This window comes from Bradyrhizobium sp. Mp19, from assembly GCF_029952935.1.
GTDB classification, from domain to species: Bacteria; Pseudomonadota; Alphaproteobacteria; order Rhizobiales; family Xanthobacteraceae; genus Bradyrhizobium; species Bradyrhizobium elkanii.
In genome coordinates, this window is record NZ_JASAUT010000004.1 from 57,672 (window position 1) to 172,519 (window position 114,848).

100 protein-coding genes (1 of these 100 only partly in view) are annotated in these 114,848 nt (G+C 65.0%); 38 read left to right on the forward strand and 62 right to left on the reverse strand.

Annotated features, from left to right (window positions below; all coding sequences use genetic code 11):
- The 3 genes from eutC to QJT82_RS06870 all read right to left on the reverse strand — a co-directional run.
- Positions 1-558, reverse strand: partial view of an ethanolamine ammonia-lyase subunit EutC gene (eutC, locus tag QJT82_RS06860; protein WP_028338699.1) — the 5' portion only. The gene continues 237 nt to the left of window position 1, outside the view; 558 of the gene's 795 nt are visible here — the first part of the coding sequence; the start codon lies at positions 556-558; its stop codon lies beyond the left edge, outside the window.
- Between the two features lie 4 nt (positions 559-562).
- Positions 563-2,149, reverse strand: a complete 1,587-nt coding sequence (locus tag QJT82_RS06865) for a B12-binding domain-containing radical SAM protein (RefSeq protein ID WP_028338700.1) — start codon at positions 2,147-2,149, stop codon at positions 563-565.
- 129 nt (positions 2,150-2,278) lie between these two features.
- Entirely contained in the window at positions 2,279-3,661 is a 1,383-nt protein-coding gene (locus QJT82_RS06870) for an ethanolamine ammonia-lyase subunit EutB (protein ID WP_028338701.1), read from the reverse strand.
- 338 nt (positions 3,662-3,999) lie between these two features.
- Between QJT82_RS06870 and QJT82_RS06875 the strand changes: the two genes are divergently transcribed.
- The gene (locus QJT82_RS06875; protein WP_028338702.1) at positions 4,000-5,706 is read left to right on the forward strand and encodes a methyl-accepting chemotaxis protein; all 1,707 of its coding nucleotides are present in this window, start codon (positions 4,000-4,002) and stop codon (positions 5,704-5,706) included.
- Between the two features lie 163 nt (positions 5,707-5,869).
- On the forward strand, positions 5,870-7,372 hold the full coding sequence (locus QJT82_RS06880) for a sensor domain-containing diguanylate cyclase (RefSeq protein WP_028338703.1): 1,503 nt from the start codon (positions 5,870-5,872) through the stop codon (positions 7,370-7,372).
- 47 nt (positions 7,373-7,419) lie between these two features.
- On the opposite strand, the gene QJT82_RS06885 is transcribed toward QJT82_RS06880, so the two are convergent.
- From QJT82_RS06885 to QJT82_RS06935, 11 genes are all read right to left on the reverse strand, one after another.
- Positions 7,420-8,298 carry a transglutaminase family protein gene (locus tag QJT82_RS06885; protein WP_028338704.1) on the reverse strand — a complete coding sequence of 293 codons (879 nt, stop codon included), beginning with the start codon at positions 8,296-8,298 and terminating at the stop codon, positions 7,420-7,422.
- Positions 8,295-10,838: a circularly permuted type 2 ATP-grasp protein gene (locus tag QJT82_RS06890; RefSeq protein ID WP_028338705.1), complete on the reverse strand. Its 2,544-nt coding sequence runs from the start codon at positions 10,836-10,838 to the stop codon at positions 8,295-8,297. The genes QJT82_RS06885 and QJT82_RS06890 overlap by 4 nt, the downstream gene beginning before the upstream one ends.
- Before the next feature lie 20 nt (positions 10,839-10,858).
- Positions 10,859-14,116 (reverse strand): transglutaminase family protein, encoded by a 3,258-nt coding sequence (locus QJT82_RS06895; protein WP_028338706.1) that lies wholly within the window; start codon positions 14,114-14,116, stop codon positions 10,859-10,861.
- 225 nt (positions 14,117-14,341) lie between these two features.
- Positions 14,342-14,845: a GDSL-type esterase/lipase family protein gene (locus QJT82_RS06900; RefSeq protein WP_028338707.1), complete on the reverse strand. Its 504-nt coding sequence runs from the start codon at positions 14,843-14,845 to the stop codon at positions 14,342-14,344.
- Positions 14,846-15,307: 462 nt separating this feature from the next.
- A complete protein-coding gene (locus QJT82_RS06905) occupies positions 15,308-16,831 on the reverse strand; it encodes an altronate dehydratase family protein (RefSeq protein WP_028338708.1) in 1,524 nt (507 codons plus the stop codon).
- A 205-nt stretch (positions 16,832-17,036) separates the two neighbouring features.
- A complete protein-coding gene (locus QJT82_RS06910; protein ID WP_028338709.1) occupies positions 17,037-17,813 on the reverse strand; it encodes an aldolase/citrate lyase family protein in 777 nt (258 codons plus the stop codon).
- Positions 17,814-17,853: 40 nt separating this feature from the next.
- Positions 17,854-18,939, reverse strand: coding sequence for a malate/lactate/ureidoglycolate dehydrogenase (locus QJT82_RS06915; RefSeq protein ID WP_028338710.1), 1,086 nt, complete (start codon positions 18,937-18,939; stop codon positions 17,854-17,856).
- Positions 18,940-18,975: 36 nt separating this feature from the next.
- Positions 18,976-19,704 carry an ABC transporter ATP-binding protein gene (locus QJT82_RS06920; protein ID WP_028338711.1) on the reverse strand — a complete coding sequence of 243 codons (729 nt, stop codon included), beginning with the start codon at positions 19,702-19,704 and terminating at the stop codon, positions 18,976-18,978.
- Complete coding sequence (locus QJT82_RS06925; protein ID WP_028338712.1) at positions 19,704-21,476, reverse strand: branched-chain amino acid ABC transporter ATP-binding protein/permease; 1,773 nt, start codon at positions 21,474-21,476, stop codon at positions 19,704-19,706. Before QJT82_RS06925 ends, QJT82_RS06920 begins: the two co-directional genes overlap by 1 nt.
- Entirely contained in the window at positions 21,473-22,348 is an 876-nt protein-coding gene (locus QJT82_RS06930; protein WP_028338713.1) for a branched-chain amino acid ABC transporter permease, read from the reverse strand. Before QJT82_RS06930 ends, QJT82_RS06925 begins: the two co-directional genes overlap by 4 nt.
- A gap of 75 nt (positions 22,349-22,423) precedes the next feature.
- Positions 22,424-23,569, reverse strand: a complete 1,146-nt coding sequence (locus tag QJT82_RS06935; protein WP_028338714.1) for an ABC transporter substrate-binding protein — start codon at positions 23,567-23,569, stop codon at positions 22,424-22,426.
- A gap of 289 nt (positions 23,570-23,858) precedes the next feature.
- On the opposite strand from QJT82_RS06935, the gene QJT82_RS06940 reads away from it, so the two are divergent.
- On the forward strand, positions 23,859-24,854 hold the full coding sequence (locus QJT82_RS06940; protein WP_028338715.1) for a GntR family transcriptional regulator: 996 nt from the start codon (positions 23,859-23,861) through the stop codon (positions 24,852-24,854).
- 25 nt (positions 24,855-24,879) lie between these two features.
- Here the strand turns inward: QJT82_RS06940 and hpaR are convergent, their stop codons facing one another.
- Complete coding sequence (gene hpaR, locus QJT82_RS06945) at positions 24,880-25,413, reverse strand: homoprotocatechuate degradation operon regulator HpaR (RefSeq protein WP_028338716.1); 534 nt, start codon at positions 25,411-25,413, stop codon at positions 24,880-24,882.
- Positions 25,414-25,523: 110 nt separating this feature from the next.
- Between hpaR and hpaH the strand changes: the two genes are divergently transcribed.
- From hpaH to QJT82_RS06975, 6 genes are all read left to right on the forward strand, one after another.
- Complete coding sequence (gene hpaH, locus QJT82_RS06950; RefSeq protein ID WP_212054377.1) at positions 25,524-26,330, forward strand: 2-oxo-hept-4-ene-1,7-dioate hydratase; 807 nt, start codon at positions 25,524-25,526, stop codon at positions 26,328-26,330.
- 21 nt (positions 26,331-26,351) lie between these two features.
- A complete protein-coding gene (locus QJT82_RS06955; RefSeq protein ID WP_028338718.1) occupies positions 26,352-26,750 on the forward strand; it encodes a 5-carboxymethyl-2-hydroxymuconate Delta-isomerase in 399 nt (132 codons plus the stop codon).
- Entirely contained in the window at positions 26,743-28,287 is a 1,545-nt protein-coding gene (gene hpaE, locus QJT82_RS06960) for a 5-carboxymethyl-2-hydroxymuconate semialdehyde dehydrogenase (RefSeq protein ID WP_028338719.1), read from the forward strand. Before QJT82_RS06955 ends, hpaE begins: the two co-directional genes overlap by 8 nt.
- 107 nt (positions 28,288-28,394) lie before the next feature.
- Positions 28,395-29,378: a 3,4-dihydroxyphenylacetate 2,3-dioxygenase gene (hpaD, locus tag QJT82_RS06965; RefSeq protein WP_028338720.1), complete on the forward strand. Its 984-nt coding sequence runs from the start codon at positions 28,395-28,397 to the stop codon at positions 29,376-29,378.
- A 176-nt stretch (positions 29,379-29,554) separates the two neighbouring features.
- Positions 29,555-30,424 (forward strand): fumarylacetoacetate hydrolase family protein, encoded by an 870-nt coding sequence (locus QJT82_RS06970; RefSeq protein WP_259244364.1) that lies wholly within the window; start codon positions 29,555-29,557, stop codon positions 30,422-30,424.
- Positions 30,425-30,449: 25 nt separating this feature from the next.
- Entirely contained in the window at positions 30,450-32,078 is a 1,629-nt protein-coding gene (locus QJT82_RS06975; RefSeq protein ID WP_028338722.1) for a thiamine pyrophosphate-dependent enzyme, read from the forward strand.
- Between the two features lie 5 nt (positions 32,079-32,083).
- On the opposite strand, the gene QJT82_RS06980 is transcribed toward QJT82_RS06975, so the two are convergent.
- The 10 genes from QJT82_RS06980 to QJT82_RS07025 form a co-directional block, all read right to left on the reverse strand.
- Positions 32,084-33,298, reverse strand: a complete 1,215-nt coding sequence (locus tag QJT82_RS06980) for an MFS transporter (RefSeq protein WP_028338723.1) — start codon at positions 33,296-33,298, stop codon at positions 32,084-32,086.
- 41 nt (positions 33,299-33,339) lie between these two features.
- Positions 33,340-33,993, reverse strand: coding sequence for a DNA oxidative demethylase AlkB (gene alkB / locus QJT82_RS06985; protein ID WP_028338724.1), 654 nt, complete (start codon positions 33,991-33,993; stop codon positions 33,340-33,342).
- A gap of 13 nt (positions 33,994-34,006) precedes the next feature.
- Positions 34,007-34,750, reverse strand: coding sequence for a 2OG-Fe(II) oxygenase (locus QJT82_RS06990; RefSeq protein WP_028338725.1), 744 nt, complete (start codon positions 34,748-34,750; stop codon positions 34,007-34,009).
- A gap of 249 nt (positions 34,751-34,999) precedes the next feature.
- On the reverse strand, positions 35,000-35,686 hold the full coding sequence (locus QJT82_RS06995; RefSeq protein WP_028338726.1) for a DUF2848 domain-containing protein: 687 nt from the start codon (positions 35,684-35,686) through the stop codon (positions 35,000-35,002).
- A complete protein-coding gene (locus tag QJT82_RS07000) occupies positions 35,679-37,028 on the reverse strand; it encodes an amidase (protein WP_028338727.1) in 1,350 nt (449 codons plus the stop codon). Before QJT82_RS07000 ends, QJT82_RS06995 begins: the two co-directional genes overlap by 8 nt.
- Before the next feature lie 93 nt (positions 37,029-37,121).
- Entirely contained in the window at positions 37,122-37,841 is a 720-nt protein-coding gene (locus tag QJT82_RS07005; RefSeq protein ID WP_051447711.1) for an ABC transporter ATP-binding protein, read from the reverse strand.
- Complete coding sequence (locus QJT82_RS07010) at positions 37,831-38,559, reverse strand: ABC transporter ATP-binding protein (RefSeq protein ID WP_028338729.1); 729 nt, start codon at positions 38,557-38,559, stop codon at positions 37,831-37,833. The genes QJT82_RS07005 and QJT82_RS07010 overlap by 11 nt, the downstream gene beginning before the upstream one ends.
- Positions 38,549-39,469, reverse strand: a complete 921-nt coding sequence (locus QJT82_RS07015) for a branched-chain amino acid ABC transporter permease (RefSeq protein WP_028338730.1) — start codon at positions 39,467-39,469, stop codon at positions 38,549-38,551. Before QJT82_RS07015 ends, QJT82_RS07010 begins: the two co-directional genes overlap by 11 nt.
- A complete protein-coding gene (locus QJT82_RS07020) occupies positions 39,462-40,385 on the reverse strand; it encodes a branched-chain amino acid ABC transporter permease (RefSeq protein ID WP_028338731.1) in 924 nt (307 codons plus the stop codon). Before QJT82_RS07020 ends, QJT82_RS07015 begins: the two co-directional genes overlap by 8 nt.
- 45 nt (positions 40,386-40,430) lie before the next feature.
- Positions 40,431-41,678, reverse strand: coding sequence for an amino acid ABC transporter substrate-binding protein (locus tag QJT82_RS07025; RefSeq protein ID WP_028338732.1), 1,248 nt, complete (start codon positions 41,676-41,678; stop codon positions 40,431-40,433).
- Positions 41,679-41,908: 230 nt separating this feature from the next.
- Between QJT82_RS07025 and QJT82_RS07030 the strand changes: the two genes are divergently transcribed.
- The 4 genes from QJT82_RS07030 to QJT82_RS07045 all read left to right on the forward strand — a co-directional run bounded on the left by QJT82_RS07030 (position 41,909) and on the right by QJT82_RS07045 (position 45,773).
- On the forward strand, positions 41,909-42,322 hold the full coding sequence (locus tag QJT82_RS07030) for a Zn-ribbon domain-containing OB-fold protein (RefSeq protein ID WP_016841161.1): 414 nt from the start codon (positions 41,909-41,911) through the stop codon (positions 42,320-42,322).
- A gap of 4 nt (positions 42,323-42,326) precedes the next feature.
- Positions 42,327-43,466: a thiolase gene (locus tag QJT82_RS07035; protein ID WP_028338733.1), complete on the forward strand. Its 1,140-nt coding sequence runs from the start codon at positions 42,327-42,329 to the stop codon at positions 43,464-43,466.
- A 109-nt stretch (positions 43,467-43,575) separates the two neighbouring features.
- The gene (locus QJT82_RS07040; protein ID WP_028338734.1) at positions 43,576-44,490 is read left to right on the forward strand and encodes an SDR family oxidoreductase; all 915 of its coding nucleotides are present in this window, start codon (positions 43,576-43,578) and stop codon (positions 44,488-44,490) included.
- A gap of 170 nt (positions 44,491-44,660) precedes the next feature.
- Positions 44,661-45,773, forward strand: a complete 1,113-nt coding sequence (locus QJT82_RS07045; RefSeq protein ID WP_155258338.1) for an SMP-30/gluconolactonase/LRE family protein — start codon at positions 44,661-44,663, stop codon at positions 45,771-45,773.
- Between the two features lie 134 nt (positions 45,774-45,907).
- Here QJT82_RS07045 and ppc read toward each other — a convergent pair whose 3' ends face one another.
- From ppc to QJT82_RS07060, 3 genes are all read right to left on the reverse strand, one after another.
- Entirely contained in the window at positions 45,908-48,715 is a 2,808-nt protein-coding gene (gene ppc / locus QJT82_RS07050; protein ID WP_028338736.1) for a phosphoenolpyruvate carboxylase, read from the reverse strand.
- Positions 48,716-49,003: 288 nt separating this feature from the next.
- Entirely contained in the window at positions 49,004-50,548 is a 1,545-nt protein-coding gene (locus QJT82_RS07055; protein WP_028338737.1) for an acyl-CoA synthetase, read from the reverse strand.
- Positions 50,549-50,685: 137 nt separating this feature from the next.
- The gene (locus tag QJT82_RS07060; RefSeq protein WP_028338738.1) at positions 50,686-51,498 is read right to left on the reverse strand and encodes a crotonase/enoyl-CoA hydratase family protein; all 813 of its coding nucleotides are present in this window, start codon (positions 51,496-51,498) and stop codon (positions 50,686-50,688) included.
- Between the two features lie 100 nt (positions 51,499-51,598).
- Here QJT82_RS07060 and QJT82_RS07065 point away from each other — a divergent pair, with 100 nt between their 5' ends.
- A complete protein-coding gene (locus QJT82_RS07065; protein WP_018270548.1) occupies positions 51,599-52,474 on the forward strand; it encodes an SDR family oxidoreductase in 876 nt (291 codons plus the stop codon).
- A gap of 252 nt (positions 52,475-52,726) precedes the next feature.
- Entirely contained in the window at positions 52,727-54,307 is a 1,581-nt protein-coding gene (locus tag QJT82_RS07070; RefSeq protein ID WP_028338739.1) for a fatty acid--CoA ligase, read from the forward strand.
- A 193-nt stretch (positions 54,308-54,500) separates the two neighbouring features.
- Here QJT82_RS07070 and QJT82_RS07075 read toward each other — a convergent pair whose 3' ends face one another.
- Both QJT82_RS07075 and QJT82_RS07080 read right to left on the reverse strand, forming a co-directional pair.
- Positions 54,501-54,980 (reverse strand): GFA family protein, encoded by a 480-nt coding sequence (locus tag QJT82_RS07075; RefSeq protein WP_028338740.1) that lies wholly within the window; start codon positions 54,978-54,980, stop codon positions 54,501-54,503.
- Positions 54,981-54,995: 15 nt separating this feature from the next.
- Complete coding sequence (locus tag QJT82_RS07080; RefSeq protein WP_028338741.1) at positions 54,996-56,270, reverse strand: acyl-CoA dehydrogenase family protein; 1,275 nt, start codon at positions 56,268-56,270, stop codon at positions 54,996-54,998.
- Between the two features lie 220 nt (positions 56,271-56,490).
- On the opposite strand from QJT82_RS07080, the gene QJT82_RS07085 reads away from it, so the two are divergent.
- A complete protein-coding gene (locus QJT82_RS07085; protein WP_028338742.1) occupies positions 56,491-57,270 on the forward strand; it encodes an enoyl-CoA hydratase-related protein in 780 nt (259 codons plus the stop codon).
- 274 nt (positions 57,271-57,544) lie between these two features.
- Here the strand turns inward: QJT82_RS07085 and QJT82_RS07090 are convergent, their stop codons facing one another.
- The 3 genes from QJT82_RS07090 to QJT82_RS07100 are packed head-to-tail and all read right to left on the reverse strand — an operon-like array spanning position 57,545 to position 59,692.
- Positions 57,545-57,916, reverse strand: coding sequence for a DUF6285 domain-containing protein (locus QJT82_RS07090; RefSeq protein ID WP_028338743.1), 372 nt, complete (start codon positions 57,914-57,916; stop codon positions 57,545-57,547).
- 1 nt (position 57,917) lies between these two features.
- Complete coding sequence (locus tag QJT82_RS07095) at positions 57,918-58,904, reverse strand: phosphotransferase family protein (RefSeq protein WP_028338744.1); 987 nt, start codon at positions 58,902-58,904, stop codon at positions 57,918-57,920.
- Entirely contained in the window at positions 58,901-59,692 is a 792-nt protein-coding gene (locus tag QJT82_RS07100) for an enoyl-CoA hydratase/isomerase (protein ID WP_028338745.1), read from the reverse strand. The genes QJT82_RS07095 and QJT82_RS07100 overlap by 4 nt, the downstream gene beginning before the upstream one ends.
- Positions 59,693-59,843: 151 nt before the next feature.
- Between QJT82_RS07100 and QJT82_RS07105 the strand changes: the two genes are divergently transcribed.
- The 5 genes from QJT82_RS07105 (at position 59,844) to QJT82_RS07125 (ending at position 64,093) form a co-directional block, all read left to right on the forward strand.
- Entirely contained in the window at positions 59,844-60,626 is a 783-nt protein-coding gene (locus QJT82_RS07105) for an SDR family oxidoreductase (protein ID WP_035630930.1), read from the forward strand.
- Between the two features lie 451 nt (positions 60,627-61,077).
- A complete protein-coding gene (locus QJT82_RS07110) occupies positions 61,078-61,455 on the forward strand; it encodes a VOC family protein (RefSeq protein WP_035630932.1) in 378 nt (125 codons plus the stop codon).
- Positions 61,456-61,615: 160 nt separating this feature from the next.
- Entirely contained in the window at positions 61,616-62,890 is a 1,275-nt protein-coding gene (locus QJT82_RS07115) for an acyl-CoA dehydrogenase family protein (protein ID WP_028338747.1), read from the forward strand.
- A gap of 296 nt (positions 62,891-63,186) precedes the next feature.
- Positions 63,187-63,804, forward strand: coding sequence for a flavin reductase family protein (locus QJT82_RS07120; protein WP_028338748.1), 618 nt, complete (start codon positions 63,187-63,189; stop codon positions 63,802-63,804).
- 13 nt (positions 63,805-63,817) lie between these two features.
- Entirely contained in the window at positions 63,818-64,093 is a 276-nt protein-coding gene (locus QJT82_RS07125) for a GNAT family N-acetyltransferase (RefSeq protein ID WP_028338749.1), read from the forward strand.
- Positions 64,094-64,161: 68 nt separating this feature from the next.
- Here QJT82_RS07125 and yghU read toward each other — a convergent pair whose 3' ends face one another.
- A complete protein-coding gene (yghU, locus tag QJT82_RS07130; protein ID WP_028338750.1) occupies positions 64,162-65,037 on the reverse strand; it encodes a glutathione-dependent disulfide-bond oxidoreductase in 876 nt (291 codons plus the stop codon).
- Positions 65,038-65,315: 278 nt separating this feature from the next.
- Here yghU and QJT82_RS07135 point away from each other — a divergent pair, with 278 nt between their 5' ends.
- Both QJT82_RS07135 and QJT82_RS07140 read left to right on the forward strand, forming a co-directional pair.
- Positions 65,316-66,449 carry a nitronate monooxygenase gene (locus QJT82_RS07135; RefSeq protein WP_028338751.1) on the forward strand — a complete coding sequence of 378 codons (1,134 nt, stop codon included), beginning with the start codon at positions 65,316-65,318 and terminating at the stop codon, positions 66,447-66,449.
- A 174-nt stretch (positions 66,450-66,623) separates the two neighbouring features.
- Positions 66,624-68,138, forward strand: coding sequence for an acetyl-CoA acetyltransferase (locus QJT82_RS07140; protein ID WP_028338752.1), 1,515 nt, complete (start codon positions 66,624-66,626; stop codon positions 68,136-68,138).
- A gap of 123 nt (positions 68,139-68,261) precedes the next feature.
- Here the strand turns inward: QJT82_RS07140 and QJT82_RS07145 are convergent, their stop codons facing one another.
- The 6 genes from QJT82_RS07145 to ltnD all read right to left on the reverse strand — a co-directional run bounded on the left by QJT82_RS07145 (position 68,262) and on the right by ltnD (position 77,883).
- Complete coding sequence (locus tag QJT82_RS07145; RefSeq protein WP_028338753.1) at positions 68,262-69,464, reverse strand: efflux RND transporter periplasmic adaptor subunit; 1,203 nt, start codon at positions 69,462-69,464, stop codon at positions 68,262-68,264.
- Positions 69,451-72,630, reverse strand: a complete 3,180-nt coding sequence (locus QJT82_RS07150) for an efflux RND transporter permease subunit (RefSeq protein WP_028338754.1) — start codon at positions 72,628-72,630, stop codon at positions 69,451-69,453. Before QJT82_RS07150 ends, QJT82_RS07145 begins: the two co-directional genes overlap by 14 nt.
- Positions 72,631-73,011: 381 nt before the next feature.
- On the reverse strand, positions 73,012-74,703 hold the full coding sequence (locus QJT82_RS07155; protein ID WP_028338756.1) for a methyl-accepting chemotaxis protein: 1,692 nt from the start codon (positions 74,701-74,703) through the stop codon (positions 73,012-73,014).
- 169 nt (positions 74,704-74,872) lie between these two features.
- Complete coding sequence (gene otnK, locus QJT82_RS07160) at positions 74,873-76,162, reverse strand: 3-oxo-tetronate kinase (RefSeq protein ID WP_028338757.1); 1,290 nt, start codon at positions 76,160-76,162, stop codon at positions 74,873-74,875.
- A complete protein-coding gene (gene otnI / locus QJT82_RS07165) occupies positions 76,159-76,941 on the reverse strand; it encodes a 2-oxo-tetronate isomerase (RefSeq protein ID WP_028338758.1) in 783 nt (260 codons plus the stop codon). The genes otnK and otnI overlap by 4 nt, the downstream gene beginning before the upstream one ends.
- A gap of 12 nt (positions 76,942-76,953) precedes the next feature.
- Complete coding sequence (ltnD, locus tag QJT82_RS07170; protein ID WP_080686641.1) at positions 76,954-77,883, reverse strand: L-threonate dehydrogenase; 930 nt, start codon at positions 77,881-77,883, stop codon at positions 76,954-76,956.
- Between the two features lie 178 nt (positions 77,884-78,061).
- Here ltnD and QJT82_RS07175 point away from each other — a divergent pair, with 178 nt between their 5' ends.
- Both QJT82_RS07175 and QJT82_RS07180 read left to right on the forward strand, forming a co-directional pair.
- Positions 78,062-78,718, forward strand: a complete 657-nt coding sequence (locus QJT82_RS07175; RefSeq protein ID WP_028338760.1) for an aldolase — start codon at positions 78,062-78,064, stop codon at positions 78,716-78,718.
- A gap of 33 nt (positions 78,719-78,751) precedes the next feature.
- Positions 78,752-79,033 carry a hypothetical protein gene (locus QJT82_RS07180; protein ID WP_051447712.1) on the forward strand — a complete coding sequence of 94 codons (282 nt, stop codon included), beginning with the start codon at positions 78,752-78,754 and terminating at the stop codon, positions 79,031-79,033.
- A 217-nt stretch (positions 79,034-79,250) separates the two neighbouring features.
- Here the strand turns inward: QJT82_RS07180 and QJT82_RS07185 are convergent, their stop codons facing one another.
- The 6 genes from QJT82_RS07185 to QJT82_RS07210 form a co-directional block, all read right to left on the reverse strand.
- Positions 79,251-79,955, reverse strand: coding sequence for an ABC transporter ATP-binding protein (locus QJT82_RS07185; RefSeq protein WP_018270525.1), 705 nt, complete (start codon positions 79,953-79,955; stop codon positions 79,251-79,253).
- A complete protein-coding gene (locus QJT82_RS07190) occupies positions 79,939-80,670 on the reverse strand; it encodes an ABC transporter ATP-binding protein (protein WP_028338762.1) in 732 nt (243 codons plus the stop codon). Before QJT82_RS07190 ends, QJT82_RS07185 begins: the two co-directional genes overlap by 17 nt.
- The gene (locus QJT82_RS07195; protein WP_028338763.1) at positions 80,667-81,644 is read right to left on the reverse strand and encodes a branched-chain amino acid ABC transporter permease; all 978 of its coding nucleotides are present in this window, start codon (positions 81,642-81,644) and stop codon (positions 80,667-80,669) included. The genes QJT82_RS07190 and QJT82_RS07195 overlap by 4 nt, the downstream gene beginning before the upstream one ends.
- Positions 81,644-82,522 carry a branched-chain amino acid ABC transporter permease gene (locus tag QJT82_RS07200; protein WP_026192487.1) on the reverse strand — a complete coding sequence of 293 codons (879 nt, stop codon included), beginning with the start codon at positions 82,520-82,522 and terminating at the stop codon, positions 81,644-81,646. The genes QJT82_RS07195 and QJT82_RS07200 overlap by 1 nt, the downstream gene beginning before the upstream one ends.
- A gap of 129 nt (positions 82,523-82,651) precedes the next feature.
- The gene (locus QJT82_RS07205; protein ID WP_026192486.1) at positions 82,652-83,899 is read right to left on the reverse strand and encodes an ABC transporter substrate-binding protein; all 1,248 of its coding nucleotides are present in this window, start codon (positions 83,897-83,899) and stop codon (positions 82,652-82,654) included.
- A gap of 87 nt (positions 83,900-83,986) precedes the next feature.
- Positions 83,987-84,805 (reverse strand): putative hydro-lyase, encoded by an 819-nt coding sequence (locus tag QJT82_RS07210; protein WP_028338764.1) that lies wholly within the window; start codon positions 84,803-84,805, stop codon positions 83,987-83,989.
- A gap of 120 nt (positions 84,806-84,925) precedes the next feature.
- On the opposite strand from QJT82_RS07210, the gene QJT82_RS07215 reads away from it, so the two are divergent.
- The 3 genes from QJT82_RS07215 to QJT82_RS07225 all read left to right on the forward strand — a co-directional run bounded on the left by QJT82_RS07215 (position 84,926) and on the right by QJT82_RS07225 (position 88,161).
- A complete protein-coding gene (locus QJT82_RS07215) occupies positions 84,926-85,843 on the forward strand; it encodes a LysR family transcriptional regulator (RefSeq protein WP_028338765.1) in 918 nt (305 codons plus the stop codon).
- A 125-nt stretch (positions 85,844-85,968) separates the two neighbouring features.
- Positions 85,969-87,219: a Zn-dependent hydrolase gene (locus QJT82_RS07220; RefSeq protein ID WP_028338766.1), complete on the forward strand. Its 1,251-nt coding sequence runs from the start codon at positions 85,969-85,971 to the stop codon at positions 87,217-87,219.
- Positions 87,220-87,249: 30 nt separating this feature from the next.
- The gene (locus QJT82_RS07225) at positions 87,250-88,161 is read left to right on the forward strand and encodes an NAD(P)-dependent oxidoreductase (RefSeq protein ID WP_028338767.1); all 912 of its coding nucleotides are present in this window, start codon (positions 87,250-87,252) and stop codon (positions 88,159-88,161) included.
- A gap of 341 nt (positions 88,162-88,502) precedes the next feature.
- Here QJT82_RS07225 and QJT82_RS07230 read toward each other — a convergent pair whose 3' ends face one another.
- A complete protein-coding gene (locus QJT82_RS07230) occupies positions 88,503-89,582 on the reverse strand; it encodes a tartrate dehydrogenase (RefSeq protein ID WP_028338768.1) in 1,080 nt (359 codons plus the stop codon).
- A gap of 169 nt (positions 89,583-89,751) precedes the next feature.
- Between QJT82_RS07230 and QJT82_RS07235 the strand changes: the two genes are divergently transcribed.
- Entirely contained in the window at positions 89,752-90,528 is a 777-nt protein-coding gene (locus QJT82_RS07235; protein ID WP_028338769.1) for an SDR family oxidoreductase, read from the forward strand.
- A gap of 264 nt (positions 90,529-90,792) precedes the next feature.
- Here QJT82_RS07235 and QJT82_RS07240 read toward each other — a convergent pair whose 3' ends face one another.
- Complete coding sequence (locus tag QJT82_RS07240; protein WP_028338770.1) at positions 90,793-91,644, reverse strand: alpha/beta hydrolase; 852 nt, start codon at positions 91,642-91,644, stop codon at positions 90,793-90,795.
- An 88-nt stretch (positions 91,645-91,732) separates the two neighbouring features.
- Here QJT82_RS07240 and QJT82_RS07245 point away from each other — a divergent pair, with 88 nt between their 5' ends.
- A complete protein-coding gene (locus QJT82_RS07245) occupies positions 91,733-93,154 on the forward strand; it encodes an amidase family protein (RefSeq protein ID WP_028338771.1) in 1,422 nt (473 codons plus the stop codon).
- Between the two features lie 144 nt (positions 93,155-93,298).
- Here the strand turns inward: QJT82_RS07245 and QJT82_RS07250 are convergent, their stop codons facing one another.
- Positions 93,299-93,931: a TetR/AcrR family transcriptional regulator gene (locus QJT82_RS07250; protein WP_028338772.1), complete on the reverse strand. Its 633-nt coding sequence runs from the start codon at positions 93,929-93,931 to the stop codon at positions 93,299-93,301.
- A 177-nt stretch (positions 93,932-94,108) separates the two neighbouring features.
- On the opposite strand from QJT82_RS07250, the gene QJT82_RS07255 reads away from it, so the two are divergent.
- The 5 genes from QJT82_RS07255 to QJT82_RS07275 all read left to right on the forward strand — a co-directional run bounded on the left by QJT82_RS07255 (position 94,109) and on the right by QJT82_RS07275 (position 98,944).
- Entirely contained in the window at positions 94,109-94,315 is a 207-nt protein-coding gene (locus QJT82_RS07255; protein ID WP_016842874.1) for a ferredoxin, read from the forward strand.
- Positions 94,316-94,389: 74 nt separating this feature from the next.
- Positions 94,390-95,616, forward strand: a complete 1,227-nt coding sequence (locus QJT82_RS07260; RefSeq protein WP_028338773.1) for a cytochrome P450 — start codon at positions 94,390-94,392, stop codon at positions 95,614-95,616.
- Between the two features lie 81 nt (positions 95,617-95,697).
- On the forward strand, positions 95,698-97,020 hold the full coding sequence (locus QJT82_RS07265; RefSeq protein WP_028338774.1) for an MFS transporter: 1,323 nt from the start codon (positions 95,698-95,700) through the stop codon (positions 97,018-97,020).
- 12 nt (positions 97,021-97,032) lie between these two features.
- Complete coding sequence (locus QJT82_RS07270) at positions 97,033-97,695, forward strand: sulfite oxidase-like oxidoreductase (RefSeq protein ID WP_028338775.1); 663 nt, start codon at positions 97,033-97,035, stop codon at positions 97,693-97,695.
- A gap of 28 nt (positions 97,696-97,723) precedes the next feature.
- Positions 97,724-98,944, forward strand: coding sequence for a bifunctional alpha/beta hydrolase/OsmC family protein (locus QJT82_RS07275; protein ID WP_028338776.1), 1,221 nt, complete (start codon positions 97,724-97,726; stop codon positions 98,942-98,944).
- 211 nt (positions 98,945-99,155) lie between these two features.
- On the opposite strand, the gene QJT82_RS07280 is transcribed toward QJT82_RS07275, so the two are convergent.
- Positions 99,156-100,613, reverse strand: a complete 1,458-nt coding sequence (locus tag QJT82_RS07280; protein WP_080686638.1) for a PLP-dependent aminotransferase family protein — start codon at positions 100,611-100,613, stop codon at positions 99,156-99,158.
- A gap of 89 nt (positions 100,614-100,702) precedes the next feature.
- Here QJT82_RS07280 and QJT82_RS07285 point away from each other — a divergent pair, with 89 nt between their 5' ends.
- From QJT82_RS07285 to QJT82_RS07295, 3 genes are all read left to right on the forward strand, one after another.
- Positions 100,703-101,602, forward strand: a complete 900-nt coding sequence (locus QJT82_RS07285; RefSeq protein WP_035630937.1) for a DMT family transporter — start codon at positions 100,703-100,705, stop codon at positions 101,600-101,602.
- Positions 101,603-102,057: 455 nt separating this feature from the next.
- Positions 102,058-102,771, forward strand: coding sequence for a Bax inhibitor-1/YccA family protein (locus tag QJT82_RS07290; protein WP_028338779.1), 714 nt, complete (start codon positions 102,058-102,060; stop codon positions 102,769-102,771).
- A 335-nt stretch (positions 102,772-103,106) separates the two neighbouring features.
- Positions 103,107-103,949: a metal-dependent phosphohydrolase gene (locus QJT82_RS07295; RefSeq protein WP_028338780.1), complete on the forward strand. Its 843-nt coding sequence runs from the start codon at positions 103,107-103,109 to the stop codon at positions 103,947-103,949.
- A 164-nt stretch (positions 103,950-104,113) separates the two neighbouring features.
- On the opposite strand, the gene QJT82_RS07300 is transcribed toward QJT82_RS07295, so the two are convergent.
- The 12 genes from QJT82_RS07300 to QJT82_RS07355 form a co-directional block, all read right to left on the reverse strand.
- Positions 104,114-105,169, reverse strand: coding sequence for a YeeE/YedE family protein (locus tag QJT82_RS07300; RefSeq protein WP_028338781.1), 1,056 nt, complete (start codon positions 105,167-105,169; stop codon positions 104,114-104,116).
- A 118-nt stretch (positions 105,170-105,287) separates the two neighbouring features.
- The gene (locus QJT82_RS07305) at positions 105,288-106,301 is read right to left on the reverse strand and encodes a zinc-binding alcohol dehydrogenase family protein (protein WP_028338782.1); all 1,014 of its coding nucleotides are present in this window, start codon (positions 106,299-106,301) and stop codon (positions 105,288-105,290) included.
- Positions 106,302-106,453: 152 nt separating this feature from the next.
- Entirely contained in the window at positions 106,454-106,753 is a 300-nt protein-coding gene (locus tag QJT82_RS07310; RefSeq protein WP_028338783.1) for a GIY-YIG nuclease family protein, read from the reverse strand.
- Between the two features lie 133 nt (positions 106,754-106,886).
- A complete protein-coding gene (gene paaK, locus QJT82_RS07315) occupies positions 106,887-108,218 on the reverse strand; it encodes a phenylacetate--CoA ligase PaaK (RefSeq protein WP_028338784.1) in 1,332 nt (443 codons plus the stop codon).
- Between the two features lie 20 nt (positions 108,219-108,238).
- A complete protein-coding gene (gene paaI / locus QJT82_RS07320; RefSeq protein WP_018270508.1) occupies positions 108,239-108,694 on the reverse strand; it encodes a hydroxyphenylacetyl-CoA thioesterase PaaI in 456 nt (151 codons plus the stop codon).
- Positions 108,695-108,866: 172 nt separating this feature from the next.
- Positions 108,867-109,946, reverse strand: coding sequence for a 1,2-phenylacetyl-CoA epoxidase subunit PaaE (paaE, locus tag QJT82_RS07325; protein ID WP_028338785.1), 1,080 nt, complete (start codon positions 109,944-109,946; stop codon positions 108,867-108,869).
- 128 nt (positions 109,947-110,074) lie between these two features.
- Complete coding sequence (paaD, locus tag QJT82_RS07330) at positions 110,075-110,578, reverse strand: 1,2-phenylacetyl-CoA epoxidase subunit PaaD (protein WP_028338786.1); 504 nt, start codon at positions 110,576-110,578, stop codon at positions 110,075-110,077.
- Positions 110,572-111,348, reverse strand: coding sequence for a 1,2-phenylacetyl-CoA epoxidase subunit PaaC (gene paaC, locus QJT82_RS07335; protein WP_028338787.1), 777 nt, complete (start codon positions 111,346-111,348; stop codon positions 110,572-110,574). Before paaC ends, paaD begins: the two co-directional genes overlap by 7 nt.
- Positions 111,349-111,516: 168 nt before the next feature.
- Entirely contained in the window at positions 111,517-111,804 is a 288-nt protein-coding gene (gene paaB / locus QJT82_RS07340; RefSeq protein ID WP_024579339.1) for a 1,2-phenylacetyl-CoA epoxidase subunit PaaB, read from the reverse strand.
- Between the two features lie 13 nt (positions 111,805-111,817).
- On the reverse strand, positions 111,818-112,810 hold the full coding sequence (gene paaA / locus QJT82_RS07345) for a 1,2-phenylacetyl-CoA epoxidase subunit PaaA (protein ID WP_028338788.1): 993 nt from the start codon (positions 112,808-112,810) through the stop codon (positions 111,818-111,820).
- A 76-nt stretch (positions 112,811-112,886) separates the two neighbouring features.
- Complete coding sequence (paaX, locus tag QJT82_RS07350) at positions 112,887-113,756, reverse strand: phenylacetic acid degradation operon negative regulatory protein PaaX (RefSeq protein ID WP_028338789.1); 870 nt, start codon at positions 113,754-113,756, stop codon at positions 112,887-112,889.
- Between the two features lie 173 nt (positions 113,757-113,929).
- Positions 113,930-114,700, reverse strand: a complete 771-nt coding sequence (locus QJT82_RS07355) for an alpha/beta hydrolase (RefSeq protein ID WP_028338790.1) — start codon at positions 114,698-114,700, stop codon at positions 113,930-113,932.
- Positions 114,701-114,848: the final 148 nt, after the last annotated feature.

Consider the following 114,848-nt stretch of genomic DNA (forward strand, 5'->3'; position numbering starts at 1 on the left):
GGGTGCGGACAGCCCGGGCCGTTCGCCGATCAGCATCACCAGCATGCGCGCGCCGATGATGGCGCCGATCTCGTCACCGAGCGCGACCCGCGCGCCGGACGCTGCGATCACGGCGCCGGCGTCGATGTTGTCGGCCGCAAGGCGCGGCGCGAGATGCCGGATCAATTCGACGGCATGCACGTTGACCGCCGTCGGCGACAGGCCGTCACCGATCACGATGGCGCAGGGGCATGCGGTGATGCCGCTGCTCTCGAGCGAGCGCCGCGATGCAGAATCCAGCATGCGCCCGAGATCGGGCCGCCGCAGGTAGTCGCGCCGGCTGTGCGCCTGACTCGACACCTCAAGCGGCGTGATGCCGAGGCCGGCAAGACCGGCCGCAATCCCTCTGACATCGAAGGCGGCATGAACAGCGTCGCGGGCGCGGGCATGGTCGAGCGTGAAGGAGAGCAGCGCATCGGTCGGGAGGCTGGCCCCGGACCGGCCAAGACCGACGCGCGCCGGCGTGAGCTCGCGCAGATCGGCAAGCGAAGGGGACAAGGGCACCGGCGGTGTCGTCATGCTGTTATTCGGCGGGGACGGAGGCCTCGCGCAGCCGGATCGAGTAGTTCGAGGCGTTCTGCCGGCCGCTGGAGGCTGCACGCGCAAAGGTGATCAGGTGATGCGCAACCAGCGTCGCCGAGATCAACCCCTCGATGTCGCCGCGCTTGAGCCGGCCGAGCGCAAACTTCCAGAACACGCGCTTGTAGTCGCCGAGCACGCCGACCTTCCAGAAGATGTTGCGGAGCATGATCAGGCCGCGCCGGATGTTGGCCCAGCTCTTCATTTCCGGGCTGACCGGCACCTTGATGCGATTGGCATAGGTGTAATTGCATTGATGCAAATAGCGCGCGAACAGCTTCTTCGGCTCGTAGGCAACTTCCATGCATTTGCGCCAGGAACTGACCACGTCCTCATAGGGCAGCAGGAACTCGACATTGGAGTCGCGGCCCTCGTCATCAATTAGACGCCCGGCTTTTTCGAGCCGATCCCACAATGGCGTCTTCGGCAGCGCCTGCAGCAGGTTGATGGTGAGCAGCGGAATCCGCGACTCCTCGACGAAGGAGAGCAACGCATCGCCGGTCTGGGGCTTGTCGGTATCGAGCCCCATAATGATGCCGGAGACGACCTCCATGCCGAACGAGTTGATGGTGCGCACACCCTCGAGGATCGGAACCATCATGTTCTGATCCTTGTGCATGGCCTTCAGCGCGTCGGGATCGGGCGTCTCGATGCCGACGAAGATCGTCACGAAATAGGCTTCGCGCATCTTCTCGAGGATCTCGGGGCGCTTGGCGATGTTGAGCGTCGCCTCGCAGGCGAGGCGCGTGACATATCCGGTGCGCTTCTGCCACTCGATCAGGTGCGGCAACAGCTCGCCCGCCGCCTTGCGGTTGCCGATGAAATTGTCGTCGACGAAATACACGGTGTCGGTGGCACCACACGCGCGCAGCTTGTCGAGCTCGGCGATGATCTGCTGCGGCGACTTCAGGCGCGGATTGCGGCCATAGAGCCCGGGGATGTCGCAGAACTCGCACTGATAGGGGCAGCCCGAGGAGAACTGGATGCTGCCGAGGAAATACTTCTTGGTTTCGGCGAGCTCATAGGCCGGCAGCGGGAAATCCGTCATCGGCAGACGGTCGATGGTTTTAAGCACCACCTGCTCGTCGGGACGGCTGGTATCATCAGCCAGACGCTTGATCAGCTCATTGGTCGCATCGCCGAGCTCACCGACGTGGAGGTAGTCGAATGAGGGATAGTAGTCCGGGCAAGCACTGACCGACGGGCCGCCGATCGCGACCACCAGGTCATGGTCATGCGCGCGATGGCAGATGTCGTTCATCTGCTGGCGCTGGATGTGCATACCGCTGACGAACACGGCATCCGCCCAGGCGAAATCCTCCGCCGTCGCCGGACGCAGATTCTCGTCGACGAAACGGACCGGCCAGTTCTCGGGAAGGTATGCGGCAATCAGCAGCAGGCCCTGCGGCGGCATGAACGCCTTGACGCCGTCAGTGAGGGGGTAGGCGTGCTCGAAGGTCCCAAACGACGACGTATAGCGCGGAAAAACGCAGAGGATACGTCGTACTGTCTCTATGCCCTCAGCTCTCATCAAACGACCCCGAAGCACCGGCAAATCTAACCACGGCGCGGAACGCTGGGCCAGAAATTCTTCAACATTGTGGCACTACTTAACGTCATAACGACGAGATAGTTGCTCTGCAGAATTTCGCTATCCCCCTCAGGTCAAGAGCCTGGCAGCGAGGTCGGGCAGCCGCTCCGCATCGGCCACGAGGCGGAAGTCCTGCCCGGCAAGGCCGACGCGCGCGAGCCAGTCGTCGAATTCGGGAGCCCGCTTCAGGCCGAACAGGTCGCGGACATAGAGCGCATCGTGAAACGATGTCGACTGATAGTTCAGCATGACGTCATCCGCGCCCGGCACGCCCATGATGAAGTTCACGCCGGCGGCCGCAAGCAGCGTCAGGAGATTGTCCATATCGTCCTGATCCGCCTCGGCGTGGTTGGTGTAGCAGACGTCGATCCCGAGCGGCAGGCCGAGCAGCTTGCCGCAGAAATGATCCTCGAGCCCGGCGCGGATGATTTCCTTGCCGTCATAGAGGTACTCAGGACCGATGAAGCCGACCACGCTGTTGACGAGCAGCGGATCGAACGCGCGCGCCACCGCATAGGCCCGCGCCTCGCACGTCTGCTGGTCGACCTGGTGATGGGCATTGGCGGACAGCGCCGAGCCCTGCCCGGTCTCGAAATACATCACATTGTCACCGACCGTGCCGCGGCGCAGCGACAGCCCGGCTTCCCGGGCCTCCCGCAGCAACGAGAGGTCGACGCCGAAACTGCGATTGGCCGCCTCGGTGCCGGCGATCGACTGGAACACGAGATCGACCGGCAGCCCCTGCCCGATCAGTCCGAGCGTGGTCGTGACATGGGTCAGCACGCAGCCCTGCGTCGGAATCTCGACTCGCGTGATGATGTCGTCCAGGAGCCGCAGCAGCGTGCCGATGACGTTCGGGTCGTCGCTCGCCGGATTGATGCCGATGCAGGCATCGCCCGCTCCCAGCAGCAGCCCGTCGAGAATCGAGGCGGTGATGCCCTTGGGATCGTCGAAGGGATGGTTCGGCTGCAGCCGCGTGCTCATTCGCCCGCGCAAGCCGATGGTGTTGCGGAAGCGGGTCGTCACCTCGCATTTCTTCGCAACCAGGATCAGATCCTGGTTGCGCATCAGCTTCGACACCGCCGCAACCATCTCTGGCGTGATGCCGCGCGAGATCTTCTTGATCACTTCCCCGCTGGCGGCATCCGACAGCAGCCAGTCGCGGAATCCGCCGACGGTGAGCGACGACACCGGCAGAAAGCCGGCAACGTCGTGGCTGTCGAGGATCAGGCGGGTGACTTCGTCAGCCTCATAGGGGATGACAGGCTCATCGAGGAACTGCTTGAGCGGAACATTGGCCAGCGCAAGCCGAGCTGCGATCATCTCCTCCGCGCTGTCGGCGGCGATGCCGGCCAGGCGGTCGCCTGAACGCGGCGGCGAGGCCTTGGCAAGCAGGATGCGCAGATCGTCGAATGCGTAATTGGTGGCGTCGATGGTGTGACGATAGAGCATGGGGGGTTCGTCGCGGGCTGGGGCAGCGCAATCTAGCACCTCTTTGCGAAAGGCGTGCCATCGGCTTCGCCCCGCGTGCTGGCGCCGCTGGCGGTAACGGCGGCGCACCCTCGGCACGGCCGCAAGCCGCGAGCATCCGGCAGACTCAAAGCGGCCCATAAGGCATTGGGATTATTTACAGATTTTAACGGTTGCGGCTGCACAAATCTCGCGCGTTAAGAAATTGTCCATGAAAATTTTGCATAAGCTTTAATCGGCCGAAGGTACTCCCCGGCCTCTTGGAGTGCCCCGCAATGCCCGCCCCCCTCACATTCCCCATCTCCATGTCCCGGCCTACAATGGCATCCCGATTCTCGCTTGCTGCCAGGCTGTACTCGACGTTTGCGCTGATTGCGGCGCTGACCGCGGCCATCACCTTCCTGTCCGAATACAATGCGCGGCGTAATGCCGAGCTGACCGAGGCCGTCGACCTCGCAAGCCGTGCCGCACTCAATGTCGAGCGGGTCAATTCACTGGTCTACGCCGTGGTGATGGAATCCCGCGGCATCTACATGTCGACCGATCCGGCAGCGGTGAAGAAATACGGCGACGGGCTGCTGGCGTTCAACGAACGCATTCTCGGCGTGGTCAAGAACTGGGAAACGCTGGTGCAGGCCGACGACGCCGCCCAGTTCGCGGTGTTCAAGAAGCGCATCGAGCAGTTCATCGATTTCCGCAAAGAGCTGGTACGCCGCGGCATCGAGATCGGCGCCGCAGCCGGGCGGGAGTGGGGCGACAACGACGCCAACCGCGACGTGCGCACCGCGCTGAACAAGGATCTCGAGGCGCTCTCCAAGGTCTATGCCGAGCGCAGCAAGAAGCTGGCGCGGGAGACCGACACCAACCGCACGATGGCGCTGGTGCTGACCGGTCTCGGCGCCGCGGCCTTGATTGTGGTGGTACTCGGCGTGCTGATCATCGCCCGCTCGGTGGCCCGGCCGCTGTCGCAGATCACCACGACGATCAAGCGCGTCGCCGAGGGCACCGACCATGTCGAAGTACCGCATGTCGGGCGCAGCGACGAGATCGGCGCACTGGCACGCGCCATCAAGGTCTTCCAGGACGCGATGGACCGCAATCGCAGCCTGAACGCGCAGGTCGTACAGGAGTCCGAGGCGCGCGACGCGCGCGGCCGGCATATCGAGACCTTCGTCGAAGCGTTCCGTGGCACGATCGGCGAGGTGCTCCGCGCGGTGCACGACAACGCTGCGACAATGCGTCAAACCGCGCAGACCATCGCAACCGTCGCGTCGGACGCCAGCGGCCGCGCGGTGGCTGCGGCAGGCGCCACCGAACAGGCCTCGAGCAACGTCTCCGCGGTGGCGGGCGCAGCCGAAGAACTCTCCGCCTCGGTCGAGGAGATCGGCCGCCAAGTCAAGCAATCGTCCGGCGCCGTCGATCAGGCCGGTGCGCGCACCGACCGCTCGATCACCGAGATCGAGGGCCTCGCCGCCACCACCCAGCGCATCGACGGGGTGCTGAGCCTGATCCAGGCGATCGCCGAGCAGACCAACCTGCTCGCCCTCAACGCCACCATCGAAGCCGCCCGCGCCGGCGATGCCGGCCGTGGCTTCGCCGTCGTCGCGCACGAGGTCAAGGCGCTGGCCGGCCAGACCGCGAAGGCAACCGCCGAGATCAGCGAGAATGTGGGCCTGATCCAGGCCTCGACCCGCAACTCGGTGGCCGCCGTGCGCGAGATCGGCCAGGCGGTACGCGAGATCAGCAACGTCACCGCGAACATCGCGAGCGCGATCGGCCAGCAGGACGCGGCGACGCGCGAAATCTCCGCCAATGCACAGATGGCCGCCCAGGGCAACGAGACCCTGGTTACCAATGTCGGCTCGCTCCGCGACGATATGGACCAGACCAGCAAGGCGGCGGAATCGGTGCTCGCGGCCTCAAACGATCTGACCGCAACCGCCGAGACGCTGTCGCGCGAGGTCGAGCAGTTCTTCCGCAACCTGCGCAGCGACGCGGCCGACGGCCTGCAGCGGACCGGAACCTGAGCGGATCCCGCGATGTTGCGAGGCCCTTCGACAGGGCCCCGCGGCATCTGGATGGTTAAGACTCTCCCAACGCACGGACGCAAATTGCGTCCGCTTCAGGTCGCATTTCTCAATTTGATGCCTCCATAGAAAGCGTCACTGCGCGGGAAAGTGGAAGCGAGCAATGAACGGGCTTTTGCCAAGGCCGAAGGCGGTGCCGACCAAACGGCTCCTTGCGCTCGGGATCGGCCTCGTTCTCTGCTTTTCGGCGATCTGCGCATCCATTCTCTGGGAGATGGCGGGCAAGGACTATCGGCATGCGAAGGAAGGCGCGACCAACCTCGTCGCCTCCATCGCCAGCGAGATCGACCGCAACATCGACCTCTACGACCTCTCGCTCCAGGCGGTCGCCGACGGCGTCAAGCTGCCGGAGCTCGGCAAGATCAGCCCCGAGCTTCGCCAGGTCGTGCTGTTCGACCGCGCCGCCACCGCCAAGGATCTCGGCTCGATCCTCGTGCTGAATGCGGCGGGGGACGTCACGCTCGATTCCAGGACCTTGACGCCGCGGGCCGCAAATTTTGCCGATCGAGACTTCTTCCGGGCGCATCAGACGCGAGCGGACAGCGGCCTGTTCATCAGTGCTCCGTGGATTACTTCTGATGGCGAATATCTGATCAGCCTCAGCCGCCGCATCAACAATGACGACGGCTCCTTTGCCGGCGTGGTCGCGGGCAGCATGCGGCTCAGCTATTTCCACAATCTGTTTCGCAAGCTGAACTTCGGCTTCGGCGACAGCATGGCGCTGTTCAACAGCGATGGCGTCATACTGATGCGCGCACCGTTCGACATTAGCAAGATCGGGCAGAGCATCAAGGAATCTCTGGTCTTCAAGCAGTTTCCGGCACGACAATCCGGCTCCTACATCACGAAATCGATCGTCGATCATGTCAGCCGGCTCTATGTTTTCCAGGCGGTCGGCCACAATCGCCTGCTCATCGCCGAGGGTCTCGCGCTCGACGGCATCTATGCCGACTGGTGGCAGCAGGTCTGGCTGATCGGCAGCGTGGTTGCAGCACTCTGCGGCTTCTCGATCGTCCTGATGTTCTACCTGGTGGCCGCTCTCAAACGGCGGGCCGCCGCGGAAGACCGGCTCGCGCACCTCGCGAGCACGGATGCACTGACAGGCCTCGCCAACCGCCGCCGGCTCGACGATACCCTTGACGTCGAATGGCGCCGTGGCATGCGCGCAAAGGCACCGGTCTCGCTTCTGATGATCGACGTCGATCATTTCAAGATCTACAACGACACGTACGGGCATCAGGCCGGCGACGCCGTGCTCACCACCGTGGGACGGTGCATCGCAAGCAGCGCCAAGCGTGCAACCGATCTCGGTGCCCGCTATGGCGGCGAGGAGTTTTCGGTGTTGCTGCCCGGCATCGGCAAGACGGGCGCCCTGGAAATTGCCGAACGGATTCGTGCCAAGCTGGCGGCTGCGCGGGAATCCGAGCCTGAGTTGCCGACCGTCAGCATCGGATTGTCGTGCCTCGTCCCGGACCACGAGCGCACGTCGCGCGATCTGCTCAAGGCCGCAGACCTCGCGCTCTATCAAGCCAAGCGTGAAGGCCGCGACCGCGTCATCGTCAGCCCGATCGGGTGGGACAAATCGGGCAAGCGGCACGTCGCCTGATCGCGATCGCATTGGCGCGGTCGAGCGCGCCGCGCGCCCATCCCGGCTCACTCCACCGGCAGCACGTCGACCGCAACGGCGAGCTTTTGCTTGCGCGCGCCGACGATGACGCCGTCGACCGGCGAGACGTCGGCAAAGTCGCGGCCGATGGCGAGAATGATGTGGTCGCTCCCGACCATCAGATCGTTGGTCGGGTCGAACCCGACCCAGCCAAGCGCGCTGCCGCACCAGACCGAGACCCAGGCATGGGTGGCGTCCGCGCCCTGCAGCCGCGGCTGGCCCGGCGGCGGGATGGTGCGCAAATAGCCGCTGACATAGGCCGCGGGCAGGCCGAGGCCACGCAGCCCTGCGATCATCACATGGGCGAAGTCCTGGCACACGCCGTGGCGCTTCTCGAACACGTCGCGAAGCGGCGTCGAGATCACGGTCGCCTTGGGATCGTATTTGAAGTCGTTGCGGATACGGCGCATCAGGTCGGCCGCACAGGCAAGGATGCCGCCACCGGGCAAAAAGCTCGCGGAAGCGTAGGCCGTCACCCGCCGCAGCACCGGCACCAGCGCGCTGGCAAAGACGTAGCCGACCGGCGAGTCCGCATCGAGGCTCAACGCCTCGAACGCGTTGTCACGCACGTCCTCCCAGGGCGGGCTGGCGGCGTCGCGCGCCGGCGGCTGCCGCGCCACCGAGACCCGCGAGCGGGCATCGATGCGCAGACTGCGATGCGCGGTCTCGATCAGGACGCTTTCCGTGAGCGTGCCGAAGAAGTCGCGCCTTGTGGTGCGCTCCGCCGGCCTCGGACGGATCTCGACCGAATGCGAAATCAACTGCTGCCCGTCGCCGCTGATCGGCTCCAGCCGCAGCGAACACCGCGCGAAACTGACCTGGGTCTCGTAGCTGTAGGTCGTGACGTGACGGATGTCGTAGATCACGCCAACCCCGTGAGCTTCTCCGGCCGGCTGGCATTCGGTCCGTGCGGGAAGTAATGCAGCCCGATCGAGTCGGCGAGGTTGAGCAGATCCTGCTCCAGCGCGAACAGCGTCTTGACGTCGAGGCTCGAGGCTTCAGCCGTTGTGAGCATCGCCTCGACCGCGACGGCGAGCCGCTGCGGCCGCTCGATCAGGCCATGCTCCTTCAGGCTCGGCAGCGCGGCGATATGCTCGTTCAGCGCCGCGACCTGGAATGCGACCGAGCGCGGATTGTAGGGGTCGAGCACCGCCAGATCGCGCACCGGTGCGAGCAGCGGCTGCACCAGATAGCGCGAGCGATAGGTGATCTGGCAGTCGACCAGCGTGAGCAGAACGTCGAGATCCTCGTCGCCGGCTTCGTCATAGGCGAACTGACGGGCAAAGCGCGTGGTGTTGACGGCGCGCTCGGCGCGGCGGCCCATCTCGAGGAAACGCCAGCCGGCGGCGCGGTTCATGTTTTCCTGTGCAAGGCCGGCGAAGCTTGCGAGCTCCTGCAGGGTCAGCTCCGCGGCGCTGACGACGCCGTCATCGTCATGAACCTCGATGGCGAGCCGATCAGCCATCTCGGTGATGACCTGCCAGGCGTCCGGCGACAGCCGCTCGCGGAGCGAAGTCGCCGTGCGCTGCGCCGATCGCACCAGCGACAGCGCCGAGCCGAATTTCTCCTCGCTCTGCAGCGCTTCGAGCGCGACCCTGGCGAGATTGGCGCGCGCGGTCTGCGAGGCCGCGCCCCAGGCGACCAGCATGCGCTGGATGCGCTCGGCCGAATGCATCGCCGGCGCCGCGCCGTTCGAATTCGCGCGCGCGGGATCGCGCAGCGGCGTGCACAGGGCGCGGATCAGCCGGATGGTGGCCTCGGCGCGCTCCAGATAGCGGCCGAGCCAGAACAGATTGTCGGCGGCACGGCTCGGCAGCACGCCCGCAATGCGGCGGATGCGGACGGTGTCGCCCGCCGGCAGCAAGGTCGAGGTCGCAACGGCCCTGTCGGAGACCACCCAGACGTCGGCGGACACCGCGCCATCGCCCATCGACACCGCGCGCGCATCGGCCCGATCGGCAATCCGGCAGAAGCCGCCGGGCAGCACGGTCCAGCCGTTCGGCGTCGCCGCCGCAAACACCCGCAACACGAATGGACGCGGCGCGATGCGGCCGTTCTCCCATACCGGCGTGGTCGACAGCCGCACCAGCTCCTGACCGACATAATCGATGCCGCGATGGCTGATCGCATCCTTCAGGCGGTCGCGGTCCGCGGCCGACAATTCGCCCGGCAGCACCGGTCCGTTGCCGGGAAAATCCGCAACGCCGCGGCCATAGGCGCCTTCGATCGCGAAGTCGTCGAGCCGCGACAGCACATGCTCGCGCGCGGATTTCTGGCCGCACCACCAGGTCGCGATGTGCGGCATCATCAGATCTTCAGAGAGCAGGCGCCGGCACAGATTGGGCAGGAAGCCGAGCAGTGCCCTCGCCTCCATCACGCCGGAGCCCGGCACGTTAGCGACCACGACGCCGCCCTTGCGCAGCACCTCGACGAGCCCGGGCACGCCGAGATAGGAGGACGCGTCGAGCTCGAGCGGATCGAGCATGTTGGAATCGACCCGGCGCAGCAGCACGTCGAGCCGCTTCAATCCGGCAACGGTGCGGATGTGGATGCGGTCGCCGGAGACCGCGAGATCGTCGCCCTCGACCAAGAGGAAGCCGAGATAGCGCGCCAGCGTGGCGTGCTCGAAATAGGTCTCGCTGAACGCGCCGGGCGTCAGCAAGCCGATCCGCGGCTCGTCGCGGTCAGCGCTGGCGCGCAGTGAGTCGCGGAACGCCTCGAAGAACGGCGCGACCCGCTCGACATTCATCGACTTGTAGAGATTGGAAAAGGCGCGCGACAGCACCAGGCGGTTTTCCAGCGCATAGCCCGCGCCCGACGGCGCCTGCGTGCGATCGCCGAGCACCCACCAGCGGCCGTCGGGCCCACGGCCGATGTCGGCGGCATAAAGATGCAGATAGCGGCCCCCCGGCGGCTTGATGCCGCTGACCGCGCGCAGATACTCGCTGCTGCCGGCAATCGCCGCCGCGGGGATGGCGCCGTCGGCAACAAGGCGGCCCTCGCCGTAGAGATCGGCCAGCACCATCTCCAGAAGCTGCGCGCGTTGCGCGACGCCGGCGGCGAGCTGCCGCCAGTCGGCCGCATCGATGATCAGCGGCAGATGGCTGAGCGGCCAGATCCGGTCCGACGTATCGCCGGGCGCGCGATAGGTGACGCCGGCCTCATGCAGATGGCGGTCGGCGGAGGCGAAGCGGCGCTCGATATCGGCCGGCGACAGCGCGGCAAAGGCGTCGAAGAAGCGCGCCCAGGCCGGCCGCGGCGCGCCGTTGTCGGCAATATACTCGTCGGGAATGCCGGGCAGCCGGACATAGTCGCGGGTCCACTGCGCCATCCGGCGCTGACCGGGACGGGCCCTGCTCTCCTGACTGCTGCCTTGACTATTGCCTTGGCCACCCGATGCGGTCATTCCACTTCCCCTTGACACAATTAGTGCAGGAGCGGCGTCCGCAAGTCGAGGGTCAAGGGAAACTCAATTGTGCGTTCCTCCGGCGGCGTCTCGATCTTGCCGGGGGTGTGGCCATGCTCCTGGAAGCGCGCCAGCCGCCGCGCCTCGGCCTCGTAGGAGTTGACCGGCTTGGTCTCGTAGTTGCGGCCGCCGGGATGGGCAACATGATAGACGCAGCCGCCGAGCGAGCGGCCGTTCCAGGTGTCGATCAGGTCAAACGTCAGCGGCGCATGCACGGGGATGGTCGGATGCAGACCGGAGGCCGGCTGCCAGGCCTTGAAGCGGACGCCCGCGACCGCCTCGCCGGCGCGGCCGGTCTCGGTCATCGGCATCCGCCTGCCGTTGCAGGTGATGACATGGCGCCCCTCGACGAAGCCGGTCGCCTTCACCTGGAGACGCTCGACCGAGGAATCGACGTAGCGCACGGTGCCGCCCGAGGTGCCCTCCTCGCCCAGCACATGCCAGGGTTCGAGCGCCTGGCGCAGCTCGAGGCCCACGCCACCATGATGAACGCGGCCGAAGGCGGGGAAACGGAATTCAAGCTGCGCCCGGTACCATTCCGGTTCGACGTCGTAGCCGGATTGCTTGAGCTCGGCGAGCACGCCGAGGAAATCCTCCCAGAGGAAATGCGGCAGCATGAAGCGGTCATGCAGCGCGGTGCCCCAGCGCACGAACTTGCCCTGCTGCGGCTCGCGCCAGAGCTTTGCGATCAGCACGCGGATCAATAGCTGCTGCGCCAGCGACATCCGCGGGTCGGGTGGCATCTCGAGCGCGCGGAATTCGACGAGGCCGAGCCGGCCGGTCGGACCGTCGGGCGAATAGAGCTTGTCGATGCAGATCTCGGCGCGATGGGTGTTGCCGGTGATGTCGACCAGGATGTGCCGGAACAGGCGATCGACCAGCCACAGCGGCGCGTCCATGCCCGGCGGCGGCACGTGCGACAGCGCGATCTCCAGCTCATAGAGCCCGTCATGCCGCGCCTCGTCGATGCGCGGCGCCTGGCTGGTCGGGCCGATGAACATGCCGGAAAACAGATAGGACAGCGACGGATGCCGCTGCCAATACAGCACGAGGCTCTTCAACAGATCCGGCCGGCGCAGGAACGGTGAATCCTCCGGCTTGCTGCCGCCAACCACGATGTGGTTGCCGCCGCCGGTGCCGGTGTGGCGGCCGTCGATCAGGAAACGGTTGGCCCCTAACCGCGTCTTCGCGGAGTCCTCATAGAGGCCAAGCGTGATGTCGACGGCCTCGCGCCAGCTCTGTGCCGGCTGCACGTTGATCTCGATCACGCCGGGGTCCGGCGTCACTTTGATCACCTCGATGCGCGGATCGAAAGGCGGCGCGTAACCCTCGACGTGCACCTGCAGCTGCAGCTCCTCGGCGGCGGCTTCGATCGCTGCGATCAGGTCGAGATAATCCTCGACCTTTTCGACCGGCGGCATGAAGGCGCACAGCACGCCGTCGCGAACCTCGATCGACATCGCGGTGCGCACCGGCAGCGGCTCGGGAATCTCCTTCAATGCCCGCTGCAGCTCTTCGGAGAGCACGTCGCGCGGCGCCATCGGATCGCGCTCGACGACGTAGGGATAATCGTCCGGCGGGACATATTCGAGCGAGGAGATCGGAAGCCGCAAGCCCAGCGGGGAGTCGCCGGGCGACAGGAACAGATGGCTGCGCCGGATCTTCCAACGCTCGCTGCGCCAGCGTGCCGGCAGGCGATCGCCAAGTGGCGTCCAGCGCTGGATCGGCAGCACGTAGCCTTTCGGTGTGGTCAGGCCCTCGTCGAACACCCGCGCAAGGCGCGCGCGCTCTTCCGGATCGGTCAGTTTGGAATTCGCAGGGGTCACATTGGCCGGCAGGCCGGCCTCACGCTGCAGCCAGAAGGCGGGATCTTCATAGGCGGGCATGGCATAATCGGCGCTGAGACCGAGCCTCGCTGCAGTCGCCTCGACGAAACGTCTGGCTTCCGCGATCTCGGCCTTGCGCGAATTCTCGATGCCAGCGATCAGCTCGGCATTCATCCAGATCGGTTTGCCGTCCTTGCGCCAGTAGAGACCGAAGGCCCAGCGGGGCAGGCTCTCGCCGGGATACCATTTGCCCTGGCCGTAGTGCAGCAGGCCGCCGGGCGCGAACCGGGTGCGCAGCTTGCGGATCAATTCATCGGCGAGCGCGCGCTTGGTCGGACCGACGGCGGCGACATTCCACTCCGGCGATTCCAGATCGTCGACCGAAACGAAGGTCGGCTCGCCGCCCATGGTCAGCCGCACATCGTCCTTCTTCAGATCGACATCGACCTGCTCGCCGAGCCGGTCGAGCCGCGCCCAGGATTGATCGGAGAACGGTTTGGTGATGCGCGGCGCCTCGCCGATCCGCCTGACGCTCATCTCGAAGCCGAACTCGACATTGGCAACGCCCGCGGTGCCGGTCACCGGCGCGGCCGAACGGTAGTGCGGCGTGGCGCAAACCGGGATGTGGCCCTCGCCCGTCAGCATGCCGGAGGTGACGTCGAAACCGATCCAGCCCGCGCCCGGCAAATAGACCTCGGCCCAGGCATGCAGGTCGGTGAAATCGCTCTCGACCTCGCGCGGACCCTCGAGCGGATCGATGTCCGGCCGCAGCTGAACCAGATATCCAGAGACGAAACGCGCGGCGAGCCCGAGGTGGCGCAGCGTCTGGATCAAGAGCCACGCCGAATCGCGGCAGGAGCCGGAGCCCGCGGCCAGCGTCTCCTCCGGCGTCTGGATGCCGGCCTCCATGCGGATGACGTAGCCGATCTTCTTCTGTAGCTGCGCGTTCAGCTCGACCAGGAAATTGACGGTGCTGTCGGCTTGGCGCGGAATCTCCTTGAGGTAAGCCGCGAGCAATGGCCCGGGCTCATCGGTCTCGAGATAGGGCGCGAGCTCGGTCTTGAGATCGCCGGGATACTCAAGCGGAAAGCTGTTGGCATAGGGCTCGACGAAGAAGTCGAACGGATTGACCACCGTCATGTCAGCGGTGAAATCGACCTCGACCTTGAGCTCGGTGGTCTTTTCCGGAAACACGTAGCGCGCCAGCCAGTTGCCCTGTGGGTCCTGCTGCCAGTTCACGAAGTGATTGGCGGGCGTGACCTTGAGCGAATAGCTTGTGATCGGCGTGCGCGTATGCGGCGCGGGCCGAAGCCGAATGGTCTGAGGCCCGAGATCGATCGGCCGGTCGTATGTGTAGTGCGTGACGTGATGCAGTGCGACCGATATCGACACGGACCGAGGGCTCCAGCAGCTTTTTTGAGCAGAACACTGGTTCCGGTCGACATCAAGCACTAACAACGGGCACGGGGTGCCCAAGGTAAGGGCGTGATCAGTAGCCCGGATGGAGCGAAGCGCAATCCGGGGTCTTCATCCGCAGTAAAAGTCCCGGATTGCACGGAGCCTGTCATCGGGCGCGCATTCGCGCGACCTCGTTGGCTTCATCCTGCTACGCGATTGCTAGCGGCCGATCGCGCCGGATACCTGCGAGGCAAGCTGCTCGGCGAGCGTATGATAGCCCTCGGGGGTCAAATGCACACCATCGGACTGATGGGGGAGTCCACCCAGCATCCCGTTCGGGAGCATGATTACCGCGATGCCACGGGCGCTGAGGCGACTTTGAATATCCGCTGTCCGGTCAGGGCTGCCCTTGCGTCGATCATTGCCGCCTGGCTGCAAGATCACCGCACGGGTCCCGTTCGGGACGGCGCGGTCCAGGCGTTGCAGCATCCCTTCCGTGGTGTCGCCATTGATGCCGGCATTTACAACGCGGACGTTCAATCCCTTCGCCCGCAAGATCGCTTCGAGCTGCGCGGGATAGGCCTGGTTGCGCGCCACGCCTTTGCCGTAGGTATTGCTCGCGCCAAGCGCGACAATGGTTGCGGCGTCAGCCGAGCCGGCGCCGAGACTCAAGGCGGCGAGAAATGCGATGCATCCAACAATTCCCAGCCGACGCGCACCCATGATTCCTCCGACCCGTCCGTAGTCCGGATGGAGCGTAGCGTAGTGCGGGAAGCTTCTTTCGCCAACGTACTTCCTTGTCGTCCCTGCGAAAGCGGGACCCATAACCACCGGCCGTGGTGATACGGAAGGTGTCTGCCACCGCCTTTAATCGATAGATCACGCGGTATGGGTCCCGGCTTTCGCCGGGACGACAGCGAGAATGCGGCCTGAATTGTAGCTCCTAAGCCTGTAGCCCGGATGGAGCCAACGGGTCGCGCGAATGCGCGCCCGATGACAGGGTCCGCGCAACCCGGGAAGGCTGTTCGGTAAAGGTTGTCGTCCCTGCGAAAGCAGGGACCCATACCGCGTGATCCAAATGATGAAAGACGGTGGCAGACACCTTCCACATAACCACGGCCGGTGGTTATGGGTCCCTGCTTTCGCAGGGACGACGCTGGAGTACAGGCTATATCGCAGCCTCTCTCACATCGTCGCGCCCAGCACCCACGGCGCGAATTCGGCGCCGCCGAAATCAAAGCTCTCGCTCTTGGTCGGCTGACCCGAGGCGGTCTTGAGCATGAGGTCGAAGATGCGCTGGCCGCATTCCTGCACGCTCTCCTTGCCGTCGAGGATGGTGCCGCAATTGACGTCCATGTCGTCTTCCATCCGCTTGTACATCGGCGTGTTGGTGGCGAGCTTGATCGACGGCGCGGGCTTGCAGCCGAACACGCTGCCGCGGCCGGTGGTGAAGCAGACGAGGTTGGCGCCGCCGGCGACCTGCCCGGTCGCGGCGACCGGGTCGTAGCCGGGCGTGTCCATGAACACAAAGCCCTTCTTGGTGACGGGCTCGGCGTAGTTGAGGACGTCGACGAGATTGGTGCTGCCGGCCTTGGCCATCGCGCCAAGCGACTTCTCCAGGATGGTGGTGAGGCCGCCGGCCTTGTTGCCGGGACTCGGATTGGCGTTCATCTCGGCGCCCTCACGCTGGGTGTACTCCTCCCACCAGCGCATCAGGCCGACCAGCTTCTCGCCGACCTCGCGGCTGACGGCGCGGCGAGTCAGCAGATGCTCGGCGCCATAGGTCTCCGGCGTCTCCGAGAGGATCACGGTGCCGCCGTGACGGACCAAGAGGTCGCTCGCCGCGCCGAGCGCCGGATTGGCCGACACGCCGGAATAGCCATCCGAGCCGCCGCATTGCAGCGCCACGGTGAGCTCGCTCGCCGGCACCGCCTCGCGCTTGACCTTGTTGGCATCGGCGAGCGCTTCCTTCACGAAGGCAACGCCGGCTTCCACCGTCTTGCGGGTGCCGCCGACCTCCTGGATGTCCATCGCGCGCAGCCGGCCCGCAAGCTTCTGCTCCTGCATCAGGCCGCCGATCTGGTTCACCTCGCAGCCGAGGCCGAGCACGATGACGTTGGAGAAATTGACGTGACGCGCATAGCCGCCGAGCGTGCGGCGGAGCAGCGCCAAGGGCTCGTCCTGGGTCATGCCGCAGCCGGTCTTGTGGGTCAGCGCGACGACACCGTCGACATTCGGGAAATCGGCGAGCGGATTGTCGCCGGTGAACGGGTTCTTCTTGAACATGTCGGCCACGATGCCGGCGACATGGGCGCTGCAATTCACCGAGGTGAGGATGCCGATATAGTTACGGGTGGCGACGCGGCCGTCAGCGCGGCGGATGCCTTCGAACGTCGCCGGCAGATCGAAGTTCGGCACCGGCTTGACGTCGACGCCATAGGCATAGTCCTTGGCGAAATCGCCCATGCCGCAGTTCTGGGTATGCACGTGCTGGCCGGGCGCGATCGCCTGGGTCGCAAAGCCGATGATCTGGCCGTAGCGCCTGATCGGCTCGCCTTGCGCGATCGGCTTGATCGCGACCTTGTGGCCGGCCGGAATGCGATCGACCGTCGTGACGCCCTCGGTCACCTCAAGCCCCGGCGGCAGGCTCGCGCGCGCGATCAGGACGCTGTCGTCGGCGTGCAGGCGGATCACTTGTGCCGAGGCCATGGGAGTTCTCCTTCGTCTTTTCTTCACCTCTCCCCGTCCTTTACGGGGAGAGGTCGGATCGCGTCGGCGATCCGGGTGAGGGGCGAGGCACAATGTCACTTACAACGATGGTGCTCGCCGGATAGAGGCCCCTCACCCCAACCCTCTAAGAGCCAGCTTCGCTGGTCTCGACCCCGTGAAGAACGGGAAGAGAGAGAGGATCAGCTTACGCCTTGCCGCCGGACTTCTCGCGGGTCGCGTTGACCTGCATCTTGGCGTAGACCTGCATCAGGCCGACCTCGTTCGACAGCGTCACGAGCTTGAAGCCCATGTTGATCGCGCGCACCGCGCCGTCGGCGCCCGAGCAGTGGATTCCCGGATTGAGGCCGCGCTTGCCGCACTCCTTGATGATCTTCTCATAGATCTTGAGGATCTCCGGCTCGTCGCGATCGAGCTTCGGCACCAGGCCGTAAGAGAAGCCAAGATCGGACGGGCCGATATAGACGCCGTCGATGCCTTCGACATCGAGGATCGCCTCCATGTTCTCGACCGCGGTCTTGGTCTCCATCATCGGCAGCAGCACGATCTCGTCGTTGGCGGTCTGCTGATAGGTGCCGGCCGAGCCGTACATGCCGGCGCGGATCGGGCCGTTGGAGCGTACGCCCTTCGGCGGATACTTGGCGTAGGAGACGAGGTTCTTGGCTTCCTGCGGTGTGTTGACCATCGGGCAGATCACGCCATAGGCGCCGCCGTCCAGCACCTTGCCGATGATGCCAGGCTCGTTCCAGGGCACGCGGACCATCGGAGTGACCGGATGGGCGTGCATCGACTGGAAGCATTGCACCATCGACTGATAGTCCTGCACACCATGCTGCATGTCGACGGTGACGCTGTCGAAGCCACACTGCGCGATCACCTCGGCTGAAAACCCGGAGGGAATCGCGAGCCACGCGTTCACCACCGCCTTGCCGGATGCCCAGACTTGCTTGACCTTGTTTGCCATTGATCGCGTTTCCCTTTGCGGTTTATTGGGGGACGAGCCTTCAGCTGGTCGCCCGCTGGATAGAAACTTCGCTGACGCCGACTTCGCGCGCGGTATTCACTATCGCCGCCCAGGTGTCGTCAGGCAAGGGGATGCCGTTCCTGGTGCGATCGGCACGGGTTTTCCGCTCGGGATCGCCCGGAACCAGCACGGAATCTGTTCCCGCGATCGGCTTAGTGGCGCGGATGAAATCAGTGTAGCGGGTGATTTCGCCATCGAAGAAATTGCTGGTGTCGATCACTTTGGGGTCGATGTAGAACGCCATCATGCCGTTGGCGAAGCGCCGGTCCGACGACGTCGCACCGGTGCCGGTCAGCGCGCCGCCGAGCAGTTCGCAGATGAAGGCGAGACCCGAGCCCTTGTGATCGCCGAAGGCGCGGATCGCGCCAGTTCCCTTGGTGTGGTCGCGCGGTCCGTCCGGCGTGTACGGACCATACAGCACGTGCGGATCCTCGCTCAGCGTGCCGTCGGCATCGACGAGCGCGCCGATCGGCAGCTTCTTGCCGCCGCGGCTTGCCACCAGGCACTTGCCCTCGGCGACAACCGAGGTCGCAAAATCGAGCACGATCGGATCCTGGCCCTGACGCGGAATGCCGACGCAATACGGCGCCGTGGACAGGCGCTTCTCGACGCCGCCGTAAGGCGCGACCAGCAACGAGCCCGCCGCGGTCACGAAATGAATTGAAACAAGACCTTCAGCGGCGGCCATCTCGGCCCAGTCGCCGACGCGGCCGAGATGGCCGGAGTTGCGCAGCGCGACCGCGGCGAGCCCCGCCTTCTTGCACTTCTCGATGCCGAGCTTGACCGCAACCGGCGTGACGGTCTGGCCATAACCGAACTTGCCGTCGACCACCGCGAGCGACGGCGTGTCGACCACCACCTCGGGAGTCTGGTTCGGCACGATCGAGCCCATCTTCTTCCACCTGACATAAACAGGCACGCGGATCACCCCGTGGCTGTCGTGACCTGTAAGATTCGCGGTCGTCAGATAGGTCGCAATGCGCTTCGCCTCTTCCGGAGAGGACTCCGAATGGGAAAACACCTCGGACACGAAGTTGATGAGGTTATCGACCTTGATGGTGACCATGAAAAACCAGCTCGCTCAGTAAAGCACGGGACGTTGTTAGGCGTGGGTCTTGGCGTGGCCGCCGAGATAGGCCGCGGCGATGGCTTCATTGCCCCACAATTCGTCGGGCTTGCCGCCCAGCACGATCCGTCCTGTTTCCAGGACGAAGCCGTGATCGGCAACCGAGAGTCCCATGCGCGCATTTTGCTCGACGAGCAAGACCGTGGTGTCCTTCCTGATCTGCGAAATAATGCGGAACACCGACTGCACGATGACGGGCGCCAGCCCGAGCGACGGTTCGTCGAGCAGCAGCAGCCGAGGCTTGGCCATCAGGCCGCGCGCCACCGCGACCATCTGCAGCTGGCCGCCGGACAGCGTCCAGCCGAGCGCGTTGGAGAAGGCGCGGATGTCCGGGAACAGGTCGAACATCGCGTCGGCCTCGCGCGAGATCTGCGACGCCGACACCTTCCGGTTCGACGCGCCGAGCATGATGTTCTCTTTCACGGTGAGACCCGGAAACACGCGGCGGCCTTCCGGCACATGCGAGATGCCGAGCCGGACGATCGCTTCCGGCCCGAGGCCGGCGATCGAGTGGCCGTCGAACATAATGTCGCCGGAGGCGGGCTTGGCGAGGCCTGAGATCGCGCGCAACGTGGTCGACTTGCCGGCGCCGTTGGCGCCGAGCAGCGTGACCACCTGCCCCTGCTCCACGGCGATGGTGACGCCGCGCAGCGCCTCGATCTCGCCGTAGCGGACCACGAGATTGCGGATTTCGAGCAGCGGCATCATTCGCTCCCGAGATAGGCGGAGACGACGTCGGGATGGCGCAACACCGCCATGGACTCGCCGTCCGCGATGCGGCGTCCGAAGTTCAGCACGGTGATGTGCTGCGCCGCTTCCGACACCAGCGTCATGTCGTGATCGATGATCAGGATGGTGAGACCCTGGGCTGCGATGCGCTTGAGCAGCTCATGCAACTCCAGCTTCTCGGTCGAGTTGAGGCCGGCGGCCGGCTCGTCGAGCAGCAGCAGCGTCGGGTTCGACGCCAGCGCCCGCGCGATCTCGATCAGCCGCTGGTGGCCATAGGAGAAGCTCGAGATCAATTCGTTGGCGCGGCTGCCGAGGCCGACGAAGGTCAGCGCCTCCATCGCGCGCTCGGTCAGCGCGTCCTCGCCCTTCCCGATCATGGTGTTGCCGGGACGCTCGGCGCCGATCTCGACATTCTCGAGCGCGGTCATCGAGCGGAACAGGCGGATGTTCTGGAAGGTGCGTCCGAGGCCGGCCGCCGTGCGCTGATGCGGCGCCATGTTGGTGATGTCGGTGCCGTCGAGCACGATCCTGCCCGCGGTCGCCTTGTAGAGACCGGACAGCACGTTCAGCGTCGTGGTCTTGCCGGAGCCGTTCGGTCCGATCAGCGCATGCACGCTGCCGCGCTTCACCGCGATATCGACGCCGTCGACCGCCTTGAGGCCGCCGAAATGCTTCGAGAGCCCGGTCACTTCGAGCACGATGTCGCCGCCGGACGTCGCGGGCTTGAGCTGCAAGGCCGCCGCGGCCGGCGGCGCCTTGGTGTGCGCACGCCAACGCGTGAATGCGTCCGACACAAAACCCCAGATACCGTCGGGCATGAAGCGAATGATCAGGATCACGAACAGGCCGTAGATCGCCAGATAAAGTCCCGGCACGCTCTTGAGGAAGCGCAGCCATTCCGGGATCAGGATCAAGAGGCCCGTGCCGATCACCGAGCCGATCGGCGAGGCCACGCCGCCGAGCAGCGACATGGTCAGGAACACGATCGATTCCGCGAACGAGAACTGGTCCGGGCTGACATAGGCGAAGCCGCCGGCGAACAGGCCACCGGCCAGACCGCCGAGCAACGCGCACAGCCCGAACGCGTAGATCTTGGTGCGGAACACGTCGATGCCGTTGACGCCGGCCGCAAGCTCGTTGTCGCGCACCGCACGCATGGCGCGGCCGAGCTTGGTATCAGGAAGATGCCAGACCAGGTAACCGACGATCGCGAGCATCGCGACGCAGAAGGCCAGATAGCTCTGCGAGGACTGGAACAGCTCGGGCCGGCGAATATTGGCGACGCCGTCCGGCCCGTGGGTCACGCCGATGGCGTTGATCATCACCAGCGTCACGATCTGCTGGAACGAGATCGTCACCATCGCAAGGTAGTGTCCGCCGAGCCGCAGCGTCGACATACCGAGGAAAGCGCCGGCAATCAATGTGATCGCGCAGGCGCCAACCAGGCAGAGCCAGAAGTTCAGATGCAGGTCGGCGGTGCCGAGGCCGACCGCATAGGCGCCGAAGCCGAAGAACGCGGCCTGCGCCAGGTTGATCTGGCCGCACAGGCCGAGCACGACCGACAGCCCGAACACCGCGATCGAGAAAGTCGTGGCCTGCAGCAGGATGTTGAGGATGTAACCGTCGAACCGCATGCCGGCGGCGAGCGCCACCAGCACCGCGGCGCCGATGAAATACGGCAGATGACGGATGATCAGCGGCTTCGAGCGCACGGCCGGCGCGGGGATCATGTTGTCGGTGGCGCTCATGCTTTCTCCGCGACACGTTCGCCGAAGATGCCCTGCGGCCGGAACACCAGGAAAGCGATCAGCACCAGGAAGGCAAAGCCGTCCTTGTACGGCACCGAGATGTAGGCTGCACCGAACGTCTCGATGACGCCGAGCGCGAGGCCGCCGACGATAGCGCCTGCGACATCACCGAAGCCGCCGATGATGGTCGCGGCAAACGCCTTCAGCGCAATCGTCGAACCCATCTGGATCGAGACGAACAGCACCGGCGCCACCAGGATGCCGGCGAGACCGCCGAGCACGGCCGAATAGATGAAGGTGATCATGATCATGGTGGAAACGGAAATGCCGAGCAGCGAGGCCATTTCCTTGTCCTGCGAGGTCGCCTGCAGCTTCTTGCCGAGCAGCGTCTTCTCGAAGAACCAGAAATTGAACAGCACCAAGAGGATCGTGACGGCGATGATCAGAAGATACTGGCTGTCGAGATAGACCGGACCAAGCTGAATGCCGGGCGTATCGAACCAGCCCTGCAGCACCTGCGGCTGCGGGCCATAGATCGCGAGCACCGAGTTCGACAGCAGGATCGAGGCGCCAATGGTGGCGATGATCACGGGCAGATAGGTGCGATTGCGCAGCGGATAATAGACGCCGAGATTAAAGATGACGCCGAACAACGCCATGCCGGCGAGCGCGATCAGGAACGACAGCCAGTAAGGCCAGCCGAGATCGACCGAGAACACCACCATCAGATAGGCGGCGACCATCGAGAACTCGCCTTGCGCGAAGTTCACCACGTTGGTGGCGCGGAAGATCAGCACGAAACCAAGCGCGACCAGCGCGTAGACCGCGCCGATGCCGATTCCGGTAAAGAGCAGTTGGAGGACGAGATCCATGACGAGCGCTCGATCTGAGATTTGTATCGCGGACGAACGGCCTCTCCGAGATGGCCCGGAGAGGCCGAACCGCTATCAATCGTTGAAGTCGATATGCTTGTCGTAGACGATCTTGCCCTTGTCGTTCTTCACGACGTTGTAGCCGTGCAGACCGTCGCCGTTCTTGTCGAAATTGTATTCACCCTCGGCGCCGGCGAATTTCTGCGTCGCAAGGATGGCGTCGCGGACCTTGTTCGGATCGGTCGAGCCCGCCTTGTTGATCGCCGCCGACAGGATGGTGATCGCATCATAGGGCCAGGCGCTCTGGTTGTCGGGCGCGGTCTTGTAGGCATCGCGATAGGCCTTGCCGAACGCCTTCGCGGCATCGCTCGAGTCCTCGGCGAAGTCGGCGACGCCGTAGGTGTTGAACAGCGCGGGACCGGCGAGCTTGGTCGAGGAGACCGCCACCACCGAGGGCGAGCCGACCCAGGGAATATTTACGCCGAGCTGACGCAGCTGCCGGGCAAAGATGCCGAGATCGTTCTCAAAGGTGAAGTAGGTGCCGAGCACGTCAGCGCCGGACTGCTTCACGGCCAGCACGACCGGCGTGAAGTCCTGGCTCTGGTTGGCATAACCCTGGTCGAGCACCGGCGGCGCGCCGAGCTTGGTCAGCGCTTCGGTGAGCGCCTTGCCCCCCGCAGTGCCGAAGGCGTCGGTGGAATGGACGATCGCCCATTTCTTCTTGCCGAGCGTGTTGACGCCGAAGTCGGCGATCACGCGGCCGGAGTAATTGTCGTTCGGGCGGAAGCGGAACAGCCAGGGATTGCCGGAATGGGTGAGGTCGGGATTGGTGCCGCCGATCATCACCGGCTTGCCGACCTTGATCACGTCGGGCGCCATCGCCTGCACCTGAGTCGAACGGATCGAGCCAAGGAAGGCGACGATGTCGGATTGAGCGGCGAGCTTGGAGAACGCCAGCACGATGCCCGGATTGGTGGTCTGATCGTCCTCGATGACGAGCTCGACCTGCTTGCCGAGCACGCCGCCGGCCTTGTTGACCGCAGCCAGCGCCAGCTTGGCGCCGTTCTGGGCCCACAGCCCCTGCTCCGCCGCCGGTCCGGTCACCGGCACGCACATGCCGATCTTGATCGTCGCACCCTGCGCCCAAGCGCTGCGCATTAGCGCGGGTGCAGCGAGACCTGCCGCCAAGCCGGCGGAAAACTCACGCCTCGTCAGTTTCATTCAATCCTCCCTGTGGTGCGCCGAGCTTGCATGTCGGCTGCGTTGAAACGAGCTGACGCGTCAATCTGCTGCCCTATCCGCAGCCATTGAACGGCGCGGCGAACAAACATCAGCACCGCTGCAGCGCACAAGACGTGCAACGACGACCATCGATCTGGCGTTTGACGTAGCTAACCATGATTGCACATTGCACGCAATAGCCAAAAGTTCGCTGGCAGCGGTGCGTAAATGCCTGCTACCAACGACCGTGGCGCGATCACGTGTTAGTGTGACCGGCGGGCAGTCATCGATGTCGATTCCAAGAGCGAAATCGCAGACCAGACGGAAGCAGCCGGCCTACGCGCTGATCAAGAGCGCATTGGCAAAGCACATCCGCGCCGGTGACGTGCCACCTGGCACGGTTCTTTCCGAATCGGCGATCGCGACCTTGTTCGGCTCCAGCCGCTCTCCGGTGCGGCAGGCTTTCGAACAGCTCGAGCATATCGGCCTGGTGCGCCGGTTCGACGGTCGCGGCGTCATCGCCGGCAAGCGCAAGGTCGACCCTCGGCGCGTCCCGATCACGCCGGAAATGTTTGGGCTGACCGACGGCCCCGTCGACGCCGTGCGCAGCGACGCCTGGGATACTCTCTACTACAAGCTCGAACGTGAGATCATTTACCGGTCGCTGTTCGGACGCTTCCGCGTCAGCGAGCTCGCATTGGCGCGGCATTTCCGGGTGGGGCGCACGGTGGCGCGCAACCTGCTGTTACGTGCGCAGGCGATCGGCATCCTCGAGAAGGGCGCCAAGGCGCACTGGTACGTGGTGCCGTTGGACGAGGACCGCCTCCGCGACATCTTCGAGGTGCGCGCGACGCTCGAGCCGCTGCTCCTCAAATCCGCGACGGCGACGATTCCTGCCGCCCTGCTCGACCGGATGGCGGAGCGGCTGCGCGAGGGGATCCAGCACCGCGACAGCGTCGGCGTCGGCGAACTCGATGAGATCGAAGGTGACCTCCATATCCGCTGCCTGGGTTACGGCGCCAATCGCGAGATGATCGAAGCCCTCAAGCGCACCCATTGCGCGTTCGTGATCGGCAAGCACATCCAGGTCGCCCTGACCGCGCCGCAGATCGATTCCTTCATGGACGAGCATCTAGTGATCATCGAGGCTTTGCGCACGCGTGACGGCGACGCGGCGGCAGCCATCCTGCGCCGCCATATCGAATGGTCCCACTCGAAGGTCGCGGGCTGGATTGCCGAATTCCGCGCCATCAACGTGATTTCGCGCGTACCCTACATGACCTGAGCGCGAACGCCGCGCGTGATCGCAGCTACTCGTCAGCCTCGACCTCGGCGTCATCGGCCGAGCCCATTCCGGCCAGGCTCGCTTCCAGCGCGCCCAGCATCTCCTGCAATTCGGCAAGCTTGCGCGCCCCGAAGCGCCGGGTGATCTCGGCATAGATCGTCTCCGACGTCGGCGCCACCGCCTCGATCAGCTTCAACCCCTTGGCGGAGATCGAGACCACCGCGCGCCGCGCGTCGTTCTCAGCCGCCTTGCGCTCGATCAACGCGCGGCCCTCGAGATCGCGAAGGATTCGCGACAGGCTCGGGCCGAGCAGAAACGCCATGCGGGCGAGTTCGGTGACCTCGATCTCGTCGACCGCGGTGAGCGCGCGCAGGATCCGCCACTGCTGCTCGGTCAGCCCGTGATTGCGCAGCGACGGACGGAATTGCCGCATCACCGCCTCGCGCGCGCGGAGCAGCGACATCGGCAGCGAGCGCGAGAACTCGCGCATCGGGGTCCGTCGCGCCGCCGCGTCGTCGCTCTGCCCCGGCCGAATGTCGTTCGAATTTTTGCGCGCCATTACCTAATCCTGCGCAACGAAATTTTGCGTTGCAACATGGCTTGATTCAGTTTGCGGGAATTCACTTAACATGTTAATCATCTCCCGACATCCACTTTTGTGTAGCACGCATGGCCCTCTCCAAGGACGATATCCGCGCTGCCGCCGAACGGCTCGACGGCGCGGAAAAGACCCGCAAGCAAATCCGCCAGCTCTCGCTGGAATACCCCCGCATCACCCTCGAAGACGCCTACGCGATTCAGAAGGCCTGGGTCGAGATGAAGGTGGCGCAGGGCCGCGTCGTCAAGGGCCACAAGATCGGCCTGACCTCGAAGGCGATGCAGAGCGCGCTCAATATCGACGAGCCCGATTCCGGAATCCTGCTCGACGACATGTTCTTCGCCGATGGCGGCCTGGTGCCAAGCGACCGCTTCATCGCCACCCGCGTCGAGGCCGAGCTTGCCTTCGTGATGAAGCATCGTCTGGCCGGGCCGAACTGCACGCTGTTCGACGTGCTGAACGCCACCGATTTCGTGGTACCGGCGCTGGAGATCCTGGATACCAGGGTCGAGCGCGTCGATCCCGAGACCAAGGCGACGCGGAAGATCTTCGACACCATCGCCGACAACGCCGCCAATGCCGGTATCGTGCTCGGCGGCCGGCCGATCCGCCCGCTGGACGCCGACCTGCGCTGGATCGGCGCGCTGTGCTTCCGAAATGGTCAGCTCGAGGAAACCGGTCTGGCCGCCGGCGTGTTGAACCATCCGGCGACCGCGGTGGCGTGGCTGGCCAACAAGATCGCGCCGAACGGACTGGCGCTGGAGGCCGGCCAGGTCGTGCTGGCGGGCTCCTTCATCCGTCCGATCGAGACCCGCAAGGGCGACACCATCCAGGCCGACTACGGACCGTACGGTTCCGTAAGCTGCTACTTCGCCTGACGCCTTCAGCAGGAGCGCTGCATGCCGCATTTCACGCTTGAATACTCCGCCAATCTCGACGATCTCGTCGACATGGGCGCGACGGTCGAACTGGTCCGCAAGGCCGCGGTCGAGACCGGCATCTTCCCGCTCGGCGGCATCCGCGTCCGCGCCGTCAGATGCGAGCATTATGCGATCGCCGACGGCCGCAAGAATTACGGCTTCCTCGACATGGTGCTGCGGCTCGGCGAAGGCCGCGATCTCGCCACCCGCAAGAAGGCCGGCGAGCACATCTTCAACGCGCTCTCGGCTCATCTCGATCCGGTCTTCGCCAACAGCAAATTCGCGTTGTCGTTCGACATGCAGATCAACGACAAGGACACCAGCTGGAAACGCAACAACATCCACGACGCACTGAAGGTGGAGACGGTCAATGGATAAAGCCACCCCGAAATCGTCAGCCGACGTATTCCAGGCCAACCGCGATCGCGCCGGCCCGCTGCTTGCAAGCTTGAAAGCCGAAGGCATCGGCCATGTGATCGACGGCAAGGTCGTGCCTGCGGCCTCCGGGCAGACTTTCGAGACGAAATCGCCGATCGACGGCACGGTGCTGGCCACGGTCGCACGCGGCAATGCCGAAGACATCGACCGTGCCGCGGCCACGGCGTCCAAGGCCTTCAAGGCCTGGCGGGACATGCCGGCGGCGCAGCGCCGCAAGCTGCTGCATCGCGTCGCCGATGCGATCGAGGCGCGAGCCGACGACATCGCCGTGCTCGAATGCATCGACACCGGCCAGGCGCACCGCTTCATGGCCAAGGCCGCGATCCGCGCCGCGGAGAATTTCCGCTTCTTCGCCGACAAATGCGGCGAGGCCCGCGACGGCCTCAACACGCCCTCGGAAGAGCACTGGAACATCTCGACCCGCGTGCCGATCGGCCCGGTCGGCGTGATCACGCCGTGGAACACGCCGTTCATGCTCTCGACCTGGAAGATCGCACCCGCCCTCGCCGCGGGTTGCACCGTGGTGCACAAGCCGGCGGAATGGTCGCCGGTAACCGCCGATCTGCTGGTCAAACTCGCAAAACAGGCCGGCATCCCCGACGGCGTGCTCAATACCGTGCATGGTTTCGGCGAAGAGGCCGGCAAGGCGCTGACCGAGCACCCCGCCATCAAGGCGATCGGCTTCGTCGGCGAAAGCGCGACGGGCTCGGCGATCATGGCGCAGGGCGCACCGACCCTGAAGCGGGTGCATTTCGAGCTCGGCGGCAAGAACCCGGTGATCGTATTCGACGACGCCGATCTCGACCGCGCGCTCGATGCGGTCGTGTTCATGATCTACTCGCTCAATGGCGAGCGCTGCACGTCGTCGAGCCGGCTGCTGGTTCAGGAGAGCGTCGCCGGCAAGTTCATCGAGAAACTGACCCAACGCGTGAAGGCGCTGAAGGTGGGTCACCCCCTCGATCCCGCAACCGAGATCGGGCCGTTGATCCATGAGCGGCATCTCGCCAAGGTGTGCAGCTATTTCGACGTCGCCAAGAACGACGGCGCGACGATCGCAGTCGGCGGCCAGCCGCATGACGGCCCCGGCGGCGGCCACTATGTGCAGCCGACGCTGGTCACCGGCGCCAACGCCAAGATGCGCGTCGCGCAGGAAGAGGTGTTCGGCCCGTTCCTGACCGTCATCCCGTTCAAGGACGAGGCTGAGGCCATCGGGATCGCCAATGGCGTGCAATACGGCCTGACCGGCTATGTCTGGACCGGCGACATGGGCCGCGCGCTGCGGGTGGCGGATGCGCTGGAAGCCGGCATGATCTGGCTCAACTCGGAAAACGTCCGCCATCTGCCGACCCCGTTCGGCGGCATGAAGTCGTCAGGCATCGGCCGCGACGGCGGCGACTATTCGTTCGACTTCTACATGGAAACCAAGCACGTCTCGCTCGCGCGTGGGACGCACAAGATTCAGAAACTGGGAATTTAGCCAGCCGTCGTTCCGGGGCGATGCGCAGCGTCGAACCCGGAACTTCGAGATTCCGGGTTCTCGCTTCGCGAGCCCCGGAATGACGATAAAATTGAGGGGAAACACCGATGCCCGTTCCGACGCATGTTTTCGATCCGCCGTTCAACATCATCCGCTGCAGCCATGCCGTGCTCGACGTCACGGATCTCGACAAGAGCGCCGCCTTCTACGAGAAGACGGTCGGCCTCCACATCGAGGACCGCGACGACAAGTCGGTGTATCTGCGCGCCAGCGAGGAGCACCAGCATCACTCGGTGGTGCTGCGCAAGGCGCCGAAAGCGGCCTGCAACCGGCTTGGCTTCAAGGTCGGCAATGACGGCGACCTCGACAAGGCCGCTGCCTTCTTCTCCGAGAACGGCATCGCCTACGCCTTCGTCGACCAGCCGTTCCAGGGCCGCACGCTGCAATTCACCGATCCGTTCGGCTTCCAGATCGAGCTTTACGCCACGATGGAGAAACGCCCGCATCTGCTGCGGCGCTACGACCTCTACAAGGGCTGCCATCCGCAGCGGCTCGACCATTTCAACGTGTTCGCCGCCGAGGTTCAGGACACCGTCGACTTCTACGCCCGGCTCGGCTTCCGCCTCACCGAATATGCCGAGGAGGACGGCGACAACGGCCGCATCGCTGCCGCCTGGATGCACCGCAAGGGCAACGTCCACGACTTCGCCATCACCAACGGCCGTGGCCCGCGCCTGCACCACATCGCCTATTGGGTGCCGACAGCGATGAACATCGTGCATCTCTGCGACGTGATGGCCTCCTCCGGCTTCCTCAAGAACATCGAGCGCGGCCCTGGCCGGCACGGCATCTCCAACGCCTTCTTCCTCTACATCCGCGACCCCGACGGCCACCGCATCGAGCTCTACACCAGCGACTATTTCACCGGCGATCACGACCATGAGCCGCTGCGCTGGTCGCTGCGCGATCCGCGCCGCCAGACGCTGTGGGGCGCGCCGGCGCCGCGCTCCTGGTTCGAGGAAGGCTCGACCTTCGCCGGCCAGGCGGTGCGCGAGCCGCGCTTCGTCGCCGACGTGCTGGTTGCGGACTAGTGAACAAGATTCCATCCCCTCGTCGTCCCGGCGAAAGCCGGGATCCATAACCACCGAATAGGGTTGCCGAAAGAATGTCTGGCCGCGTACCCATTCCGATGGCCGCGGCGTATGGGTCCCGGCCCCCGTGCGCAACTGCGCACTAGGCCGGGACGACACCAATGAATGGATTTCCGATGTCAGCCCCTCGCCTCGCCACCTATTCCGCCAACGGCGCCACCAGCTATGGCGCCGTCACCGACACCGGCATCGTCGACCTCTCGTCGCGCTTCAAGGACTATCCGACGCTACGCGAAGCAATCGCCGCCGGCGCGCTGAGCAGGCTCGTGGAGGATGCCGCCAGGCGCGCGCCCGACCATGCGCTCGACGCAGTCGCGTGGCAGCCGCCGATCCCGGCGCCGGAAAAGATCATCTGCATCGGCGTCAACTACCCGGACCGCAATGCCGAATACAAGGACGGCTCGGACGCGCCGAAGTATCCCAGCATGTTTCTGCGGGTGCCGCGCTCCTTCGTCGGCCACAACACGCCCGTGGTGCGGCCACGCATCTCGCCGCAGCTCGACTATGAGGGGGAGCTGGTGCTGGTGATCGGCAAGGCCGGCCGGCACATTGCGGAGAGCGCCGCGCTCGATCACATCGCCGCGATCACGCTCTGCAACGAAGGCACCATCCGCGACTGGGTGCGCCACGCCAAGTTCAACGTCACCCAGGGCAAGAACTTCGATTCCACCGGCAGCCTCGGCCCGTGGATCGTGCCCTATACCAGCGAAGCACAGATCGCCGATATCCACCTGACCACGCGGGTGAATGGCGAGACCCGCCAGGACGACCGCACCTCGCGCTTGATCTTCGGCTTCCGCTACCTCATCAACTACATCTCGAGCTTTACGACGCTGGCTCCCGGCGACATCATCGTCACGGGCACCCCGACCGGCGCAGGTGCGCGATTCGATCCGCCGCGCTATCTGAAGCCCGGCGATGTCGTCGAGGTCGAGGCCGAAGGCGTCGGCATTCTGCGCAACAGCGTCGTCGACGAAGCCACCTAACCTCGAAAGCAAAGTGGACAGTGCCATGACCTCAACATCCGGCGGCGAAGCGATCGTCAACGGCCTCGTCGCCCACGGCGTCGATACTGTGTTCGGCCTGCCCGGCGCGCAGATCTATGGCCTGTTCGATGCCTTCCACCAGGCCCAGATCAAGGTGATCGGCGCCCGGCATGAGCAGGCCTGCGGCTACATGGCGTTCGGCTATGCGCGCTCCAGCGGCAAGCCCGGCGTGTTCAGCGTGGTGCCCGGCCCCGGCGTGCTCAACGCCTCCGCGGCGCTGCTCACCGCATTCGGCTGCAACGAGCCGGTGCTGTGCCTGACCGGTCAGGTGCCGACGCAATTCCTTGGCAAGGGCCGCGGCCATCTGCACGAGATGCCGGACCAGCTCGCGACGCTGCGCACCTTCGTGAAATGGGCCGACCGGATCGAATACCCTGATAACGCGCCCGCGCTGGTGTCGCGCGCGTTCCAGGAGATGCTGTCGGGCCGGCGCGGCCCGGCTTCGCTGGAGATGCCGTGGGATGTCTTCACCCAGCGCACTCAGGTCGCGCCCGTCAACCCGTTCGATCCGTTGCCGGCGCCGCAGCCCGACCCGGACCGCATCAAGGCCGCCGCCGACCTGATCGCCGGCAGCAAGGCGCCGATGATCTTCGTCGGCAGCGGCGCCATCGAGGCGCGCGAGGAAATCCTCGAATTGGCCGAGATGATCGACGCGCCGGTCGTCGCATTCCGCAGCGGCCGCGGCATCGTCTCCAACGCGCATGAACTCGGGCTCACCATGGCTTCGGCCTACAAGCTCTGGCCGAAGACCGATCTGATGATCGGCATCGGCACGCGCCTCGAGCTGCCGACCATGTCGCGTTGGCCCTACCAGCCGGCCGGACTGAAATGCGTGCGCATCGACATCGATCCGGTCGAGCTGCGGCGCTGGCCGGCTGATGCCGGTGTGATCGCGGACGCCAGGGCCGGCACCGCCGATCTCGTCGCCGCCGTGCGCAAGGTGGGCTACCGCAAGACCTCCGGCCGTCGCGCCGCGATCCGCGAGGCGACCGCGGCTACCGAGCAGGAAATCCAGCGCATCCAGCCTCAGATGGCGTATCTGAAGATCCTGCGCGAGGTGCTGCCGGCCAACGCCATCGTCACCGACGAGCTGTCGCAGGTCGGTTTCGCCTCCTGGTACGGCTTTCCGATCTATGAGCCGCGAACCTTCGTCACCTCGGGCTATCAAGGCACGCTCGGCTCGGGCTTCCCGACCGCGCTCGGCGCCAAGGTCGCCAACCCGGACAAGCCGGTGGTCGCGATATCAGGCGACGGCGGCTTCATGTTCGGCGTGCAGGAACTCGCCACCGCGGTGCAGTTCAAGATCGGCGTGGTGACGCTCGTCTTCAACAACAACGCCTATGGCAATGTCCGCCGCGACCAACGCGAGCGCTTCGACGGCCGCGTCGTCGCCTCCGACCTGGTGAATCCGGATTTCGTGAAGCTTGCAGAATCCTTCGGCGTCGGCGCCGCGCGCGTCACCTCGCCCGATCACTTCCGCCCCGTGCTGGAGAAGGCGCTGGCCGACGGCGGGCCTTACGTAATCTCGGTGGAAGTGCCGACGGATTCGGAAGTCAGCCCCTGGGCGTTCATCCACCCGGCGCGGAACAACTAGTCTAGCTAGGCGGCTTTCGCGCCGCGTTGCAGCCGTGACGCGGCGATCACGAGCAGGCCGGCGCCGGCGACCGACCAGCAGGCGACCGGCGCCCAGTGCACCAGCGGCGCGTAGTCCGGCATCTTCTGCAGGCCGCCGGCGACGGCCGCCATCCGCGCAAAGGTCGCGAGCGCCAGCGCCGAGAAGACGAGGCCGGTGACCTTGCCTTCCGCGCCGGTCTCCCCGATCGCAAGCGCCGCGGACACCGCGCTCATCAGCATGCAGCCCCAAGCGGCCCCCGCCATGAATTGCGCCACGATCAGGCCATTGAGGCTTCCGGCGATCTCCGCGGCGACGATCGCGAATGCGCCAAGCAGCCCCGCCATGCCCATCACGATCAGGCCGCCGCGATGCTTGACGACAATGCTCGCCGGAAACATCGCGATGTTGAAGCCGATCCAGAACACCGGCATCAGCCATTGCAAATCGCCCGGCCTGGCAAAGCGCAAATAGAACGGCGCGCTGTTGATGTTGAAGTGCAGCTGATAGCCGAGCGAGAGCAGCACCATCGATCCGATCAAAAACATCGGCACCGCGCCGAGCCGCTTGGCCGGGGGCGCAAGCCGCGCCGGCTGCGCCTCCGCCGCGATGCGGCGCTCGATCCCCGAGAAGGCCAGCGCGGTCAGCAGCAGCACGACGCCCGACAGCACGAACGGCAGCCGCGCATCCTGGTTGCGCAGCACGACGCCAAGATAGGGCGAGACCGCGCCCGCGATGCCATAACCCAGCATCGCCAGCGCAGCGAGGAACGGCACCGAGGGTTGCGCGCGATACTTGCCGAGCAGCGTGAGCGGCGGCGCACGCAAGGCCGACGACGTCACGGCCCAGATCACGATCAACACGATCAGCCAGACCTTTGCCCCCGGCCCGGTGCCGGCGACGTAAGGCAGCGCGATGAAGGCGGCGCAGGAGATCGCGGCGAGGATGCCGACGAACAAGCCAAGGCGGCCGACCAGGCTCGAAATCCTGTCGGCGGCCATGCCCATCGCCGTGTCGGTGATGGTGAAGATGCCCTGATCCATCATCAGGATCAGGATCACGGTCGCCGGCGCGATGCCGACATCGGCGCACAGCTTCGGCAGATAGATCAGATAGGTGGTCCAGCCCAGCGTGAACACGAGCTGCAGCACGGCGAGATAGACGCCGGTGCGGTTGACGGCGCGGTCGGCCTTGGTGGTCATGAGCCAAGTCTAGACCACCGGCCCGATTTGCGGGAGGGGAGTCAGCGCACCTTGCGGAAGGTCAAATTGATGCGCTGGCGGCCGAGCACGCTATGCTCGCCGTCGGCGAGCGGTGCGACGCCGTGATAAAACAACCGTGACGGGCCGCCCCACACCGCAACGTCGCCATGCTCGAGTCGATAGCGGCGCGGCGTATCGCTGCGCTTCAGGCCGCCGAACAGGAAGATCGCCGGCAGCCCGAGCGAGATTGACACGATCGGCGCGCGGTAGTCGAGCTCGTCCTTGTCCTGATGCAGCGACAGTTTTGCGCCGGCGACGTAGCGATTGATCAGGCAGGCCTGCGGCGCGAAGCCGGTGAAGCCGGCTTCATCAGCGGCGCCGGCGGCAAGCCTGCGCAGCACCTCCGGCATTTCAGGCCAGGGTTGTCCCGAGTCGGGATCGATCGGATCATAGCGATAGCCGCTGGGATCGGAGACCCAGCCGAGGCTGCCGCAATTGGTCATCGCCACCGACATGCGGTGGCCGCCCGGCGTGATCAGATGCCGGAACGGCGCCTGCTTGATGATGACACGCAATGCCGGGATCAGCTCGGCCTCGAACGGCCGGACAAAGCCGCGCAGCAGCACCGCGCCATCCGCGATCGTCTCGCGCGACGGCCGTGCATCGCCAATTGTCTCGAACAGATCAGCGGCCACGCCTCTCTCGCACTCACTTCGCGTCGTGGAAGATCACACCAACGGTGTGGCGGTGGCCGGAGCGAATCCGGCTGACGCCGTGGCGCAGATTGACACGATACGGTCCGCGCGTCCCCTGCACCGGGCGATGATGCACGGCAAAGGCCACCGCATCGCCCTTGGTGAGCGGCACCACCTCAGGGCGCGACTGCATCCGCGGCCGCTGCTCGGTCAGCACGAACTCGCCGCCGCTGAAATCGCGCCCCGGCTGCGACAGCAGGATCGCGACCTGGATCGGAAACACGTGCTCGCCATAGAGGTCCTGGTGCAGGCAGTTGTAGTCGCCCTCGCCATATTGCAGCAGCAGCGGCGTCGGCCGCGTCTGTCCGGCATCATGGCAGCGCTTCAAGAACGCCGCATGCGACGGAGGATATCGGATCTCGATCCCCATCGTCTCGTTCCAACGATTGGCTGTCGCGGTCAGCCGCGCATAGAGCGCCGGCCGCAGCTCCGCGATCAGGTCCGGCAGCGGATACGAGAAGTATTTATACTCGCCGCGGCCGAAGCCGTGGCGGCCCATCACGATCCGGCTGCGGAACTGGCTGTCGTCGGGATACAGCGCCGCGATGGCATCGCATTCCTCAGGCGTCAGCAAGCCGTTGAGGACGGCGCAGCCCAGCCCGTCGAGATCGGTCGTGATCCGGTCCCAGTCGAGCGCGTCGACGCGGGCCGGGATACCGGTGGGTGGACGGGTGATTGTTTTGGCTGTTGCTGTCATGGGACGGAATCTGGCCCCTGATTGCGGCCCGCGCCACCCGATTTCCGATCGAAATATGCCGAGAACGCCGCCACAATTGCGGTGTCGTCCCGGCGAAAGCCGGGACCCATAACCACAGCTGCTGGTTGTTCGAAAGCCGTCTGGCCGCGTGCCCTTTCCGAAGGCCGCGGCGTATGGGTCCCTGCTTTCGCAGGGACGACGCGTGGAGAGGTCTCGGTCGGCTCTGACGCAGCGGTGCGCGGTGAAAGGTCAGCCCCTCACCGGCAGCGTCACCACATCGTAGCCGTGGCCGATCTTCCGCTTCAGCACCGGGTCTTCGAGCTCGAACTCGAAGCGGCTGGCCGGGCGGATGCCGCCCTTGGCGGCGAAGGTGCCGCCGAACATGGCGCAGCCGTCGGGCAGCGCACCCTGGTCGAAGCCGCGCGCGATCAGGTCCTTCACCGGCAGCATGTGATCCAGCGTGCCTTCCTGGTAGAGCACGCGTTGGCCGCCGATTGTGGCCCAGGAGCGCAGAACGAGCTGGTCCCAGTGATCAATCACATCCTCGAGCTCCCAGAGCTCCGACGCCATCGGCTTGTCGCACATCTGCTTCGACACCGTGACGCTGTAGCTCTCGACCTTGCGGTCAGTGTGGTCGGAGCCGCATCCGACGAAGATGCGGCCCTGCCAGCCGATCAGCACGAACTCGACCTCGCCGCTCGAATCCTCGCCGCAGACTTCGATGGCATCGGCGAAGGTGAGCCGGCGCGCCGAGCAGCGGTAGTAGATCGGCGTGGTCGCGGGCCGTGCGATGCCGAGCGCCTCGAGCTCGGCGATATGCTTGTCGCGCGCCACCGGATCGCGGCCGGTCCAGCCGGCGATCACGGCCTGCCTGATTTCCAGTGTGAGCGGAGTGGCGACGCCCTTGTCGTCGACATTGAAGGTGAGATCAAACACGGATCACGGTCTCCATTCCGGCAGCGAGCTCGAAAATGCGCCGATCCGAACCGCCCGCGGCGGCGAGCATCAGGCCGACCGGCGCCTCGCCCTCGCGATGCGCGGGCAGCGAGATCGCGCAGCCGTCGAGCACATTGATCAGCGTGCAGTTGCGCAGCGCGCGCAAATTCTCGGTGGCGAACGCCTTGTCGTCGGCGAGGCTGGCGATCGTTGGCGGCAGGTTGGCCGTGGTCGGCAGCACCATCGCATCGTAGGGCGCGATCCGCTTCTCGGTGCGCGCGATGAAGGAGCGGCGCGCGTTGAGCAGATCGATATAGTCGGCGGCCGGGAAGCCCTCGCCGCGCTGGATGCGCACCGCGACGCGCGGATCGTAGATGTCGCCCTTGCTGGTCAGCAGGAAGCGGTGCCAGGCATAGCTTTCGGCGGCGGCAAAGCCGCCCTTGGTGTTCATGACGCCGACATCGAGCAATTCGGGCACCTCCATGCGATCGATCAAGGCGCCGGCGCGCGACAGCGCGCCAAGCGCGCGCTCGAAGGTTTTCGCGACGGCCTCATCGAGGTCGTCGAGCGCGACCGTGGTCGGCACCGCGAGCCGCATGCCCTTGACCGGGCGCGGCGTGAGCGGCGTCACCGGCTGGTCGGCGAGCACCGCGTCGAGCGCGGCGCAGCAGGCCACCGAATTGGCCAGCGGGCCGTAGCTGTCGAGCGTGAACGACAGCGGCACGCCGCCATCGAGCGGAATCCGGCGTTGCGTCGGCTTGTAGCCGACGATGCCGTTGAAGGCGGCCGGAATCCGGCAGGAGCCGCCGGTGTCGGTGCCGAGCGCGCCGAACGCCATGCCGTCGGCGATCGAGACCGCCGCCCCCGAGGACGAGCCGCCCGGCACGTGGCCGACGCTCCGGTTCCAGGCGCTCTTCGGCGTGCCGTAATGCGGATTGATGCCGATGCCGGAATAGGCGAACTCGGTCATGTTGGTGCGGCCGATCACGACGAAGCCGGCGCGCTTGAGCCGCGCCACCACCGGTGCATCGGCATCCGCCGGCGCCGAATCCTCCAGCGCCCGGGAGCCGGCGCGCGTCACCTGCCCCTTGATGTCGAACAGGTCCTTGATCGAGACCGGAATGCCTGCAAAGGGCGACGGCGCGGCATTGGCCTTGCGCAGGTGGTCCATGGCATCGGCGGCCTCCAGCGCGGCGTCGCGGTCGACATGGATAAAGGTGCGCTGGCCCTCCCCCGAGGGATCAGCGATTTTGGCGATGCACTGCTCGACGAGCTTGCGGGCAGAGGTCGCGCCGCTGGCGAGATCGGCGGCAAGGGAGGCGAGTGTCGGATTCTTGGGCATGGCTTTCACTTCACGGCTTGCACTTCATGGCTTGCACCGATTGTTGCGCGAACTGGGGCGGATTTCCAGTGTGTGCCAGCCCCCGACCTCGCATCACTTCAATCCGAAGTACGCGCGGTGCAGCTCTTCATTGCCGCTCATCTCGGCAACCGTGCCGGAGAAGCGGATCCGCCCGCCTTCCAGCACGAATACGCGGGTGGCAATCTCGAGAAAACCGATATTTTGCTCGGCGATCAAGAGCGCCAGCCCGCGGCCCTGCAGGCTCGACAAGGCGCGCAGCACCTCCTTGACGAACAGCGGCGACAACCCGGCCGAGGGCTCATCCATCACCAGCAGCTTCGGCTCGGCCGACAGCGCCTTGGCGATGCCGAGCATCTTGCGCTGACCGCCGGACAGGCTGGACGCCGGATCGCGGCGCTTGTCGCGCAGCACCGGGAACAGGCCGTACAATTCGTCGACCCGCGCGCCCGGGTTGGCATGGCCCAGCGCCTGCGCGCCGACGCGGATATTTTCCTCGATCGACAGGTCGGGAAACACCGCAAGCTCCGACATGTAGGTCATGCCGCGCTTCATGCGGTCCGACGAGCGCATCCTGGTGATGTCCTCACCACCGAGCTTGATGTGGCCGCTGCGGGCTTCGATCAGGCCGACCAGCGACTTCAGGAACGTGGTCTTGCCCGCGCCGTTGGCGCCGAGCAGCAGCACGGTCTCGCCGGGGCGGACGTCGAGATCGACGCCCCACAGCACCTGCATGGTGCCGTAGCCGGCATCGACGCCCCTGGTGTCCAGAAGCGGCACCGCATCAGTGGGCATGCTCGCCTCCCAAAAATACCTCGATCACCTGCGGCTCGCGTACCGCGGTCGCCAACGTGCCCTCGAAGATCTCCTTGCCCGCATTGAGCACGATGACGCGGTCGGTGATCTGCTCGATGAAGCCCATCAGATGCTCGACCACGATGATCGCCATGCCGGTCGCGGCCAAGACCTTGATGCGCCCCGCGATCCAGTCGAGTTCCGCCGGGTTGAGGCCGGCCGCGAGTTCGTCGAGCAGCAGCAGCCGCGGCCGCGTGGCGAGCGCGCGGGTCAGATCGAGCATCTTCTGCTGGGCGCTGTTGAGATCGGCGGCCGGACGGTCGGCAACCTCCTTCAGCCTGAAATCCTCGAGCAGTTCGGCGATCGACGGCGCACCGGTCGCGCCGCCATAGGCCAGCGCCACCTGGATGTTCTCGCGCACCGTGAGCGACAGGAACGGCTTCGGCACCTGGAAGGTGCGGTTGATGCCGCGGTGAACGAGCTTGTGCGAGGCGACGCCGCCGGCGGACGCACCGTCGAACACGACCTCGCCGCCGTCGGGCGCATAGAGACCGGAGATCACATTGATCGCCGTGGTCTTACCGGAGCCGTTCGGGCCGACCAAACCGAGGATCTCGCCCGGCACGACGTGAAAGCTGAGGCCGTCGAGCGCATGGAAACCGCCGAAGCGCTTCACCAGCTTCGAGACCTTGAGGATCGGGGTTTTCTCAGGGGACATGCCACCCCCTGCGGGTTGCCAGCGACACCAGTCCTGCGGGCAGGAACAGCACCAGGCCCATGATCAGGAGGCCATAGATCAGCTGGAAATATTGCGGCGTGGTAAAGCCGATCAGATTGTAGATGCCGTAGAGGATCAGCACGCCGACGATCGGGCCGGTGATGGTGGCAACGCCGCCGAACAGCGCGAACACGATCGCGAAGATGCTGAACTCGCCGGAGAACACGTTGTCCGGATAGAACACCGAGACGTACCAGGCGTAGATGCCGCCGGCGAGGCCGGCGACCAGCGCCGAGGCGAGCCAGGCAATCACCCGCATCTTCACAATATTAACGCCGGCCATCGAGGCCGACACCGCATCCTCGCGCACCGCCTGGAGCGCCAGCCCGAACGGCGAGTTCTTCAGATAGACCACCGCGCCGACCGTCAGCGCCATCACGACGACGGCGGCATAGTAGGCGTGGGTCGGGTTGAAGGTGCCGGTGAGCGAGACGCCGTAGGGGCCCTTGGTGATGCCTTCCAGCGCCGGGTTGGCGACGAAGTGCAGCACCGCGAGCGAGGCCGCGAGATTGGCGATCGCGAAATACGCGCCCGACAGCCGCAGCAGCGGCGTCAGCAACAGGCCGAGCGCAACCGCCACGACGCCGCCGACCAGCACGGCGAGCGGTGCGGGCATCTGCAGATGCATCACCATGATGGCGAAGCCATAGGCACCGGCGCCGAAGAAGCCGACATAGCCGAACGGCAGATAGCCGGTGAAGCCATAGATGATGTTCACGCCCTGCGCGAGGATCAGGAAGATCACGAAGTTGAACAGCAGCAGATGGTTTTGATAGACGCCGGGCAGCAGTGCGAACACCACCACCAACGGCGCCAGGATGAACAGCAGGTGCTTCGATGCACTATGCAACGCGCACCCGCCTTCCGAGCAGACCGCTCGGGCGCAACAACAGGATCACGATCAACAACACATAGGGCAGCAGGTCGGCCCAGGAACTGAGATAGGTCTGCACCAGCATGTAGCAGAGACCGTAGACGACACCGCCGAGCGCGGTGCCGAGCGGATTGCCGAGCGAACCCAGCACGACGATCGCAAACGACGTCACGGTCGCGTCGGCGCCGAACGCCGGCGTCACCGAGCCGAACATGAAGGGCGCGAACACGCCGGCGACCGCCGCGATCCCGAGGCCGATGCCGAACGCCGCCGCCGAGACGCGATCGACATCGATGCCGGTCGCCAACGCCTCGTCGCGCCGCGACATCACCGCGCGCGTCAGGGTGCCGAGCCGGGTGTGATAGAGATAGAGGTAGACCAGCGCGATCGCGATCAGGCTGGTGATGGCCGCGATCACCCAGGGCGCAGGAAAGCCCTGGCCGAAAATCTGGATCGGCCCTGCGCCGCCCGCCTTGCCGCCGAACCACTTCACCTTGATGGTCGTGAACACGGTGCCCAGCAGCCGGCTCTGGATCGAGCGCTCGCTGGTCCCGGCGAAGATCGTGGTGACGGCCTCGATCACCTGCGACAAGCCGAAGAACAGGATGATCGATAGCATTTCCGGATTGGCCGAGCCCTGCAGCCGCGGCACCAGCACCCAGTACAGCAGCACGCCCACCAGCACAAACACCACGAAGGCGAGCGGCACCGCGAACAGCGGGTCGATGCCGGCGATGCCGACCACGCCGAGCGCGATGAAGGCGCCGAGCATCAGGATGTCGCCATGCGCAAGGTTGACGATGCGCATGACGCCGAACACGAGATTGAGACCGATGCCGACCAGGCTGAAATACAGCCCGAACAGCACGCCGGCAACGAGCGCATAGGTCATGCTACCGCTCGCCGCCGAAGGTTACGCCCGCCGCACTCACCTGCATCACGGCGCCGGATAGATCGGCTTGCCGGTGGCGGTCTCGTGCGGATAGATCGAGACGAACTTGATGTGATCGTGCTCGTCGACCGTGAGCTGGCCGAGCGGCGTCAATTCACCGATCTGGCCGCCCGTCTCGTCCAGCGCGAAGGTGCCGTCCAGCGTCTTGAGCTGGCCGCTGAGCGAGAACACCGCGCGGCGCAGCTCCATCTGGTCCAGGCTGGTCGCAACCGACAGCGTCTTCTCGATCACCAGCGCGGTGGTGTAGCCGGCCACCGCGTTGAAGCCGAACTCCATCTTGCCGTCGTTGTACTTCTTGGTCCAGGCGGCGCGGAAATCCTTCATGTTCATCCCGAAATTAACGGGATAGTCCAATTCGGACGGCGGCACATAGGTCCAGATGTGCTCGAGGCCCTTGGCGCCGACATTCTTCTCGAGCAATTCGGTCTCGAGGCCGGCATAGATCGCGAACAGCATCTTGAACTTGGTGCCGACGTCCTGGACGTTGCGCAGGAAGGCGATGTCGTTCGGCGCATAGCCGAAATGGATCACCGCGTCCGGATTGGCGTTGCTGATGTTGTTGATGATGACGTTGTAGTTGGTGGTCTCGGTCGGAACGCCCTGGTCATAGACGATCTCGATCGGCGCGCCGGACTCCTTGACGAACTTGCGGAACGCGTTGGCCTGGGTGCCGGTGAACTCGTTGGTCGAATAGAGGATGGCGACCTTCTTGATGCCGAGGCCCAGGCCGTCATGGCTGATGAAGTCAGCGACCGGCTTCGGCCACACCGTCGACACCGGATCGGCCATCAGCGCGATGTAGGGATTGTCCTTGGAGAAGAAGCTCGCGCCGGTACCGGTCTGGTCGAACAGGAACATCTTGTGGTCGCGCGCGATCGCGACCGCGGGCGCCGTCAGCACCGATCCGGAATCGGCGACCAGAAGGTCGACCTTATCCTGGGTGACGAGCTGATTATAAAGCGTCGCGGCGGTCGCGGTGTTGCTCTGGTCGTCATAGGAGACGAGCTTGATCGGGATCTTCTTGTCGAACGCCTTCACGAACACGCCACCCTCGGCGTTCTTCTGTTCGACCCACAATTTCAACGAGCTGTAGACCGGCATCGAGATCGAGGCGTAGCGCCCCGACGACGCATAGAGCGTGCCGATCTTGATCTCCGACGGTGCGTCGGCGGCCATTGCCTGCGTAGCAAATGCGAGGCTGGCAGCGAGTGCCGCGCCGATGATCCTCAGCATGATATGTTCCTCCCGGCTATCTTGAACGTGTCTTGACGTATCTTGGACGCGGCCCTTCTACGCGCCGGATCGGAGCGACACAAGCATCGCGGCCTTAGCAATTGTGCGAGGGGCGGAATATGCGGCATGCGCGGGACACAGGCCGCTGCGCGGAGCATGGATGGACCGTTGACGGGCCTTGGTTCAATGTCGCATCAAGATCGTAACAATTTCGGGAGGAGACATCAGACATGGCCGAGCCCGCGCGCGCGAAACCAAAGCCGACACCGGAGACCCAGCATTTCTGGGATGGCACCAAGGCCGGCGAGCTGCGCCTGCAGCGCTGCGATGCCTGCGCCAATGTCTACTTTCCGCCGCGGCCGTTCTGCCCCTCCTGCGCCTCGCGCAAGGTCTCGATCTTCAAGGCCAGCGGCAAGGGCAAGCTCTACAGCTACGTCATCAACCACCGTCCCGCAGCGCCCGGCTTCACGCCGCCTTATGCGATCGCGGTCGTCGAGCTCGACGAAGGCCCGCGCATGATGAGCAACATCATCGATTGTCCGCAGACGCCGGAAGCGCTCGAGCTCGACATGCGGCTCGAGGTCGCCTTCGAGGCGCTCGACGACAAGATCACCCTTCCCTTGTTCCGTCCGGCAAAGGGGTAATGTGATGCGCAGGAACCAGGTTGCCGTCGTCGGCGCGGCCGAAACCACCGAACTCGGCGTCATCCCGAACATGTCGCAGATCCAGCTGCACGCGGACGCGGCGCTGAATGCGATCGCGGACGCCGGCCTGAAGCTGTCCGACATCGACGGCTTCGCCACCGCGGTCGAGACCCCGCAGCAAATGGCGCATTATCTCGGCATCACGCCGACCTGGGTCGACGGCACCTCGGTCGGCGGCTGCTCCTTCATGCTGCATGTCCGCCACGCCGCCGCCGCGATCGAGGCCGGCCTCTGCAAGACCGTGCTGATCACCCATGCCGAGAGCGGCAAGTCGATGATCGGCAAGCAGCCGCGCTTTACCGCGCCCGACAGCCTCAACGGCCAGTTCGAATCGCCGTTCGGCGTCTACGGGCCGCCGAGCATGTTCCCGATTCCCGTGCTGCGCTTCATGAAGACCCACGGCATCACGCATGAGCAGCTTGCGATGGTCGCCGTCGTGCAGCGCGAATGGGCGGCGAAGAATCCGCGCGCGACCATGAAGGATCCGATCACGGTCGCCGACGTCCTGAACTCGCGGATGATCGCCTATCCGTTCCGGCTGCTGCAATGCTGCCTTGTCACCGACGGCGGCGGCGCGCTGATCCTCGCCTCGGCCGACCGCGCCAAGGATTTTCCGAACAAGCCGGTCTACATTCTCGGCACCGGCGAGAGCGTGGAGACGCCGATGGTCAGCCAGATGAAGACGTTTGACTCATCGCGCGCCTTCAAGGTGGCGGGCCCCCTCGCCTTCAAGGAGGCCGGCATTACCCACAAGGATGTCGATCATCTGATGATCTACGACGCCTTCGCGCATCTGCCGCTCTACGGCCTCGGCGACCTCGGCTTCATGCCGTACGAGGAGACCGGCAAGTTCATCGCCGACGGCAATACCCGCCCCGGCGGCAAGCTGCCGCTCAACACCAATGGCGGCGGCCTCAGCTACATGCACTCCGGAATGTACGGCATGTACGCGCTGCAGGAGAGCGTGCGGCAGATGCGCGGCATCGCGCCGGCGCAGGTGCCGAACGCGAAGATCTCGGTCTGTCACGGCGTCGGCGGCATGTTCGCCGCAAGTGGCACGATCATCTTTACGAACGAGAAGTAACAGCTCCGTCGTTCCGGGGCGCGCGAAGCGCGAACCCGGAACCTCGAGATTCCGGGTCTGGTGCTTCGCACCATCCCGGAATGACGGAGAGCAAACCAGGAGAACCGACATGGCAAAATCACTGCAGGATAAAGTCATCATCGTCACCGGCGCGGGCCGCGGCATCGGCCGCGAGATCGCGCTGCTCTGCGCGGCGGAAGGCGCCAAGGTCGTGGTCAACGATCCCGGCGGCGCCGCCGACGGCGGCGGCTCGAGCGCCGCGCCCGCCGAGGAGGTGGTCGAGGAGATCAAGAAGCGGGGCGGCACCGCGGTCGCCAATTTCGAGTCGGTGGCGGAAGCGATCCCCGCCAGCAAGATCGTGAAAACCGCGACCGACCATTTCGGCCGGCTCGATGGCGTCGTCAACAATGCCGGCATCCTGCGCGACATGATCTTCCACAAGATGAGCGTGGAAGCCTTCGAGGCCGTCATCAAGGTACATCTGATGGGCTCGTTCTATGTCAGCCACGCCGCGGCACGCATCTACCGCGAGCAAGAGTCAGGCTCGTTCGTGCACTTCACCTCGACGTCCGGCCTGATCGGCAATTACGGCCAGGCCAACTACGCCGCCGCCAAGCTCGGCATCGTCGGCCTGTCGAAATCGATCGCGCTGGACATGGGCCGCTTCAACGTGCGCTCGAACTGCGTGTCGCCGTTCGCCTGGACCCGCATGATCGGCACCATCCCGACCGAGACCGACGCCGAGAAGGCGCGCGTCGAGAAGATCAAGCAGATGGGCCCGGAGAAGATCGCGCCGGTCTGCGCCTATCTGCTGTCGGACGCGGCCAAGGACGTCACCGGACAGATCTTCGGCGTGCGCATGAACGAGATCTTCCTGTTCGGCCAGCATCGTCCGGTGCGCTCGGTGCATCGCGGCGAAGGCTGGACGCCCGAGACCATTGCCGAACACGGCATGCCGGCGCTGAAGGGATCGTTCGCCAAGCTCGACCGCTCGGCCGACGTCTTCACCTGGGATCCGATCTGAACTTGATCTGATCCTCCGATCCGATCTGACAGTTTTATGAACCAGTCGCCTCCGCGAAACAGCGGGGGCGACACACTCTTTGGTTGTTTCATCATGGCGTGCCCGCATTGTGCCAGAATTGCGGGGGTATGATCGTCCTCCCGATAACAAAAAAGCCTGGGAGGACTTTCGTGACAAATCCAAGCAACATTCAGAAACACGAGGGCGACGGTGCGAAGGCGTTCGACCGTCGGACAATCTTGCGCGGCGCAACCGCGCTTGCTGCAACCGCGATGGCCGCATCCGATGCCGCAGCGCGCGACTTCGGCCCCAACGCGGAACCGCAGCGCTATCCCGATCCAGACATCGTCGTGATCGACGACAAGCGCTTCAAGGCCAAGGTCGGCAACACCGCGATCAAGCGGCTCTACACCGGCTGCCTGTGGGCGGAGGGCCCGGCCTGGAACGCGCAGGGCCAGTATCTGGTCTGGAGCGATATCCCGGCCAACCGGCAGTTGCGCTATCTCGACGATGACGGCCACATCTCCGAGCAATTCCACAAGCCGTCGAACGAGGCCAACGGCTCGACCTTCGATTTCGAGGGCCGCCAGATCACCGCCGAGCGCACGCGGCTGGTGCGCTACGAGCACGACGGAACCGTCACGCCCCTGGCGGAGCAGGCCAATGGCAAGCAGCTCAACGGGCCGAACGACATGGTCGTGCATCCCAACGACAAGTCGATCTGGTTCACCGATCCCGGCTATGGCGCGATTTCGATCTATGAGGGCCAACTGGCCAACACCGGATCGAAGCAGCCCTACCAGAAGGAAGCGGTCTATCGCATCGATGCTGCGACCGGCCAGATCACCAAGGTCGCCGACGAGCCGTTCAAGCCGAACGGCATCGCCTTCAGCCACGACTACAAGAAGGTCTATGTCTGCGACACCGGCACCACGCATTACCCGAACGCCAAGAACATCGTCTGGCAGTACGACCTCAACGGCGACAAGCTCTCCAACCCGCGCACGCTGATCGACATGACGCTAGACGGCAAGTCAGGCTTCCCGGACGGCCTGCGTGTCGACGTCGACGGCAATATCTGGGTCGGCGCCGGCTGGGTCGGACCGGGCTATGACGGCGTGCAGGTGTTTGCGCCCGACGGCCAGCGGATCGGCCAGATCCTGCTGCCGGAGACCTGCGCCAACCTCACCTTCGGCGGCAAGAAGCGCAACCGCCTGTTCATGACCGCAAGCCAGTCGCTCTACGCGGTCTATGTCGAGACCAGGGGTGCGCATAACTGTTGATCTAACCGTCGTCCCGGCGAAGGCCGGGACCCGTTACCACTGCAGTTGGTTGTTGAAGAAAGCTGGGGCCCACATCGTTCACGACACTCCGGTCGTGGTTATGGGTCCCGGCCTTCGCCGGGACGACAACGTAGCTAGCCGCTATTCCGCAGCCCCGCCGAGATCCCGTTGATCGTGATCTGAATCCCGCGCAGCACCTGCTCGTCCGGGTTCTGCGCGCGATACTCCTTGAGCAGCTCCACCTGCACGTGATTGAGCGGATCCATGTAAGGGAAGCGGTTGCGGATGCCGCGCTCCAGCAGCGGGTTGCCCTGCAGCAGCCGGTCGTGCCCCATGATGTCGAGCAGCGTCTCGATCGACAGGTGCCATTCGCGGCGGATCTGGCCAAAAATCTTCTCGCGCAACGCGACGTCGGGCACCAGCTCGGCATAGCGCGAGGCGATCGCGATCGAGCTCTTCGCCAGCACCATGTCCATGTTGGACAATAGTGTGCGGAAGAACGGCCATTCCCGATAGAGCTCCTGCAGGAACGCCATGCCCTGCTCGGGATGCCCGGATATCCAGCTCTCGACCGCGCTGCCGAAGCCATACCAGCCCGGCAGCATCAGCCGGCATTGCGCCCAGGAGAACACCCACGGGATGGCGCGCAGGTCCTCGATCTCGCGGGTCTTCTTGCGCGAGGCCGGGCGGCTGCCGATGTTCAGCGTCGCGATCTCGTTGATGACGGTCGAACCCCAGAAATAATCGGCGAAGCCTTCGGTCTCGTAGACGAGGCCGCGATAGGCCTTGAAGGCGAGCGCGGAAATTTCCTCCATCGCCTTGAGATATTCGGGGCGCGGCGCGCTCTGCCGCGGCTGCAGCAGGCTGGTTTCCAGCGTCGCCGCGGCGAGGATTTCCAGGTTGCTGCGGCCGACCTCGGCATTGGAATATTTCGACGAGATGATCTCACCCTGCTCGGTGATGCGGATCTGGCCGTTCACGGCGCCGCCGGGCTGCGCGATGATCGCGTCATAGCTCGGCCCGCCGCCGCGGCCGACCGAACCGCCGCGGCCGTGGAACAATCGCAAGCGCACGCCGTGGCGCTCGAACACCTCGACGAGGCCGATCTCGGCCTTGTAGAGCTCCCAGCCCGAGGTGACGAAGCCGCCATCCTTGTTGCTGTCGGAATAGCCGAGCATCACCTCCTGCACGCTGCCGAGACTGTCGACCAGCTTGCGATAATCGTGCAGCACCAGCATGCGGTCCATGATGCCGCTGGAGGCCTGCAGATCCTCAATGGTCTCGAACAGCGGCACGATGTTGACGGCGCTGCGGCCGGATGGATTGACCAGCCCGACCTCCTTCAACAGCACCGCGACCTCGAGCATGTCGGACATGCCCTGGCACATCGAGATGATGCATTGGGAGATCACTTCCGGCCCGAACCTGGCATGCGCCTCGGCCGCGGCACGGAACACGGCGAGCTCGCTTTGGGTCTCCTCGGAATATTTCACGAAGGGCGAGGCCAGCGGCCGTGCATTGCGCAGCTCGGCGAGCAGCAGGCTGACGCGGGCGTCCTCGCCGAGCGCCAGATAGGACATCCCTGGATTGGCGGTATCGAACAGCTCGGCGATGGTGCGCTCGTGCACCGCCGAGTTCTGGCGGATGTCGAGCCGCGCCAGATTGAAGCCGAAGCAATCCACCGCCCGCCGCAACAGCCGCAGCCGGCCGCGCGCGATCACGCTGGAATTGTTCGCGATCAGCGAGCGGTTGAGCACGTCGAGATCGGCCTGGAATTCCTTGGCGCTCGCATACGGCTCGGCCTTGCCGACCGGCGGCCGCGTAGTCTCGACCTCGAGCCGAGAGGCCGTCGCCGCAAGCCTTGCATAGATGCCCGATACGGCCAGACGATACGGTTCGCCGCTGCGATGCGGCGAGGTGTCGGGCGAACGCTCGGCGAGGCTCCGCAGCTCGTCCGAGACGTCGGCGAGATGCGCCGCCAGCGACAATTCGGCGCCAAGCGCATGCAGCTCCTCGAGGTAGAAGTTGAGCGCCTGTCTCGACTGCAGGCGCAGCGTGCCGCGCATCACCTCCGCGGTGACGAAGGGATTGCCGTCGCGATCGCCGCCGATCCAGCTTCCCATCCTGAGAAAGGATGCGAGTTCACCGGCCTCGCCGCCCTCCTTGTTCAGGCGGTCCTCCAGCGCGCAATGCAGCCGCGGCACTTCCTGCAGGAAGGTGTAGTCGTAGAACGACAGGCCGTTGGCGACCTCGTCGAGCACGGTCAATTTGGTCCGGCGCAACAGATTGGTCTGCCACAGCGTCACCACGGCGCGGCGCAGCTGCTCGTCGCTGGCGTCGCTCTCGTCTGGCGTCATCTGCAACCGCTCGCGGCGGTCGAGCAGATCGGCGATCTCCATCTCGCGGTCCATCGTGCTCTTGCGGCGGACCTCGGTCGGATGCGCGGTCAAGACCGGGCTGACGAGTGCACTCCTGAAGAAGCTGCGCAGATCGGCCGGGCTGATGCCGGCCTGGCGGGCATGCACCAGCGTCTGTTCCAGCGTGCTCGGCCGCGGCGCTCCGCTCGGGCCGCGGCTGCGCATCTGGCGGATGTTGTTCTGGTCCTCAGCGATGTTGGCGAGGTGGGAGAAATAGCTGAAGGCGCGGACGATCTGCAGCGTCTCGGCAATCGACATGCCGTCGAGGATGCCCTCCAGCTCCCGCCGCGCTAGCTTGTCCTCGTCGCGATGAAATCGGACCGAGGTCTGGCGGATGCGCTCGACCAGGTCGAATACGTCGGCCCCTTCCTGGTCGCGCACGGTGTCGCCGAGGACGCGCCCCAAGAGGCGGATGTCGTTCCGGAGCCGCGCATCCTCCTCCTGCGCAGTCGCTTCCAGAAGGCTGACCTCTGCGGCACGCTTGGCGCGGATTTCCGTCTCGGACGGCATGGTCTGGGGAGGCATTACCTGGGGAGACATGGCTTCGCTACTCCGGAGGCTGCCCGGCTCCTCCCGAGTGTGCGCTTTTTTTGCCGCAGCGCAAGATGAACTTGGTGGCGGTGCACCACTGCCGTCGTCCCCGCGAAAGCAGGGACCCATAACCACCGATATCCGAGGTTGGGATCGGACGGGGCCACAGCCCGCAACGGGGACATCCGTGGTTATGGGTCCCGGGTCGCGCGGAGCCTGTCATCGGGCGGCGCTTCGCGCCGACCCGTTGGCTTGCCCGGGACGACGGCGAGTTTTGTGGCGCTAGATCCGCCGCCCCGCCCGCTCCCAATACGGATCGCGCAGCCGGCGCTTGAAGATTTTTCCGGAATCTTCACGCGGCAGGTTGGTCTGGATCTCGATGTGCTTGGGCACCTTGTAATCGGCGAGCGCAGTCTTCAGCTGGGCGCGGACGGAGGCGATGTCGAGCACGACGCCTGGCTGCGGCTCGACCACCGCCATCAGCGCCTCGCCGAACTCGGCATCCGGAATGCCGAACACCGCGCAATCGTGCACGCCGGGAACGGCATGCAGCACCGCCTCGATTTCGGCCGGATAGATGTTGACGCCACCCGAGATCACCATGTCGCGCTTGCGATCGCAGATGAAGACGTAGCCGTCGGCATCGATATAGCCGACGTCGCCCGAGGTGATGAATCCCTGCCGGTCGATCTCGGCGCGCTTCTCCGACTTGTTGTGATAGGTGAAATCGGGATTGCCCTTGATCCGCGAATAGATCTCGCCGATCTGCCCCTGCGGCACCTCCTTGCCGTCGTCGCCGACGAAGCGCAGCTCGGCACCGGGCGAGATCTTTCCGACCGTGCCGGGCTTCTTCAGCGCGTCCTCGGAATTGGCGAAGGTGACCGCGCCTGACTCGGTCGAGCCGTAGAACTCGTAGATCACCGGCCCCCACCATTCGATCATGGCGCGCTTGACATCGGGCGGACAGGGCGCGGCGGCATGGATGATGTGGCGCAGCGACGACATGTCGTACTTCCGGCGCACCTCCTCTGGCAGCTTCATCAGGCGGATGAACATCGTCGGCACCATGAAGATAGTATCGATTCGCTCGCGCGCGATCAGCTGCAGAAACTCCTCCGCGTCGAAGCGCGGCATCAGCACCAGCGCGCCGCCGAGCTTGCCCGAGCGCAAACCGAAGGAATTCGGCGCGGAATGGTAGAGCGGTCCCGGCAGGATCGCGCGTGCGCCGGGCTTCAGGCCGTAGATCATCGCGCGCATCGCTTCCGCATTGGCGGTTTGCTCCGGCGTCGGCGCGAAGCGGCGCACGCCCTTCGGATGGCCTGTCGTGCCCGAGGTGTAGATCATGTTCTGCGGCTGCGGCACCACCGGGCCGTCGTAGCGCGGGAATTGCGCGAGCCAGGCTTCGAAATCGATCGCGAAATCCGGTGTCGCCAGATGGTCGGGATTGATCTTGTAGTTGGCGAGGATTTCCGGCGGCGTCGGCACGCCGAGCACGATGACACCGGGCGGGATCGCACCGCGCAGCGGATGCAGCATGTCGGCATGACCGATCAGGACGCGCGTGCCGGAATCCGTCAGCACATAGTTGATCTCGTCCGGCTTGAAGTGCCAGTTGATCGGCACGCCATAGGCGCCGAGTCGCATCGCGGCATAGGCAGCCTCGATGAAGGCGATGTCGTTGCGCATCAGCATGCAGACGCTGTCGCCCGGCTTGACGCCGAGTTCGTTGAGGCCGCTGGCAATACGGTCGGCGCGCTCGGCCACTGCAGCGTGATCGCGCCGGCGACCGCCGCTGACGATGCCGAGGAAGGGCTGGGACGTTTCCATTGTCGTTGTCCGATCTTTCGTCGGGTTAAATGTCATTCCGGGGCGCGCAGAGCGCGAACCCGGAATCTCGAGATTCTCCGGTGCGCAATTGCGCACCATAGTTCGATGCTGCGCATCGCCCCGGAATGACTGCCGTGTCAGCCCGCATCCGCAAACCTTGGCGCGCGCTTCTCCAGATTGGCGCGCACGGATTCGGTCTGGTTCGGGCTGCCGAGCAATTTCTGCTGCTCGACGGATTCCGCGAGCAGCGCGGCCGCCGGATCGACCGACAGATTGTTGAGCATGCGCTTGGCGGCACGGATCGCATCCGGGCTCTTGCCGGCGATCTCGCGCGCGACCTCGAGCGCCGCGGCGCGCGGGTCGTCGCAGACGCGGGTGGCAAGGCCGTAACTTTGGGCCTCCTGCGCCGAGAAGATACGGCCGGTATAAGTGAGCTCGCGCAGGATGTCGTCGCGCACGAGGCTCGCGAGGATCGGCGTGCCCGCCATGTCGGGCACAAGGCCCCATTTGATCTCCATGATCGACATCCGCGCATCCTGCGAGAGGAAGCGCATGTCGGCGCCGAGCGCGAGCTGGAAGCCGCCGCCGAACGCGACGCCGTGGACCGCGGCGATCACCGGCACCGGAAGCTGGCGCCAGCCCCAGACCGCCTGCTGCGGGAAATTGGCCTTGCCGTGGGTGCGGATGGTGAGATCGCGCTTTTCGCCGCCCGGCACTCCGTTACCGCCGTCCTTCATGGCGGCGAAACGGCCCATGTCGAGCCCGGCGCAGAACGCCCGGCCCTCGCCGGACAGCACCACCACCCGAACGGCTTTTTCCCTGGAAAGCCGGTCGGTTGCGGCCACCAACGCCTCGAACATCGCGGCGTCGAGCGCGTTCATCTTGTCCGCCCGCACCAGGCGGACATCGGCGATACCGTCCGAAATCGATATCGAAACGCGATCTTCCATTGAAATCTCCTCCGCTGTTCCTTGTTGGCGCTTTACAGAAAGGCCGTTGTCCGCTTTTAGTCAATCGACCAATTAACTGACAACCCCCGTGGAGGAAACGATGTTCTCTGATCAGCTTCTTGCCGGGCGGCGCATACTGGTAACCGGTGGTGGCACAGGCCTCGGCAAGTCCATGGCCTCGCGGTTCCTGCAGCTCGGGGCCGAGGTGCATATCTGCGGCCGCCGCAAGAGCGTCTGCGATGAAACCGCAACCGAGCTGATGGCCGAGCATGGCGGGCGCGTGGTCAGCCACGGCGTCGATATCCGCAACGCCATGGCGGTCGACGAGATGATCGAGGCGATCTGGACCACCAGCGGTCCGCTCACCGATCTCATCAACAACGCCGCCGGCAATTTCATCTCGCGCTCGGAAGAATTGTCGCCGCGCGGCTTCGATGCGGTCGCCAACATCGTAATGCACGGCACCTTCTATGTGACGCACGCGGTGGGCCGGCGCTGGATCGCTGGCGGCCATCGCGGCAACGTGGTGTCGATCACCGTGACCTGGGTGCGCAACGGCTCGCCTTACGTGGTGCCGTCGGCGATGAGCAAGTCGGCGATCCACGCCATGACCATGTCGCTCGCCATCGAATGGGGCCGTCACGGCATCCGCCTCAACACCATCGCGCCCGGCGAGATCCCGACCGAGGGCATGAGCAAGCGCATCAAGCCCGGTGACGAGGCCGGCGCGCGGACCAAGGCGATGAACCCGATGGGCCGCGTCGGCACCATGGAGGAATTGCAGAACCTCGCCGTGTTCCTGATCTCCGGCGGCTGCGACTGGATCAACGGCGAGACCATCGCCATGGACGGCGCGCAGGCGCTCGCGATGGGCGGCAATTTCTACCAGCTGCGCGACTGGAGCGACGACGACTGGACCAAGGCGCGCGAGTCGATCAAGGCCCAGAACGAAAAGGACCGCGCGGCGCGGGGCTGAAGCCCGCGCTTGCTCCTCAATCACTACTGTCGTCCCTGCGAAAGCAGGGACCCATAACCACCGCTCAAAGCTACCGAGCACGCTGGGGCCACAGCGCACTCGACAACTCGATCCTGTGGTTATGGGTCCCGGGTCGCGCTTCGCTTGCCCGGGACGACGATGTGGATGGATCGTGGACGCCCCTCCGTATTGTCTTTGCTGCCGGATGCCGCCACACTCCGCGCAACCAAAACAAGACGTCACGGGGGAAACATGTCCGACGCGCCGAAGCTGACCAATCTTGCCGACATGGTGCGCGAGCGCGCCAAAAGCCGCGGCGCTGCGCTGGCCTATGAATTCGAGGGACGGCAAACCAGCTTCGCCGAGTTCGACATCAAGACCAACCGCGTCGCCAACGCGCTGATCGCGATGGGCGTCAAGAAGGGCGAGCGGATCGCCTATCTCGGCAAGAACAGCGACTTCTATTTCGAGCTGTTGATGGGGGCGATGAAGGCCGGCGTGGTGATGGCGCCGGTGAACTGGCGCCTGGCAGGCCCCGAGGTCGCCTTCATCGTCGACGACTGCAAGGCCCCCGTGCTGTTCGTCGGCCCCGAATTCGTCACGCAGGCGCGCAACATCCGCGACAAGCTGCCGAGCGTCCGCACCATTATCACGACCGAAGGCGGCGCGCCGGAATGGCCCGACTTTCTCGCCTGGCGCGATGCGCAGGGCGGCGACGACCCGCGCGTTGCGATCGAGCCAAAGGACATCGCAATCCAGCTCTACACCTCGGGCACGACGGGCAAGCCGAAAGGCGCGATGCTGTCGCACGCCAATTTCCTCAACCTCGTGCAGAGCGGCAACGAGGCCGAGAAGCCGGAATGGAACCGCTGGACCACCGACGACGTCTCGCTGGTCGCGATGCCGATCTTCCACATCGGCGGCTCCGGCTGGGGCGTGATGGGGCTCTATCACGGCGCCCGCGGCGTGATCGCGCGCGAGTTCGACCCGACCAAGGTGCTCGACTTCTTCGAGCAGTCCGGCATCACCAAGCTGTTCATGGTGCCGGCCGCGATGCAATTCGTGGTGCGGCAGCCGCGCGCGCGGCAGGTCGACTTCTCCCGCCTGAAATACATGCTTTATGGCGCCTCCCCGATTCCGGCGGCGCTGCTGAAGGAGTGCATCGAGGTCTTCAAATGCGGCTTCGTGCAGATGTACGGCATGACCGAGACCACCGGCACCATCGTCGCGCTGCCGCCGGAGGATCACATCGAGGGGCTCGATCGCATGCGCTCGGCCGGCAAGGCGTTGCCCGGCATCGAGCTCGCGATCCTCGATCCGGATGGCAAGCCGCTGCCGCCGGGCGAAGTCGGCGAGATCGCCACCCGCTCCGGCTCCAACATGGCCGGCTACTGGAATTTGCCCGAGGCCACCGCGCGCACGATCGACGGTGACGGCTGGCTGCGCACCGGCGACGCCGGCTACATGGACAAGGACGGCTATCTCTACATCCACGACCGCATCAAGGACATGATCATCTCCGGCGGCGAGAATATCTATCCGGCCGAGGTCGAGAGCGCGCTGTGCGACCATCCGGACGTGGCGGAAGCCGCCGTGATCGGCATTCCCGACGACAAATGGGGCGAGGCGGTGAAGGCGGTGGTGGTGATGAAGCCGGGAAAAACCGCGACCGCGACCGACATCATCAACTTCACGCGCGAACGGATCGCCGGCTACAAGACGCCGAAATCGGTCGACTTCATCCCGGCGCTGCCGCGCAACCCGTCGGGCAAGATTTTGCGGCGAAGCCTGCGTGAACCGTATTGGGCGGGCAAGGACCGGCAGGTGAACTAGCCCTCTCTGTCGTCCGGCCAAGCCAACGGGTCGGCGCGAAGCGCCGCCCGATGACAGGCTCCGCGCGAGCCGGGACCCATAACCACCGCTGTTCGTGGTGGTGCGATACTGGGGCCACATCCCTCTCCATCAACGGCCACTTGTGGTTATGGGTCCCTGCTTTCGCAGGGACGACGATGGAGCGAGACACGCATCACGCCTTCTTCATCTTCTCCCGCAAGATGCCCCAGCGCTCCTGCGCCTCCTCCGGCCAGACCTCTTTCCGATCGTAATACTCAGCGAACACTTTCGCGCCCGGCGGGAACGTCACCCAGGGCTGCTTCGACGACGTGAAGATGTGGACGTCCGGCGGACACTGGCTCGGATCATCCAGCGTGCCGACGCGGACGAAGCGCACCGCCGGTCCCGCGCCCGGGTAATTGCTCCACACCGCGACCTTGCAGATGGGGCAGCGCGCGATCTTCTGCCCCTTGCCGCTCGCCGACGGCGTGTCGACGATCTCGGGCTCGGCCGCGATGTGCGCGACCCGTTCGGCCTCGTACATCGCGTTGAGCGCATGCACGGTGCCGGTCTCGCGCTGGCACCAGGTGCAGTGGCAGGCGTGCACGATCAGCGGCCTGCCGGTCAGGCGGTAGCGGACGTTTCTGCAGGTGCATCCACCTTCCATGCTCATGCCGCCTCCTCTGCGTCAGTGCTTGCCGGCTCCCATGTAGCCGAACAGGAAGCCCGCCACCTTGCGCTTCTGGATCTCCTCGCTGCCTTCGGTGATGCGATAGCGGCGGTGATGGCGATAAATGTGCTCGAACGGCTTGTGGCGCGAATAGCCCATGCCGCCATGCACCTGCATCGCGCGGTCAGCGGCCTCGCAGCACAGACGGTTTGCCCAGAAATTGCACATCGAGACCCGGTCGGACAGCGTGTGCTCGACCTGCGCCTGGGTCAATTGATCCATCTCCCAGGCGGTCTTGCGGATCAACAGCCGCAGCATCTCGGCCTGGGTCGCGAGCTCGACCAGCGGCCACTGGATCGCCTGATTCTCGGCCAGCGCCTTGCCGAACGGCTTGCGCTCGCGGGCATATTTCACGCTCTCATTGATGCAGTAGACCGCAGCGCCGAGCGAGCTCGCCGCCTGGCGGATGCGGTTCTCGTGCACGAAGCATTGCGCCAGCGACAGTCCGCGGCCGACCTCGCCGAACTGCGCGTCCTCAGGCACGAACACATCGGTGAAGCTGACCCGCGGATGGTCGGTCGGCATGTTGAAGGTCCACATATACTCCTCGACCTTCACGCCCGCCGATTTCGCCGGCACCAGGAAGCAGGTGATGCCGCGGGCGTCGCCGTCGTTGCCGGAGGTGCGGGCAAACAGCGCGCAGTGGGTGGCGACATGCATGCCTGTCGTCCACATCTTCTCGCCGTTGATGATCCAGCCCTTGACGTTGTCACGCGTGGCCTGCACCGCCCTGGTCTCCATATGCGTGGCGTCGGAACCGTGCTCGGGCTCCGTCAAACCAAACGTGATGCGGTACTTGCCGGTGATCGAGCCGTCGATCATCGCCTTCTGCTCGTCGGTTCCGTAGCGGTCGAGCATGGTCACGATCGGCAGATTACCGACGATCGAGTGCTCGTTCTGCAAATCGTTGTGCAGGCCGAGACCCTTTGAGGCAAAGTGTTCGCGGATGACGGCCATCCAGAGGTTGGAGCCGTCCTTGCCGCCGTAACGCTTCGGGATCGCGAAGCGCAGATGGCCGGCCGCATCGGCCAGGTTCTTGGCCTTGCGCAGCAGCAGCTCCCATTCATGGCGCGGCAGGCCGCCCTTGTCGAAGTCGGTGCGCGCCCATTCACGGCGATGGTCGAAGAAGCGGATGTTGTCATCAGCCTCTTCCAGCGGCTTGATCTCGCGTTCGATGAAGCGATCGAGCTCGGCGAGATAGGCTGTCAGGTCAGCCGGCAGATTGAAATCCAAGGCGGTCTCTCCCGGAAATATTGTTGATTCTGATTTTGCGTCTAGACGCTGTCGCGCATCCGCGTTCGGATCGATTAAGGTGAGAAGCCTGTCGCCAAGTCAAGCAGGTGAGCGAGGCTTGCGCGCGCGGTCGCCTTGCGTAATTGGATGGCACGGAACGCCGCGCAGGCGCTAGGATATGAGCAATATTCTTCGCCGCAGAAAATCGACGGGAGCAAACATGGATCTGAAATTCTCCAAGGTGACGCGCAGGGGTCCCATCACCATCGTGACGCTGTCGCGGCCCGAGGTTTACAACGCGCTGCATATCGACGCGCATTTCGAGCTCAACAAGGTGTTCGACGACTTCTCCGCCGATCCCGAGCAGTGGGTCGCGATCGTCACCGGCGCCGGCGACAAGGCGTTCTGCGCCGGCAATGACCTGAAATGGCAGGCCGCCGGCGGCAAGCGCGGCTGGGACAAGGGCGGCTTTGCCGGCCTCACCACCCGCTTCGACTGCGACAAGCCGATCATCGCCGCCGTCAACGGCGTCGCGATGGGCGGCGGGTTCGAGATCGCATTGGCCTGCGACCTGATCATCGCATCCGAGAATGCGACCTTCGCCCTGCCCGAGCCGCGCGTCGGCCTTGCCGCGCTTGCCGGCGGCCTGCACCGGCTGCCGCGCCAGATCGGGCTGAAGCGCGCCACGGGCATGATCCTGACCGCGCGCCATGTCAGCGCCAAGGAAGGCCTCGAACTCGGCTTCGTCAACGAGGTGGTGCCGCAGGGCGAGGCGCTGGCAGCCGCCGAGCGCTGGGCCGAGACCATCACCAAGAACTCGCCGATGTCGATCCGCGCCTCCAAGCAGGCGATCCAGAAGGGCCTCGAAGTCTCGCTCGAGCAGGCGCTGGCGGAGCAGCGCGAGTATCCGGCGGTGAAGGCGATGGCCGCCTCACAGGATTACATCGAGGGACCGAAGGCGTTTTCGGAGAAGCGCCCGCCGAAGTGGCTGGGGCGGTAAAGACTTCGTCCACACCTCAATGGCGGGGGAGTGAGCGCATGCCTGTCTCCCCTCGTCGTCCCGGCGAAGGCCGGGACCCATTACCATCTATGTGAATTGTGGATGAAAGGCTGTAGCCCCAGCATCGCACCACAAGTGAGATTTGGGGTTATGGGTCCCGGCCCCCGTGCGCAATTGCGCACTAGGCCGGGACGACGGCGAGGTTGTTGAAGCGCAGCGAAACCCATCAGCGCTTGCCGCGCGTCCCGATGGGTTTCGCTTCGCTCTAGCCATCCTATTTTCCGAGTTCCCGCTTGTAGGATGCGTAGTTCGGCTGGTCGACGGCGAGCTTGTCCAGCGTGGTCTGCCACAGATGCTCCGATAGTCCTGGCGTTTTCAGATCGACCTCGCCACCTGCGATCTTCTCCGACAGCGCGCGGTTCAGCTCCATCAGCGTTCCGTCGGCGCCCAGCAATTGCTTCAGCCGCGCGGCCTCGGTCGCATCGCCGGCCTCGGCGAGCGCGAGCTGGCGTGTCACCAGATCGAGCGCGTTGATACCGACGCGCAGCTTGAAGCCGTTGTGCCCCTTGATCGCAGGCGCGATCTCGCCGCGCAGGAAATCGGCGACGGCCTTGATCAGTTCGGTGGGTGTCGGTTCGTCCTGCATCTCAACGACCTCTCGGTGCGAGTAGCCTAAGCAGATCAATCTCGGTCTCCGACGCGCGCCGCCCGATCATCGCGCGCTCCATCGAGTGGTCCGGGCCACTTCGGAAGCGCTGCATCATGCCGCAGCACATCACGCCCCAGCGCAGCGTGCCCATCACTTCCCAGAACATCACGCGGTCGGGGTCGGCCTTGCGGCCGGCTTCTGCATAGCCTGCGAACAGATCTTCGCGTGTGCCGAAGCCGCCGACCGGCTTGTCGATCTCGCCGAAGCGCCAGGAGTTGACGCAGATCCAGCCGAGATCCTCCATGGGATCGCCGGTATGCGCGAGCTCCCAGTCGAGCACCGCGCGCACCCCGTCGGGGCCGATGATCAGGTTGCCGTGGCGGAAATCGCCGTGCACCAGCGTCACCTCGGACGACGGACCGGGATCGTGATCGCGCAGCCAGCGCAGCGCCAGCTCGAACACCGGCCGCGGCCAGTTGAAGCTGTGATACTCGCGGGCGAGATCCTCGATCTCCTTGGTCGCCGTCAGGCCGCGCAGCTTGGGCAATTTCGCCTGCGGCAGGCCATGGATGCCGGCGATGACGCGGCCGAGCTGGCGCGCGAGGATCGGCCGCGCGCCGGCGAATTCCTCGTCGCGCAAAATTTTCCGCGCGATGGTCTCGCCTTCGACCCGCGCCATGATAAAGCCGCGGCCAAGGCCGTCCTCCGGCCTCAAGACATGCATCACCTTCGGCGACGGCAGGCCCGCGTCATGCGCGAGCTGCATCAGCGTCGCCTCGGCATCGAGGCCGGCGGCGCGGCCCGGCGCGGCACCGTAGCCCGGCGGCGCGCGGCGCAGGATCGCGCCGACATTGCCGTTCGGGTGCACGATGTCGAACGTCCAGGTCTCCTGGCTGGCGCCGCCGGAGAGCTTTGCGGCGCCGGTGACGCCGGTTGCGCCTGGATGAAACGAGGCGACGCAGCGGGTGAGCTCGGTCTCGATCATTTGCCCTTGAACTTCGCCGGCCGCTTCTCGAGGAATGCGGTGACACCTTCCTTGAAATCCTCGGCACTACCTGCAAGGCGCTGCGACTCGAATTCCAGATTGAGCTGATCCTCGAGGGTATTTTCCGGGCTGTCCCAATAGAGCTTTCGGATCAGCGACAACGCCACCGTCGGGCCGTTGGCGAGATCGTGCGCGAGCTTCATGGTTTCTTCCATCAGCGAGGCGTCGTCATAGACGCGGTTGACGAGACCCCACTCCAGCGCCTTCTCGGCCGGCAGCCGCTCGCCGAGCAGCGACAGCTCGACCGAGCGCGCCTTGCCGATCAGCCGCGGCAACAGCCAGGTCGAGCCGCAATCCGGCACGAGACCGATGCGGCGGAATGCCTGCAGGAAATAGGACGAGCGCGCGCACAGAATGAGATCGCCCATCAGGGCGAAGCTCATGCCGGCGCCGGCGGCCGGCCCGTTCACCGCCGTCACGATCGGACAGTGCAGCTTACGCAATCGGCGCAGGAACGGATGGAACGCGGTCTCCAGCGCCGCGCCGGCATTGCTCTTGCCGGGCTTCTGCTGGTTGCGGCCCTGCAGATTGGCGCCGGTGCAGAAGGCGCGGCCCGCGCCCGTGATCACCAGGCAGCGCACCTCGTCACGCTTGTCGTCGATCGCATCGAGCGCCTCGGCAAGCCCGCCCAGCATGTCGATCGAGACCGCGTTCATGACTTCCTGGTGGTCGAGCTTGAGGATCGCGACCGATCCGTCGAAGTCGAGCGTGACGTGCTTGAACTGCATGGTTTCCTCTTCACCTTGTTTCGGCGGTTGGTACCGCGGTAGGTCGATGCTTCGACCCATATTTGATTTTTGTGCCGGGCTTGTCCATGGTCGGCGGCAAGCCCATCCGTGAACGCGTGATTAGCGCGCACCAAACCAAATGGAAACCCCAATGAGTGGCATCTTCGATCTCACCGGCCGCGTCGCTGTCATCACCGGCGGCAATGGCGGCATCGGCCTCGGCATCGCGCAGGCGCTGAACGCCGCCGGCTGCAACGTCTCGATCTGGGGCCGCAACGCGGAAAAAAACGCCAACGCCGCGGCCTCGATGAAGGCCGGCCCCGGCAAGGTCGCGACGCAATTCTGCGACGTCAGCGATCCCGGCTCGGTCAAGACCGCGATGAAGGCAACCCTCGACACCTTCGGCCGCGTCGACGGCTGCTTCGCCAATGCCGGCATCGGCGGCGGCGGACGAAGAGCCTTCATCGACCGCACTGAGGAAGAATGGCGCAAGATGTTCGCGACCAATCTCGACGGCGTGTTTCACGTATTCCAGGCTGCGGCACGCCACATGACCGACCGCGCCGAGGCCGGCGACAAGTTCGGCCGGCTGGTCGCGACCTCGAGCCTCGCCTCGCTGTTCGGCACCGCGCGCAACGAGCACTATGCCGGCACCAAGGCGGCGCTGAACGCGCTGTGCCGCGCACTCGGCGTCGAGCTCGCGCGCCACGGCGTCACCGCGAACGCGATCCTGCCCGGCTGGATCAAGAGCGACATGACCGCCGGCATCATGGCCAACGACAAATTCGTCGCCAATGTGATGCCGCGAATCCCGGTGCGCCGCTTCGGCGAGCCGAGCGATTTTGGCGGCATCGCCGTCTACATCATGAGCAAGGCGTCGTCCTATCATACGGCGGATTGTTTTGTGATCGACGGCGGGTACACGGCGTTCTGAGTTGGCTCTTGCCGCAACACTGATGTCGTCCCTGCGAAAGCAGGGACCCATAACCACAGGGCGCGGTTGTCGAAGCAGGCTGGGGCCATAGCGTCTCACCCAATGTGCAACGGTGGTTATGGGTCCCGGGTCGCGCTGCGCTTGCCCGGGACGACAGCGAGTATGTGGCGCGGCCTGTGAATCATCATGCATCCACATCCTTGCGGCGCTGCTGCGTCCAAGTCTTGCGTCTACTTGCCTCCTCCAAAGCAGAGGGCACAGGGAAAGCCCGGCGCCGATCGCAGCGTCGCGCGGGGATGCGCAGTTGCGTGGCGCGGAATGACGGCCGCAGAGTGACGGGTAGAGCAACGCGCGACGCAGCGTCGCTTCCGTCGTGGCAAAACTGCTGCTAGCGTTTGAGCCGCAAGGGACGCAATGAGGCGGCTTTTAACAAGCAGGGAGGATATTTCAGATGTTTTCACACGTGATGGTTGGCACCAACGATCTGGACAAGGCCAAGGCGTTCTATGATGCGCTGCTTGGCACGCTCGATGTCCGGCCGGCCCGGGTCGACGGTCACCGCATCATGTACCTCACCAAGGCCGGCATTTTCATGGTGTCCAAGCCGATCAACGGCGAACCGGCGACGCATGCCAATGGCGGCACGATCGGCTTTGCCTGCTCTTCGCCGGAGCAGGTCGAGGCTTGGCACGCGGCCGGCGTCGCCAATGGCGGCAAGCCTTGCGAGGACCCGCCGGGTGTACGGGAAGGTTCTGGCGTGAAGCTCTACCTTGCCTATCTGCGCGATCTCGACGGCAACAAGATCTGCGCGATGCACCGGATGGTCTGACGATCCGAGCGTCGTCCGCGGCGGCGTTCAAACAACGTTTGAAACGCCGTCGCGAAATTCCGCGATGCGGTAGGGGCGATCGAAAAATCGGTGCTCGCGCTTGGCGCCGCGCGCGTCTATTGTTCGCCGCGAAACGCGCCTTCGCGAGGGAGAAAAGACAGTGAAACATGCCTATGTGCCGCGCACCACGAACTACACGCTCAATCCGGGCGACGAGCTCAATGACCTGCGGATGTCGGACAAGGTCCGCCCGCTCTACGATCATGTGAAGCAGTTCATCCGCGACACGGTCGACCCGATGTCGGTCGAGTTCTATCGCGCCGGCGAGAAGAAGACCAACCGCTGGAGCTTCACGGACGAGCAGCTCGCGATCCTGCAGAAGGCCAAGGACAAGGCCAAGGAAGTCGGCCTCTGGAACTTCTTCCTGCCCGACGCCGAAACCGGCGACGGCCTCAACAACCTCGACTACGCCTACATCGCCGCCGAGCTCGGCAAGAGCCCGCTGGCCTCCGAGACCATGAACTGCTCGGCGCCGGACACCGGCAACATGGAGGTGCTGGAGCGCGTCGGCACCAAGGCGCAGAAGGAGAAGTGGCTGAAGCCGCTGCTCAACGGCGAGATCCGCTCGGCCTATGCGATGACCGAGCCGAACGTCGCCTCCTCCGACGCCAAGAACATCTCGACCACCGCGAAGCTGGTCGGCGACGAGTGGATGATCAACGGCGAGAAGTATTACATCTCCGGCGCCGGCGATCCGCGCTGCAAGATCATGATCGTGATGGTGAAGACCAATCCCGACGCCGCGCCGAGCAAGCAGCAATCGCAGATCCTGGTGCCGATCGACACCCCCGGCGTCGAGATCCTCGGGCCCATGCACGTGTTCGGCCATGACCATGCGCCGCGCGGCCACATGCATCTGCGCTTCAACAATTGCAAGGTGCCGAAGGAGAACATGCTGCTCGGCGAAGGCCGCGGCTTCGAGATCTCGCAGGTCCGCCTCGGCCCCGGCCGCATCCATCACTGCATGCGCACCATCGGCAAGGCCGAGAAGGCGCTCGACATGATGGTGCAGCGTGGCCTGACCCGCGAAGCCTTCGGCAAGAAGATCGCCCATCTCGGCGGCAACATGCAGATCATCGCCCAGGCGCGTTGTGAGATCGAAGCGATGCGGCTGATGGTGCTGAAGGCGGCCAAGGCGATGGACGTGCTCGGCAACAAGGAAGCCCGGGTCTGGGTCTCGATGGTCAAGGCCATGGTGCCCGAGCGCGCCTGCAAGGTGATCGACCAGGCGATCCAGATGCACGGCGCCACCGGCATCTCGCAGTGGTCCCCGCTCGGCGAAATGTACCAGGACGTCCGCCATCTCCGCTTCGCCGACGGTCCGGACGAGGTGCACTGGATGGTGGTCGGCCGCCACGAGCTGAGCATGTCGTAGTTTCTCCTCCTCCCTCTCCCCGCTCTTCGCGGGGTCGAGACGAGCGCAGCTCGCTCTTAGAGGGTTGGGGTGAGGGGCTGCCTCCTCGAAGACGGTGAGAGAAGGACTCGCGGAGGCTCCCCCTCACCCGTATCGCATCTTCGATGCGATACGACCTCTCCCCGCAAGCGGGGCGAGGTAAGGAAGCAAGTCTGCAAGGCGGGTGCGCGCAAGCGTAACCCGCCTTTTGCTTTCCGAACCGTCGGCGGCAGGTTACCCTTGCGCCAACCCGCCCTACGCCTTTCGGAATGACCATTATGGAATATTCCCCCAGCGACCTGAGCCAGCGCGAACGCTACAAGGTGCTGACCTCTTTCGTGCTGCCGCGGCCGATCGCCTGGGTGACGAGCCTCGGCGCCGACGGCGTCGTCAATGCGGCGCCGTTCTCGTTCTTCAACGTGTTCTGCGAGGATCCGCCGCTCTGCATGTTCGCGGTCAACCGCAGGCCGGACGGCCGCGAGAAGGATACCCTGGTCAACATCCAGCGGCTGGGCGAATTCGTGGTCAACCTGACCGACGAGCCGCTGGCGCGCGCGATGCATGAGACCTCCGGCGACTTCCCGCCCGAGATCGGCGAGCCCGATTATCTCGGCCTGAAGCTCGCGCCCTCAAGCAAGATCTCAGTCCCTCGCCTCGCCGAGGCGCCGTTCGCGATGGAGTGCAAGACCTGGAAGCTGATCGACGTCAATGGCGACCGCCAGCTCATCATGGGCGAAGGCATCCACTTCCACATCCGCGACGAATTGTGGGACCGTGACGCGATGCGCGTCCACATGGAGCGCTACCACCCGATCGGCCGCATGTTCGCCGACCGCTATTGCCGCACCGACGACCGCGTGGTGTTTCCCGCGGCCGAGGGCGCAAAGACGAAATAACGAGGACGAGACAATGAGCGAAACATTCCGCGACAACGAGGCGCAGAGCCGGTTCGAGCTCGCCGTCGATGGCGCCACCGCCTTCGTGGTCTACCGCAAGACACCGGACACGATCACGCTGGTTCACACCGAGGTGCCGGCGGAGCTCGGCGGCCGCGGCATCGGCTCGAAGCTCGCCCGCGCCACGCTGGATGCGGTGCGCGCGCAAGGCATCAAACTCGTGGTGAAGTGCGAATTCATCCAGGGCTTCATGAAGAAGCATCCGGAATATGACGATTTGTTGGGGTGATCGCAGGGCGGCTTGGCAAAGCGTGTCATTCGTCATGGCCGGGCTTGTCCCGGCCATGACGCGTTTCGTCACGATGCCGCCTGCTCGACCTTGTCCTGCGTCTTCGTTTCGAAATCGCTGGCCTCATGGCGCTCGTGGAGCTGGCTCGACGGCTCGCCCCAGGTGCGGTTGACCATCCGGCCGCGCTTCACCGCCGGCCGTGCTGCGATCGCATCGGTCCAGCGCTGCACGTTCTTGTAGTCCTGCACCGAGAGGAATTCGCCGCCGCCGTACAGCAGCCCCTTGGCGAGGCTGCCGTACCAGGGCCACACCGCCATGTCGGCGATGGTGTAGACATCGCCCGCGAGATACTCGTTGTCGGCGAGCCTGCGGTCGAGCACGTCGAGCTGGCGCTTCACCTCCATCGCGAAGCGGTCGATGGCATATTCGATCTTGGTCGGCGCATAGGCATAGAAATGCCCGAAGCCGCCGCCGAGATAGGGCGCGGCGCCCATCTGCCAGAACAGCCAGGAGAAGGTTTCGGCGCGGGTCTTGACGTCGGTCGGCAGGAACGCGCCGAACTTTTCCGCGAGGTACACCAGGATCGAGCCCGACTCGAACACCCTGACCGGCTCCTTCCCGCTGCGGTCCATCAGCGCCGGGATCTTCGAGTTCGGATTGACCGCGACGAAGCCGCTGCCGAACTGGTTGCCGTCGATCTTGATCAGCCAGGCGTCGTATTCCGCGCCCTTGTGACCCGCCGCCAGCAGCTCTTCGAGCATCACGGTGACCTTCACGCCGTTCGGCGTCGCCAGCGAGTAGAGTTGCAGCGGATGGCGGCCCACCGGCAGTTCCTTGTCGTGGGTGGGACCGGCGATCGGCCGGTTGATGCTGGCGAAGCGCCCGCCGCTCTCCTTGTTCCAGGTCCAGACTTTCGGCGGCTCGTAGGCAGAAATGTCATTCACGTCGTTGGCTCCCGATTCATGTTCTTGCCTGGTGGCGCGGCGGCCGCCGTGCCCATCCCATGTCCGCACTAGATGGTGCGCGGGCTGCACTTTGCCCACCCCGCGCGATCGCATTTTCTATCCAGCGGAATGCACCGCGAGGGATGCAGCCGGAGCAGCGCCTGCACGCAAGATCGCCGCGGCCGAAACCCGCTTGGCTTCACTGACCGTGATGCGCTAGCGTTGCAGGGGCTGACGCCAACAAGCACAAGAAGCAGCCGCCGGGAGAGAACCAGTCCATGAAATCACCGATCTGCGACATGCTGGGGATAGACTTCCCCCTGCTCGCCTTCAGCCATTGCCGCGACGTGGTGGCGGCGGTCAGCCGCGCCGGCGGCTTCGGCGTGCTCGGCGCGACTGCGCATTCGCCGGAGACGCTGGAGCAGGAGTTGAAGTGGATCGACGCGCATGTCGACGGCAAGCCCTATGGCATCGACGTGCTGATCCCGGAAAACATCTCGACCGCGGGCGAGAAGAACGTCACCTGGAAGAGCCTCGAGGCACGTGTCTCGCAGGAGCATCGCGACTTCACCCGCAATCTGCTGAAGAAATACGATATCGAGCTGACCAGCCGCAACGTCGCCGACAACCAGCCGCAGCCGTTCGACGCCGAGACCGCGCTGCAACTGCTCGAGGTCTCGTTCCGGCATCCGATCAGGCTGATCGCGAATGCGCTCGGCGTACCGCCGAAGGCGATGATCGAGATGGGCCGCAAGCATGGTGTGCCGGTGGCAGCATTGGTCGGCTCCAAGGAGCATGCGCTGCGCCAGGTCGCGGCCGGCGTCGATATCCTAGTCGCGCAGGGCACCGAGGCCGGCGGCCATTGCGGCGAGGTCTCGACCATGGTGCTGGTGCCCGAGGTGATCAAGGCGGTCAAAAAGATCCGCGACGTCCCGGTGCTCGCCGCCGGCGGCATCATGACCGGCAGCCAGATGGCGGCCTGCATGGCGATGGGCGCGGCCGGCGCGTGGACCGGCTCGGTGTGGCTGGCCACGGTGGAATCGGAGACCTCGGAGATCTTCCGCGAAAAGATGATCGCGGCCTCCTCGCGCGATGCGGTGCGCTCGAAGGGCCGCACCGGCAAGCCGGCGCGGCAGCTCCGCTCGGTCTGGACCGACGCGTGGGACCGCTCGCCGGAAAGCCCCGGCGCGCTGCCGATGCCGCTGCAAAGCATCATCAGCCGCGACGCTTTCAACGCCATCGACCGCGCTGCTGCGGCCGGCAATGAGAAGGCGCGCGATCTCGTCAGCTATTTCGTCGGCCAGGGCGTCGGCCTGGTCGACAGCGTGAAATCCGCCGGCGCCGTGGTGCAGGAGTTCAAGGAAGAATTTGTCGAGGCCGTCGAGCACATGAACGCGCTGGTGGCGGAGTGATCGAATACGTCTCATCCTTCGAGACGCGGCCAAGTGGCCGCTCCTCAGGATGACGGTGTGCCCGTAGCCGTCACCCCCGCGCAACGGCGAAGCCGTTGTCGCTGGAGGTGCGCGCCCTTGCGCGCCTCGAAGGTGACGGCGTGGCGAAGACCTAGAAAGTGAAGCAAGAAAAAAATGACCACATCTCACATCCCGGAAGACCGCATTCCCGTCATCGTCGGTGTCGGCGAGATCGTCGATCGTCCGAAGGACATCGCCGCCGGCCTCGAGCCGCTCACCTTGCTTGAGGAGGCGCTGAAGCGCGCCGAGGCGGACAGCGGCGCCAGGTTGCTCTCCGACCTGCAGTCGCTCGACGTCGTCAACTTCCTGAGCTGGCGTTACCGCGATCCCGAGAAGCAGCTGGCGCAGCGGCTCGGCATTCAGCCTTCGCATCTCTATTACGGCCCGGTCGGCGGCGAGAGCCCGATCCGCTATTTGCATGAGGCGGCGCAGCGCATCGCGCGCGGCGAATGCAGCGTCGCCGTGGTCTGCGGCGCGGAGGCGCAGTCGACCGCGACCAAGGCGCAGCGCGCCGGCGTGGAGCTGCCGTGGACGCCGTTCGCGCACGACGTGGAGGAGCCGAAGCGCGGCGCCGCGTTCCAGAAGCCGATGGCCGTTGCGCTCGGCGTGTTCAGGCCGATCACGGTCTATCCGCTCTATGAGTCCGCAACGTCGGCGCATTGGGGCCAGACGCCGCGCGAGGCGCTGAGGGAATCGGGCGAGTTGTGGTCGACCTATGCGCGCGTTGCCGGCGACAATCCGAACTCGTGGCTGAAGAAGACGTTCACCGGCGAGGAGATCACCACCGCGACGCCCGACAACCGGATGATCGCCTGGCCGTATACAAAGCTGATGGTGGCGAACCCGACGGTGAACATGGGCGGCGCGCTGATCCTGACCAGCCTCGCGAAAGCGCGCGCGGCCGGCGTGCCGGAGGACAAGCTGATCTATCCGCTCGGCGGCGCCTCGGCGGAAGAGCCGCGCGACTATCTGATCCGCGATCAGTTCGTCGAAAGCCACGCGCAGACCGCGGTGCTGAAGGCGGTGATGGATCTCGTCGGCGGCGATGGGAAAAAGTTCGACGCGATCGAGCTCTATAGCTGCTTCCCCTGCGTGCCGAAGATGGCGCGCCGGACGCTCGGCCTCGGTGCCGACGTGCAGCCGACCGTGACGGGCGGTCTCACGTTCTTCGGCGCGCCGCTCAACACCTACATGACGCATTCGGCCTGCGCGATGGTGCGCAAATTGCGAAGCGGCGGCACGCTCGGCCTGCTCTACGGCCAGGGCGGCTTCGTCACCAAGCATCATGGCCTCGTGCTGTCGCGCGCGGCGTCGACGGCCGGGCTCAAGCAGGATACCAGCGTGCAGGCGGAGGCCGACCGCAACAGGCGCAACGTGCCCGACTTCACCGCCGAGGCCGCGGGAAAAGGCAAGGTCGAGGCCTTCACCGTGATCTATCGCGCCAATGGCGAGGTCGAGCATGGCGTCACCATGCTGCGCACCGAGGACGGCCGCCGCACGCTCGGCCGCATCCCGGCCAGCGACACAGCAACGCTGGCCTATCTGCAGGACATGGATCGCACGCCGGTCGGCACTACAGGCGACATCGTCACAGCAGGTGACGGCATGCTGGAATGGCGGGTGGGCTGACAATTCCTGCCACGCCGCAAAATCCGCCGTCATCCTTCGAGGCGCGCAAGGGCGCGCACCTCAGGATGACGGCAGAGCAAGCGGCTTGAGGTGAGAGGCAGGAACGAACTTACCCGTCCTCCCCTACCCCTTCACGTCCTGCTTTTCGGACGCCGTGGTCGGTTTGCCCTTGGCGCCGGCACCGGTGACGCGCACATGGTCGCCGTCGGCGAGTCCGTCCGGCGGGGCGGTGATGACGCGGTCGTCGGGCGCGAGACCGGTGGCGATCTCGATCTCCTTGCCGAGGTCGCGGCCGATCTTCACGGTCTTGAACAGCACCTTGTCGTCAGGACCGACGGTTGCGACCCGCAGGCCGCTGCTGTTGAAGATCAGCGCGCTGGCGGGAATGCTGAGCGGCGTGGATTCACGCTGCAGGTTGAGCTTCACGCTGGCATAGCTGCCCGGCATCAATTCGCCGGAGGAATTGTCGAGCCCGAGTTGCATCCGCGTCGTGCCGGAGGCGACATCGACCGCCTGCGAGGATGCTTCCACCGTCGCCTGGAAGGTGCGGTTCGGGTAATCCGGCAGTGCCAGCGTGGCCTTGGCACCGATCTTGATCGCCGGGACGTAATTCTGCGGCACGTTGACATAGACGCGCAGCTTGGTGATGTCCGAGATCGTGAACATCGCCGGGCCCGAGTTACCGCCGGCGTTGATCAGCGCGCCGACGTCGGTATCGCGCGAGGTCACCACGCCGTCGAATGGCGCCGTGATCTTCTTGTAGCCGGCGAGCGCTTCCAGCCGCTCGACATTGGCCTGGCCGGCCTTGACCGCACCGTTCTTGTTGGAGAGGTCGGCGGTACGCTCGTCGATCTCCTGGGCGGAGACGAAGTTCGAGGCCACCAGCGTCTTGCGCCGGTTCAGCGTGGCCTCGGAGAGCTTGGCCGAGGCCTGGGCGCTGGCGAGATCGGCGCGCGCCTGCAGCAATTGCTGGTCGAGGTCGGGCGCCTCGATCTCGGCGATCACCTGGCCGGCCTTGACGCGGGCGCCGATGTCGGCGTCCCAGTTCTTCAGATAGCCGGACACCCGGGCATAGATCGGCGCGCGGGAATAAGCCTCGAGCCGGCCCGGCAGGTCGATCGTGGGACTCAGCGCCCTGGCATTGGGCAGCGCCACCGCAACGGTCGGAATGGCCTGGTCGTCGGTCCATTCCTTCAGCCGTGTGTCCTGTTCCTCACGGGCGCGGATCCCGGTGCCGACGATCAGGCCCGCCCCGACCAGGGCCACCACGCCGAAGATGCCCAGCTTCCGGCGTGAGACCGGGGGGCGCTGTTCAGTGGGCGGCATGCGGAATCTCCGATGAGGCGGCGGCTTTGGCGCCTTGCTTCTTGTGTACCATACTGAATACCACGGGAACAAACATCAGCGTCGCGAAGGTGGCGAAGATCAGGCCGCCGATCACGGCCCGGCCCAGGGGCGCGTTCTGCTCGCCGCCCTCGCCCAGCCCCAGCGCCATCGGCGCCATGCCGATGATCATGGCGAGCGCGGTCATCAGCACCGGGCGGAACCGGACGAAGCCGGCTTCCAGGGCCGCCGCGACGGGATCGCCGAGTTCCTCATAGCGCTCGCGGGCGAAGCTGATCACGAGCACGCTGTTGGCGGTCGCGACACCCATGCACATGATGGCGCCGGTGAGCGCCGGAACCGACAGCGTGGTCTCCGTCGTGAACAGCATCCAGACGATGCCGGCGAGCGCGGCGGGCAGCGCGGTGATGATCACGAACGGGTCCGACCAGGACTGGAAGTTCACGACGATCAGGAAGTAGATCAAGACGACGGCGCCGAGCAGGCCGAACAAGAGGCCGGTGAAGGCCGAGTTCATGGTCTGCACCTGGCCGAGCAGCACCACGGACGAGCCCTTCGGCACCTCCTTGGCGGTGTCGGCGATCAGCTTGCGCACGTCGGTCGCGACGCTGCCGAGATCGCGGCCTTGCGTCGTGGCGTAGATCTGCACCAGCGACTGGATGTCATATTGCGACACCACCGCGCTCGAGGTCGCGCGCTTGATGTCGGCGATGCCGCCGAGGATCGGCGCCTGGGTGTTGCCGGTCGCGGTGATCGGCAGCGTCTGCAGCGCGCTCAGCGAGTCGATCTGGTATTGCGGCGTCTGCATCACGATCGAATACGACACGCCGTTATCGGGATTGAGATAATAAGTCGGTGCCACCTGCGAGGAGCCGGCGAGGTTGACGACCAGCGAGTTGGTGACGTCGCGCTCGGTCAGGCCGACATATTGCGCACGGGTGCGGTCGACGTCGATGTTGAAGGTCGGATTGTTCGGCGACTGCTGGATCCGCGCATCGGCGATGCCGGGGATGCGCTTGATCCCGGCCAGCAGCTTGTTGGCATAGGCGAAGTTGGCATCGAGATTGGCGCCGCGGATCTGCAAATCGATCGGCGCCGGCGCGCCGAAGTTCAGGATCTGGCTGACGATGTCGGCCGGCAGGAACGCGAAGCTGGTACCCGGGAACAGCCGCGGCAATTGCTCACGCAGTGTGCGGACATGCTCCTCGGTCGGCTTGTGGCCTTCCTTCAGGCGGATCTGGATGTCGCCGTCCTGCGGACCGATCACGCCGGTGTTGTTGTAGGTCATGTTGATGCCGGAGATCGGCATGCCGATGTTGTCGGTCATGGTCTCGATCTCGCCGGGCACCAGCTTGCGGATCGCCTTCTGGATGTCGGCGAGCTGGTTGGCGGTCTCCTCGACGCGGGTGCCGACCTGGGTGCGGACATGCATCAGGATGTTGCCGGCGTCGACCGACGGGAAGAAGTTGCGCCCGAGGAACGGCACCAAGAGGAACGACGCCACGACCACCGCGAGGAAGCAGCTCACGAACACCGTGCGGTGACCGAGCGCCATCGCGAGCAGGCCGCGATAGCCGCCGCGGATGCGCTCGAACCGCGCCTCGAAGCCGCGCTGGAACCAGACCAGGGGATTGCGCGACTTCGGCGGCGCGCCCTCATGATGCACATGCGCCTGCAGCAAATAGTTCGCCATGGTCGGCACCAGCGTGCGCGACAGGATGAAAGACCAGATCATCGCGAACATCACCGCTTCGGCCATCGGCACGAACAGGAAGCGCGCCACGCCGGTGAGGAAGAACATCGGCACGAACACGATGCAGATACAGAGCAGCGAGACGAAGGCCGGCGTCACGATCTGGTTGGCGCCGTCGAGAATCGACTGCTCGACCGGTTTGCCCTGCTCGAGGTGATAATTGATGTTCTCGATCGTCACCGTGGCGTCGTCGACCAGGATGCCGACCGCGAGCGCGAGGCCGCCGAGCGTCATGATGTTCAGCGTCTCGCCGATCAGGGACAGCATGATGATGGCCCCGAGCACCGACAGCGGGATCGACACCGCGATGATGACGGTCGAGCGCCAGCTGCCGAGGAACAAGAGGATCATGATGCTGGTGAGCAGCGCGGCGATCACGCCCTCGAAGGCGACGCCGGTGATCGCGCCGCGGACGAACACCGACTGGTCGCCGATGAAGCCGATCTTGAGCGCATCCGGCATCTGGTCCTTGACCTCGATCACCTTCTGCTTGATGCCGGAGATGATATCGAGCGTCGAGGTGGCGCCGGCCTTCAGCACCATCATCAAGACCGAGCGGTTGCCGTCGACATGGACGATGTTGGTCTGCGGCGGGTTGCCGTCGCGGACCGAGGCGACGTCACGCACATAGACCATCGCGCCGTTGACCTGCTTGATCGGCAGGTCGCCGAGCTCCTCGAGCCGCAGCGGCGAGTTGTTGAGGTTGATGGTGTATTCGAAATTGCCGATCTTCTGCGTGCCGACCGGGGTGATCAGGTTCTGTGCGGCGAGCGCGTTGGCAACGTCCTGGCCCGACAGGCCGCGCGCCTGCAGCGCGGTCGAATTGAGGTCGATCTGGACCTGGCGCTGCTTGCCGCCGAACGGATACGGGATCGCCGCACCGGGCACCGTGACCAGCGGCGTGCGCAGCTGGTTGATGCCGATATCGGCGAGGTTCTGCTCGGTCAGGCCCTCGCCCGACAGCGCGACCTGGATGATCGGAACCGTCGAGGCGCTGTAGTTCAGGATCAGCGGCGGCGTCGCGCCTGGCGGCATCTGCTTGAGCAGGGTCTGCGAGATCGCGGTGACCTGCGCATTGGCGGTGCGGATGTCGACGTTGGGCTGGAAAAAGATCTTGATGATGCCGACGCCGTTATAGGAATTGGCGACGATGTGCTCGATGTCGTTGACGGTCGTGGTCAGCGCGCGCTGGAACGGTGTGGTGATACGGCCGGACATCTGGTCCGGCGGCAAGCCGGTGTACTGCCAGACCACGCCAATCACGGGGATGCGGATGTCCGGGAAGATGTCGGTCGGCGTGCGCAACGCCGCCAGCGGTCCGATAATCAGCAGCAGGATCGCGAGCACGACGAAAGTATATGGCCGGCTCAGCGCGATACGGACCAGTGCGATCATAAAACAAGCATTCCCGAAATGAAGCCCGCCCAGGCAGAGGAATCGACATTGCAAAAGCCGTTCCGCAGCGGCCGATTTACCCGATGGCGGGCAAAACGCCAACCCGCGGAGCCGCGGCGGCTTTCACTTCCTCGGCATAGTACGTGAGGCTGCGCGCTCCGATCGGCCATGCCGGGTGCTGTGCCGCCGATCGCGCGCGGATCGTCGTCAAAAAGAGACGGCTCTGCTGCGAATGCGAGCCGGCTGAGGACGCCATTTCGGCCGACGCGAGCTTAATGCATCGCTGCTCTGCGAAAATGTAAAACGTGGTGGGCCGGGTCAGCCCACCACGTCGGCATCGGTTACGCGAAGGATGGCGGCCGCCCGGGCGGCGCCGCCGGATCAGGCGGCGCGGACGGCGTCGAGGAACTTGCTGACCTCGACCTTGAGGCGGCTGCTGTCGCCCGAGAGCGATTGGGCCGCCGACAGCACCTGGCTCGACGCCGAGCCGGTTTCGTTGGCGCCATGCTGGACGTCGGTGATGTTGGCCGAGACCTGCTGGGTGCCCTGCGCCGCCTGCTGCACATTGCGGGAGATTTCCTGCGTCGCCGCGCCCTGCTCCTCGACCGCGGCGGCAATGGTGGACGAGATCTCCGACAGCCGTTCGATGGTCGAGGAGATTTCCTTGATCGCGCCGACCGACTCCTGGGTCGCGGTCTGGATGCCGGCGATCTGCTGGCCGATCTCGCCGGTCGCCTTGGCGGTCTGCTCGGCCAGCGCCTTCACCTCGGACGCCACCACGGCGAAGCCGCGGCCGGCCTCGCCGGCGCGCGCCGCCTCGATGGTCGCGTTCAGCGCCAGCAGATTGGTCTGGCCGGCAATGGTGTTGATCAGCTCGACGACGTCGCCGATCCGCGCGGCGGCCTTCGACAGCTCGCTGACGCGATCGTTGGTGGTGCGCGCCTGGCCGACGGCATCGCCGGCCATCCGTGCCGACTCCTGGACCTGGCGGCTGATCTCGGTCACCGACGACGACAGCTCCTCGGTCGCCGACGCCACCGACTGGACATTGGTCGAGGCCTCCTCGGACGCGGCGGCAACCGACGTGGTCAGCTCCTGCGAACGCCGGGCGGTCGACGACAGCGTGCCGGCAGAGGCTTCGAGCTGGGTCGAGGCCGACGACACGGTCTGCACGATCTCGCCGATCATCTGTTCGAAATTGCGGGTGATGGTATCGACCCGGCGGCCGCGCTCGATCTTGGCTTCGGCGTCGGCAGCCGCGGCTTCATCGGCCGCCTTCTTGGCGACCAGGGCTTCCTTGAACACCTGCAGCGTATCGGCCATCGCGCCGATCTCGGTCTTCTCGCCCTGATGCGGCACGTTTGCGGTCAGGTCGCCGCGGCCCAGCGCCTGCATCGGGCTCACGATCGAGGCGATGCCGGCCGAGACGTCGCGGATCATCAGGAAGCTGACGCCGACGCCGACGATGATGGCGGCGCCGAGGATCATCGCAAGCAGCATGACGGCAGACGCGTAGCTGTTTGCCGCCTCCTGCGCCGCCTTGTCGGCGCCGGCATTGTTAAGCTCGATGTCCTTGCGCAGGATCTCGTCGGCCTCGAGGCCGATCTTGTTCACGGTCTTGGCGTTCAGCTCATGCGCTTCGTGCTGGGTCTTGCCGACATCCCTGCGCGACAGCGCCATCACCTCCTCGGTGCCCTTCTTGTAGCGGGTCCAGACATCGACCCATTGATTGTAGAGCGCGCGCTCCTCGGGGGATGCGATCAGGGGTTCATAGGTCGCGCGGACCTTGGTATTGGCTTCGACCACGGACGCAAGGGTCTTCTCCTGCGCGAGCTTGTCCTCCAGCGTCTCGGACAGCATGTGCTCGCGGATCACGTTGCGATAGGTGATGACGCCGGCGCGCAGATCTCCGAGCGCACGCACGCTCGGCAGCCAGCTCGTCGTGATGTCGACGGTGTTGGCGTTGATCGACCGTAAATTCACGACCGCGAGCAGGCCCATGCCGGTCATCGCGACAAGCAGGAACGCAACCACGGCAATAATCTTGGCGCGGATCGAGAATTTGGCGAACATCGTGGGGTCTCTTGATATCGGGCTCGCGAAGCCCGATCGAATGGCTGGGGGCGCGGCGGGACGCCGCAGACATCAAAGCCAGCCCCCCTCCTTAAGTAGGGTTAATTTGGTCCCCCGTTGAACTACTGAGACGCTGTTCGACGCCGTGGCATGACGCGCGCCAGCCGCATCAAGGCATCAATGCCAGCGCATCCGAGAAAAACTCCGGCCCGCCGAAATTGCCTGATTTCAGGGCAAGCACCATCTCGCCTCTCCCGGCGCCGACTGCTCGCAGAACCGGCACGCCGGCGGCGATTTCCACACCGACCAGGAATCCAGGGATGCGCAGGCGATCGACCACGGCGCCCGAAGTTTCACCACCGGCGACCACCAGCCTGTGCACGCCCGACTGCACCAGACCATCCGCGATGTCGGCCATCGCCTGTTCGATGGCATGCCCGGCTGCATCGCGACCATGACGGGATTGCACAGCTGCCACCTCATCCGGGGTCGAGCTGCTCGCAATCAGGATCGGCCCCGCCCCGAGCCGGTCCCTGGCCCAGGCGAGCGCGCGCTGCGCCTCGTCCTTGCCGGCGACCACCCGCTCGGGATCGAGGTGCAGGACCGGCATCACCTTCTCGGCGTTGGCGATCTGGCGCAAGGTCGCCTGCGAGCAACTGCCGGCAAGGCACGCCGCCGCGCCGCCGACCGGCGTCGCCAGCATCGCATCCGCGGTGTCCGGTTTGGCTTTGCTCGCGGCGACCAGCGCCCGCGCCAGGCCAAGCCCGATCCCGGAAGCGCCGACCGAAAGACGGTGTTCCAGCGCGACCTGCCCGATAGTCTCGAGGTCGCGGTCGAACACCGCATCGACGATGGCGGCGCCGATGCCGCTTTGCGTGAGCTCGGCGAGCTTTGCCCGGACGGCGTCCGCGCCACGGCTCAGCGTCGCCAGATCGACCAGGCCGACCTTGGTCGTGCTTTGCCGCGCCAGCACGCGAACCAGATTGGAATCATGCATCGGGTTGAGCGGATGGTCCTTCAGCGGACTCTCGTTCAGCGGCACCGAGCCGACGAACAGATTGCCCTGGTAGACGGTGCGGCCGGTCTCCGGGAATGCCGGCGTCACCAGCACGATGGCATCCCTTGAATCGGCGCGCAGCGCGTCCATCACGGGGCCGATATTGCCGGCATCGGTTGAATCGAAGGTCGAGCAGATCTTGAACAGGATATGTTTGGCGCCGCGGCCGCGCAGCCAGGCCTCCGCTGCGCGCGAACGCGTCACGGCGAGGCCGGCCTCGATCGAGCGGCTCTTCAGCGACACCACGACGGCGTCGACCTCGGGCAGCGCGAGATCGTCCGCAGGCACGCCGATGGTCTGCACCGTGCGCAGGCCGGCGCGGGTCAGCGTGTTGGCGAGGTCGGAGGCGCCGGTATAGTCGTCGGCGACGCAGCCAAGAGACAGTTTTCCGGCTGATGTCACGGCTTCACTCCGGCATAGGGCTTGAACCAGGCGAGACCGTCGGTGGTCTTGCCGCGCGGATTGTATTCGCAGCCGACGAAGCCGCCATAGCCGAGCCGGTCGAGCTCGCCGAACAGGAACGGATAGTTCAGCTCCTCGCCGTCAGGCTCGTTGCGCGAGGGGATCGACGCAATCTGGATGTGGCCGATGATCGGCATCATTTCGCGCAGCCGCATGGTGACGTCGCCATGGATGATCTGGCAGTGGTAGATGTCGAACTGCAGCTTCAGGTTCGCGATACCAAGCTCGTTGATCAGATCGCGCGCGAAGATGAAGTCGTTGAGGAAGTAGCCGGGCACGTTGCGCGGATTGATCGGCTCGATCACGAGGTCGAGGCCGTGCGGCGCGAAGAACTCCGCGGTATGGGCGACCGATTTGCGAAACGCGGCGACCGCCCTGGCATCGCTGCGGTCGGCTATTCCCGCCATCAGATGCACCCGCTTGACGCCGGTCGCCTGCACATAGGGCAGCGCGGTCTTCAGGCTTTGCTGGAGGTCGGCGAAGCGATCGGGCAGCGCGGCAAACCCCTTCTCGCCTGCGTTCCAGTCGCCCGGCGGCAAGTTGAACAGCGCCTGCGTCAGCCCATTGTCTTTCAGCCGCTTGCCGACCTCCTCGGCCGGATGGTCGTAAGGAAACAGGAACTCGACCGCGGTGAAGCCCGCTTTCGCCGCCGCCTCGAAGCGGTCGAGGAACGGGACCTCGTTGAACATCATGGTGAGGTTGGCGGCAAAACGGGGCATTGCAAGATCCTCTTATTTCTCGCCTGGAAGCTTGGTGCCGGTAACCTGCGCATACATCCGCGCCACCGACGCATCGTCGTCGCGGCCCATGCCGGCGGCCGCCGTCATCAGGAACATCTGCAAGGCCGCAGCCGAGACCGGCACCGGGAAGCGTGCATTGCGCGCCATGTCCTGGATGATGCCGAGATCCTTGACGAAGATCTCCACCGCGCTGCGCGGCGCATAGTCGCCGTCGAGCACATGCGGCATGCGGTTCTCGAACATCCAGGAATTGCCGGCGGAGGCGGTGATCACCTCATAGACCTTGCGGATGTCGAGGCCCTGCTTGGCGGCAAAGGCGATCGCCTCCGAGGCGGCCGCGATATGCACGCCGGCCAGCAGCTGGTTGATCATCTTGAACGCAGCGCCCTGCCCCGCGGCATCGCCGAGCTCGTAGAGTTTTGCCGCCATCGCATCCAGCGCCGGCCGCGCCTTCGCAAACGCCGCCGCGCTGCCGGAGGCGAGAATTGTCAATTCGCCCTGCGCCGCGCGTTGCGCGCCGCCGGAGATCGGGGCGTCGAGATAATGCCGGCCGGTCACCTCGAGCTGTTTTGCGAGGCGCCGCGCGATATCGGGGTCCATGGTCGCCGACGAGATGAAGACCGCGTCCTTGGCCAGCGTCTCGGCGACACCGTCCTTGCCGAACAGGATCCCTTCAGTCTGCGCGGCGTTGACGACGACGCTGACGACGATGTCGGCATCCCGGGCCGCCTCGGCCGGCGACCTGGCGCCCTTGCCGCCGTCGGCGACGAAGCGCGCCACCGCATCGGCCGATACGTCGCAGCCGGTCACCTCGAAACCGGCCCGCCTGAGCGAGGTCGCCATGCCGTATCCCATCGAACCCAGCCCGATGACGGCGACACGTGATGTTGCGGAACTGGACATATGGCGATCCCTGAACATTTTTAGTTGTTTGAACACGACCTTTTCGGAAAACCGGCTGCCACTTTGCGCCAGCGCGGCCGGCCGGGTCCGGTTCATGCTCGTTGCTGCTTGCCTATCACGGCTTGGCCGCGCTGCCAAAGCATGAGACAAAGCGGAAAACGGATAGCGCCAAAGATGGCGCCACGAGCGAAACCGGATGAACGAAACAAAGCTTCGTGAGGACATCTGCCGCTTCGGCCGCTCGCTGTTCGAGCGCGGCCTGACGCCGGGGTCCTCGGGGAATATCAGCGTCCGGCTCGACGACGGCGGCTGGCTGGTGACGCCGACCAACGCCTCGCTCGGCTTCCTCGATCCGGCGAAAATGTCACGGCTCGACGGCAACGGCCGGCTCGTCTCCGGCGACGCCCCGACCAAGGAAGTGCCGCTGCACACCGCGCTCTACCAGACGCGCGCCTCGGCCGGCGCCGTGGTGCACCTGCACTCGACCCATTCGGTCGCGCTCTCGATGCTGCCCGAAATCGACCCGCGCGCCGCGCTGCCGCCGATGACGGCCTATTATGTCATGAAGTGCGGCCGGACCGCGCTGGTGCCCTATTATCGCCCCGGCGATCCGGCCGTTGCCGACGCGATCCGTGGGCTGGCCGGGAAATATTCATCGGTGCTGCTCGCCAACCATGGGCCCGTCGTGTCGGGCGATACGCTGGAAGCGGCCGTGTTCGCGACCGAGGAGCTCGAGGAAACCGCAAAGCTCTATCTGCTGCTGCGCGGGCTGAACCCGCGCTATTTGTCGCCCGACCAGGTGGCGGATTTGACCAGGACGTTCGGGCTCGTGCTGCCGGATCACCCTCACTAGATCAAGCGGAGGATCGATATGCGGAAGACAGTCATGATGAGGTTCACAGGCTTGGCGTTAGCGGTTCCGTTCGCCGTTGGCCTTGCGGCGTCCGACGCACGGACCGAAGAGACCTTGCAAGGCATGCTGGCAACCCAGCTGCGCGCGCAGGGCTATCCTTGCGACAAGCCGCTCAAGGCCGAGCGGGACGACAAGCTCTCCAAGCCCGACAACGAGGCCTGGACGCTGACATGCAGCAACGCGACCTACCGCGTCAGCCGCGTGCCGGACCTCGCCGCCAAGGTCGAGAAGGTCGAAGAGGGCAAGGACAAGTAGGATCAGTGGGCTGGATCGATAGCCAGGCATCAACCATGGCTTCCCGCCGCAAACACTGACGTCATCCTGAGGTGCGAGCGCAGCGAGCCTCGAAGGATGGGCCACAAGCGCGCCTGCGGCCATCCTTCGAGGCGCGCCGAAGAGGCGCGCACCTCCAGCGACAAAGGCTTCGCCTTTGCGCGGGGATGACGGCGGTGTGCGTGGAGATATTCCGTCGCTACAGCCCCAGATACGCCTTGCGCACATCCGGATTGCCGCTGATCTCGGCGGCGGTGCCCTGCATCAGCACGCGGCCGGTCTGCAGGATGTAGGCGCGGTCGGCGATCTCGAGGCATTCGGCCATGCGCTGCTCGACGATCAGCACCGTCATGCCGGCGTCGCGGATGCGCTTCACGGCCTGGAAGATCTCGTCGACCAGTTTCGGCATGATGCCCTGCGACGGTTCGTCGAGCATCAGAAGCCGCGGCCGCGTCATCAGCGCGCGGCCGATCGCGAGCATCTGCTGCTCGCCGCCGGACAAGGTCTCGGCACGCTGGTCGAGCCGTTCGCCAAGTCGCGGGAACAGCTTGAACACCAGATCGAGCGGCGCGTCGCGGTCGGATTGGCTGCGATAGAGATAGCTGCCGAGCCGCAGATTGTCGCGCACCGACAGCCGCGGAAACAGCCGGCGGTTCTCCGGCACGTAAGCGATGCCGCTTGATGTGATGACGTGCTGCGGCTGGCCATCGATACGCTTGCCGTCGAAGGTGACGGTCCCTGCGCGCGGCCGCTCGGCGCCGGCGATCGATTTGAGCAGCGTCGATTTGCCCGCACCGTTGGCGCCGGCGACGCAGACGATCTCGCCCTTGGTGACGTCGATCGACACCGAGGAGATCGCGACGAGGCCCTGATAGGCGGTGGTGACTTCACGCACCGACAGCATGACGATCCCCGAGATAGGCAGAAATGACTTCCGGATTGCGGACGACCTCAGTCGGCTTGCCCTCGACCAGCACCTTGCCGAGATTGAGCACGATGGCGCGGTCGACCAGCGGCATCACGATCTCCATCACGTGCTCGACCATCAGCACGGTGACGCCGGTGGCGCGGACCTTGCGCACCAGCTCGACGCCGGTCTGTGCCTCGACCGGCGTCAGTCCGGTGAGGACTTCGTCAAGCAGCAGCAGCTTCGGCTCGGTGGCGAGCGCGCGGGCGACCTCGAGCCGGCGCTTCTCCGACGGGACGAGGTCGGCGGCCAGCTTGTCGGCGCGCGCGGCAAGGCCGCAGAACTCCAGCACCTCATAGGCCTTCTGCCGCGCGATGCGCATCTTGGTGTTGCGGATCAGCGCGCCGACGATGACGTTGTCGATCACGGTCATGGTCTCAAAACTCTTGACCACCTGGAAGGTGCGCCCGACGCCGCGCTGGCAGCGTTCCGCCGCCGGCAGCTTGGTCACGTCCTCGCCGTCGAAGATGATCGAGCCCTGGGTCGGCGGCAGCACGCCCGCGATCAGGTTGAACAGCGTCGACTTGCCGGCGCCGTTCGGGCCGATCAGGCCGACGATCTCGCCGCGCCCGACCGAAATCGAGACATCGCTGTTGGCGACGAGGCCGCCGAAGCGCTGCCAAACTCCGCGCGTTTCCAGAAGCGCCGTCATCGTGCAGCTCCCTTGCGCAGGGAGAACACGCTGACCAGGCCGCGCGGCAGCGCCAGCGAGATCACGACGATCAGCGTGCCGTAGACGATGAGGTCGACGCCGCGCCCGGAGCCGCCGATGAACGAGCGCGTCAGCTCGGTGAGCGGGATCAGGATGACCGCGCCGAGCACCGGCCCCCACAGGGTGCCGATACCGCCAAGCACCGCGGGCAGCGCCATCAGCAGCGAGAATTGGAAGCCCATCACGCTTTCAGGATCGATGTAGGAGACGAACTGGGCGTAGAAGCTGCCGCCGACCGCAACGAGGAAGGCCGAGACCGCCGCGGCGCCCATCTTGGAATTGAACACGACCACGCCGAGGCTTTCGGCCGCGTCAGGGTTGTCCTTCACCGCGCGCCACCAATAGCCCCATTTGGAATCCTCCAGCCACCAGGTGACGAACCAGGCGACGCAGGCCAGCGCCAGCGCGAAATAGAAGTAAGGCAGCTTCGAGCGGGTGAACTGGAATTTCAGCCAGCTGTCGCCGCGCACCGGGATGTCGATGCCGAGCGCGGCGCCGGCCCAATCCCAGTTCTGGATCAACAGCAAGGCGATCTCGGCGATCACGATGGTCGCGATCACGAAATAATGCCCGCGCAGGCGGAAGCAGGGATAGCCGAGCGCCATCGCGATTAATGCGGAGATCGCCCCGCCGGCCAGCATGCCGAACCACGGCAGCACGCCGAACTTGGTGAACAGGAGCGCGGTGGTGTAGGCGCCGAGCCCGAAATAAAGCGCATGGCCGAGCGAGATCTGTCCGCAATAGCCGGACAAGATGTTCCAGCTCTGCGACAGCGCCGCGTACATCAGCGTCAGCACCATGATGTTCTGGACGTAGACGTCCTTGACGAACAGCGGCACCAGCGCGGCGATCACCGCGAGGCAAAGCGCCACGATCAGGTCACGCCTGCGGCGTTGGGCGAACTGGGTGTCCATCACATCGATCCGAACAGGCCACGCGGGCGGATGAAGACGACCAGCAGGTAAACGGCATAGATGCCGACCGATTTCAGCGACGGCGGCAGGATCAGCGCGGTGGTCGCCTCCACCAGGCCGACGATGATGCCGCCGGCAAAGGCGCCGAACACGCTGCCGAAGCCGCCGAGCGCCACGGTGACGTAGGCGATCAGGGCGAACGACGCGCCGACATCGGGATAGACGTAGAAGAAGATCGCCATGATGGCGCCGGCGAGGCCGACCAGCGCCGCACCGAGGCCCCAGCCGAGCGCGAACACCCGGTTCTTGTCTATACCGACCAGCGCCACTGCGCCGGCGTCTTCGCGCGTCGCCTCGAGCGCGCGGCCGAAATCGGTGCGATTGATGAAGAAGTAGAGCGCGACGAAGGCCGCGATCGACAGCATCGCGCCGATCAGCTGCGGCTCCGGCAGATAGATGCCGGCAATCGACACCGTCTTGCCGCCGACCCAGGAGTTGGTGACGCTGCGGTAGTCGGGCGTGAAGAAGAACTGGGCAAGCCCCCGCATCACGATCGCAAGCCCGAAGGTCGAGAAGATCTGCACCATGCCGGCATTGGCCTTGGCGCGCATCGCGAAGCGGACGATCAATAGATAGACCACCGCGCCGAACACGAACAGCGCCGCGGCGACCAGCGGCGCCGAAAGCAAGGGATCGATCGCGAAGAACGCGAACAGGAAGAAGGTCGCGTACATCGCGATCATCAGGAACTCGCCGTGCGCGAAATTCACGACGTCCATCAATCCGAAGATCAATGCGAGGCCTGCGGCGATCAGTCCGTAGAGCAGCCCCATCAACAGGCCGCTCGCCAAACTCTGGATAATGGTCTCGGCTGTCACCGCCGTCTGTCCCCTCAATAGCGTTTTCGAGCGAAGTAAATACCGGTTCGCGCTAGGAAAACGCGTCGCAACAAGAATCCAGAGCTCCGTTCCGATACAATCGGAACGGACGCTCTGGCGCCCGACCGATCAGCTGTTCATCGGCCAGATCGCCTCGGAGACGGCGGCCTGTTCCGGGAAGATCGTCACGAAGTTCTTCGCGGAGTACTGCAACAGCACCGGATCGGCGAAGTTGTTCTGCCCCATCTCGTCGAACTTGACGCGCCGCCACGGCATGATGGTCTGATCGCCCGGCATGTCGGTGGCGACCAGCGCCTCGCGGATCTTCTCGCCGTCGGTCGACTTGGCGCGGTTGATGGCGTCCGCCATCACGATCAGGCCCATGAACTGGCGCGACGAATAGTCGTTGAAGTCCTTGCCGGACTTGGCGCGGTACATCTCGTTGATCAGACCGACCATCGGCCGCTTCTGCGCCAGGTCGAGCGAGAAGCTGCCGCGCGAGATCACGCCCTCGAGCTTGTCGCCGACCGCATCATAGGTCGCCTTCTCGGAGAAGCCGGCGTCCTGCGCCATGATGTTCTTCGGCTTGTAGCCGAGCTCGGCCATGGTCTTGACCAGGAGGATCGCGTCGGTGGTGTAGCTCGACGGCATCAGCACGTCGGCATTCGCCGCCTTGAGCTGCTGCACCTCGGCGGTCAGCGACGGCGAGTTGGCGCGGTACTTGATGTCGGCCACGATCTTGTAGCCGCGCTCGCCGGCGAGCTTGGTCTGCGCGTTCGCAGAATCGGTGCCGAAGATGGTGTCCTCGTGGAACAGCGCCAGCGTTTCGATCTTCTGGCCTTTCTTCTTCATCGCATCGAAGAAGTCGAACATCGCGGTCGAGAACATCTCGTCATGCGGCGAGGCGCGGAAATAGTATTTCAGGCCGCGCCGATGCAGGCTCGGCGAGGAATTGTCGGCCGAGAGGAACGGAACGCCGTAGCGCTCGCAGATCTGGCTGACGGTGACGGCGACCGCGCTCTGATAGGTGCCGATCACGGCGCAGACCTTTTCCTGCGTGATCAGGCGCTCGGCTTCGGCGCGGCCCTTCTGCGGATCGGCCTGGTGGTCGGCGAACACGAGCTTGACCTTGGCGCCGCCGAGGCCGGACAGGCCCTCGCCCTTGGCGAGCGGCAGCGCGAAATCATAATTCTTGTTGATGATGTCTGCCGCGGTCTCGAACGCGCGCTGCGCGTCGACGCCGATCTGGGCGCTGGCGCCCGAGAGCGGATAGATCACGCCGATTGCCACTTCACTGGCCTGCGCGCGCGCGGCCATCGGACCGAGCGCCGCGGCGGCAGTGGCACCCAGCAACACGTTACGGCGAGAGATCGTCATCGAAATTTCCCCTTGGTCAGCTTGTTATCATCGATGTGACGCTTGTAGCGCGCAGTAAAGCCTCAATGAATTGCACGAATTGCCTATTCAGAGCACAGCGAGTTGCTTGTTCCTGAGATCGGTCACCAGCATCAGGCCCGGCGAATGCGTGATCGCGAACGGCAGCTTCGCACTTGCGATCACCGATTGCGGCGTGACGCCACAGGCCCAGAACACCGGGATTTCGTCGTCGGCGACCGGTACCGCATCGCCGTAATCGGGCTTGGCGATATCCTTGATGCCGATCGCATGCGGATGGCCGAGATGGACCGGCGCGCCATGCACGGACGGAAAGCGCGAGGTGATCTGCACCGCGCGGATCGCATCCGCCGGCTTGAACGGGCGCATCGACACCACCATGGGTCCCGCGAACGGCCCCGACGGGCTGCAGGCGATATTGGTCCGGTACATTGGCACACGCAGATTGCGTTCAATGTGACGGATCGGCAGGCCCTCATCCAGCAGCGCCTCTTCAAACGAGTAGGAGCAGCCGAGCACGAAGGTGACGAGATCGTCGCGCCAGTATTTGGTGATGTCGGCCGGCTCGTCCGCCACCTCGCCGTCGCGCCAGACCCGGTAGCGCGGCACGTCGGTGCGGATGTCGAGGTCGAGGCCAAGCGCCGGAATGCGGGGATCGCCGACGTCGGACATGCCGATGATCGGGCACGGCTTCGGATTGAGCTGGCAGAAGCGGTGGAAGGCGCCGGCGAGCTTTTCCGGCAGGATCGCGAGATTGCCCTGGACGAAGCCGTTGGCGAGACCGGCTGTTGTGGCCGAGGCCACGCCGTCACGGCAGGCGCGGCGCGCCTCGACGCTCGCCAGCACCGGCTCCCCTTGAGATCGCTGCACTGCCGCAAAAACAGTCATGGGATTCTCCTGCCCATAATCTCGACAAGGACAAACCAACACCAAGCGTGATATAATGTCTAATCGTCCTTTCTAATCAAAATCGATAAAGCAAATTTATCGATCGGGAAAATGCTTCCAATGGCGGACTTCCGCTCGATCGAGACATTCCTTTGGGTCGTTAAACTCGGCAGCTTCCGCGGCGCCGCCCAGCGGCTCAACACCACCCAGCCGGCGATCTCCCAGCGCATTGCCCAGCTCGAGCGCGAAATGGGCGTCAAGCTGCTCAACCGCGACCACCGGGCGGCCTCGCCGACCCCGAGTGGACGGCTGATGATGATCTATGCCGAGAAGCTGATCGGCCTGCGTTCGGAGATGATGGCCGAGGTCGGCGACCGCTCGGCGATGCGCGGCGCGCTGCGGCTCGGTGTCGCGGAGACCATCGTGCACACTTGGCTGCCGCGCCTCGTCAAGAGCGTCAACGAGGTCTACCCCAACCTGTCGCTGGAGATCGAGGTCGACATCACGCCCAATCTGACCGCGCGGCTGCTGGCGCAGGAGATCGAGCTCGCCTTCGTGCTTGGGCCGGTCTCGGCGTCCGGCGCGCACAACCATGTGCTGTGCGACTACCCGATCGGTTTCCTGGCGAGCCCGGCGCTCGGCCTCGGCGACGGCCCGGTGGCGCGGCAGGACCTGGCGCGGTTTCCGATCATCACCTTTCCGCGCAAGACCCAGCCCTACGAGACCGTGCGCGCGCTGTTCAACGCCCCCGATCTGCCGCCGATCCGGCTGCACGCCTCGACCTCGCTCGCGACCGTGATCCACATGGCCAATGAAGGGCTTGGCATCGCGGTGATCCCGGCGGCGATCGTCGAGAACGAGCTTGCCGACGGGCGGCTGCAACTGCTCGACACCGACCTCAAGCTGCCGCCCCTCACCTTCACCGCGAGCTGGCTCGCCTCGCCCGATGCGGTCGCCATCGAGCGCGTCGCCAATCTCGCCAGGCAGATCGCGCAGGCGAGCGTGGCGGTTGACGGCGCGAGAGTGGCGCGTCATTGAACGATTGCCGGATAATCGAACGTCATTCCGGGATGGTCCGAAGGACCAGACCCGGAATCTCGAGATTCCGGGTTCGATGCTGACGCATCGCCCCGGAATGACGAAAATAAAAATGGACTGACGACATGAGCCGAGCCGCCACCAACCTGCAGATCGATTCCGCCCGCCTCTGGGGCACCATCCACGAAACCGCGCAGTTCGGTGCAACGCCCAAGGGCGGTGTGCGGCGGCTGACCCTGAGCGCCGAAGACAAGCAGGTGCGCGATTGGTTCCGCAAGGCGTGCGAGGACGCCGGCCTCGAGGTGCAGGTCGATGCGCTCGGATCGATGTTCGGCTTGCGGAAAGGACGGGATATGTCGAAGCCGCCGATCGGCGTCGGCTCGCATCTCGACACCCAGCCGACCGGCGGCAAATATGACGGCGTGCTCGGCACGCTGGCGGCGCTCGAAATGGTGCGCACGCTCAACGATGCCGGGATCGAGACCGAGCTGCCGATCTGCATCTGCAACTGGACCAATGAGGAAGGCTCGCGCTTTGCGCCGGCGATGATGGCCTCGGCCGCCTATGTCGGCGACTTCACCACCGACGACATCCTGTCGCGCAAGGACGCCGAGGGCGTCACGGTGGCGCAGGCGCTGGACACGATTGGTTATCGTGGCGACGCCCCGGTCGGCCGCCAGAAGTTCACCAGCTTCGTCGAGCTGCATATCGAGCAGGGCCCGATCCTGGAGGCCGAGAACAAGACCATCGGCGTGGTCGATTCCGGCCAGGGCGTGTTGTGGTACGACGGCAAGATCACCGGCTTCGAGAGCCATGCCGGCTCGACCCCGATGCCGCTGCGCCGCGATGCGCTGGCGACGCTGTCCGAGATCGTGCTGGCGATGGAGAGCATCGCGAAGAAGCACGGCCCGAAGGCAGTCGGCACCATCGGCGAGGCCGTGATCGCCGCACCCTCGCGCAACGTCATCCCCGGCGAGATCGCCTTCACGGTGGATTGCCGCAGCGCCGATGCCGCGATCATGGATGCGCTGGATCGCGACCTGCGTGCCGCTGTGAGCGAGATCGCCGCGCGACGCAAGGTCGAGGTGCAGCTTGATCTCGTCTGGCGCAAGGCGCCGACGCATTTCGATCCTAAGCTGGTCGACGCGGTCGAGAACGCGGCGAAGCAGCTCGGCTATTCGCACCGCCGCATCACGTCGGGCGCCGGCCACGACGCCTGCAACCTCAACACGGTGATGCCGGCAGCAATGGTGTTCGTGCCCTGCAAGGACGGCATCAGCCATAATGAGCTGGAAGATGCCAAGCAGACCGATTGCGCCGCCGGCGCCAATGTCCTGATGCATACGGTGCTGGCGCTCGCCGGCGTCGCGTCCTGATCTTCCTTTCTCCCCTCGATGGAGGCTTTCGTGCGCGCAGTGTTTGTCGACGCCAATGAATCGCTCGCTGTCATCACGGAGCGCCTGGAAAAGTCAGGCGATCCAAAAATGCGGATCAACCGCAACCCCGACATCAAGTCCGAGGACTATCCGGCTGTGCTCGACGGCGCCGAGATCGCGGTGGTCGATCACACCGCGCTGCCGACCGATGTTGCGAAGAAGTGCGCCGGCCTGAAGCATGTCGTGTTCCTCGGCACCGGCGCGCGCAGCTACATGAACCCGGAAGAGCTCGCCGAGCTCGGCATTTCCGTGCACCTGATCAAGGGCTATGGCGACACCGCGGTCGCGGAATCGGCGATCGCGCTGATGTGGTCGTCGGCGCGCGTGATCGCGCAGATGGACCGCGAGATGCGCGCCGGCAACTGGCTGCGCGAGGACGGCATGCAGCTCACCGGCAAAACGCTCGGCCTCGTCGGCTTTGGCGGCATCGCCGCCGAGGTCGCCCGCATCGCGCTCGGCAGCGGCATGAAGGTGATCGCCTGGAACCGGTCGCCCAAGAGCCATCCGGGCGTCGAATTCGTCGATCTCGACACCGTGCTGGCGAGCAGCGACGTGGTCTCGATCCATCTGCTGCTGAACGACGAGACCCGCGGCCTGATCACGCGCGACAAGATCGCGAAGATGAAGAAGGGCGTGGTGCTGATCAACACCGCGCGCGGCGCCATCGTCGACGAGCAGGCGATGATCGATGCGCTCAACTCGGGCCACATCCGCCACGCCGGCCTCGATGTCTACAACATCGAGCCGCTGCCGAAGGATCATGCGCTGACCAGGATCCCGAACGTGACACTGTCGGCGCACTCCGCCTTCCGCACGCCCGAGGCGAGCGAGAATTTGATCCGCGCGGCGTGGGAGCACTGCCGCAGGATCGTGAAGGGGTAATTTCACCGTCGTGCCGGCCGCGCGAAGCGCGAGCCGGGACCCATAACCACCGCTCTACTTTGTTACAAAAACTGGGGCCACAGTGAGCCCCTAACAAGACCCTGTGGTTATGGGTCCCTGCTTTCGCAGGGACGACAGTGACCGTAGGTGGCTACCCCGCCCTACGCAGACTGGGAAACGACGTCGTCCTGGACAAGCGAGCGTAGCGAGCGCGATCCAGGACCCATTACCACCGGCCTGCGTCATCGCGCAGGGCGGTGATAAGAACCAGCAATACAACAAGCACTCGGGGTAATGGGTCCTGGCTTTCGCCAGGACGACCCCGTGATTGACGGCGCGAACTAATCCACCATCTCCGCGACGGCCTTGCCGCACGCCGTGGTGTCGGCATTGCCGCCGAGATCACGCGTGCGCAGCGTGCGTTCGCCGAGCGTGCGCTCGATCGCGCCGACGATGGCGCTAGCTGCCTGCTTCTCGCCGAGATGCTCCAGCATCATCGCGCCCGACCAGATCATGCCGATCGGGTTGGCAATACCCTGCCCGGCAATGTCAGGCGCCGAGCCGTGGACCGGCTCGAACACCGAGGGGAAATCGCCTTCCGGATTGATGTTGCCCGACGGCGCGATGCCGATCGTGCCGGTGCAGGCCGGTCCGAGATCGGAAAGAATGTCCCCGAACAAATTGGAGCCGACCACGACGTCGAACCAGTCCGGATGCAGCACGAAGTTCGCGGTCAGGATGTCGATGTGGTACTTATCCCACTTCACGCCGGGATATTTCTTGGCCATCGCCTCCACGCGCTCGTCCCAATAGGGCATGGTGATGGAGATGCCGTTCGACTTGGTCGCCGAGGTCAGATGCTTCTTCGGCCGCGACTGCGCCAGATCGAATGCGAATTTCAGGATGCGGTCGACGCCGGTGCGGGTCATCACGGTCTGTTGCGTGACGAATTCGCGGTCGGTGTCGGGGAACATGCGGCCGCCGACGGACGAGTATTCGCCCTCGGTGTTCTCGCGCACCACCCAGAAATCGATGTCGCCGGGCTTGCGGTTCGCCAGCGGCGACGGCACGCCGGGCATCAGCCGCACCGGGCGCAGGTTGACGTACTGGTCGAACTCGCGGCGGAACTTTATGAGCGACCCCCACAACGAGATATGGTCAGGTATTTTCGCCGGCCAGCCGACCGCGCCGAAATAGATCGCGTCATGCTTGCCGATCTTGTCCTTCCAGTCGGCCGGCATCATCTCGCCGTGCTTCTCGTAATAGTCGTAGGAGGCGAAGTCGAAATGGTCGAACTTCACGTCGACGCCGTGCTTCTTCGCCGCCGTCTCGATGACGCGCAGGCCCTCCGGCATCACTTCCTTGCCGATGCCATCGCCGGGAATGACCGCAATCCGATACTGCTTCTTTGCGCTGCTCATCGAGAACACCCTTGTGATTTGCCCGGCCGGCAATGCCGCCTATTCTGATGGTCCTGCAATGGACCAAACTTCGCGCGAGCGCAACGCTGCAGTGCAGTGTTGACCGCGGCGCGACCCTGCCCCACCAAATTCGCCGACACCCCACTCCTCATACCAAGCGAGACATCCCATGGATCTGCATCTGCGCGGCAAGCGTGTCCTGATCACCGGCGCCTCCAAGGGCATTGGCGCGGCCGCCGCCGAAGCCTTTGCCGAGGAAGGCGCCAATTTGCTGCTCGCCGCCCGCAACGGCGAGCAATTGAAGGCACTGGCCGAGCGGCTCCGTTCGGCGCATCAGATCGACGCGGCGATCAGCGTGGTCGACCTGCGCAAATCCGAAGATCTGGCGCGATTGGCAAAGGAGGCCGCCGACATCGATATCCTGGTCAACAATGCCGGCGACATCCCGGGCGGCTCGATCGACAAGATCGACGAGGCGACCTGGCGGCATGCCTGGGAGCTCAAGGTGTTCGGCTACGTCAATCTGACGCGCGCGATCTACGCCCAGATGAAGGCGCGCGGCGGCGGCGTGATCGTCAACGACATCGGCGCGGCCGGCGAGAAGTTCGACGCCAACTACATCTGCGGCAGCGCCGGCAATGCGGCGCTGATGGCCTTCACCCGCGCGCTCGGCGGCAAGAGCCTCGCCGACAATATCCGTGTCGTCGGCATCAATCCCGGCCCTGTCGGCACCGACCGCCACGTCACGTTGCTCAAGACCCGCGCCAGGAACCAGTTCGGCGACGAGAACCGCTACAAGGAATTCCAGAAGGGCCTGCCGCTCGGCCGGCCCGCACATGCACGCGAGATCGGCGACCTGATGGCGTTTTTGGCGTCCGACCGCGCCGGCTATACGTCCGGCGTGATCTATACCGTGGATGGCGGGCTGACGTCGGGGTGGGGTTAATCCCGATCGCGCCACTTCTTTCACAGTCATCCTGAGGAGGCCGCAAAGCGGCCGTCTCGAAGGATGGGCCACGGGCTACGTCATCCTTCGAGGCTCGCTCCGCTCGCACCTCAGGATGACGGTGATAGTACGCGTCGCTCCATCCACGTCATTGCGAGCGAAGCGAAGCAATCCATCGCGCCGCAAGCGGAGAAATGGATTGCTTCGTCGCTATCGCTCCTCGCAATGACGGCGGCGAAAGCGTCACAGCCTCTCAGGATGACGTCAACTCGCCGTCCGCTCGAACAGCTGCCGGATCAGGGTCGTGATGCGGCCCTGCGGCGCCAGCATCTGGTTCATGATGGAGAAATGATCGGCCCCGGCGATCTCCTCATAGGTCACCGGCAAGCCGTAACGGGCGCGATGGCCGGCGAAATCGGCTGTCTGCTTGCGCAGCAGCGGCAATTCGGCGCTGCCGACCACCAGCGACAGCGGCTTTGCCGTGCCGCCTTCCGCCATCATCGGCGAGTTGCGCCGCGACGCCGCTTCGTCGAGCTTGAGCTTTTCGTTGAGGTACGAATGCCTGATCGGCTCGAGGTCGTAGATACCCGAGATCGCCATGCCGGCCCGGACATGGGCGTTCGACAGCGCCATCGATGTCAAATGTCCGCCGGCCGACCAGCCCGACACCACGATGCCCTCGGCAGCGGCCCCGAGCGCGGGCAACTGCCCGGCCAGAAAGTCGATGCCGGCATGGATCTCGGCGACGATGTCATCGAGCGTCGCATCCGGCGCGAGCGTATAGCCGATCAGCGCGACATTGATGCCATGGGCCATCGGCCCCTCGGCGAAGATCGTGAACACCTCCTTGGCACGGGTCTGCCAGTAGCCGCCGTGGATGAACAGCAGCGTCGGCGCGCCGTCGCGAGCTTTCAGGAAGTCGATCCGGTTGCGCTCGCGCGGGCCGTATCTGAGGTCGAGATGGCCGGCGTGCTTTTGCCGCAGTGCCGCCGAGCGCTGCTCCCATCCCGCAGCGATCTCGGCGCTGCGCTTGACGGCAACGCCGTTGTTCAGACCGAGATCGCGCTCCTGCTGGCTCATCGCGCGCCAGTCCAGCGCGGAAAACAACGCTGCCATCCCTGCCCCTTCCGTTCACGTCGCATTGCCACGACGGCAGGAAATGTTCTACAGCACAAGCAAACAGAAGGCATAGGAGCAACGGCGCATGGCTGATCATGGCTTGGTGAAGGAAACGGCGTGTACCGTCGTCGAAAAGCTGAAGGCCGGTGACGTCACGCCGCTCGATCTGCTCGACGTGCTGGAGACGCGTATCGCCGAGGTGGACGGCAAGGTGAACGCACTGCCGACGCTCTGCTTCGACCGCGCCCGCAGCCACGCCAAGGCCCTGATGCAGAAACCTGTCAGCGAGCGCGGCCTACTCGCGGGCCTTCCCGTTCCGATCAAGGATCTCACCGCCGTCTCCGGCGTGCTGACCACGCTGGGCTCGCCGATCTTCAAGGACAACGTCCCCGCGAAGTCGGACATCCTGGTCGAGCGCCTCGAACAGAACGGTGGCGTGATCTACGCCAAGTCGAACACGCCGGAATTCGGCGCCGGCGCCAACACCTTCAACGAAGTGTTCGGTCCGACCCGCAATCCCTGGGACACATCGCGCTCGGCTGCCGGCTCCTCCGGCGGCGCCGCCGCGGCCCTTGCGAGCGGCACCGCGTGGCTCGCACACGGCTCCGACATGGGCGGCAGCCTGCGCAACCCGGCGAGCTTCTGCGGCATCGTCGGCCTGCGGCCGTCGATCGGCCGCGTCGCGCACACGCCGAAGTTCGGTGTCGACCGTACCCTCGGGGTGCAGGGACCGATGGCGCGCAATGTCGAGGACCTCGCGCTGCTGCTCGACGCGATGAGCGGCGAGCATGCCGCCGATCCGCTGTCGCTGCCCGCACTGCCGATCTCATTCCTGTCGGCGGCGCGTTCGAACCAGAAGCCGAAGCGCATCGCCTATTCGCCCGATCTCGGCATCACGCCGGTCGATCCCGAGGTCAGGGCTGTGACCCGCAAGGCGGCGGAGCGGTTTGCGGAAGCCGGTGCGATCGTCGAGGAGGCGCATCCCGATCTGCGCGAAGCCCATGAATGCTTCCACGTGCTGCGCGCGTTCGATTTCGCGATCAGCAAGGCCGAATTGCTGCGCACCAAGCGCGATTTGCTGAAGCCCGAGGTGATCTGGAACATCGAGGAAGGGTTGAAGCTCACGGTCGAGAAGCTCGAACGCGCCGAGGCGCAGCGCGTCGCGATGACCGCGCGTGCGCTCGAATTCTTCGACAAGTACGACCTGCTGCTGGCGCCCGCGACCATCGTGGCGCCGTTCCCGGTCGAGAACCGCTATGTCGCCGAGTGCGACGGCAAGAAGTTCGACAATTACGTCGAATGGCTCGGCATCGTCTACGCGATTACGCTGGCCTGCTGTCCGGCGCTGTCGCTGCCCTGCGGCTTCACCGCCTCGGGCCTGCCGGTCGGCCTGCAGATGGTCGCAAAGCCGCGTGCCGAAGCGCAGCTGCTGGCCGGCGCGAAAGTGCTGGAGGACATTCTGGGCGTGCGCGGCACCACGCCGATCGATCCGCGTCCGCCGAAGTAAGGCTTTTTCCTCATGGTGAGGAGGCGCGCAGCGCCGTCTCGAACCATGAGGCCCGGTCTGTGGCCTCATCCTTCGAGACGCTTGCTGCGCAAGCTCCTCAGGATGAGGTGATGAATTTGTTGATGCGGCCCCAAGTCGCGAAGCCTACGCCCTATCCTCCGTCGCCTGCAGCGCCACCGTGAGTGCTGCCTTGGTCTGCTCGACGATTTCGTCCAGCAACTCCTCGCGGCTGATCTGCGCGGACTCGCCGGTGAGCAGGCCCTGCTCGGCGAGCATCACGATGCCGTGCAGTCCGGCCCAGATCTTCAGCGCCTGGCGCTCGCGCAAGAGCCCGACGGCCGGCGCCTCGAACGACTCGATCAGCAGCGCCAGCGTATCCATCGCCGCGGTGTGCAGCTCGCTGCCGTTGGGCGCGCAGGCCATGGTGCGCGACGCGAACATCAGCCGGTAGATGCCGTGGCGCTCGAGCCCGAAGGCGAGCGCGGCCTGGGCAAAGCGCGACAGCTTCGAGCCCTTGCCCGACTGCTCGATCGCCTCGCGCATGATCACGTTGAACTGCCGGAACGCTTCGGCGGTCACCGCCTCCAGCAGCGCCTCGCGGTCGGCGAAATGCCGGTACGGCGCCGGCTGCGAGACGCCGAGCTGCTTGGCCAGCGCCTTGATGCTGATCGCCTCGGGACCGCCGAGCTCGACCTCGCGTAACGCGGCCTGGATCAGGGCTTCGCGGAGGTCGCCATGGTGGTAGGTTTTGAACGGCTTACGAACGATTTGTCCCATTGCGGCAATGATCGCTGAATTTTCGCTTGACGCGCAAGCGCGACGATAATGTAATATACTATAACTTGGTGATCCGGTTAAGAGGCCGGCCGCCCAAGCAAGCCAAGAACTTGCATAAACTGGAATGAGGAACCGGGCGCAACCCACAATGCGCCAGAGCCGAGGGAGAGCGCTTGCATGTCCAAGCTCAGAATCCGCGTCGACCAGGACAAGTGCCAGGGTCACGCCCGCTGCAAATCACTCGCCCCCGAACTGTTCGAGCTCGACGAATACGGCAACGCCCATGAGGTCGGCGACGGGACCGTCCCGGCCGGGCTCGAGGACAAGGCTTGGCTCGCGCAGACCAATTGCCCGGAAATCGCGATCGAAGTCACCGAGGAATGACGGCCAGCCGGGGACGGCCGCGCGCCGCCCGTTGAGCCGACCAGCGTTTGATCGAACGAGAAGGAAACGAGCTGATGTCCGATTCCCCGTCCGCAAGCTATCTGCCCGAACATCCCCCGGTCTCCGACTGGGTACACGATTTCGACCATACCGATCCGGTCTGGACCGACGACCCGTTCCCGATCTGGGAGACGCTGCGCGCGGCTTCGCCCGTCGTGCATACCGAGCGCTTCCTCGGCTGCTACATGCCGACCACCTATCAGGCGGTGAAGGAGATCGCCTACGACACCGAGCACTTCTCCTCGCGCCGCGTCATCGTGCGCGACATCCGCCCCGAGATCACCGCCCGCGCGCCGCCGATCACCTCCGATCCGCCGGAGCACAAGCCCGCCAAGCAGGTGCTGCTGCCGCCGTTCACGCCGGACGCAATGAAGCGGCTGGAGCCGCGGGTGCGCGCGATCTGCAACGAGCTGATCGACGACTTCATCGCCGACGGCCACTGCGACGCCGCCGCGCGCTACACCAAGCACATCCCGGTGCGCGCCATCGCCCACATGCTGGGGATTCCCGAGAAGGACGGCGATCTCTTCATCAAATGGATCCACCAGATCCTCGAGCTCGGCATCAAGAACGAAGACGAGCTGATGAACGGCGTACGCGAGATGACCGGCTACTTCGTGGCCCATCTCGAGCAGCGCAAGCTCGAGCCGGGCGACGATCTGATCTCGCAGCTGCTGCGGGCCAAGGGTCCCGGCGGCCAGCCGCTCACCGACGAGCATGTGCTCGGCTCGCTGCGGCTGCTTTTGATCGCCGGCATCGACACCACCTGGAGCGCGATCGGCTCCTCGCTCTGGCACCTCGCCAAGACGCCGGCCGATCGCGAGCGCCTGATCGCGGAGCCGGCACTGATCCCGACCGCGATCGAGGAATTCCTGCGCGCCTATTCGCCGGTGACGATGGCGCGCGAGGTGATGAAGGAGACCACGATCTCCGGCTGCCCGGTGAAGGCGGGCAACATGGTGCTGCTGTCCTTCCCCGCGGCGAACCGCGACCCCGCCATGTTCCCCGATGCGGACAAGGTGGTGATCGACCGCAAGGAGAACCGCCACGCCGCCTTCGGCCTCGGCATCCACCGCTGCGTCGGTTCCAACCTCGCGCGGATGGAGATGCAGGTCGCGATCGAGGAATGGCTGAAGCGGATCCCGGATTTCCGGCTCGATCCGGCCGGCAAGGTGACCTGGTCGGAAGGCACGGTGCGTGGCCCGCGTCAACTGCCTGTTCTGTTCGGCAACAACGCCTAAGGAACCGGACAGCGGTTACATCACGTCACCCAATGAGGTAGCTTGCCCCGGAATCGAGCCGACGAGTCCGGGAGCAATGCTATGTCCGAACAAACCGCTCAGCCCGCGAGCGATCATCTCGACATCCACGACGTCGAGCGGCGGGTGAAGGCGATCTTCATCGGCTCGGTCGGCAATCTCGTCGAGTGGTACGATTTTTACGCCTACACGGCGTTTGCGCTGTATTTCGCGCCGGCGTTCTTCCCGCACAGCGACCCGGTGGTGCAGCAGCTCAATGCCGCCGTGCTGTTTGCCGCGACCTTCCTGATGCGCCCGCTCGGCGGCTGGCTGTTCGGCTACATCGCCGACCGCTATGGCCGTCGGCTGTCGTTGACGCTTTCGGTGGTCTGCATGTGCTTCGGCTCGCTGATCATCGCGGTGACGCCGACCTATGCCACCATCGGCATCGCGGCCCCGGCGATCCTGGCGCTCGCCCGCATCATCGAGGGCCTGAGCCTCGGCGGCGAGTACGGCGCCAGCGCCACCTATCTCAGCGAGGTCGCCGATCCCAAGCACCGCGGCTTCTACTCAAGCTTCCAGTACGTCACGCTGATCGGCGGCCAGCTCACCGCGATCATCGTGCTGCTGTTGCTGCAGAAGGTGTTTTTGACGCCGGACGAGCTGAAGGCCTGGGGCTGGCGGATTCCGTTCGTGATCGGCGCCATGCTCGCGATCGTCGCCGCGGTGATGCGGCGCAACCTGCATGAGACCGAGGCCTTCGAGGAGGCCAAGAAGGTTTCCAAGCCGACGGGCTCGATCGTCGGCCTGTTGAACTATCCGCGCGAATTGCTGCTGGTGGTCGGCCTCACCGCCGGCGGCACCGCGGCGTTCTATACCTTCACCACCTACATGCAGACATTCGTGAAGCTGTCGGTCGGTCTCACCGAGGACCAGACCACCTTCGTGATCTTCGGCTCGCTGATCTTCGCGACCATCCTGCAGCCGATCTATGGCGGGCTCTCCGACAAAATCGGCCGCAAGCCGCTGCTGATCTTCTTCGGCATCGCCGGCACGCTCGGGACGATCCCGATCCTGACCGCGCTGAAGGACACCAAGTCGCCGTTCATGGCCTTCCTTCTGATCTGCGGCGCCTGGATCTTCGTCGCCGGCTACACCTCGATCAACGCGATCGTGAAGGCCGAGCTGTTTCCGACCAATGTCCGCGCACTCGGCGTCGGCCTGCCCTATGCCATCACGGTGTCGATCTTCGGCGGCACCGCGCCGGCGGTCGCGCTTTACTTCAAGAGCATCGGGCATGAGGACTGGTTCTACTACTATCTCAGCGGCATGATTTTCCTGTCGCTGCTGATCTATTCGACGATGCGCGACACCAAGCGCGACTCCGCGATGCATCGCCACGAATGATGGCCTGACGCGATGACCGACGATAACGAACCGCCCGAGAGCAAGCTGACGCGCAGCAAGCAGCGCTGGGCACGCGAAGGCAAATTCCTCACCGGCAAGGTCACCCGCCCGGAGGAGCAGCGCCTGCCGCCGGGCCAGCATCTGACGGCGGACTGGCCGGTGCTCGATCTCGGGCTGATGCCGAACATCTCCCAGGAGCGCTGGCGGCTCGACGTCTACGGCGCGGTCGAGCAGACCATCTACTGGACCTGGCAGCAGTTCATGGCGCAGCCGCAGACGCAATTCGTCTCGGACATCCACTGCGTCACGACCTGGTCGCGCTACGACAATCAGTGGGAAGGGCTCGCCACCCGCGACCTGCTCACCGCCTGCCAGCCGCGCGAGGACGCGCGCTTCGTCGCGCTGCATTCTTATGACGGCTATACGACGAATCTGCCGCTCGAGGACTTCGCCGCCGAGGACGCGCTGCTCGCCCATAGCTGGTCGGGCAAGCCGCTGGAGCAAGAGCATGGCGGTCCGGTGCGGCTCGTGGTGCCGCACCTGTATTTCTGGAAGAGCGCGAAGTGGCTGCAGCGCATCGAATTCCTCACCGAGGATGCACCGGGCTTCTGGGAGGTCCGTGGCTATCACAATCGCGGTGATCCCTGGGCCGAACAGCGCTATTCTGGCGACTGACAAACCAACAAGATGATGGAGCCTGCCCGTGCCGCACGAACGCTTTCAATTCACCGGTGTGGGCGGCCATCAGCTGGCCGCCGCGCTTGACACGCCCGACGGGCCGATCAAGGCCTACGCGCTGTTCGCGCACTGCTTCACCTGCGGCAAGGACGTGCTGGCCGCAAAGCGCATCGCGGTTGCGCTTGCGGCGAAAGGCATCGCCACGCTGCGGTTCGACTTCACCGGCCTCGGCTCCAGCGAGGGCGAGTTCGCCAATTCGACCTTCACGTCGAACGTCGCCGATCTCGTCCGCGCCGCCGACCATTTGCGCGAAACGCGCAAGGCACCTGCGATCCTGATCGGCCACAGCCTCGGCGGCGCCGCGATCCTCGCCGCGGCGGGTCAAATCCCCGAGGCGAAGGCGGTCGCGACCATCGCCGCCCCCTCCGATCCCGTCCATGTCACGCATTTCTTCAAGGACCGGATCGAGGACATCCGCGCGCAGGGCGAAGGTGAAGTCTCGCTCGCCGGCCGCCCGTTCCGCATCAAGCGAGAATTCCTCGACGACGTCGCCGAGCAGAACCTGATGGCGCAAGTGAAGCAGCTGCACAAGGCGCTGCTGATCATGCATTCGCCGACCGACGACACCGTCGGCATCGACAACGCCACGCATATCTTCAGCGCCGCCAGGCACCCCAAGAGCTTCGTCTCGCTGGCCGGCGCGGATCATCTCCTGAGCGGCAAGCAGGATGCCGCCTATGTCGCCGACGTGATCGGCGCCTGGGCCGAACGCTACGTCGAACTCGCGCCGCAGCCGGCGGCAGATACCGGCACTGCGCCGCGCAACGTCGTGGTGCAGGAGACCCGCGCCGGCAAGTTTCAGCAGATCGTCACGGCAGGCCCGCATCGCATGCTGGCCGACGAGCCGGTCGCGGTCGGCGGCCAGGATTCCGGCCCCGGGCCGTACGACTTCGTGCTGGCCGGGTTAGGCGCCTGCACTTCGATGACGATGCGAATGTATGCCGACCGCAAGTCGCTGCCGCTCGATCGCGTCACGGTGACGCTGACGCACAGCAAGATCTATGCGAAGGATTGCGAGGAGTGCGAGACGCGCGAGGGCATGCTCGACCAGATCGACCGCGTCATCAGGATCGAGGGCGAACTCGACGCCGACCAGCGCAAGCGGCTGATGGAGATCGCCGACAAATGCCCGGTGCACAAGACGCTGACGTCGGAGGTGCGGATCGTCACCAAGGCGGCGGAGTGAGCCCGCGACGTAGCGGGATGGGCCGAGCCGTAGCAGCATGTCGGCTGCGTCCCCCCTCCCGCTTGCGGGTCGTCGCAGGGGCGCGCTGAAAAATATCGAAAACAACCCCATGCAAAGGTGCCGGCGGCCACCGGCGCTCGACAAGGCAACTTGACACGTCGGGCAACTCAGGGATATTCTTCCATTATTCCGAAATCGTGCGAGCACCCCTCTACCCACGCGCCGCGCGCTTGCCGGTCAGGCAGTTCGCCATGATCCGCACCGCGGCGCCGATCTCGTTCTCGCGCCAGGCGGCGAAGCCGAGCAACAGGCCGTGGTCGCGCGGCCGCTCCAGCGCGAGGCTCGATAGCGCGCGCACCTCGACCCCTGCGGCCACCAGCCGCGCCACGGCGTTCTGGTCCGCGGTGCCATCCTTGAAACGGGCAATCAGCTGCATGCCGCCAGGCGGGACCTCGACCGTGAGCACCTCGCCGAGCTGCCGCGCCAGCGCCGTAGCGAGGTGGTCGCGGCGCGCGCGATAGATGCGCCGCATCCGCCTGACATGGGCCAGGAAATGCCCATCGGCCATGAAGCCGGCCAGCGCCTCCTGGACATGCACGGAGGCGATCAGCCCGAGATGGCGCTGCGCGATCTCCATCGTCCGTGCCAGCTGTGGCGGCACCACCAGATAGCCGATGCGGATATCGGCCGTCATCGCCTTGGCGAAGGTGCCGAGATAGAGCACGCGTCCCTCGCGATCGAGCCCCTGCAGCGCCGGCATCGGGCGGCTGTCATAGTGAAACTCGCCGTCGTAATCGTCCTCGACGATCCAGGTCTTGCCGGGCTCGGCGGAAGCCAACAGTTCGGTGCGGCGCGCGACCGGCATCACCCGTCCGGTCGGGTGCTGATGCGACGGCGTCGCGAAGATGAGCTTCGGCGCGCGCGTCGCGCGCATCCGCATCATGCCCCATTGATCGAGCCTGACACCGAGGACGTCGGCACCGGCGGCGCGAAACGCCGCCGCGGCGCCGGGATAGCCGGGATCCTCGGTCCACACCGCATCGCCGGCGGCGATGGTGGTCGCGGCAATCAGCGTCAGCGCCGCCTGCGCCGTCGGCAGGATCAGGATCTGATCGGCCTCGGCACGCACGCCGCGGCTGATTTCGAGGTATTCGCGCAAGGCCCCGCGCAAGCTCGACCGGTTGACCACAGTCTGGTCGTTGAAGCGGCGACGCAGCGCGCTGCGGCGCAGGCTGCGCGCCCAGATCTCGTGCGGAAACTCGCGCGCATCCGCAAGCCCGGGACGGAGCGGCCGGAAATCCGCCTGGTAGGACAGCGGCCAATCGCTATCGGAGAGCTGCAAGGCCCAGGGCGACAGCAACGGTTTGCGGGCGGCCTCGCGCTTCGGCGCCAGCGCAGGTTTGGCGAAGCGCGCTTCGATATCGTCGGTCACAACCGGCCGCCGCCGCGCCGCGACCCGCAGATATCCTTCGGCCGCCAGCTGCTCATAGGCATGCGTCACCGTGTTGCGCGCCACGTCAAGCTCGGCCGCAAGGCTGCGGCTCGACGGCAGCATGGCGCCGCTCCTGATCCCGCCACTCGCCATCAGCGCGCGCAGCTGCTGGGTCAGTTGCGCGGCCAGCCCGGCAGCGTCCGATCGCTTCAGCGCGAGCAATTCGGCAAGGATCAATCTGGCTCCCTTATTCTCCAAAATCTGGCTCTTTCGAGAGAGCCAGCACGATCCTATTCACAAGCGGTATCGCCTGCAAGGATTCTGCCGTGAACCAGTCACTCTCCCCCGCCAAGGCCGCCGCCCTGTTCGTCGTCGTGGTGCTGGCCTGGGGCATCAACTGGTCGGTCACGAAATCGCTGGTCGAAGCGGTGCCGCCGCTGTGGACCGCATCGATCCGCAGCTGGGTCGCCCTGATCGCGCTGCTGGTGATCCTGCGCGCCAGCGGCAATCTGATCATTCCGCGGATCGCCGACGTCCCTGTGGTGCTCAGCGTCGCCCTGCTGCACATGACGTTCTTCTCGACACTGGTTGCCGCCGGCCTGCGCTATCTGCCGGCCAGCAAAGGCATCGTGCTCGGCTACACCACGCCGCTCTGGGTCGCGCTGGCCGCCGGCGCCGCGCGGACCGAACGGCTCGGCGCGCTGAAGCTGGTCGGCGTCGCGCTGGGGCTCGCCGGGCTCTGCGTGATCCTCAATCCGGCGTCGCTGGACTGGAGCAATTTGCACGTCATCGCCGGCGCCGGCATGATCATCATCGCGGCGATCTGCTGGGCCGCCAACATCATCTATATCCGCTCGCACCGCTGGGTCGCGACGCCACTCCAATTGCTGCTGTGGCAGGTGCTGGTCGCAACGCTAGTGCTGACGATGACGGCGCTGATCACCGAGGGCGCGCCGACGGTGACATGGTCGCCGCACCTCGTGCTGCTGTTCCTCTATTCCGGCTTCATCGGCACCGCGCTGGCCTATTGGGCGATGTCCATGGTCAACAAGAGCCTGCCGGCGCTGACCACCTCGCTCGGCACGACGGGGACGCCGATCGTCGGCATCGTGACCGCGGCGCTGCTGCTTGGCGAGCCGATCGATCTGTCGCTGGCGATTGCCGCGGCGCTGATCGTCGGCGGCATCGCGCTGAGTTCGCTCGCGGACACGCCGTCGCGTGCGTAAGTAGGGCCTGTACTCATAGATTCGTCACGTCCGCGTCGGCCTCAGACGCTGACGTCGAAACCGACGTCACTGCATGTCGGCCTTGGGCCAAATGCGGACATGGCCAGCTCAATCGATCGCCTCGTCGGCGCGCGGGCAACGACATCGCGAAACGGCAATGGGCGCGATTGAGCAATTAGTATTGATCCAGATCAAGACCGCTGCCACCGGCCGGCCACTACGCTGTCGGCTAGGAAGCGCCGCCCAACACGTACCGAAGGATGTTGGACTCAGGGATGAGCATTTTTGTTCAAGTTCATGAGCGCAATCTTCGGTACCAAGGCGGAGGCGACCTCGCCGGGCGTTACCGAAACGTGGGAGCGATCATGAGTGCACCGTCTCCCCGGTAATGAAGCCGCACATCACGAGTACAGTCGGCTACTTCCCACAGGAGCCTTTCAAGAAGGACACAACTCATGTCGAACTATGATCGAAATGCAGCTGCGCCGGGCTTCCCCGCAAACGGCGCCATAGCGATAGACGTCGGCCTTCGCGCTTTTATGCTGCGCGTATATAATTACATGGCCGCCGGCGTTGGCTTGACCGGCGCTGCAGCGTTTTTGACCTATCAGTTCACCGGCCCTGAATTGCTTCAAAGTCCGCTGATGTGGGTGCTAATGCTGGCGCCACTGGGACTAGTGTTCTTTATCAGTGCACGAATCAACACGCTGTCGGTGGAAGCTGCGCGAGGATTGTTTTTCCTCTATGCGGCCCTGGTCGGGATTTCATTGTCGACCATCTTCCACATTTACACACAGTCCTCGATCACCAGAGTGTTCTTCATCTCAGCGGCGGCCTTCGGCGCGCTCAGTATCTGGGGCTACAGTACCCAGCGAAGCTTGTCTGGATTTGGAACGTTCCTGCTTATGGGCTTGATCGGCATCATTATCGCTAGCCTGGTCAATCTGTTTCTGAGATCGAGCGGGCTCGATTGGATGATTTCCATTATCGGAGTCGGCGTCTTCGCGGGGCTCACGGCCTACGATACCCAGCGGATCAAGGGGATGTACGACGGCGGCGATGACACCACTTCGGCCGGCCGCAAGGCAGTGTTGGGTGCGCTGTCACTCTACCTCAACTTCATCAACCTGTTCATGATGATGCTGCGCCTGATGGGCGGCCGACGCTAGACTACGACCGTCATTCTCGAGTGCGATCCGCTCGCCACTGCGCGATGAGGCGCGACGATTGAATAACAAGGGCGCTTTGGCGTGGGAATGTCTGCTGAGGGTCAACTCGGAAGTCGGAACGCGCAACCGTAACTTCCGCTTCACCTCCGACGCTTTCGATAGCCTGCGCGGCACTTCCGAAAAGGGCAGTGACCCGGGCGCCTACATTGATCCAGATCAACGGGCGGGGGCCGGCTACTATAGAGTTGCTCCGCTGAGATCGTTAGATACTCCCAACCCTGCCCGACATCGAGTGCTCGACGTATCATTGCTGCGCAAGCTGAAGGGATATTGAAATGATCACAGTTCCGGAACTGGTATCGCAAGCCTTGGGGTCGTTTCTAACGGCGGAAACGAAGGACCGGTTTGGCGCTTCACATGCCGGTTTGACTGAGCTGCTTCCGTTTGCGGCGAAGCTCACGTTGGAGTGCATCGGTAACAGCGACGCCCTGTACCACAACATTGAGCATACATTGCTCGTTACCCTTGCCGGACACGACATCTTAACCGGACGTGCGCTGTTGCGGCCGACGACAGCAAACGATTATGCGAATTTCATTCTGGCGTGCCTCACCCATGACATCGGGTACGTTCGCGGCGTTGTTCAAGGAGATGAAGACGAGTCCTTTATCGCAGATGTAAATGGCGGCACCATTCGTCTGCCTCGAGGATCGTCCGATGCCGCGCTTGCACCGTATCACGTGGACCGTTCGAAATTGTTCGTCCTTGAGCGTCTGGACTCAGAAGAGTTGGATGCGAACCGCGTGGCCCGGGCAATCGAATATACCCGCTTTCCTTATACGCTATCCTCGAACGACAGTCTGATAGAAGAGGAGGGGTTGCTGCTGCGGGCCGCCGATCTTATCGGGCAGCTCGGCGATCCCCACTATCTGAGGAAGTCGAACGCGCTGTTCTACGAATTTGAAGAGGTCGGGCTCAACAAAACGCTGGGCTACGCGACGCCGGCAGACATCGTTTATAAGTATCCCCAATTTTACTGGAAGACCGCTGCTCCCCAAATTCAAACGGCGATACGCTACCTCAATGTCACTTCTCGCGGCCGTCAATGGATAGCAACTCTCTATGGTAACGTGTTTCGGGCGGAGCGTGAGATGAATCTGTCGGGACCGCAGCCGTAATTGGCGCCGTCTCGTAGCTGAACATGGTGACAGTGCCGACCACGAGCGCAGGTGGTTTGCCAGAATCTACCAATGGATCAGGTTCGGGTCATAAGCCGCCGATAACTACCGAACTGGGCAACTTCCGCTTTATGACTGGAAGCCGACGGTTATGAGTGAACGCCCTAGGCCGTCGCGAGCGGCCTCACTCGCAGCGCGCCGCGCAGGCCGGCGCCGGTGCCGAGCATGATGCCGGCGATCGCGATGAGGGACGACAGCGAGAGCGTCGACAGTCCCGTCAGCCCCTGCCCGACCGAGCAGCCGAACGCCATCACGCCGCCGGCGCCCATCAGAGCGGCGCCGCTCGCCGAGCGCAACATGTGCTGCGGCGACCGATAGCCTTCGAGCTGAAAGCGCCCGGTGGCGATGGCCGTGATCAGGCTGCCGGCGAACACGCCGAACACGGTGACGATGCCAAAATTCAGCGTCGAGCCGGTCGACAGCATCACATATTGCAAGGCGTCGGCGATCGGCGCGATGAAGGTCAGCGAGGTTACCGGCACCGGATTGAAATCGTCGGCGCCGAGATAGCCGGTCGCGTACCAGCCGCCCGCCACCAGCAGGCCCACGATCAGGCCGGCCGCGATCTGTCCGAATGATTTCCGGAATGGCGCATGGGCGAAGGCGAAGATGATCAGGACGGCTGATAGCGCTGACGCCGCGATCATCCGCGCCGGCACCGCGCCGAGGCCGATGCTTGCCAGCAGCGACGGCACCGAATTGGCGGCGACTGTGGCCTGCGAGGCCTGCACCATCGCGATCCGCACCGGGGCGATCAGGCCCTTCAGCGTCATCTCGGCGAAAATGCCGAGCACGATCACGACCACGAAGGAACGCAGATTGCCGCGCCCGAGCAGCACCAGCGCCCGCGAGCCGCAGCCGTTCGACAGCACCATGCCGTAACCGAACAGCAGCCCGCCGAGGAACATCACCGGCGCCGAGAAGGACGGTTGCAGATAGATCGACTTGCCGAGATCGACGAGGCCTGCCGCCGCCAAAAGCTGCGAGGCGGCGATCGCAACCCCCATCGCCAGCGCATAGGTGCGCGCCAAGCGGCCGTCGCCCTCCGCCCACCAGCCGCGCAGGCCGCTCATCATGCAGAAGCCGCTGAGCAGCCCGACCGAGCCATAGATCAGGCCGATGATCAGGGCGGCGAGGATGACGATCGTGGCGGGGTCCATGCGGGTTCTCTCGGTCTATGCCGTCATTGCGAGGAGCGAAGCGACGAAGCAATCCATTGCTTCCGCGAATATGGAACGATGGATTGGATTGCTTCGCTTCGCTCGCAATGACGGTAGTTCATGGTCGCAAAATCACGCGGTCGCGCGACGAGCCTGCCACGGCAACAAACGCCGCCTTGGCCTGTTCCAGCGGATAGATCGCGCTCGGCTTGATCGGGAATGGCTTCAGATGTCCGCCGGCAAAGCCCGGCGCAAGCTCGCGCAACACCTCGCCGGTCGCAACCGACGACAGCGCAAGCGTGTCGATGCCGACATAGGTGTGCTGGCCGCGGTAGAATTCGAGAATGTTGAACTGCACGATGCGGTCGACCGCCGCGATCAGGATCTGGCGGCCGCGCAGCGCCAGCGACTTGTGCGCGGCCTGGAAATAGGGATCGCCGACCGTGTTGTAGACGATGTCGGCGCCCTTGCCGCCGGTCAGCTCGCGCACGCGAGCGGCGACGTCGGTGGTCGAGGCGTCGATCACTTCGACCGGCGAATTGCTGTGGCCCTCATAGGGCTCGCTCTTGCGCACCACGCCGATCACGCGCGCGCCGTGCCAGCTCGCGATCTGCACCGCGGCCTGCCCGACCTTGCCGTTGACGCCCATCACCAGCACGCTCTCGCCCGTCTTCGGCAGGCCGGCGCGGCGCAGGCCCTCCATCGCGGTGACGAAGGGCACGCCGATCCCGGCGGCTTCGTCCCAGGAAATGCCGGCGGGCTTTTCCACCACCGCATCGCGCTCGACCGCCAGATGCGTGGCATGGGTGCCGTCGCGGCGGATGCCGAGGTCGCCGGACGAGCCGAACACCTCACGCCCGATGAATTCAGCCGGGCCATCGATCACGACGCCGGCGTAGTCGCGGCCCGAGGTACGCGGGAATATGGCATAGGGCATCAGCCCGGTCGCGGCTTTCACATCGGACGGATTGACCGCCGCCGCCCTCACCTCGATCAAGACGTCGTTGTCGCCGCGCGAAAGTGCATGAGTCTCGACCACCGGCGCCACCGCCGCCGCGTTCTCCGCCTTCGTCAGCAGGCGCACGCAGCGGGCGTCGACCGCGCGACTGTCTGGGTTGGAAGCGGATTGCATCCGTGTCTCCGGCCGAAGGGCATGGTGCCGAATTGAAGCCCTTATGGATCGGCTCCATGGTGGCTGTGCCCGCAACTAACGAACTTGTCGATTAGACTAAGAGGGCCGATCCGGCAAGCACGAGAGAGCGCTTAGTCCCCGGAAGGTGGAGTTTAGGAATGCGGCGATCGACGCGCAGAAAGCTCCCGTAAGGCGACGAAGTCGCCACGCACAAAGGCCTCCTTTTTCGCCCGGCTCCACTTCTTGAGCTTGCGTTCATTCTCGATCGCGTCCGTTATGCGATCGAACCATTGAGAGAAAACCAGCGTCACCGGGCGACGCGTCGCCGTGTAGCCGCCGAGTGTTCCGGCATTGTGCTGAGCAATTCTGATTTCCAATGCCGTACGCGTTATTCCAATGTAAAAGCTGCCATCCGCGCATCGGAGTATATAAAGGAACGCTCCTTCCGCCATCCTTCCCACCGCGTCTTCGCCTCTCGCCCTCATCCTGAGGAGCCGCGAAGCGGCGTCTCGAAGGATGGAGCCACCGGCGTGGCCTCATGGTTCGAGACGGCGCTTTGCGCCTCCTCACCATGAGGGGATAAAGTTAGGATTTCGGCCGCTTGTCGTAAACACGTTTCGCCTTGCCGAGCGAACGCTCCAGCGTCTCGGGCGCAACGACGCGGACGCGGGTCGAGATGCCGATCGTGTTCTTGATGAAGGCGGAGACCTTCTCGGCGTGCGCGGTCAGCCCTTCGCCGTCCCAGCTCTCGGGCCGGGCTTCGGCAAGCACCGTCATCTCGTCCATGCGGCCCTCGCGGGTCAGCTCGATGACAAAGTGACCGCCGCACCAGTCGGTCGCCAGCAGCGCTTCCTCGATCTGGGTCGGGAACACGTTGACGCCGCGCAGGATGATCATGTCGTCGGAGCGGCCGGTCACCTTCTCCATCCGCCGCATGCCGGGCCGCGCCGTGCCGGGCAACAGCCGCGTCAAATCGCGGGTGCGATAGCGGATGATCGGAAAAGCTTCCTTGGTCAGCGAGGTGAACACCAGCTCGCCTTTCTCGCCATCGGGCAGCACCTTGCCGGTCAGGGGATCGATCACCTCGGGGTAGAAGTGATCCTCCCAGATATGCAGACCGTCCTTGGTCTCCACGCATTCCTGCGCGACACCGGGACCGATCACCTCCGACAAGCCATAGATGTCAGTGGCGTCCATGTCGAACGCCTGCTCGATCTCGACGCGCATCGCGTTGGTCCAGGGCTCGGCGCCGAAGATCCCGAACTTCAGCGACGATTTGCGCGGGTCGAGGCCCTGCCGCTTGAACTCGTCGAGGATCGCCAGCATGTAGCTCGGCGTCACCGTGATGATGTCGGGCCGGAAGTCGTTGATGAGCTGCACCTGCCGCTCGGTCATGCCGCCGGAAATCGGGATCACCGTGCAACCGAGCCGCTCGGCGCCGTAATGCGCGCCGAGGCCGCCGGTGAACAGGCCATAGCCATAGGCGTTGTGCATCAGCATGCCGGTGCGGCCGCCGGCGGCACGGATCGAGCGCGCCATCACATCCGCCCAGGTGTCGATGTCGGCCCTGGTGTAGCCGACCACGATCGGCTTGCCGGTCGTACCCGAGGAGGCATGGACCCGCACCAGTTGCTCGCGCGGCACCGCGAACATGTTGAAGGGATAATTGTCGCGCAGATCGGTCTTCACCGTGAACGGGAATTTGGCGAGATCGGGAAGCTGCCTGAAATCGGACGGCTGCACGCCGGTGGCATCGAACGCCTTCCTGTAGTGCGCGACATTGTCATAGGCATGCTTGAGCGACCAGGCCAGCCGCCTGGTCTGCAGCGCCATGATCTCGTCGCGCGAGGCGCGCTCGGCCGGGTCGAGCTCGGCGCGATAACCACTGTCCTTGACCCTGAGCTTTGCCGTTGCCATCGACGTTTCCCCTGAAGCCTTTATGCCTTGATGTCCGTGTCGGGCAGCCAGGTGCCCGGTATCACGCGCGAATGCCCGCGGAATTCGGCGATCACGCTGTCGCCGGAGGTCACGCTCACGTCGTAGATTCCCGAGCGGCCACTGCGCGAGATCTCGCGCGCGGTCGCCACCAGACGATCCCCGAGCTTGCCGGGCCGGATGAAAGTGACGTTGCCCTGCGCCGCCACCGCGCGATCGTTGCGGCTGTTGCAGGCAAAGGCGAAGGCTGAATCGGCCAGCGTGAAGATGTAGCCGCCATGACAGATGCGCTGGCCGTTGACCATGTGCGGCTGCACCGTCATCGCCATCACCGCCTGCCCCGGCCTGATCTCGACGAGCTCCATGCCGAGACCCTTGCTGGCGTCGTCTTCCTTCCACATCGCGTCCGCGCAAGCGCGGGCGACATCCTCGGGCGATAGCGTGGCCTTCACGTTCACATCGAACTCCCTGTGCGTGGGCCCGTTGCGGAGGGCCTCTTGGTGTCAAATCAGTGTTGGGCGCGACGCACGAGACGTCAACGCTACTTCCGTCATTCCGGGGCGATGCGCAGCATCGAACCCGGAATCTCGAGATTCCGGGTTCGCTTCGCGCCCCGGAATGACGACAATCTCAGACGTGGTCGTAGTCGACCACGACCTTCTCAGAGCACGGCTTGGCCTGGCAGGTGAGGATGAACCCCGCCTTCAGCTCCCACGGCTCCAGCGAATAGTTCAGGTCCATCGGCGCCTCGCCTTCGACCAGCTTGGCGCGGCAGGTCGAGCACATGCCGCCCTTGCAGGCGAACGGCAGGTCCATGCCGGCGCGCAGCGCAGCGTCGAGGATCGACTCGCCGTCGGCCACCGGCACCTCGCGGCGCTTGCCGTCGATGATCAGCCCGGCAATTGCCTTCGGCGGCGCGCCGGCGGGAACGACGACCTTCGGACGCGGCTTGCCGCCGAACTCCGACACGAAGCGTTCGACATGGATACGCTCGTCGGCGATGCCGATCTCTCGGCAAGTCGCCTCGATGGTCTCGCTCATCGCGGCCGGGCCGCAGACGAAGACGTGATCGACCGTATCGGCCGGCACCAGCGAGCGCAGCAGCACCCGCACCTTCTCGCCGTCGAGCCGGCCGTGCAGGATCGGAATGTCCTGCTCCTCGCCCGAGATGACGTGGAATACCGAGAGCCGCTGCATGAAGCGGTCCTTCAGCTCCTCCAGCGCCTCGCGGAACATGACGCCTTCGGTCGAGCGGTTGCCGTAGAACAGGAAGAAGCGACTGTCCGGCTCGCGCGCCAGCACGCCCTTGATGATCGAGAGGATCGGCGTGATGCCGCTGCCGGCGGCGAAGCCGACATAGGTCCGCGCCTCGCCTGGCGCGTGGGCGACACCGAAGCGGCCGGTCGGCGTCATTACGTCGAGCTCGTCGCCGGCCTTCAGCTCGTCGGCGGCCCAGTTCGAGAATGCGCCGCCGTCGACCTTCTTCACCGCGATGCGCAATTCGCCGTCGTCGGGACCGGAGCAGATCGAATAGGAACGGCGAACCTCCTCGCCGTCCATCGTGGTGCGCAGCGTCAGATACTGGCCGGGCGTGAAGCGGTAGTCGCCTTGCAGATCGTCGGGGATCGCAAAGGTCATCGAGATCGCGTCCGACGCTTCGCGGCGCAGATCGCTGACGGACAGACGGTGGAATCGGGGCGTAAGGGACATCGCTTATTTCTCCCCGTCATTGCGAGGAGCGAGGCGACGAAGCAATCCATCGCTCAGCATGCGAGGAAGCATGGATTGCTTCGCTTCGCTCGCAATGACGGCCTTGGCGGCAAACAACGACATCATGGTCAATGACACTTGAAGTAATCGAAGGGTTCACGGCAGCTCCTGCAACGCCACAGTGCCTTGCAGGAGGTCGAGCCGAATTCGGACAGCAGTTCGGTATCGACAGAGCCGCATTGCGGGCACGCGACCGCCTGCTCGCCGAACAGCGCGCGGCGCGAGGAGCCCGGCAGCGGCGGCGCGATGCCGTACTCCTTGAGCTTGCGGCGGCCGTCCTCGCTCATCCAGTCGGTGGTCCAGGCCGGCGACAGCACGGTGCGCACCTTCGGCTTATGAATGCCTTCGCGCTCCAGCGCGAGCTCGATCTCGAGCGCGATCATGTTCATCGCGGGACAGCCGGAATAGGTCGGCGTGATCGCGACCTCGACATGACCGTCGTGGACCGCGACATCGCGCAGCACGCCGAGATCGGCGATGGTCAGCACCGGAATCTCGGGATCGACCACCTGCGCGGCCGCGCTCCAGGCGCGCCGGCGCAGATCGGCATCGCTGAGTGCAACGGTCACCATGTCGCCCCCGGAAAGGTTCGCTGCATCGATTGCAGCTCGCTGAGGAGATGGCCGAGATGTTCGCTGTGGCTGCCGCTGCGGCCGCCCTGCTGCATCCAATCGCTCTTCGGCAACGACAGCGTCGCCTCGTTGACGATGCCGGTGACCGTCTTCAGCCAGCGCGGCTTGAGCGTGGCGGGATCGATCGCGATGCCGGCGTCGATCAGGCCGCGCTCGCCGTCGTCGACCGCGAACATCTCGCCGGTATAGGCCCAGAGATCGTCGATCGCGCCCTGCGCGCGGCGGTGGCTCTCCTCGGTGCCGTCGCCGAGCCGGACGATCCATTCCGACGAATGCCTGACATGATAGGCGCTCTCCTTCTCCGACTTCGCCGCTATCGCAGCCAGCGTCGGATCGGACGAGGCCATCATCGCGCGCCAGTAGAGATCGGCGAATGCCGCGTAGAAGAACTGCCGCACCATGGTGCGGGCAAAATCGCCGTTCGGCTGCTCGACCAGCAGCAGATTGCGGTACTGCCTGACGTCGCGCAGATAGGCGAACTTGTCTTCGTCGTTGCCCCGGCCTTCGACCTTGGCCGCGTAGCTGTAGAGCTCGCGGGCCTGGCCGAGCAGGTCGAGGCCCATATTGGCGAGCGCCATGTCCTCTTCCATCGCGGGCGCATGGCCGCACCATTCCGACAGCCGATGGCCGAGGATCAGCGCATCGTCGGCGCGGCGCAGCGCGTAGAGCACCAGCGGCGTTTCGGAGACTTCGATGTTGGCGGTTGCCATGTTCTCATATCCTGTATCAACACACCCGAGCCTCATCTTGAGGAGCGCCGAAGGCGCGTCTCGAAGGATGGGCCGCGGTGACTGCACGGGCCTCATGGTTCGCCTGGCGGTGCGAAGCATCGTCCAGAGACGGCGCTGCGCGCTCCTCCCCATGAGGGGGAGTGAAATTCACATGTGCCCGACTTCGTCGGGGACGTCGTAGAAGGTCGGGTGGCGGTAGATCTTGGATTCCGCCGGCTCGAACATCATGCCCTTCTCGGACGGATCGGACGCGGTGATCGCGTTCGAGGGCACCACCCAGATCGACAACCCCTCGCCGCGGCGGGTGTAGATGTCGCGCGCGGCCTGCAGGGCGAGCGTCGAATCCGCCGCATGCAGCGAGCCGACGTGCTTGTGCGCGAGGCCATTGCGGCTGCGGATGAAGACTTCCCAGAGCGGAACGTTCGGCGTGGCCATCTCTAGCGCTCCCTTATTCTGCGGCTTGCGCGAGCTGGCGGCTCTTGCGCTTCTCGGCATAGGCCATCGCGGCCTCGCGCACCCAGGCGCCCTCCTCATGCGCCTTGCGGCGCGCGGCAAGGCGATCGCGGTTGCAGGGGCCGTTGCCGGCAAGCACCTGCTTGAACTCGTCCCAGTCAATCGGGCTGTGTTCCCAATTGCCGTTCGCGTTCTGCTTCATGCCGGGATCGGGGATCGTCAGCCCGAGGAACTCGGCCTGCGGCACGGTGGCGTCGATAAATTTCTGGCGCAGCTCGTCGTTGGAGAAGCGCTTGATCTTCCATTTGCTCGAGGTGTCGCTGTGCTGGCTGACCTGGTCCGGCGGACCAAACATCATCAGCACCGGCCACCACCAGCGATCGAGCGCGTTCTGCGCCATCGCCTTCTGCTCCGCGGTGCCGCGGCACAGCGTCACCATGATCTCGAAGCCCTGGCGTTGGTGGAACGACTCCTCCTTGCAGACGCGGATCATCGCGCGCGCATAGGGGCCGTAGGAGCAACGGCACAGCGGGATCTGGTTCATGATCGCCGCGCCGTCGACCAGCCAGCCGATGGTGCCGATATCGGCCCAGGTCAGCGTCGGATAGTTGAAGATCGAGGAATATTTCGCCTTGCCCGAGAGCATCGCGTCGACCAGCTCTTCGCGCGAAGTGCCGAGCGTCTCGGCGGCGGCGTAGAGATAGAGGCCGTGGCCGCATTCATCCTGCACCTTGGCGAGCAGCGCGGCCTTGCGGCGCAGCGACGGCGCGCGGGTGATCCAGTTGCCCTCGGGGAGCATGCCGACGATTTCGGAATGGGCGTGCTGGGAAATCTGCCGGGTCAGCGTCTTGCGATAGGCGGCGGGCATCCAGTCGTTCGGCTCGATGCGCTCGTCGGCATCGATGCGGGCCTGGAACTGACTGGCACGGGCGACATCCTCGACGCCGCGATCGTCGCCGTCGGATGAGTTGAGCGCCTGCGTATACATGGCCGACCTCCCAATGTGTTGTTAGGCAGGAATATATAACATAAATTTTCAAATGCAAGAAGTTTCTGTAATATGTTCAGACGCCCTCGAAACGGCGCGCCACCGCCCCGTTGGGCTTCGGCAGCGGCCCGTCCTCGTTGGTTGCATGGTCGTCAAGCCATTGTTCCGACGGCGAAAGCAGCCCGCGATAGATCTCGCCGCAGAGTTTCCGCGCCGCCCTGCCCGGCCAATCCTTCGGCAACAGCTGATACGGCAGCAGCGGATCACGCAGCACGACCCTGCGGTAATGATGGATCAGCAGAATGCGTGCGGTGAAGGCGTCGGCATCGCTCAGCGTGTCGCCTCTGGTGATCCAGCCGTGCAGCGGCTCGAACGTCTTCATGAACTTCAGATAGGCGTCTGCGGTGCGGTCGAGCGGCCAGCTTTCGCTGAGCAATCGGCGCCCGCTGTCGTCTTCCGCCGACACTTCGAGCCGGATCGCGCGCGACGCCTCATCTGGGATCGGCGCGCCCGACGGCGCGACCCACACGCCGGGAAGCGGGCTGCCGAAGCCGGCATTCTTCAATGCCTCGCGCGCGGCGTCGCGATCCTCGGCATTGCCGATCAACAACAGCTCGAAGCGGCCGGTCCAGTCCGACGGCGGCGGATCGTAGATGTGCCGCGTTGCGGTGTCGAAGGTCTGCCGGCCCCTGGCGTTGAGCCGATAGAAGCTGTTGCGGCCGACCTTGTTGCGTTCGAGCCAGCCGTCGGCGGCGAGCCGCGACATCGCGGTGCGCACCACATTGCCGTCGATGTCGAGCGACTTGAAGAATTCGAGCAGCGTTCCGAGCCACACCGAGCCGCCGCGCGGCACGATGGAATCGCCGAACACGGTGATGACGATCGAGCCGGTGCGTGACGGCTCGCGCTTCAGCTGATCGACGATGCGGGCAAGCGGCTGTGGCATGCGCAACGCATAGCGCGTTTTGTCGATTCACGACAATGCGCGAGCCAGCAGCCGGGCTGCATCCTTCGAGACGCGGCCAAAAGGCCGCTCCTCAGGATGAGGTCTGGCTTTGGTCCTCATGGTGAGGAGCGCGGCAACGCCGCGCGTCTCGAACCATGGACGCGGATGCGATCTCAGCGATTGGGATCGGGATAAACGAAGCTGCGCCAGCCGCTGCGATCGAACGGCGCCCACTCGCCTTCCTTCTGCGCAAGGCGATCGGCGACCGCGTAGACCACGGCCGGGTGATGACCCATGCCGCAATGGCTGCTCTCGACCTCGATGCTGTCGGTCATCGACGAGGACTGCTCGCGGCAGCCCTGCCAGGCGCAGACGCCGTCGGTGCGGCTGAAGATCGCGGTGGTCGGCACCGGCGGCGCGCCGGCGAGCGAGCCGCCGAAACGCTGGTCCTCTTCGTCGGCGCGGCGGCCGCTGGCCATCTCATAGACGCGCCAAGCGTTGGTCGACTTCGGGCCGGCGGCAAACGGGCTGCCGAGCGTGATCACCTGGCGCACGCGCTCCGGCATCATCTTGGCGAGCTGGCGCGCATAGAGGCCGCCGAGGCTCCAGCCGACCACCGAGACCTTGCGGCCGGTGGTTTCATTCATCTCCTGCAGCAGCTCGACCATCCCGTCCTGCACGCCGGCGCGAAGCCCGAGATTGCGGCCCTGGCGCCAGCCGCTGACGGCGTAGTCCTTGCTTTTGAGGAAGTCGCGCAGCGGCCGGGTCGACATATCGGAGGCAATCAGCCCCGGCAGCACCAGCACCGGATGCCCATCGCCGCGCGGCGCGAGGCTGAGCAGCGGCAATGCACCAAGAAAGGCGCCGAGCTCATGAATGGCGCGGCCTTCCAGAAACATCAGCGTCCTGGACGGCGGGCGTAGCGTCTGCGCAGCAACGGACATTTCAGCTCCTCTTCCGGCAGGGCCGCCGGCAATGGGACCAACGAGAATGGGTCAACGGAATTGACGCAAACCCGGCGGAATCGTTCCGCAACGCAACAATCTGTCCTGAAAAGCTAGGGAACCGGGCACTTTCGTGCAAGCGGTCCAG

What these genes read in the sequence shown, in the direction of transcription:
- QJT82_RS06865 (WP_028338700.1), bottom strand. Translation starts at nt 2,149, where the DNA reads ATGAGAGCTGAGGGCATAGAGACAGTACGACGTATCCTCTGCGTTTTT.
- QJT82_RS06870 (WP_028338701.1), bottom strand. Translation starts at nt 3,661, where the DNA reads ATGCTCTATCGTCACACCATCGACGCCACCAATTACGCATTCGACGAT.
- QJT82_RS06875 (WP_028338702.1), top strand. Translation starts at nt 4,000, where the DNA reads ATGGCATCCCGATTCTCGCTTGCTGCCAGGCTGTACTCGACGTTTGCG.
- QJT82_RS06880 (WP_028338703.1), top strand. Translation starts at nt 5,870, where the DNA reads ATGAACGGGCTTTTGCCAAGGCCGAAGGCGGTGCCGACCAAACGGCTC.
- QJT82_RS06890 (WP_028338705.1), bottom strand. Translation starts at nt 10,838, where the DNA reads ATGACCGCATCGGGTGGCCAAGGCAATAGTCAAGGCAGCAGTCAGGAG.
- QJT82_RS06900 (WP_028338707.1), bottom strand. Translation starts at nt 14,845, where the DNA reads ATGGGTGCGCGTCGGCTGGGAATTGTTGGATGCATCGCATTTCTCGCC.
- QJT82_RS06905 (WP_028338708.1), bottom strand. Translation starts at nt 16,831, where the DNA reads ATGGCCTCGGCACAAGTGATCCGCCTGCACGCCGACGACAGCGTCCTG.
- QJT82_RS06910 (WP_028338709.1), bottom strand. Translation starts at nt 17,813, where the DNA reads ATGGCAAACAAGGTCAAGCAAGTCTGGGCATCCGGCAAGGCGGTGGTG.
- QJT82_RS06915 (WP_028338710.1), bottom strand. Translation starts at nt 18,939, where the DNA reads ATGGTCACCATCAAGGTCGATAACCTCATCAACTTCGTGTCCGAGGTG.
- QJT82_RS06920 (WP_028338711.1), bottom strand. Translation starts at nt 19,704, where the DNA reads ATGCCGCTGCTCGAAATCCGCAATCTCGTGGTCCGCTACGGCGAGATC.
- QJT82_RS06925 (WP_028338712.1), bottom strand. Translation starts at nt 21,476, where the DNA reads ATGAGCGCCACCGACAACATGATCCCCGCGCCGGCCGTGCGCTCGAAG.
- QJT82_RS06930 (WP_028338713.1), bottom strand. Translation starts at nt 22,348, where the DNA reads ATGGATCTCGTCCTCCAACTGCTCTTTACCGGAATCGGCATCGGCGCG.
- QJT82_RS06935 (WP_028338714.1), bottom strand. Translation starts at nt 23,569, where the DNA reads ATGAAACTGACGAGGCGTGAGTTTTCCGCCGGCTTGGCGGCAGGTCTC.
- QJT82_RS06940 (WP_028338715.1), top strand. Translation starts at nt 23,859, where the DNA reads ATGTCGATTCCAAGAGCGAAATCGCAGACCAGACGGAAGCAGCCGGCC.
- hpaR (WP_028338716.1), bottom strand. Translation starts at nt 25,413, where the DNA reads ATGGCGCGCAAAAATTCGAACGACATTCGGCCGGGGCAGAGCGACGAC.
- hpaH (WP_212054377.1), top strand. Translation starts at nt 25,524, where the DNA reads ATGGCCCTCTCCAAGGACGATATCCGCGCTGCCGCCGAACGGCTCGAC.
- QJT82_RS06955 (WP_028338718.1), top strand. Translation starts at nt 26,352, where the DNA reads ATGCCGCATTTCACGCTTGAATACTCCGCCAATCTCGACGATCTCGTC.
- hpaE (WP_028338719.1), top strand. Translation starts at nt 26,743, where the DNA reads ATGGATAAAGCCACCCCGAAATCGTCAGCCGACGTATTCCAGGCCAAC.
- hpaD (WP_028338720.1), top strand. Translation starts at nt 28,395, where the DNA reads ATGCCCGTTCCGACGCATGTTTTCGATCCGCCGTTCAACATCATCCGC.
- QJT82_RS06970 (WP_259244364.1), top strand. Translation starts at nt 29,555, where the DNA reads ATGTCAGCCCCTCGCCTCGCCACCTATTCCGCCAACGGCGCCACCAGC.
- QJT82_RS06975 (WP_028338722.1), top strand. Translation starts at nt 30,450, where the DNA reads ATGACCTCAACATCCGGCGGCGAAGCGATCGTCAACGGCCTCGTCGCC.
- QJT82_RS06980 (WP_028338723.1), bottom strand. Translation starts at nt 33,298, where the DNA reads ATGACCACCAAGGCCGACCGCGCCGTCAACCGCACCGGCGTCTATCTC.
- QJT82_RS06990 (WP_028338725.1), bottom strand. Translation starts at nt 34,750, where the DNA reads ATGACAGCAACAGCCAAAACAATCACCCGTCCACCCACCGGTATCCCG.
- QJT82_RS07000 (WP_028338727.1), bottom strand. Translation starts at nt 37,028, where the DNA reads ATGCCCAAGAATCCGACACTCGCCTCCCTTGCCGCCGATCTCGCCAGC.
- QJT82_RS07005 (WP_051447711.1), bottom strand. Translation starts at nt 37,841, where the DNA reads ATGCCCACTGATGCGGTGCCGCTTCTGGACACCAGGGGCGTCGATGCC.
- QJT82_RS07010 (WP_028338729.1), bottom strand. Translation starts at nt 38,559, where the DNA reads ATGTCCCCTGAGAAAACCCCGATCCTCAAGGTCTCGAAGCTGGTGAAG.
- QJT82_RS07020 (WP_028338731.1), bottom strand. Translation starts at nt 40,385, where the DNA reads ATGACCTATGCGCTCGTTGCCGGCGTGCTGTTCGGGCTGTATTTCAGC.
- QJT82_RS07025 (WP_028338732.1), bottom strand. Translation starts at nt 41,678, where the DNA reads ATGCTGAGGATCATCGGCGCGGCACTCGCTGCCAGCCTCGCATTTGCT.
- QJT82_RS07030 (WP_016841161.1), top strand. Translation starts at nt 41,909, where the DNA reads ATGGCCGAGCCCGCGCGCGCGAAACCAAAGCCGACACCGGAGACCCAG.
- QJT82_RS07035 (WP_028338733.1), top strand. Translation starts at nt 42,327, where the DNA reads ATGCGCAGGAACCAGGTTGCCGTCGTCGGCGCGGCCGAAACCACCGAA.
- QJT82_RS07040 (WP_028338734.1), top strand. Translation starts at nt 43,576, where the DNA reads ATGGCAAAATCACTGCAGGATAAAGTCATCATCGTCACCGGCGCGGGC.
- ppc (WP_028338736.1), bottom strand. Translation starts at nt 48,715, where the DNA reads ATGCCTCCCCAGACCATGCCGTCCGAGACGGAAATCCGCGCCAAGCGT.
- QJT82_RS07055 (WP_028338737.1), bottom strand. Translation starts at nt 50,548, where the DNA reads ATGGAAACGTCCCAGCCCTTCCTCGGCATCGTCAGCGGCGGTCGCCGG.
- QJT82_RS07060 (WP_028338738.1), bottom strand. Translation starts at nt 51,498, where the DNA reads ATGGAAGATCGCGTTTCGATATCGATTTCGGACGGTATCGCCGATGTC.
- QJT82_RS07065 (WP_018270548.1), top strand. Translation starts at nt 51,599, where the DNA reads ATGTTCTCTGATCAGCTTCTTGCCGGGCGGCGCATACTGGTAACCGGT.
- QJT82_RS07070 (WP_028338739.1), top strand. Translation starts at nt 52,727, where the DNA reads ATGTCCGACGCGCCGAAGCTGACCAATCTTGCCGACATGGTGCGCGAG.
- QJT82_RS07075 (WP_028338740.1), bottom strand. Translation starts at nt 54,980, where the DNA reads ATGAGCATGGAAGGTGGATGCACCTGCAGAAACGTCCGCTACCGCCTG.
- QJT82_RS07085 (WP_028338742.1), top strand. Translation starts at nt 56,491, where the DNA reads ATGGATCTGAAATTCTCCAAGGTGACGCGCAGGGGTCCCATCACCATC.
- QJT82_RS07090 (WP_028338743.1), bottom strand. Translation starts at nt 57,916, where the DNA reads ATGCAGGACGAACCGACACCCACCGAACTGATCAAGGCCGTCGCCGAT.
- QJT82_RS07095 (WP_028338744.1), bottom strand. Translation starts at nt 58,904, where the DNA reads ATGATCGAGACCGAGCTCACCCGCTGCGTCGCCTCGTTTCATCCAGGC.
- QJT82_RS07100 (WP_028338745.1), bottom strand. Translation starts at nt 59,692, where the DNA reads ATGCAGTTCAAGCACGTCACGCTCGACTTCGACGGATCGGTCGCGATC.
- QJT82_RS07105 (WP_035630930.1), top strand. Translation starts at nt 59,844, where the DNA reads ATGAGTGGCATCTTCGATCTCACCGGCCGCGTCGCTGTCATCACCGGC.
- QJT82_RS07110 (WP_035630932.1), top strand. Translation starts at nt 61,078, where the DNA reads ATGTTTTCACACGTGATGGTTGGCACCAACGATCTGGACAAGGCCAAG.
- QJT82_RS07120 (WP_028338748.1), top strand. Translation starts at nt 63,187, where the DNA reads ATGGAATATTCCCCCAGCGACCTGAGCCAGCGCGAACGCTACAAGGTG.
- QJT82_RS07125 (WP_028338749.1), top strand. Translation starts at nt 63,818, where the DNA reads ATGAGCGAAACATTCCGCGACAACGAGGCGCAGAGCCGGTTCGAGCTC.
- QJT82_RS07135 (WP_028338751.1), top strand. Translation starts at nt 65,316, where the DNA reads ATGAAATCACCGATCTGCGACATGCTGGGGATAGACTTCCCCCTGCTC.
- QJT82_RS07140 (WP_028338752.1), top strand. Translation starts at nt 66,624, where the DNA reads ATGACCACATCTCACATCCCGGAAGACCGCATTCCCGTCATCGTCGGT.
- QJT82_RS07145 (WP_028338753.1), bottom strand. Translation starts at nt 69,464, where the DNA reads ATGCCGCCCACTGAACAGCGCCCCCCGGTCTCACGCCGGAAGCTGGGC.
- QJT82_RS07150 (WP_028338754.1), bottom strand. Translation starts at nt 72,630, where the DNA reads ATGATCGCACTGGTCCGTATCGCGCTGAGCCGGCCATATACTTTCGTC.
- QJT82_RS07155 (WP_028338756.1), bottom strand. Translation starts at nt 74,703, where the DNA reads ATGTTCGCCAAATTCTCGATCCGCGCCAAGATTATTGCCGTGGTTGCG.
- otnI (WP_028338758.1), bottom strand. Translation starts at nt 76,941, where the DNA reads ATGCCCCGTTTTGCCGCCAACCTCACCATGATGTTCAACGAGGTCCCG.
- ltnD (WP_080686641.1), bottom strand. Translation starts at nt 77,883, where the DNA reads ATGTTCAGGGATCGCCATATGTCCAGTTCCGCAACATCACGTGTCGCC.
- QJT82_RS07175 (WP_028338760.1), top strand. Translation starts at nt 78,062, where the DNA reads ATGAACGAAACAAAGCTTCGTGAGGACATCTGCCGCTTCGGCCGCTCG.
- QJT82_RS07180 (WP_051447712.1), top strand. Translation starts at nt 78,752, where the DNA reads ATGATGAGGTTCACAGGCTTGGCGTTAGCGGTTCCGTTCGCCGTTGGC.
- QJT82_RS07185 (WP_018270525.1), bottom strand. Translation starts at nt 79,955, where the DNA reads ATGCTGTCGGTGCGTGAAGTCACCACCGCCTATCAGGGCCTCGTCGCG.
- QJT82_RS07190 (WP_028338762.1), bottom strand. Translation starts at nt 80,670, where the DNA reads ATGACGGCGCTTCTGGAAACGCGCGGAGTTTGGCAGCGCTTCGGCGGC.
- QJT82_RS07195 (WP_028338763.1), bottom strand. Translation starts at nt 81,644, where the DNA reads ATGGACACCCAGTTCGCCCAACGCCGCAGGCGTGACCTGATCGTGGCG.
- QJT82_RS07205 (WP_026192486.1), bottom strand. Translation starts at nt 83,899, where the DNA reads ATGACGATCTCTCGCCGTAACGTGTTGCTGGGTGCCACTGCCGCCGCG.
- QJT82_RS07210 (WP_028338764.1), bottom strand. Translation starts at nt 84,805, where the DNA reads ATGACTGTTTTTGCGGCAGTGCAGCGATCTCAAGGGGAGCCGGTGCTG.
- QJT82_RS07215 (WP_028338765.1), top strand. Translation starts at nt 84,926, where the DNA reads ATGGCGGACTTCCGCTCGATCGAGACATTCCTTTGGGTCGTTAAACTC.
- QJT82_RS07220 (WP_028338766.1), top strand. Translation starts at nt 85,969, where the DNA reads ATGAGCCGAGCCGCCACCAACCTGCAGATCGATTCCGCCCGCCTCTGG.
- QJT82_RS07230 (WP_028338768.1), bottom strand. Translation starts at nt 89,582, where the DNA reads ATGAGCAGCGCAAAGAAGCAGTATCGGATTGCGGTCATTCCCGGCGAT.
- QJT82_RS07235 (WP_028338769.1), top strand. Translation starts at nt 89,752, where the DNA reads ATGGATCTGCATCTGCGCGGCAAGCGTGTCCTGATCACCGGCGCCTCC.
- QJT82_RS07240 (WP_028338770.1), bottom strand. Translation starts at nt 91,644, where the DNA reads ATGGCAGCGTTGTTTTCCGCGCTGGACTGGCGCGCGATGAGCCAGCAG.
- QJT82_RS07245 (WP_028338771.1), top strand. Translation starts at nt 91,733, where the DNA reads ATGGCTGATCATGGCTTGGTGAAGGAAACGGCGTGTACCGTCGTCGAA.
- QJT82_RS07250 (WP_028338772.1), bottom strand. Translation starts at nt 93,931, where the DNA reads ATGGGACAAATCGTTCGTAAGCCGTTCAAAACCTACCACCATGGCGAC.
- QJT82_RS07255 (WP_016842874.1), top strand. Translation starts at nt 94,109, where the DNA reads ATGTCCAAGCTCAGAATCCGCGTCGACCAGGACAAGTGCCAGGGTCAC.
- QJT82_RS07260 (WP_028338773.1), top strand. Translation starts at nt 94,390, where the DNA reads ATGTCCGATTCCCCGTCCGCAAGCTATCTGCCCGAACATCCCCCGGTC.
- QJT82_RS07265 (WP_028338774.1), top strand. Translation starts at nt 95,698, where the DNA reads ATGTCCGAACAAACCGCTCAGCCCGCGAGCGATCATCTCGACATCCAC.
- QJT82_RS07270 (WP_028338775.1), top strand. Translation starts at nt 97,033, where the DNA reads ATGACCGACGATAACGAACCGCCCGAGAGCAAGCTGACGCGCAGCAAG.
- QJT82_RS07290 (WP_028338779.1), top strand. Translation starts at nt 102,058, where the DNA reads ATGTCGAACTATGATCGAAATGCAGCTGCGCCGGGCTTCCCCGCAAAC.
- QJT82_RS07295 (WP_028338780.1), top strand. Translation starts at nt 103,107, where the DNA reads ATGATCACAGTTCCGGAACTGGTATCGCAAGCCTTGGGGTCGTTTCTA.
- QJT82_RS07300 (WP_028338781.1), bottom strand. Translation starts at nt 105,169, where the DNA reads ATGGACCCCGCCACGATCGTCATCCTCGCCGCCCTGATCATCGGCCTG.
- QJT82_RS07305 (WP_028338782.1), bottom strand. Translation starts at nt 106,301, where the DNA reads ATGCAATCCGCTTCCAACCCAGACAGTCGCGCGGTCGACGCCCGCTGC.
- QJT82_RS07310 (WP_028338783.1), bottom strand. Translation starts at nt 106,753, where the DNA reads ATGGCGGAAGGAGCGTTCCTTTATATACTCCGATGCGCGGATGGCAGC.
- paaK (WP_028338784.1), bottom strand. Translation starts at nt 108,218, where the DNA reads ATGGCAACGGCAAAGCTCAGGGTCAAGGACAGTGGTTATCGCGCCGAG.
- paaE (WP_028338785.1), bottom strand. Translation starts at nt 109,946, where the DNA reads ATGTCCCTTACGCCCCGATTCCACCGTCTGTCCGTCAGCGATCTGCGC.
- paaD (WP_028338786.1), bottom strand. Translation starts at nt 110,578, where the DNA reads ATGGTGACCGTTGCACTCAGCGATGCCGATCTGCGCCGGCGCGCCTGG.
- paaC (WP_028338787.1), bottom strand. Translation starts at nt 111,348, where the DNA reads ATGGCAACCGCCAACATCGAAGTCTCCGAAACGCCGCTGGTGCTCTAC.
- paaB (WP_024579339.1), bottom strand. Translation starts at nt 111,804, where the DNA reads ATGGCCACGCCGAACGTTCCGCTCTGGGAAGTCTTCATCCGCAGCCGC.
- paaA (WP_028338788.1), bottom strand. Translation starts at nt 112,810, where the DNA reads ATGTATACGCAGGCGCTCAACTCATCCGACGGCGACGATCGCGGCGTC.
- paaX (WP_028338789.1), bottom strand. Translation starts at nt 113,756, where the DNA reads ATGCCACAGCCGCTTGCCCGCATCGTCGATCAGCTGAAGCGCGAGCCG.
- QJT82_RS07355 (WP_028338790.1), bottom strand. Translation starts at nt 114,700, where the DNA reads ATGTCCGTTGCTGCGCAGACGCTACGCCCGCCGTCCAGGACGCTGATG.